The sequence below is a fragment of the Wolbachia endosymbiont of Oryzaephilus surinamensis genome, from assembly GCF_025617515.1.
In the GTDB taxonomy this organism is placed as follows: Bacteria; Pseudomonadota; Alphaproteobacteria; order Rickettsiales; family Anaplasmataceae; genus Wolbachia.
Genome location: NZ_CP092526.1, coordinates 1,384,114 through 1,499,456, shown reverse-complemented (window position 1 = coordinate 1,499,456; position 115,343 = coordinate 1,384,114). Strand labels below are relative to the sequence as shown.

Here is a 115,343-nt window from a genome sequence, read left to right as displayed (position 1 = left end):
TAAATCTGAGATTAATCGTGAGAAGGAACTGCTACTCAAGTGTTATTTGCTTAACAAATTTACTGAAATAGGCATGGCTAAGTTTGATATAGCTTCATGAATTTATTATACATTACCCACTATCCGAAGAGCTGTGCAACAAAGCCCACTGGAATCCAGAAATTTTTTGAGAACAAAAGTTATGCTAAGTTTTTGTTGGTAAGAAAGGCTGGTGTCTGGGCACTGGGATGACAGTAGTGTGAGATGGGGCTACTTGGATCTAATTTGCTATTCACAATCCAATTATTAACTTGTTTAAAACAAATATTGAATTTTTATTTTAATTATATAATAATTAAATATATCATTTAAGATTAAAGATGAGATTATGACAAGTGATCAATTACTAGCAGAAGTACTGAGTATAATTAACGATAAGACAGATTTAAATGAAGATAATATAATTCAGGAAATACAAGAAGAACTAGAGAAACAGAATCAAGATCTACATGAAGAGTGGAAGAAAGTTAAATTTGATGTAAATCATTTATTTAGTCAAGAACTTACATTGTTGCACGTAGCTGCTAGAGGTGGCTTTGAAAACGTAGCAAAAGTCCTGGTAGCAGGAGGAGCTGATGTTAATAAGAAAGATAGTAAGCGCGAGAAGATTCCTTTACATTTAGCTGCTGAAAATGGTCATGTTGAAGTAGTAGAATTTTTCTTAAATAAAGGAATAAGTGTTAATGTAATGGATAAAGAGGGCAATACCCCTTTGCATTATGCTGCAGATAATGGAAGTAGAAAAACAATATCAATTCTAATAAGAAAAAATGCAGATCCTTGGTTAAAGAATTTTCATGGTAAAACTCCAGTGAATATTTATGCATTCAAGCATCCTAATGGCTCTGGATACTTAATGCAGCTGAAAAAAGCGAAAATTCAAGGTTATATCGTTTTTGGCTCAATGTTGTTGTTAGGTGCTGCTATGGCAACATCAATTGTTGCGGTTAATTTAATTGTACCTGATGTGCCTGTATTAAAGGTGTTATTGTGTGTAAGTATTTTGTATGCATTTGCATCTATAGCTAAATATATTACGTACAAAGCGGCTGAATTGGATGCTAAAAATGAGATTAAAAACGAGCAAGATTCAAACATAATAAATATTGAAGAAGTGAGTGATGAAAAAAAATCGGTTAATAAAGCAACGCGCTCAAAAAAATTAAATGATCTTGTTTGTGCAATAAAAGGCTCTTCTAGAATAGAGATAGTTGATCCAGACAAGCAGAAAAAAGTAACACTTGATGATGTTATTGTTTCAGAGGAAGTAAGAAAAGAGTTAAAAATGATTTGTGGTCATATATCAGAGAAGAAGAAGAAAGCTCTTGAAATGCTAAGTTGCAAAATGCCAACAGGCTATATTTTATACGGTCCACCTGGAAATGGTAAAACTCTTATTGCTCGTGCAATTGCATGTGAAGCTAGTGCTAAATTTATTAGCGTTTCTGGATCTGAATGTATGCAAAAATATGCTGGACACAGCGCGCATTACATAAAAGATCTTTTTGCAAAAGCGAGAGAAAATGCTCCTTGCATAGTCTTTATAGATGAAATAGATGCTGTTTGTACAAAACGTAGTAATAGTGGACGAAGTGATGAAGAACACAACCGAATTGTAAATCAGTTTTTATGCGAGCTTGATGGTTTTAATCCTATAGAAGGCGTGACAATCATTGCTGCAACTAATCGTCTAGAAAGTTTAGATGAAGCAGTAATTAGATCAGGTCGCCTCTCTAAACATATTGAAATTCTTTTACCAGATAAAAGCCTACGTGAAAAAATATTGGGTCTTTATACGGAAAAAGTGCCAATGGCACCAGATGTAAATCTAGCAAAACTTGCAGAAGAAACTAATGGTTTTTCAGGAGCTGATCTAGAAAATTTGGTAAATGAAGCAAAACTTCATGCTGTAGATCAGATTTGCGAAGAAGAGTCAGAAGATGAAGAGCTAAAAGTGACAGTGAACATGGATGATTTCAATAATGTACTTAAAGATTTTAAATCTAAAAAGGTTGAGGTTAAGAATGAGAACGAGGCAGTGAATGATTTTATAGAGTTTTGTAAAAATATTTCAAAATGTACAAGTTCGAGCAAAGATTCTTCTTACTTAGCTACATAGAAAACATATGGATCTCCTTATTGTAAAGCAGGAAAGTGATTCAGCAAATGTAAATGCAAAAGTAGAGATAGAGTACAAAAAAAGCAGGTAAAATTTAGTTGTGTTAGATAGATTTTGACTTTCTGCCCTTTTTCTTACCGTTTATCGCAAATCTCCCTAACGTTTATATCTCTCTTACAGATTCATTCAAACTTAATTAAGTGGGAGTATTGTTAATGCGAAAAGGGTTTAATTAAAATGGTATGGCGTGTGAGGAAGACATACATCAATTGGTAGAAAGTGGATTTGATATTAACTCAAAAGATGTAAGCGGAGTCACTCTCTTGCATAAGTTTACAAAAGAAGGCGATTTAGTTGGAGTAAAATCATTATTAGAGCACGAAGCTGACTTTAATGTTGTGGACAATGAAAATAGAAATCCACTGCATTATGCTATTATGCATGGACACAAAAAAATTGCTAAACTTCTTGTTAATCAATTGACAATTAATTCTAGAGATAAAAATGGATTTACTCCACTTCACCTTGCTACACTACAAGATGACACAGAATTAATGGATTTTTTAATAACAAAAGGCGCAAAAATTAATGAAAAAGATGCTGAGGAAGGCTATACTCCTCTTCACATAGCTTCATTATACGGTTCTAAAAAGAGCGTCCAGATTTTAATTGATAGCGGAGCAAATCTTGAATGTGAAGATAACAACTTTCGTACTCCTTTATTTTTGACCATTTATCAATGTACTACACATTATGAAAGTAGAGCAGAGATTATAGAATATCTGATAAAGAAAGGTGCAAACATAGAAGCAAAAGATGCAGAAAATAATACTACGCTTTTTCTAGCAGCATATAACAACAAAATGCAACTGGTAAAGCTTATTGTAAAGCAAGCAAAAGCTAAGTTAAAAGAGTTTATTTGCACAAAAAATAAACATGGTTTTGATGCACTGGATTGCGCTATTAAGCATAATAATAGGCAAATGGTAACATTTCTTGTTTCAAAGGGAATAGAAGCAGATGACCAAGATTGTAGCGGTAACACCAGGTTACATAAAGCTAGCTATAATGGTGATACTAAAGCAGTTAAGTTCTTATTGGAGCTTAAGGTAAACGTTAATGCCGTCACTAGATGCAACAGAACTCCTCTGCTACTTGCAGCTAAAAAAGGCCATGTAGAAATTGTAAGAATGTTGTTAGCAGTAAAAGCCAATATGAATATTTGTGATCAACAAGGTTTTACACCTCTGCATCTTACTATTCAAAAGGATTATTTTGATATAGCTCAGCTATTAATAGAAAAAGGGGCAATTAATTGTAGTAATGATTATACTGCAATAGATATGTTTATTGACAAGGCTCATAGCAAAAAAAATATTGAAGAAAATTACAAAAAATTTTGTAGGTTTTTGATGCTTTACTTGAAAGAGCTACATAGTAAACACAAAGCCTTTTGTGTACTTTCAATCCTAGCTCTAAGCTTAACAATTATAGGTTTACCATTTATTTTCAAGCCTATTATTAAATATAGAGAAAGAAGTAAAATATATAAAAAAATTAGGGCTATGCTGATTTATATTTAAGTATAACAGGAGAACTAAGCTAATATATGACAATTATCTGCTCGATAAAAATGGAATTAAATGTATCCGTTTAGCAGAGTGGCAAAATAAAATAGACAAAACCATAAAAATAAATGGTGTCATGCAATTTGAGCTTCGGCATAGATCCCACATAAATTTTTTGGTACATATTTTTTCAACATTAATTTCGTATTCCATTCAAAGAATATTAATATTGGCATATAAGTATGAATATTATGCTAATATAATTACTTTTTAGGTATACATGGCAAATTTATGCCTGGAAACAGTTTTTCCTACACTTTCTTTATAAAAATCACAGGCGCCTGTTATTAGCTAAAGTAAAGGTCAAGTATCTGGAATTCTGGACATAAAATCCTCCTGTATAAAAAGATTAGAAAAAAATGCAGCGCACATATGACAGACCGCTGAAAAAGATACGCTACGTTTTTTATTGAAAAGTTAACTGAAAGTCTGCAGACAAAGATAGATTTTGAGCTCTTAAAATATCTCTAATTGTCATTATAATCAGATTCAAAATATGCGGAAGTAATTTTTTTTGACAATAGATTTCTTGCATAACCAAGTGTCATTCCAGCTGGGATCCAACTAAACACTTTACAACGTTTTTTGCGCGAAAAGGCTGGATTGTATATTAAATCAAAGCCGCAAGGCTATAATGAGCAAGGAGTGATACTGTCAATTGGATTGATTGATAGAAATCGTAGGCATCTCAGTACACTCCTTGCTTTAAAAAATGGAGTACGAACGGTAGGGGGATCAAAAAGATCGAATCACAATCCTGTACAACATTTACATTATTATTTGATTATATTTATAGGTACAAAAATGGCTAGAACAGTTTTCATTGGTATTGATGTTTCAAAAGAAACACTTGATATCTCAATTAACAATAAACATCAGCGTATAGAAAATGTAGAAAGAGCTATATCTGAGTTTATAAAGTCAAAAATAGTTAACGTATTTGTTAGGTTATGTGTAGTAGAATCAACAGGTGGTTATGAAAAACTTGTCATAAAGTTGTTACGGGAATATAACATAGCTGTTCACAGAGCTCACCCAAATCGGGTATATGCATTTGCAAAAGCCTGCAACCACTTTGCAAAAACAGATAAATTAGATGCAAAATTACTAGAAAAATATGCTGAATTTATCACAAAAAATGACGAAGTAATAGAATACATAGTTTCACAAAAGCAAGAAGAACTAAAAGAGCTAAGAGCAATTGAGCGCAATCTAAACGATGAAGTTCACGCAAATAAGTGTCGTTTGCATAAGGTTACAGGAAAAGCCAGGGAATATATAGAAAAACAGATAGAATTTGCAAAAAAACAATTAGAGCAAGTTAGGCAAGACATAGAAGATATAATAAACTCTGATCCTGATTTGAAGGAAAAAAGCAAACTGCTAACTAGCTATAAAGGTGTTGGACGGAAAACCGCAAGTATCCTACTCATAGAGGTACCTGAACTTGGCAGGTTAGATAATAAGGAAATAGCTTGTCTAGTTGGAGTTGCACCAAAAACTAGTGAAAGCGGAAGGAAAGTAAGCAAGGCCCAAGTCATAGGTGGCAGATTTTATGCTCGAAAAGCATTATACATGTCTGCTGTGGTTGCAATGCGTCATAATAAAAAAATGAAAGTATTTTACCAGCGTTTAGTTGACTCCGGCAAAGCCGCTAAAGTTGCTTTAGTTGCTGTAATGAGAAAAATCATCATTTGTTTAAATGCTATGATAAAAAACAATAATTTTTATCTTGATGTTTAAGACGGTAGATGCCAGTGTCAGCTACTTGCATGACATCGTCTTGGATGAAAATCAGTACGTGATGCACCAAAAATTGTGCATCAAAAGGGTGTCATTTGAGTAACTTTTTTGTTGTCGTGCCAGTGTCAGCTACTTTCATGACACCTATTTGTTCCTATGATAGTCTTATCTGTCTATCTTATTTTGCTACTCTGCTGAACAGATACGTTTTTTTTACCTTTTTTATTCTGTAAATTTTTTAGTATTTGTATGTTTAACATAAGAACTACACAAGACTACAAATGGTGAATCAGCATTACCTTAAAGAGAGTACCCATATTTTCAGTTAACCTTAAAAATTCACTGAAGATCTTATTCTTCTGTTCATTACTTGCATTTTCCATTAAAGCTTGCGCTCTTTCCTTTATACCAAACAAATATAAAAATTCTCTTTGAGTTAAAATCTCACAATTTAAGTATTTTAATGAATCTTTTAACGCTTGAAAGTTTACAAGTGCAGTAATATCACTGTTACCAATATTTTCAAGAAAATTAGCATACTGATGCTGCCTTATCGATTGCAAAGTGCTCTTATATTCAGGATATACATAACCATAATCTATAATCAGGGCAGCTCCTCCGTTATTGACTATCTTATTCTCAAGTTTCTTTAATATTTCGATTCCGGCTAGGCATACTTCCACTACTGCACCATTGAAACCCCCTGTCATTCCAGTCTGGAATCCAGTTTTTGGTCTGGTTAAGCACTGGAGTGACAATGAAAGACTGCCATCATCTTGTTTTATTACTCTATTTTCATACCACTGCCCATCACGATAAATAAATTGGTCAATTGGAAGGGCGTCAAATAACTCATTTGCAAAAAAAATAGTTGGCTGATTTGGTAAGTTGTCGACATCTGTGTGCCAATTAATATCTAATCCCTTTAATTTTTCCTTTTGTATTTTCTGTAAAATAGGGCTTATCTCAACTAGATGAATGTCCATTGAGCTAAAAAAACAGCTATATTTTTTGGTGACTCTTATTACATCATGAATGAGTGTTCCTTTACCTGGTCCAAGTTCAACTAGAGAAAATTTTGATGGCTTTCCTAATTTTTCCCATGTATTCATTATCCACACTGCAATTGTTTCACCAAATAGCTGACTAATTTCAGGTGCAGTAATGAAGTCACCATCTTTGCCAAGTGGTAATTTATTCATGTAATAGCCGTACTCTTTATGATATAGAGCAGCGTTCATAAAATCACTGATAGATATTGATCCTTGGCTTTTATCAATTAATTCGTGTATATAAGTGAGCATATTATTAATAAACATTTAACTATAGCGTGCCATACTATAAAATAGTGGAGTATTTATATATATAATATAAGTTTAAAAACATATGAGTAGTATTCCTTTGGTTATGGACAATCAAGATACGGATTATGTTACCCTTATACCTCAAGATGATGGTATTGAATATAAATTTAAAGAAGCTATCAATTTTGTAGAAAATAAGGTTGTAAGTGCTGATGGATTAACTTTAGCGGAGGTATTTCAAGCATTGGTTCAAATGTTGAATGGTGATCTAGAGTTAGTAAAAAAAGTGTTAGCATATACTAATATTATGGTAAAGCATGGAATGAGGGTAGCAAAAGAGTCACAGCTAAGCAGAGCCGATGTTCGTCGAGCTTTAGAAGGCAAAGAAAGTGTGTTTAATAGGCAAGATTTTATCAAAAAACCACCTCTTGTATCTTCTATAAAATCGGTTAAAAAGAAAAGTAGAGGTCTTTAAATGGTTGAGTCTATAAAAAAATTTACTGTACAGTGTGATTTCAAAGGACAGAATGCACCTTTTGCAGTATATATAGGAAATCCAAAGGGTGATACTCATCCAATTCACCATCAAGATTCATGGCTTGCAAAGGAGCGTGGAGGAAACATTCCTAATAAAGTTAAAGAAAGTTTGCAAAAATTATACAAGCTGTCTCAAGAAAACGGGATCTCTTTTCCAGAATTATGCGCATATGCCATTACTATAGTTAGTAATAATGATAAAAAAAGTGACGGTAAGTAGTTAGATTCTCAATATTTCATTTATAGAAGTTTTTGATCTCGTCTTCTCGTCCACTTTTTTTACTATAACTGCGCAATAGGTTGAAATGTTGTTTTTAGGTGGAGTAGATCCTGGTACAACTACAGAGTAAGGTGGTACTTCACCATAAAATATCTTGCTTGTTTCTCTGTCAATAATTTTTGTTGATGCTCCAATAAACACCCCCATACTAAGGACTGATCCTTCTCTTATTATAACACCTTCGGCTACCTCACTGCGCGCTCCAATGAAGCAATTATCTTCTATAATGACTGGAGAAGCTTGAATAGGCTCGAGAACTCCGCCTATTCCCACTCCACCGGAAATATGACAGTTTTTTCCTATTTGTGCACAACTACCAACTGTTGACCAAGTGTCTATCATTGTGCCAGAATCAATGTATGCACCAACGTTGATAAAGCTTGGCATTAGAACAACATTTTTACCTATGTAAGCAGATTGGCGGACAAAACATCCAGGAACTGCTCTAATTTTTGAATGGTAAAATTTTTCTTCATTCCATTCACTAAACTTACTACCGATTTTGTCAAACCAGCAATTGGTGTTGTCTATTATTTTGCTTTCCTCAGTGAGGAAATGTAATAATATTGACTGCTTTATCCACTTATGTACTATCCATTCTCCACTTGATAGCTTTTCTGCTACTCTAATTTTACCACTGTCAAGTAACTCAATTACCTCTTTGATTATTAATCTTGCTTCGTGTTTTAGATTATAGTCGTTAAGTTTTTCTTTATCTTTCCAAATATTTTCTATCTCATCTTGTAATTTTTTAGTTGCAAATTTTTCATTTATTATATACATATTGATATCAAATTTATATTATTTTATACGTAAGCACTATGAAAATACAATGTCATAATTGTACTAAAACTTACTTAGTATCTCGTGGGCAAATAGGTGAATCTGGAAGAAAAGTGAAATGTACAAACTGCAATCACATGTGGCATGAGTATCTAAAAGAAATGTCAAGTGAATTGTGCCCTGCTGGTATACAAGAAAAAAAAGCTAACTGGAGGCAAAGTTTAACTCTAGCTTTTGCAACAGTTGCAGGGTTATGCGTTATAATTGTTGGTGGTATCTTTCCAGGAGAGGTAAGTAAGATATATAAAGCAGTTAGTTCATATAAAGATTCAATAAGCCATAAATTAGGATACAAAAAAGTGCAAACGGAAAATTCAAGTGCGAGAGAACTTGTTGTAAATGAGTTTTATCAAGATTACCTTTTTCTATCTAATTTTAGATCTAATTAAATAGGCATAAGTCATCAATGTTATGCAAATAACTACACTTATTCCTTTATGATAGTGTCATTCCAATTTCAGCTACTTTCATGACGCCCTATGATTGTTATTACATCGTTTACTATAGATTTGTTTCAGAAGCTTACATCCAGAAAACTTGTATAGATTTTTTCTACTTCTGTGATATTATAAGCCTGTGATGATAAAATAAGTGGATATGGATAAGTCAGCGTATGAAATCATAGAGCATGAGTATGATGTGGTGATAGTAGGTGCAGGTGGAGCAGGGCTTAGAGCAACACTTGGAATGGCTGCAACTAATTTTTCAGTTGCCTGTATTTCTAAGATTTTCCCTACACGGAGTCATACAGTTGCAGCACAAGGCGGAATTAGTGCAGCCTTGAGCAACATTGCTGAAGATGATTGGCGCTGGCATGCGTATGACACAATAAAAGGTTCAGACTGGCTTGGCGATCAAGATGCAATAGAGTATATGTGTAAAAATGCTGCCAAAGCTGTGATTGAACTTGAAAATTTTGGTGTACCCTTTTCTCGTACGGAAGATGGAAAAATATATCAGCGTGCCTTTGGTGGAATGACAACTCACTTTGGTAAAGGAAAATCGGCTCAGCGTACTTGTGCAGCAGCAGATAAAACTGGGCATGCAATTCTTCATACTCTATATCAGCAATGTCTTAAATTTAACGCTGAATTTTTTGTCGAATATTTTGTAATCGATTTGATTATGGACAAAGGGACATGCTGTGGGGTGATAGCTTGGTCGCTGTGTGATGGTACGTTGCATAGATTTCGTGCACATTCTGTGGTAATAGCAACAGGTGGTTATGGACGTGTTTATTTTTCTGCAACAAGTGCACACACCTGCACAGGTGATGGTAATGGCATGGTGGTAAGAGCTGGGTTGCCACTTGAAGATATGGAGTTTGTGCAATTTCATCCAACAGGAATATATGGCTCAGGGTGCTTGATGACGGAAGGATGCCGCGGTGAAGGTGGGTACCTCGTTAATTCTCAGGGTGAGAAGTTTATGGAACGTTATGCGCCAAAGGCAAAAGATTTGGCTTCTCGTGATGTAGTAAGTCGAGCAATGACAATTGAAATTAGAGAGGGAAGGGGAGTTGGGCCAAAGAAAGATCACATGTACTTGAATATATCGCATCTTGATCCGGAAGTGATCAAACTCAGATTGCCAGGTATTAGTGAAACAGCAAAAACCTTTGCAGGAGTTGATGTTACTAAAGATCCGATACCTGTTATTCCAACTGTTCACTACAACATGGGCGGTATTCCGACCAACTATCATGGGGAAGTGATCACGTTGCAAAAAGGTAAAGAAGAAGTGGTAGAAGGATTATTTGCAATAGGAGAGGCAGCATGTGTTTCTGTACATGGTGCAAATCGACTTGGCTCTAACTCGCTTCTTGATCTTGTGGTTTTTGGTAGAGCTGCCGCGCTTAGGGCAAAAGAAAAATTGAAACCTGATACACCACATAAAAAATTGCATTCAGACTGCACAGACTGGATAGTAGATAGATTTAATAAAATGAGATTTGCTTCCGGAGAGTTCAAAGTAGCAAAAATACGAAGTGAAATGCAGCACACTATGCAGAAATATGCATCGGTATTCCGTGTTGCTGAAGTTTTAGAGGAAGGTAAAAAAGCTATAAAAGAAGTAGCAAAAATGATGCCTAACATTGCAGTTGAAGATCGTAGTATGATATGGAATAGTGATTTGGTTGAAGCTCTGGAGCTTGCCAATATGATTCCACAAGCAGTTATTACCATGGAATGCGCAGCTAATCGCGAGGAAAGCAGGGGTGCTCATGCTCGTGAAGATTTCCCTGAACGTGATGATAAAAACTGGATGAAGCATACTATAGCATGGCTTAAAGAAGAGAAAAGCCAAGTTAGTGTAGAAATTGACTATAAAAAAGTTGCTGAAAAAACTCTGAGCGATGAGATTGATTTCATCGCCCCGGAAAAGAGAATTTATTAGTTAACCCATCTGGTTTATTTATAAATTGACGTAGTATTGATACATAGCTCATTTGAGTAGCTGGGCTTTCTGTATGCTCCGATTGATTTGACGATCTTTGTACTTCTTGCTCTGCTGAGTTGTTAGCTAAATTTTGTTGTTCAGTAATATTTTCAGGTTGTTTTGCAGCTAGGTGATCATCTTTACGGCTTTGCTTATCGTTGGTTAACTCCTTAACAGACTTCCTAATGCCGCTAAGTCCCAAAGTGAATATCAGACAGACCACTCCTGTTATAGCTATGATGGGTAACGCTGCTCCAATTGCAATTTGTCCTTGAAAGCAAGAAAGTGTTACCATTGTAATAATAGTAGTTGCTACTGTGATTGCTAACAATACACTAGCTCTCCTGCCCGGATCAATGCATTTCCATACAACAGATGCTCCTTTTTTTACACCAGAACCTAGCTTTTTAATGCCTGATTGACATTTTTTCGAAGCAGTTCCACAGTGGTATTTTTCCTCAAGCTTCTCTTTTAGTTCTTTAGCTTTCTCCTGTGCTTTCTGTGGAGTGCTTGAACAATCTTTTAGATCTCGTAAAGTTAAATAGTACTTTTTAGTATGGAGTTCTGGATCTTCTAACCATAAAGAATCAGGGTTAGCACCGTTTTGTAATAATGCTGCACAAAACTTTGTTGTATTATCATAATTAGTTGCTAAATCAAAAATTGTTTCTTGCGATAGGTATTCGATACTTTTTTTTTCTGCTTTTTTCTTTAGTGCTAATTCTAGAGGTGTATTTCCTTGCCTGTTAGTTGCTTTTATAGCTTCATCTAATTTATCTTCAGATATTTTTCTTTCTTTTACTAAGGCTGATATTAATTTCAAGCATGTAACTTTTTGCTTCCCTCTCAGCAAGGCAATATGGTGTAAAGCATTATTGCCATTTGCATCTTTAAGGTTAATATCTGCTCCTTTTTTCAATAATTCCTTAAAAGATTTTTCATCTTTATCTTTAATTGCTAAATGTAGTTGATAATTATCATTACTATCTGGAGTATTTATGGTATGGGCTATAACTTCTTCAACTTTTGTTTTTATTTCTGGTTTTCGCTCAGCCAATTTCTCTAAAAATTTAAGATAGTATTCATTTTGCTTTTTAGATAATTTTTCTAAATCCTCTGTAGGTAAGCTTAGCTTGGCTCCATACTTTAACAATTTTGCAAGAAACTTAAGTGTGTTATCGTTATCTTGGATTGTGTGAGAATCATGTTTCCCTTTTATTATCTTGTTAATTAGTGCTACCTGAAAAGGAGTCTTTCCTTCTTGATTTTCACTATCAACAAGTTGTACTAAATTTTTCTCGTTAGCTATTTTTATCAAGGTATCTAGAAACTTAAGCTTTTGTTTCTTTTTGAGCGATGCAATAAGGTGTAAAATATTATTTACTTTTTCATCTGTTATGCCACTGATATTTGTGCAATCTTTTAGGTATTTTCTAAATTTCCTGTTGTTTCCATTTTGGATTGCATTTAGTAATTGAACGTCATTATCAGAATCCGATATTCCGTTTATTCCATCTTCAAAATCGCTATCAGAATCTGATATTCCGTTTATTTCATCTTCAAAATCGCTACCGTAGCCACTGTCTTGTTCGCTGTACCTACTAAAACAACTTTTAGTGACTTCAGAAATTACTTGTTTTTTTGTTTCATTTGATATTCTTTTCGATCGTTCTATTACTTCACCTAGCACTGGAAGGAAACATTGGACATAATATCTGTGATATTTTTCCTGTTCTCTAAGCGATTCTTCTAATTTAGTTAATACTTCAGGACTAGCGCCTTCCTTAAATAACCTTTTACATTCCTTGAGTGTTCCATCTCGACTTCTTGGTTTTTCATGCTTATGTTTTTCTTTTTTTACCTTTCTCTCTATAATATTATACAATTGCTTGTCTTTTTTATCTTGTTTTTCATTTTTGTTTATACATTTGTCTAGTTTATTTACATTACTAACTAATACACTTGAATCTATACTCATATTAAAACCTCAATATTAAAAGCTATTTGGCGTTAACGAATTGTATTAAACTTTTAAATTGAGCTAGATGTTATCGAAATATAGGTGAAAAGGCAGAAAACTAGTTTCTATTAGAAAATCTATTGTCATAGTCAAATCCCCACTTTAGCACTTGTCTACTATTTTAACTATTTTATCTTAAAAAATAATAAATGTGGCTAAACTGTGAAGCGTGAATGCTGCTAAAAGAGATAAACAAATATTTTTATAGATCTTTCAAACTTGATTTTTCTTCTAATTTTTTAAGCATTCCTTTACTTAGTATTGATTTTATCTCTTCTACGCTTTTATCAAGATTATCATTAATTATTACGTAATCATATTTATTACTTTTACTTATCTCTTTTTGCGCTTCGGCTAATCTACGCTCTATTTCAATTTCATCATCACTATTACGCCTTTGTAGACGCAGTCTAAGCTCTTCCATTGAGGGAGGTAGTATAAAAACACTTACAACTTTTTCTCTTAAGATTTCAAACAAATGAAATGCTCCTTGCCAATCTATATTCAGTAAAACACTTATTCCACTGCTCAGGTTTTGTTCTATAAAATCTTTTGGTATACCGTAAAAATTCTCAAAAACTTTGGCATATTCAAGCATTTGACCAGCCTTACATAGTTCGTGAAACTTTTCTTCAGTAACGAAAAAATAGTCTTTTCCGTTTACTTCACCGGGACGAGGTTTGCGTGTAGTCATAGAAACAGACATAACTAAATCAGTTGATTGCTCAAGTAATTTTTCTGATATAGTAGTTTTTCCAGCTCCAGAAGGAGAGGATAGAATCAGTAGTATGCCCTCATTTTTTACGGTCATTTTTCTTTATTTAACAAGTACATTATAGAGCTTTTTTAAGACTTTGTATTTTTTAAATCAAAGTTTAAAAGACTAGAGCCCTCTAAATTAGAATTTGATAAATTGGCATCAATAAGAGAGGAATTATCAAAGACAGTATAACGTAAATCGGCTTTTTCAAGATTTGCCTTATTCAAATTAACGTTTACAAACTTTGCTCTGCTTAATATTGAATTAGAAAAAATAGCATTTTCTAAATTCATATCTTTAAACTCAAAGTAAGAATAATTTACATCAAATTTTTCACCCTGCGATATTTTCTCTTGCAGATCTTTAATTGAAGTTATAGCACTCTCTAGACCTGTAATTTTGCTCTGCCCCTGATTGTCAATCATAATTGAATTATCAAATTTGCAATCTGTTAAATGAATATCAGCAATTGAACTTTTATATATGCTTGAAGAGAGGAAAGAGACATCACTCACTGTTGAATTATTCAAATTGCTAAGAAAAAAACTAGTCTTTCTAAAGGCATTATCATAAAACACGGAGGATTTGAAATCACTTTCAATAAAGTTTGAATTAGTGACTTTTGACTTAGACCAGCTCGAATTATCAGCTAATAATTTGAAGAATATTGAATTTTCTATCTCACTCGAATCCATATTATGGTGGGAAAGAGTACTATTATAAATTTGAGAGTCTTTAATTTTTGTCTTATAAATTGAAGTTCTAGAAAGATCTGAATCTTCTATTTTTGCAGAGGTAAACAATGAATGATCAAAGAACGAACCACTCATGTCAGAATTCACAACTTTAGTATTATGAAACTTTCCATGACAAATGTTAGCATCATAGGCGTTAACTTTATACAATTCACTAAAACTAAAATCAATATTAGATAAGTCAGCATCCTGAAGGTCTGCTTCGAAAACATATGCATGTTTTATCTTGGAACCATTTAGTATAGATTTAATGAAGTTTGAATTATCCCCTTTCACATAGGAAATTTGTGAATTGCTTAAATTGGCTTTTTCGAAATTACTGTTGACTATAATGGAAGAATTAAAATAGGCGTTTGAAAGATTGCTACCTGTAAAATCCGATTTTTTTATTTCTGCACCATATATGTTAGCATTTTTTAATGAAGAAAATTGTACCTTGAGCTTATGTGCATCCACTCCAAAGAAACTTGCGTTGTCGAAATTATTTTTCTGCATAACAGTGTCGTTTATTTCACTATCACTAAAATTGATGTAGCTTGCACTTGAGTTTGATAAATTGGAGAAATTCATTTTTACATTCAAAAACTTGGTATGCAAACCAATTATATTACGCATACTTACTTTGTTGAGATTAGAATTGATAAAATCAGCATAACTGATATTAGACTGATCAAATATGATATCTGTTAAATTTGTAGAAGCAAATTTTGAAAAACTTAAATTTGTGCCTTTTATTTTAACGCCATGTAAATTAGCATTGGAAAAATTGGCACCACGCAAATCAACATCGATAAAAGACACATCTGATAAATCGGTGTTAGAAAAATCGGCACCAATTAAACTTACTCCATCAAAAATAGATTTGCTTAAATACAATTGACTAAAATTAGCACCATTTAAATTAGGACCAAAACCTTTCTTAAAATCTTGTGGTATGCTGGCTTTATTACACTGTACTAAAAATTTAGCAAAATCTTTTGTATTGTAAGATATGTATTTTACATCGTGCAGAGCACTTAAAAAATCATTGATTGCATCATCTCCATAGCATAAATGACCAACTAAAATTAATATCAAAAGTCTAATTATCTTTTGCATCGCAGGTACTTTCTTTTGTTTTTATAGCAAAGTTATACATCTCTGAGTCTTCTTCATTGTTTATTTCTTTATCCTCTAAAAGGTATGGCATCATTTCAGCAATTGCATTTATTATATCGATCTTCTTTTTCTCAATTGCTATGTCGATAGGGGACTTAAAATTATTATCAACTACTCTAGGATCAGCACCTTGTAATAAGAGAAAGCGAACTGTGTCTATTTGACCTTGTTTCACTGCATAAATTAGAGGAGTATCACCCAATTTATTTCTAAATCTTAGTATTTCTTGAATTGTTAATCCAATTTTTTCTAGCTTATTTATTACTCCTCTTAGACAAATTAAGTTGCCCTTCTTGATGCAGTAAAAAAATTGCTTACTGTAATCATCAGTAAATATAGTTTTAGGAAGGTGCTCATTTAGGCTATCATATTGTCTTTTATATATAGACTTGCTTTTATGTTTTTTTATTTCTTTGTTTAGCTTTGTCCATTTTTCGCTTTTTTCATTTTTTTTGTTCACAGGTGTTATATTGTCAGGCTGTTCTTCTTTCTTTTTCTCTGTTAATTGGCTTGTTGAAAGTTCGGTGTCTTTTTTGCTAATCTCCTCTTCAGGCTGTAGGTTTGTTTGATTATTGTGACTGATTTTCTTCTCTTCAGGTTCTTCTTTTTTTTCTTCTGATAAAGGACTTGTTAGAGCTTTGGTATCTTTTATATTAGTCTCCTCTTCAGACTGTAGGTTTGTTTGATTACTTGAAGGTACTTCTTCATTGATTACATTTGTTGGGTCTGTGATTTCTTTGAGTTCGCTCAGAAGCGGAGAAGTTTTTTCAGCATCAGTGTTGCTTTTCGATACGTCTTCTTGATTTATACTGCTTTCATTTTTATTTTCTTCAGGCTGTTCTGCAGCAAGCAGGTTAGATATAACAATTAATAGTATGAAGAATGCTTTATATTTCATAAACATTGCAAATATAGGCTTAATTAAAATGATACTATAATCAAATGATTAATCTACAGTAAAAAGTGCTTTAGTTATTGTACAAGTATGATTATGTAAAAATTTATTTTTCTCTTTTATCTAGGTTTTATTTGAAATTGTCATTTGAGTAGCTGACATACAACTGTACGGACATTAAAGAAATCAGTATACAGCTGTATGAACATTGTGGTAATTTGCGTACTAAACAATGTCATCTAAGTAGCTGACACTGGGATCCATTTTCCATCATCATTAGAAACGTTATATTTTAGCATAACTTTTAACTCACAAATTTAACTGGATGCCAGTACTGGCTACTTTTATGACATCTATCATTTTATGTTTATAGTATTTTTAGCAAATAAATATTTGCTAAATTAAGTGCAAAAATTACTTGACACATTTTGTAGTTTGATTATTATTAGTGAAAATGAGGGTATTTTAGAGCTCGAAATTCACCTTATTCAAGTCTGCAGACTTTTCAACTAATCTCTCAATAAAAAAATATAGCACAGTCTACTTCAGTGCATACTTAATTTCTGTCATGAGGTGTGTTATATTTTTCTAAATCGTTTTTTATAGGAGGATCATTATGTCTAAAATTCCTTAAAATTAATTAAAGTTAAACATTTATTAAATAGTGCAGTACTGCCTTACGCGTTGCTAATCCAAACTTTACTTGCTGTAAAATAACACAATCTGCTATATCATTGCTAATTTCGATACCTCTATTTATTGGTCCTGGGTGCATAACAATTGCATCGGGTTTTGCGTGCGATAGTTTTTGTGCATCAAGTCCATACAAGTGAAAATATTCTTTTTCTGAATAATTATTATTCATGCGCTCTTTTTGCAATCTTAAAAGCATAATTACGTCAGCATCCTTTATACCTTCAGTTAGTGAGTAGTGAAGTGAATCTACTTCAGAAAAATGTTTACACATCAAAGCTGGTGGTGCAACTAAGCTTATTTTTGCTCCAAACATTTTCAGCAATCTTATATTTGATCTTGCAACTCTACTGTGCAAGATATCTCCACATATAACAATTTTGAGGTTTTTTATTTGCTTTTTATGATTGATAATTACAAGATAATCTGCAAGAGCTTGAGTTGGATGTTCACTGCTTCCATCGCCTGCGTTGATTAGCGAGCAGTTGACATGCTTTGCCAATGTATTAATAATACCACTACTTTTATGCCTGATTATCATATAGTCAGGATTCATTGCATTTAGTGTTTTTATCATATCTTTTAGATCTTCCCCTTTGTTAATAGAAGAAGATTTTATTGGTAAAGTTATAACATTTGCTCCAAGGCTTTTTGCTGCTATTTCAAAAGATGCGAGCGTACGTGTTGAATCTTCAAAGAATAGGTTTATGACTATTTTATTTTTCAGAACATGACTATTTTCAACTTTTTCTTCAAGGTATTGATTGGCTAATTTAGTTATATTTTCTACATCACCGATTGTGAGGTCTGAGATATTTAATAAATTCCTTCTCTTGTCCATAGCTCCTTTTTTGAGCTTATTCTACTTTCTTAATTTCAATTACACAACTCTAAAGTAAAGTAGAAGGAAGCTATAAAATTTTATTTCCACTTACATTCATCTGCTATCATAACAGCCTCAAAGAGATGCTTCTCAAGCTCACTTATAGGCAGAGTACTTTGTAGGTAATTTCCCCAAGATTTTAACACATCAGAAGTTTCAATACCTTCAACAATAGGATATTCTTGATTTTTTTTAGCATATAGCTCTTGAGCCTGTTTGCTTACAAAAAACTCCAATAAAGCTATGGCATTTTCTCTGTGTTTTGCGTTTTTTGTTACTGCTGCACCACTAATATTCACCATTACACCATCACTCGGAAAGAAAGCTCCTAACTTTTCTGTGATATTCTTTTTATTTTCTGATGAAAGGATTCTTGCAAAGTAGTAGCTGTTTACTATTGCAACATTGCCTTCACCAGCGGCTACAGCATAAATTTGATCTGTATCACCACCGCTTGGTTTTCTTGCCATGTTGCTTACAATTCCACTCACCCATTCTTTTGTTTTTTCAAAACCATTTTTTGCAATCATAAAAGCGATCAATGATCGGTTATATGGACTTGTGGAAGAGCGTACTAATATTTTCCCTTTCCATTTTTCATTCGCTAAATCTTCATAGGTACTTAATTCCTTAGGATCTACTGATTCTTTATTGTAAACCAATATTCTAGCTCTTTTTGTGAGACCAAACCAATAATCTTCATTATCTCTAAATTTTGCAGGTATGGCATTTTTTAGAGTCTCTGAATCCACTTGAGATAAGAGCCCTCTTTTTTTGGCTAAAATCAAATTCACTGCATCTGCAGTTAAAAACAAATCAGCTTCACCACCATTTTCCATGCGTGAAAGCAATTGGGAATAATCGTCAATGATATAACGTACCTTGATGCCAGTGGTTTTTGTAAAATCATCAAACAAACTATGTACTAATTCTTCTTTACGAGATGAATAAACGTTTACTACTTGTGAATCATCAATTCCGCTATTTTTATATAAAAAATTAACGACTATCAATAAAGCCGCTACTAAAGATATAAATATTAAACCTTTTTTCATAAACAAACCCCTTCCTTGTCATCATCTCAAGCTATCAAAATAGCAAGGTCTTAGCAAGTGTAAATCTTCAAAACGTTGCAGTTACAGTACTGGAATAGCGATAAAAAGAAGTACGAGCCAGATTTAATTAATAATATAAGTAATATCTGGATGGCCACATCGTTCAGCAACTACTTGTAACAATTTTGAACTAATCTTTTCTTCACTCTTTTTGATAGTTCTAATAGCTGTTTCATTGGGCTTTCCACTACTAGCATCTTTTGTATCTAATAACAAGTAATCTTTAAAATCAGTTTTGCTCCAATGATGAATTGTGCAAGCTAAAGTGAAAAGCAGTAGAGTGCCTGAAATTGCAACGATTGGCCAGTAAATAGTAGGATTTGTGTATGAACTTACTATGTTGCTCAAACCACCTGTTGAATAAAGTGCTAAAGGGAAGGTTATGTTTCCAGTAATAAGAACTGTTCCTAAGATAGGAAGCCATATTCTATCATTGATTAATGAATTTACTTTACTCTTGTAATAGATTGGCTGGCCTGTAAGTTCTACGATGTTCGGATTACTTTTTGCTTTTTCTGGAAGAGAGTGAAACGTAAAGTAAACACGATTACCGTTGCTATATTTTAATACCAAAGATTTGATGCATTCCTCGTCTTTTGAAAGTGTATTTGATATCTCATCTAAAACTTCTTGAGTATCTCTTTTTGTGATCTTGTGCTCCTTAGTACGTACTGCTTGCATAAATTCCCACATAATTCCCAGGGCTAAACAAGACGCTAATACTCCGACAAATATAGTAACAGGATTTATGCTGCCGATGAATCCAATGAATTCTCTTTGCTTCACAGCTAAAACGATTGACGTAATACAACATGCCGTAATAAGACCTACGAAAGGCATTGTAACTTTCTTCTTTTGCATCGTATATTTTACTTTCTGTAAAAATCTGTTTGTCTTTTTATTATCTCCAAGCAAAGATTTTTCAGAGCCATCTGTTTGATATGATGGTGGAGGAGAAGGTGATCTGCTAACTGATACACTACCTGAACTCTTTTTTGGAGATTTTGTATTTGGATCTATGGATGCATAAATAGGTTCTGTATTTGCACCATTCGATTCTTCTTGCCTTTCTTCATCAGAACTTGATTCGCTAGCCGAATTTGTTTGTAACGCTGTGTTTCTAGGTGCTGGTGTTGGTTGAGTTGCTGCACTATTTTCACTCACCGTTGTATGAGAAACCAGTGTGACGTTATCTTTATTTCCTGATTCAGGCATATTCGCTCCAAAATTAATTACAATGTTATGTTGATTACGCTATAGTTATTAAGATATAGTGAATACTAATTTAAGAATAAATATTAGTATAAGAACTGCTGATCAAAGATCCTTTCATTCAAAGGGCAATCTTTGTCAAAAAGTAGAGTGACTGTATTTTCGTGATCTTTCTGTATTTTTACCTGCGATATGTCGTGAAATTCCTTGTAATCTGATACTACAAGTGCTGGACGATTTTTCACATCATTGATATCAATTTGCACTATTGTATCATTTGAGATTAGCGCTCCATTCCAACGCCTTGGGTAGTAGCTATTAATGGAAGTCAGTGCAAGTAAATTTGAATTAAGTGGTAAGATTGGCCCACCGGCAGAGAAGTTATATGCAGTGCTACCTGTTGGGGTAGACAATATAATTCCATCTCCTCTGAATTTTTCTACTTTTAGCTTATCATTAATGGTAATATTCATCTCCACTATTTGATTTGCATTTCTAAAGACATACACTTCATTTACTGCGATGTAATGGTGTTTTTTGCCATTTATGTCTTTGGCTTCCATTTTTAGTAAAGTTAGCTGAGTAGGAACTGCATGTTCTATATGATCAATTAGATCTTCAAAGCATTTATTCATCAAAAATCCGACGTTACCGGTATTTATTCCATACACATGTATATCTTTATTTCCTATGACGTAGTTGTGCAGAGTGCGTAGCATAAAACCATCACCGCCAACAACTATCAGCAAATCAACTTCAGGCTTACTTGCTTCTGCTATATTGATAAAATTAAGCTCCTGTAGTAGTTTAGATACTTCCTGAGACTTGGGTAGCGAAGAAGCAATATAGCCTACATTTTTATATTTATACATGTTAAATAAAGAGGGGAGGAACTAAAAAAGACTCCCGTATTTATCATTAAACTTAGCTATTTTACTATCCTTCTCCCCTGAACCGCTTGTCAAACTTCCAGTCCATGCAGGATGAGTAAGAGGATCTCTATCAAGCTTTATTCTTTGACCTTCTTTTCCATAAGTGGAATAAGTTTCAAACTCTTGACCATCTGTCATAACTATAGTAACTTTGTGATAGTCGATTTCTGCCATTGTTCTTACAAATTTCTTACCAGCTAAGATTTTAGTGAATCTGGTTCATTTGGTCAATCATTATTGTGAAATATTGACAAAAAATAAATAAAGTAGTATTATCAATGAAGAATGAAAAACTTTTTATGATTTTTGCTTTTCCTGGTCAGGGCTCCCAATTTGTAGGAATGGGAAAGAGCTTATATGATGAATTTTCAGTTGCAAGGAACGTATTTGATGAAGTAGATGACATATTGGGTAGAAAGCTGTCTCATTTGATTTTCAATGGCCCTATTGAGAAATTAACCATCACGGAAAACGCTCAGCCAGCTATAATGGCAGTGTCAATTGCAACGCTACGTGTTATGAAGCACGTATTTGGTGAATCTCTTTACAGCGTTCAGTATGTTTGTGGGCATTCAGTTGGCGAGTATACAGCGCTGTGTGCTGCAGGGGCATTGACGCTTGAGTCTGCAGTCAAGTTGCTAAAAGTTCGTAGCGAAGCAATGCATGAAGCTTCACTAAAATGCAAAGGTGGAATGTTTGCTCTACTTGGAGCAGAAATAAGTGAAGTAGAAGGTATATTAAAATCAGCTCAAATTGATTGTGAAATTGCAAACGATAATGGTGGTGGGCAGGTAGTGGTGAGTGGTACTGCAGAGGCTCTTGAGGTCTTACCTGATTTATTCAAAAACTCAAGTGTCAAGAAAATGATAAAATTACAAGTTAGTGGGCCTTTTCACTCATCTTTTATGAAACCTGCTGATGAAAAACTTCTGGAATTTTTAAAAAGCATCAACATAACTCGCCCTTCGATTCCTTTTGTATCAAACGTTACAGCTAAGGAAGAAAGTGATCCAGAGATCATAAGAGCTTTGCTCGCTAAGCAAGTTGTAAGTAGAGTAAGATGGAGAGAGATGGTTTTATATATGACAAGCCATGGCACTAATAAGTTTGTTGAAGTTGGCCCTAACAAAGTTTTATCTAATCTAGTTAAAAGAATTGACCAATCTATCAATACAAAAAGCATAGGTAGCATTAGTGATGCTGATAACTTCTTTAATGAATCATTAATGTTGACAGCAAAAAATTTAAAAATAAAAAGCTTATAACTAACATAAAGTAAAATTTGTACTATTTTTTGCTTTGATTATTGATAGCAGCGGAATGTCAAACATCGACACTAAAGAATATGATCTAGCGTTGGGTGATACCACGGTTAAGCTTTTTATTAAAAGTAGCGATACAAGTGGGATCAATTTTATTAATGTGCATCAAAATGAAGTAACTTCAAAAGGGGCTGGTGAGCATATACTCCAGCAGTTTGGTGGAAGAATGCTATACATTACTCATGGTGATGGTACTCCGCGTAATGTAGAATTTTACTTAAATGGTGAGCGGTATGAATTCGATCCCAATCGCATGTTTGATGATGTAGGTGCAGAAGCTAGCTTAAGAGAGTTTGGCAGTGTTTCAGAAGATGCTTTGAGAGCTGTTAGAAACTTTGCAGAAAGAATTTTAGATTTTTTACTTCCTGGTCAAGATCACGTTATCGCTCTGCACAATAACTACAATTCTCCCAGCTACTCATTCAAGAGCTATTTTTCTCCACCACTTTCTCATGATGTGCTAAAGATTTCTCCAGAAGTGTGTCCGGAAAGTGGAACGGGTGAGTTTTTCTATACGACAGTTGAAGATTGGTTCGATGCTTTAAAACAGAAAGAAATTTTTAATATAGTATTGCAAAATAACAAAGCAGTTGAAGATGATGGTTCTTTATCTGTATATGTAGGGAAGAATAATATTCGGTACTCTAATGTGGAAGCTGAGCATGATCATTTAGAGCAGCAAATAGATATGCTATCTTCTATACACAGTGTTTTATTTCCTCAACCCTTAACAATAGAGTTATAGCAACATGGAACGCACTAACGAACTACCTGTCATCTCGTTTGGCTTTTTAAGTCCAAGTAGCTGTAAAATAGTAGGAGCAATATCAGATAATTTTCCATCTCTCAGTTTTAAATTTTCACAAGATATAATAAATGGAACTTTATTTAGAGTGTGCGCTGTGTGAGGTGTGTTATTTTCTTCATCGAACATACATTCCACATTACCATGGTCTGCTGTAACAATGAGTGCAGTATTACCCACTTCTTTGACAACGCTGAGTACTTTTGCAAGGCAATCATCTACAGCGAGCACAGCTTGCTCGGCCGCTTTTATATTACCTGTGTGTCCCACCATATCAGGGTTAGCGTAGTTTACAACTATCAGCGCAAATTCTTGAGAATAAATTTTTTTTACAAGCTCTTCTGTGAGCTCAAAGGCTGACATTTCAGGCTGCAGGTCATAAGTTTTAACTTTTGGTGAAGGAATGAGTATTCTTTCTTCACCAGAAAAAGGTTCTTCTCTTCCACAATTAAAAAAGAAAGTCACATGCGCGTATTTCTCAGTTTCAGCAATGCGCAGTTGCCGTAATTTATTGTCTTCTATTATCTGTCCCAAAGTGTTGGCAAAAGATTCAGGAGGAAAGAGATAAGGGATTTTTAAGTCCGCTTTATATTGCATCATACTTAAAATTGAAGAAAATTTTGCTACCTTAGCGTAATCTGTTTTGCCTAGCAAAATACTTGCCAATTGTATCATTCGATCAGCACGAAAGTTAGCCAATAGCAATCCATCTTCTGGTTTTATACCTTGATAATCTCCTATTATTGCGGGCCTGATAAATTCATCGGTTATATTATTTTGGTAATTTTCATCAATAAGCGATACTGCATCATCATAACGAGGCGCCTTTGCAAATGCGATGGCTTCATAAGCTTCAATTGTTCTTTCCCACCTATTATCACGGTCCATAGCATAATAACGCCCAGAGATAGTGGAGATTCTTATATCATTTTCCTTTATGCTTTCTGTAAATTCTTGAATGCATCTTTTCCCTGAATTTGGCAGTGTGTCTCTGCCATCTAAAAATGCGTGTATTACAACTTTAATTCCGTGCTGTGATATTTTGTTTGCTAAAGATGAAATGTGCTTTTGATGCGAATGAACACCGCCATCTGATATCAATCCCATTATATGGCATATGCCATTCTTACTTTTTAGATCATTAATAAAATTCTGTAGATTTGCATTATTTTCTATCATTTCGATTTCTTGATTAATACGCTGAAGGCTTTGCATTACCACTCTACCACTGCCAATATTCATATGGCCAACTTCTGAATTGCCTATTTGGCCTTCTGGTAATCCAACATCAGTTCCACAGGCAGATAAACTGCACTTTGGATAATTAGAGCTAATATGTTGCCAACAAGGTGGATTTGAATTGCTAATAGCATTGTATTTACTATTTTCTATTCCATTACCCCAGCCATCTAGTATACATAAAACGACTGATTTAAAGTTCATATAAAAGTTAACATCGCAACCCTCAATGGTACCAAAAACAAACTCTTCTCACAACTTTTGTGTTAAAATAAGAGATAGAAAAAGCTGCTTGGAGGCAATGGTATATGAAGTTTTTCATAAAATATTTTATTAAAGTGATTGACAGTTGCTGAAGTGTTTACTAAAACACTTGCATAGCTTTAATAGTGAGGTCAAATGAGTTATAGCCAATATGTAAAGGATAATACTTTAGCAACATCAGGTGCTATAATTAATGTTGATAGATTAGTAAACTTTTTAAAAAGCAATACAAACATTACAAGACTTATTTTACGATGTTCAAAAATTAATTATGAGGTTATAAAAGAATTAGCTCAGCTTTCTCATCTTACTTCACTTGATCTAAGTTGCAGTTATGTTGGTACAGAAGGTGCAAAGATTTTAGCAAGCGGGAATCTTATAAATCTTACTTCGCTTGATTTAGGAGGAAACGAAATTGGTGATGAAGGTGTAGAGGCTTTAGCCAGTGGAAATCTTACAAGTCTTACTGAGCTTAAATTATATGATAATAAAATTGGCGATAGGGGGGCAAAAGCTTTAGCAAGTGGAAACCTTCAAAAGCTTATTTTACTGAGTTTAGGATGGAATGAAATCAGTAATGAAGGTGCAGAGGCTTTAGCAGCAAGTGGAAACCTTAAAAATCTTATTACACTTAAAGTATATGATAACAGCATTAATTACAGAGATGTACAGACTTTGGCGAGTGGAAATTTGGTGCGTCTTACTTCGCTCATTTACAATTATTGCAGTATTGATGAAACATTGCCAAAAAATGTCCTTCCTCAATTAAAAAGGAAATGTAATAAAAGAAAAATAGGAGAGGAGCCAGATAGCAAGCTAAGTGAAGCGCAGACATCTTTGCATTTTGACAGTAAAGGCTTTAAAACTATATAACTTCACACGTTTTGTCTGTTTAAGAGACAAAAAAAAGGTAGTGAATTTTGGGCTAAAAGTGAAATGTACAGATTGTATAAAATAGTGCTCCCCGGGCCGGATTCGAACCAGCGACCAATTGGTTAACAGCCAACTGCTCTACCACTGAGCTACCGAGGAATAAACTGCTTTCAACTTATCACATTGAACGCCGATTGTAAACGATTTTTATGTAGACTTTAGACCTAGATATCATTCCAGTGCATGGAGCTGTAATCTAGTTCTTATTACCTGATATGCTCATTTGACAGTTAAGTCTTCTCTACCCCTATTTGCATAATACCTTCGTTTACGGTTAAAAGATATCGAGGTAGTAGGGTGTATTAGTTTTTGCAAGCTGTTATTTTGCTATGGATTGCTGTAATGGCATCATCTATTTTATTGTTATCACAGCCTGTTTGGGCAAGTTCGGCATTTCCACCGCAATCCCTTCTGGTTAAAGTAGATACTAGCTCTTTTGCATTGATCTTATTAGTTAAATCTTTACTTACTTTGACAATCAAAACTGTTTTATCCTTTTCTGTTACCATGAAGGCTATTACAGTTTTCGGTTTTTGTTGCTGTAGAGCAAATTCCCTTATGATACTTCCTGGAACGTCAGTAAAAGTGTGGATTACGAAATTTATTCCATTTATTTCAGTACTTTTTATATTTTCTACACTGATAATCTTTTTATAAAGATTTTTTATTTTGGTTTCAAATTCTTTGCGCTCTTGGCTTAAAATACTGAGTCGACTTATTATTTCATTTACTGGTGCTTTTACGCATTCTGCAACTTTTTTTAAGCTAATTTCGTTATTGCGTACATAATTAATTGCTTCTTGACCGGTTAAAGCTTCAATTCTTCTTACTCGAGATGCAACGGAACATTCTGCTGCTATCTTAAACAAACCAATTTCTCCGGTACGCTCCACGTGTGTACCACCACATAATTCTTTTGAATCTCCAATTTTTACAACCCTAACATTATCACCATATTTTTCACCAAATAAGGCCATCGCTCCTTCGTCTATTGCCTCATCCATACCTTGAACTTTTGTGGACGTAGAAAGATTTTCTCTGATTAGAGAGTTTACTATATCTTCTACTGAAGACAGCTGATCCTGAGTGACTGGCTTATTGTGACTAAAGTCAAATCTTAGTCTATTTGGTGCGACTAGAGAACCTTTTTGAGTAACGTGATCACCTAAGATTTTTCTGAGTGCAAAGTGTAGAAGATGTGTAGCTGAATGATTTCTTCTTAAGTCTTGTCTTCTTTTTTTGTTAATACTAGCTGTAACTGTATCACCTTTACGAACTGAACCAGACTCCACTATACATCTGTGTAAATATAGGTCATTAATCTTGTTGGTATTTTCCACTATGATTACGCCTAAATCTGGTGTCATTCCAGCGCGTGACGCTGGAATCTGGATCCCAGTATCAAGTACTGGGATGACAAGAAGGAACTTTCCAATATCTCCCACTTGTCCACCTGACTCTCCATAAAAAGGTGTTTTATCAAGTATAATAGTTATCTTTTCTCCTTCTTTTGCAGAATCAATTACTTCATTTTTAGAGGAAATTATTGCGAGTACTGTTGCATCCTTTACTTTATCACGTTCATAACCAACAAATTCCGTTTTGCCAAACTGATCGATTAAATTAAACCATACTTGTTCAACAGATTTTTCACCAGATCCAGTCCAATTAGCACGTGCTCTTTCTTTTTGCTCTTTCATTGCATTATCAAAACCTTTTTGGTCAAAATTTATTTTCCTTTCTTTCAAAATATCAAGTGTGATATCCAAAGGAAATCCATAAGTGTCATATAGTTTGAATGCTGATTCTCCAGATAGAGTGTCACCTGATTTTAAATCTGCAGTGAATTTGTCCAAGAGATTAATGCCTTTCATTAAAGTGTCTTTAAAGTTTTCTTCCTCTGATTTTAACGTTGTTTCTATTAAGCTTTTAACTCTGATTAGCTCTGGATAAGCATCTCCCATATAAGCCAAACTTGTGCCATCTATGAGTGCAGGAAAAACAAGGTTCAATAGAGAATCATTATATCCAAGTAGGTGGATATAACGTGCTGCTCTCCTGATCAATCTGCGTAGTACATAATTTCTTCCTTCATTTCCAGGAAGCACTCCTTCTGCGATGAGAAATGCAGCTGCACGAAGGTGATCTGCGATAATCTTATGAGCTACTTTATTTTCCGTATTTCCACAGTACTCTTGCGATTTACTTACCAGAGCAGAAAATAGGTCAATATCATAGTTATCATGAACGTTCTGCATAACAGCTGCTATTCTTTCAAGGCCCATTCCGGTATCGATGCATTTTTTTGGTAATTTTTGTAAATTACCTTCTTCATCTTTATTAAATTCCATGAACACCAGGTTCCAAATTTCAACAATTCTGTCGTCTTCATGTAAAGCGGAATTTCCATGATCGTAAAAGATTTCAGAACATGGGCCACATGGACCAGTATTGCCCATGCTCCAAAAGTTATCATCTGTTGTAATTCTTATGATTTTATCATCTGAAAAGCCACTTATCTTACGCCAAATTTCATATGCTTCATCATCAGTGTGGTAAACAGTTATGGATAGTCTGTTTTTATCAAGAGACAATTCTTCAGTAATAAATTTCCACGCAAATTCTATCGCAGTTTCTTTAAAGTAATCACCAAAGCTAAAATTTCCGAGCATTTCAAAAAATGTGTGATGCCGAGATGTATAGCCAACATTTTCAAGATCATTGTGTTTACCACCTGCTCTGAGACACTTTTGACTTGAGACGGCACGTTTCATTTCAGTTTTTTGCGTGCCGGTAAAGATGTTTTTGAACTGTACCATACCAGCATTTGTAAACATGAGTGTTGGATCATGCTCTGGAATCAAAGGAGAAGAAGGAACTTGCTCGTGATTATTATTTACAAAAAATTTTATAAATCTTTCTCTAATTTCGTTTAGCTTCATCGTTTTTACTGAGGTTATCTATGCATAATAAGTTGTAACAGAAGTAAAATCAATTTATCAATCTAAATATTAATATATACATTACTTAGTATAATAAAAGTAACTTTTACATAAAAATTTTAATAAAAAGATATAGGTTTAAATATTTTATCCACTAACATAGAGAAGTATTTGTTAATTCAAATAATATTTTTGTTAATTAATTTAAGGAGTGTGAAATGCCAAAAAAATTCCAAAACACTAAGAATAGCATGCGAAAGAGAGAAACAACAAATAAGCAGGAGATGGATGGTCCAACAATTAGAATTGTATCTGACTTGGAAAGTATAAAACAAAACAGAAGAGTAGAATTTTTAATTAAAGGAGAGAATTTAACAGTAAAAGACCTCTCTATATCTTCTAGAGCAGCTGAGATAGGCTTGGTTACAGGAATAGTAAATTCAATAGACATTCCTCAAGCAATTCGTGAATCGACAATAGATGGAATTATTTTAGGTCTTAAGAGTGGAGAAATAGAAAAAAGTAAAGAATATAATTATAGAGAATTTAAGAAAATATATCTAAAAAACCTTGTAGATGAATTGGGTAAGGATAGTTCAAAAAAGCTAAAAGAAAGAACTGATGAAAATAGCCAATTGAGAGAATCTACTACTGAAGAAATTGATTATCAGATGCAGGAAGATGTAACTATCGAATCAGCTTCTTTAACAAAACAAGAATTCGATTTTGCATCAAGCAAAGTAACTACTAAAGAGATTAATGACGTAATAAATGAAATAGAAGAATCAAATGCTAGTTATGGAATTACTCCTGAAGATATAAGTAGTGTTTCCCGTTTTGATAGTAATTCACAAGAAGTGTTAGATCATTCTATATTTAATAGCACAGATGTGGAAGGGCCTAAATTACCCGAAATAAATGGAGGACAGTATATAGGAATAGCAGGGATTGCTGGTGGTATATTTGGTGGAGTGCTAGCAGTAGCTTTTGCAGGATTAGGATACTTTGTATGGCATAGAAAAAATAGGGAAGGTAGCTACGATGTTGAAAAAGCGATGAAAAACCTTCCTGAACAAGCTCAACTTGAGCATTCCGGATCTACATCAGAAATAGAATCTTTGCTCAGCAATGCTACATCGGTAGCACATCTATCTTCTCAGATTAGTGTCGAGTAAGATTCCAGAGTTTGATGGCACAACAGTGCCATCAACTTAGCTCTTACAGCACTTATATGCTCTGGAACCAAAGGAGAAGAAATTTTCCTGTCTTACAAAAAATTTTATAACTCTTTCTCTAATTTTATATCGTTTTTACTAAGGTATAATAAATTGCAATGAGAAATTCAGATATTAATATATGTATTATTTAGTATAATAAAAATATAAAAATCTTAGTGAAAAGATGTGGACTTAAATAATTTATCTTTTATACATAAGGAAATATTGGTCAGCTTGGGGGTCATATATGTCAAGAAGATTTAAAAATACTGTAGGAAAAAAAAGATCAATCAATAAGGAAAAAAGGAATAGATGGATTAGTATTGAATCAGAATTGCGAGATGTAGAACAAAACAGAACAATATATTTTCTATTGGGAGGAGGTGATTTAAAACTTAAGTATGTATGTATGCTTGACGATACATCTTATCGTATTCTTGTTGCTGAAGGAGAAATAGTGCATGCAGAAAATCCAAAAGTGATGATTGATGATATTGTTTCTGATCTCAAGAGTGGAAAAATACGAAGTTATAAAAGATATAATGCCAAAGAGTTTTATGAAAAGTATCTCAAAGAGTTTTTGAGTAATGAGAACTTGCAAAAGCTGGAAGCTGGTGATATTGAAAATACAACAGCAGAACTACCAAACTTAAAACAAGTAATGGAAGAAATGAAAAAATCAAACGCTAGCAATGGAATTACAATGCGAAATATAGAAAGTGTTCAAAATACGACGAATATTTTGGGTAATCCTATGATTCATGATACAAACTTGAGAGAGTTTAAATTATTGGAAACACCTTCAAACGAGAAAAATAATATAGTGTTCACAGTAGGTATGTTAGCAGTAACAGTAGCTTTGGTAGCAGCTGTACCATTTAAATGTTGGTTTTATAATAGAAAAAATAAAAGCCATAGTAGTGCTAAGGAAGAAACTCCATCTAGTTATTTATTAAGTGCAATAACTTTAGAAAGTGGAACTAATTCTATTCGTTAGCCAAAATATTGCAAAAATAGAATTTTTTTATTATTTTTTTACAGTTTCCTCATTTAATAATTTTTATGCTCTAATTATTATACTTAATTTATCATTACCTGTTGTGTAAACAGGATGAGAATTTTCAATAATCTACATCCTTTAGTAAGAAAAAATCAATACATTCACGATAAATTTACCTCATATCTGTGTTTTATATGTGGAATTTCGAATGGAAAATTATGCAGGCAAAGAAAGAAGAATAGTGAATATAGTTACTCAACATTGGAGTGATATAAAAGGATCAGATAGAGAATGGCCAGAAAGACATGAAATAGACACTGCAGAAATCATGGAGTCATGGCAGCATTGTTTTATCATTGAAGTTAAAGATCGAGGTTATATTTGTGAAAATGCAGGAGAAAAAGCTATTGAATTCTATGGTTTTGAAAAAAAGATGTACATCGATGATAAGTATGCAATTGATGCACCATTTTTGCGGTTATATAAAATAGATGCAGTTATTGATAAACTTGAGACTGTAATAGAGAGTAAATGCTCAATTAACGAAGAGGAAGAAAGTGAAAGTGTTAAAATAAGGCAAGTATTGCTACCAATTGGGAATGAAGAAGGTATAACACATATACTGGGTGTGATTACATTCAAGCTGCTTTAAAATACAATTTTAATTTGATTCTTTAATAAAATTATCTATACTCATACTTAATTACTAATAAAGAACTAAATAGTGGTGTTTGTAAATTTGTTTAGAATATGACGAAAATAAAATTAAAAACAAAATCTTCTGTCAAAAAGCGCTTTCACCTTACAGCTAAGGGTAAAGTCATCTCTACTCAGTCAGGTAAGAGACATGGCATGGTAAAAAGAAGTAAATCTAATATTCGTAATCAACGCGGTACAACGATTCTCAATAAATCTGACTCGCGTATAGTTAAACTTTATATGCCTTATGGTATTTAATAAAATGGAGGTAAGATAAAAATGGCTCGGATAAAGCGTGGAACCGCTACTCATGCTCGTCATAAAAAGGTATTAAAATTAGCAAAGGGTTATAGAGGACGGGCAAAGAATTGTTATAGAATTGCATTACAAAGGGTTGAAAAAGCACTACAGTATGCTTATAGAGACAGAAGAAATCGCAAGCGTGATTTTCGTGGTTTGTGGATAATACGTATTAATGCAGCGGCAAGAGAACATGGACTTACTTATGGTAGGTTTATGCATGGTCTTAAACTTGTTGGAGTTGATTTGAATAGAAAAATTCTTGCTGAGATGGCTGTTAATCATAAGGATGATTTTGCTAAATTAATAGAAACTGTAAGTAGTAAGTTAGCAGAAAATTCCTAAAGCAAACACACCTGAAAACATGAGAATTATTTTCATGGGGTCACCGGGGTTTGCTGTTGGTGCGTTAAACTTACTATTGAAATTACAGAGTGAAGTAGTAGCAGTATATACCAAAGCTCCAAAGCCTTCTGGACGTAGGCAGAGGTTAACAAAATCGCCAGTACACATCGTTGCTGAAAAAAGTGACATAGAGGTATGTACTCCTGCCTCTTTAAAATCTTCGATAGAGCAAGAAAAGTTTGGAAATTTTAAGCCAGACGTTGCAGTTGTTGCTGCGTATGGATTGATACTTCCAAAAGAAATTTTAAATATTCCCAAATATGGTTGTATTAATATTCATCCATCATTGCTACCTAGGTGGCGCGGTGCAGCTCCGATACAGCACACAATTTTAGCCGGAGATCAAGAAACCGGAGTTAGCATTATGCAGCTAGATGAAGGATTAGATTCTGGCCCTATTTTAAAACAGAAAAAATTTCTTATTGAAAAAAGCGATAATTATAAGACGTTGTATGATAAATTGTCTGAATTAGGTAGTGATTTACTGCTGAAAGTACTAAACGAAATTGAAAAGCAAGTTCCCTTAAAACAGAGCGATAACGATGCGTGCTATGCTGACAAAGTAAAAGACTATAAAATTTACGCAAGTGACGCCTGTGAAATTGCTTATAGAAAGGTTAAAGCATTTTATCCAAAAGCATTCATTAAGGTAGAGAATAAACGTATCAAGATACTTGATGCTGAATTTGAAGCCTTCACTTCAGGACAAGGTGAGATCATTAATGATAATATGCATATAAGTTTAAAAGGTGGTACTTTAATTCCTAAAGTTGTACAAATGGAAGGAAGAAATCCTTGCGATATTAAAGATTTTGTTCGTGGCTTAAAATCAAGTTTAACAAAAAAATTTATAGAATAGACTACTTTGAAAGGAGAGTGAGGAGAGCTAAAGCAACTTCTACAATTTGGTATTCCGCTGCTTGTTAGCGGAATCTACAACAAGATACCGCGTTTTGGTGTACGAACATTGCAATTTGCAGGTAATTTGAGTAGTAGATGGTCAGTGCTTGACACTGGAATGGCTTTGTTGCACAGCTCTTCGGATAGTGGGTAATGTATAATAAATTCATGAAGCTATATCAAACTTAGCCATGCCTATTTCAGTAAATTTGTTAAGCAAATAACACTTGAGTAGCAGTTCCTTCTCACGATTAATCTCAGATTTATTCCTAAAACTAAATCCAAATATTTGCTTCAGTCGCGAGAAAAAACTTTCTATATAAGATCTCTTCCAATAATTTATCTCTTTTTTCCACCTCTTCATACCATCTTCATCATATGACTTTATGAGCTTGATTGTAGAATTTCTCTCATTCATATAATCCAACTTTGGATGCTCTACTGCATTATTTTGCGGAGGAATCCTTGTCTTTATGTCAAGCTCATCGCACAGTTTGTATAACTTCTTTCGATCTATCTGCATATATCGTGCTTATGTTATACTTGGTATCCACTCTTTCAATAAGATCACAGGCTCCATAGTGGTCGGAATAAACTCCACTACTGTATTTTGCAGCTATAACTTTTTTACTACCTATCTCTAGCATTACATGTAGCTTTCTTGTTTGCTCATAGCGGCGATACTTTCTATCTGTACCATTTGCCTTACTATGGCCTGGAATATTATTGTAGATGCTGATACCTGTACTATCTATAGCAATTTCAATATCTTCCATATCGTTCTTATCAACTCTGCAGTCGTTGATTTTGATATTAAGCTTTTTAAACCTTCTTGAAGCCTGCGAATAGCTGATAATTTGCAAAATTTTCCCTATTTGCTCAAGATATTTCTCTATAAATCCCACTGTTTGCCTAAGACCAATCCTGAATAGATAGGTTATTATGTGAATTAGAATCACTACTTTGTCGCTGTAGACATTGTTGCCACCTGCTACTTTTGGACTATTTTCGTACCAATTTTCAATGGCATCGTTGATATAATGAAAAACATTTCCCCTTTCTTGAAGAAATTTGTTATATTCATTGCAGTTACTGACTTTCATTCTTATTGGCATATTTTTCCTTTGTCGGCTAAATATCTATTTTATAACAAATTCCATCAGTAACTGCCTGTTCTTTCCTTGAGTGGTGCAACAAAGCCCACTGGGATCCAGAACAGGTAATAAGAAGCACTGAAATGACATCTCTATAGAACTCCTAACCAATCAAAAATATTAAGAAATTTACTAATTATAAAAAAGGCAAAAGATCGCCCAATAGCGAGTTTTGACCCTATAATAATGTAAATTGGCGTTGTAATAATGTGCTAACGCTTATTTAAAGCGCGTTTTGGCTGAATGTAGAAAAAATAAAAAAGACATGCAGCCGCTATAATTTTATGTAATCTGCCAATATATACCTGAGTTTTTTACTGAATTTTTGTTGTTAAATCTGCAGAGATTAAAAACAAGGATAAATACTCTTATTGTCATGATAAGAAGACTGATGAGGTTTGTCAAGTTGACTCTATTGCATATCCTTATAAGTAAATTAATGTTATCCTTAACTATTGCTAATCTAAAATTTTTTATGTTCATACACTTACGTGTTCATAGCGTTTATTCTCTGCTTGAGAGTTCGGTTAAAATTGAGGAGCTGATTGGTCTTTGTTTGCAGAACAAAATGCCGGCAGTTGCAGTTACTGATTCAGGCAACTTATTTGGCTCACTTGAATTTGCAGAATATGCAGCAAATAAGGGAATACAGCTAATAGTAGGATGCAATATTATCGTTCGACACTTAGAACAAAATTTATCAATACTCCTACTTGCAAAAAATGAACAAGGGTACACTAATTTAGTCACTTTGGTGAGTGAGTCTTTTAAAAAGCGCAAAAATAGCAGCGATATTCCCTACGTTGATTTTGATGAGCTATTAAGTTTTAATACAGGTCTAATCGCCTTAACTGGTGGATGTTTGGCTCAACTGTTATTGGAGCAAGACAAAGAAACGGTTGAAAAACTGCTTTCAGCATTCGATGGTCATTTATATGTTGAATTGCAGCGTCATGGGCTGAATAAAGAGCTAGAGCTTGAAGAAGCTTTAATAGATTTTGCTTATCAGCGCAATATACCACTAGTGGCAACGAATGATGTGTTTTTTTCAAATAGATCTGATTATGAAGCTTATGATATATTAACGTGCATATCGGAGGGCAGTTATGCCCTGGAGAATAACAGAAAGAAGTTAACTACCGAGCATTACTTCAAATCTGTGGCAGAAATGGAGGAACTGTTCAGCGACATTCCCGAAGCAATTTATAACACTTTAGTGATAGCTAAGCGGTGCTCTTACATGCCAAGAAGCAGGCAGCCTATCTTGCCTAAATTTCCTTGTCGAGAAAATAAAACTGAGAATGAAGAACTGAGGGAGCAGGCAGTTGCAGGATTAGAATTCCGCATTGCAAATGAAACGGACATAGACCTTAAACAATACTACGATCGGCTGAATTACGAACTAAGCGTAATAACTTCGATGAACTACGCTGGCTACTTTTTGATAGTTTCTGATTTTATTCGTTGGAGCAAAGCAAATGGCATTCCAGTTGGACCGGGAAGAGGTTCTGGTGCTGGATCAATTGTTGCTTGGAGCTTGCAGATTACAGATCTTGATCCAATAAAATTTGGTCTGATCTTTGAAAGATTTTTAAATCCTGATCGTGTATCGATGCCTGACTTTGATATCGATTTCTGCCAAGAGAAAAGGGACCTGGTTATTGATTATGTTCAGAAAAAGTACGGTTATGTTGCTCAAATAATCACTTTTGGAAAATTGCAAGCAAGGGCAGTATTGCGTGATGTTGGTAGAGTATTGCAAATGCCTTACTCTCAAGTGGATAAAATATCTAAAATGGTTCCATTTAATCCAGTAAATCCTGTAACTTTATCGCAAGCGATAGAGTTTGATCAAAATCTTCAGAAAGAAAGGGATAGTGATGAAGTAATTGCCAAACTTCTTGATATATCTCTAAAGCTCGAAGGAATATATCGTCACGTTTCAACTCATGCTGCTGGAATTGTAATATGCGATCAAAAATTAGAAAATTTTGTTCCCGTCTATTATGATCCAAATTCGGCTCTGCCAATCACTCAATACAGCATGAAATATGTAGAGAAAGCTGGGTTAATAAAATTTGATTTTCTTGGACTTGGTACGCTAACACTAATAGATCATGTATGTCGTTTAATTAATCGTGATAAAAAAAAATTTGATATTTCCTCAGTTTCTTTGATTGATCAAAGAACCTATGAAATGCTCTCAAGAGGTGATTCAATCGGAGTGTTTCAGCTTGAAAGTTCGGGAATGAGAGAAGCTTTAATAAAACTAAAGCCAGACTGCATTGAAGATATCATCGCTTTAATTTCTCTTTATCGCCCAGGGCCTATGGATAACATTCCAACTTATGTTGCAAGAAAGCATGGACTTGAAAAGCCAGATTACATTCATCCATTGCTTGAGGAGGTGTTAAAAGAAACATTCGGAGTAATAATCTACCAAGAACAGGTAATGGAAATAGCGCGTATTCTCTCTGGATATAGCTTAGCAGAGGCGGATTTACTCAGACGTGCCATGGGTAAGAAAATTAAGGCAGAGATGGATAAACAACGTGAACTTTTTGTTCAAGGAGCAACAAAAAACGGTGTTGATTACGACAGGGCAAGTTATATTTTTGATCTTGTTGCAAAATTTGCTGGTTATGGATTTAATAAATCCCACGCTGCAGCATATGCGATTATATCTTACCAAACAGCTTACCTTAAGGCTAACTACCCGCTAGAATTTTTTACGGCCTTGATGAATCTCAACATTGATGATAGAGACAAACTGAATTTGTTTTATCATGCTGCAAAATTCAGTGGAGTTGCTGTTCTTTCGCCTGATATCAGCAAATCTAAGGCTGAATTTTCAATAGAGGGTGAGCACATACGCTACGGAATTGCTGCTTTGCGTAATGTTGGTTTTGCTATAGCAGAAGGAATAGTAAATGCACGCTCAAGTTCTTATAAGGACATATGGGAATTCATTCAAAATTTGGGGCATATAATAAATAAAAGGGCATTAGAAAGTTTAATTAAATCTGGAACATTCGATAGTGTGCACAAAAATAGAAAGCAGTTATACGAGTCAATAGACACATTGATTTACTTTGCAAATAAAAATAGGCAGTCAAATCAAGCTGCTTTATTTGGTAATCTTGATATTCTGAAGCCAAAACTTGAGAACGTGGAAGATTTTAATGAAGAGGAAAAATTAGAGCATGAGTTATTTTCATTGGGATTTTACTTAACTAATCATCCACTTGAAAAGTTTAGAACTCTCTTGAAAAAATTAAATATTGGGTTTATCGGAGAGAGTAAAACGATAAAAACTGCTGGTGTAATATTAAATGTGCGTATGAGAACCTCAGAACGTGGAAGATTTGTTATACTAACACTTTCTGATCCCCACAATGTTTCTGAAATAGCATTCTACAATAATGAAATAATAGAAGAAAAAAGGAATCTATTTTCACCTGGAGCATTTGTGATAATTGATCTTGAAATTTCAGAAAACACAACGAGACTATCAGGAAAGGACATATCTGAATTTACAGAAAAGGTTACTTCTCTAATGAAAGGATTAGTTTTAACTGCTGTATGTTCAGACTCGCAAAAAGTTGCTGAGGAGTTGAATGCAGTGTTGAAAAATGGAGGCAAAACCAAAATAATGCTAAAGTTTCTTCTCGAAAAACATAAAGTCAGCATCTTGTTGCCAGGTACATATTCAATCACCCCCAAAGCTATTTATGAAATATCTCACTTAAGTTGGATTGAAGACGTAGAAATTAATACAAATAACTTGCTTATATAAAAAAGTTTTATATAATTAAAGTGTTTAATTGATATTAAAGGAAGATATAGTGAATCTCTATGAATTTACTTTTATAGCACAACCGAACTTATTGCAGCAAGAAGTAGAAGAAATGGTCCAAGAATTGGCTATTTTGTTGAAAAATATTAAAGCAGATGTTATTTCTCAGGAGGTTAAAGGTCTCATAGAAAGAGAACATAGCACAGTTATAAAACAAGAGCTAGAGGCAAGTACCGAAAGCATTAAAAAAAGTCTGATTGTTTACTCTGATTTTTTGGAAACTCTGACAAAAATTTTGTGGGTTGAATTGGAAGAAGATTTTTCAAATTTAAAAGAAATAAAGTCAAGAATCGATAAAGAATTGAAAAATGAACTAAGTGATACGGGAATAAAACAAAATTTTATGGACCTTCCAGGAGCTAACACTAAAAGTGCATTTATCTATAATGTAGTAAATGCTTTTAAGGAAAATATTTCACAACATCTAATAAAGCCCCTTCAAGAGGTTTTAAAAAGTTTTAAAATAGTAGACTCAAATCAATTGAATAAAACACTGGAAGTGCTTTTGAAAAATATTGAAGCTTCAGGATTGATAAAATATGAATATTGGGGTCTATTGGATTTTGCATACCCAATAAATAAGATGAAAAGTGGTCATTACTGTATGATGTGTATAAGTTTTACTTCAAGCATTATGGATGAATTTGAGCGTAGAGTAAAACTGAATGAGAATATTATTCGCCACTTGTCTGTACGGGTTAATGAGTTTTTTAAAGGTAAATCTTACATGATGGATAAACAAATTGAGGAGAAAAGTGCATAATGATGAAAAGACGAAATAGTTTTAATAATTCTTACGTGTCTGTAAATAACAGAACTGGCTTTAGGCGTCCTAAGGTCTGTCCTCTTGCTGCATCTAAAGATGAGGACATAGACTATAAGAATATAGATTTATTGTCCAAATTCACCTCTGACTATGGTAGAATATTACCTAGAAGGTTAACAGGTGTGTGCGCAAGAAAACAAAGAAAGTTGCGCTTAGCAATTATAAGAGCACGCTTTTTAGCTCTTGCTCCTTACTGTACTAAAAAAGTTAGGTAATTTATGTTAATAATTTTAAAGGAAAATATAACAACTTTAGGTAAGCTTGGTGAAGTTGTCAAAGTTAAGCCAGGTTATGCACGTAATTTTCTTTTTCCACAAAAAAAGGCGATGAAAGCCACTAAGGAAAATTTAATAAAGTTAGAGGAACAGCGTTTATTATTGGAAGAAGAAAATACCAAAAAATTAAATGCAGCAAAAGTGCTTGCATCATCACTGCATGATAAATTTATTATATTAATAAAGCAAGCTTCAGAGGATGGAAAGATTTTTGGCTCTGTAACCACACGTGAAATTGCAAAAACTTTATTACAAGAAGGATATGATATAAGTCATCATAGTTTATCTTTGGGTGGAATAAGCATCAAAAATTTGGGCGAGTATCAAGTGAATATAGAATTACATAGTAAAGTGATAGTGCCAATTACTATATACGTTGTCAGATCTGAGAAAGATGCACATGAATTAAGGCAAGCAAAGTTGCAAAATCAGAAATCTGAGCAACAAGAGGCAGAGCAAGATGCGAGTAAAGAAGCTGCTGATGCTGATGATAGCTGATCAAAGATGATCCCTTGTTATAGTCGTAAAGAAATGTCTTCCATTGCTAGGCTGGTATCATCCCAGTGCTCCCCTCATGTCATTCCAGTGCATGACACTGGAATGACACCATTATTGGAATAAATCAAAAATGATTCCACGCTATAGCCGCAAAGAAATCTCTTCTATTTGGGAAGAAAAAAATAAGTTCAACATATGGCTCAAAATAGAAAAATTAGCATGTGAAGCTCAAGCAAAATTAAAAGTTATTCCAAATGATGTTGCTGAAAAGCTCTCTGGTGCTATTGAATTTGATATTGAGCGTATTAACGAAATTGAATCCATTGTAAAACATGATGTTATAGCCTTTTTGACATATATTGCTGAAAAAGCGGGAGTTGATGTTCGTTATCTCCATTACGGAATGACAAGTTCTGATGTTTTAGATACATGCTTTGCAGTGCAGTTGAAAGAGTCATGTGATATTTTACTCAAGAATCTAAAAAATTTACTTATAGTATTGAAAAAAAAAGCTGAGGACTATAAAGATATTGTTTGTGTTGGGCGCAGTCATGGAATGCATGCAGAACCAATAACTCTTGGATTAAAATTTGCTAGATTTTATGCTGAATTTAAACGCAATTATCAGAGATTAATTAGCGCGCAAAAAGAGATCTCAATTTGTAAAATATCAGGTGCAGTAGGTAATTTTACAAATATTAATCCATTTGTTGAAGAGTATGTAGCGAAAGAAATGGGACTCATACCTGAAACCATATCGTCTCAAGTCATCCCTCGTGATAGACATGCCATGTTCTTTTCAATTTTGGGAGTAATTGCAAGCTCAATAGAAAATATTGCAATTGAGATTCGTCATTTGCAAAGAACTGAAGTCGGCGAAATCTCTGAATATTTTTCCACTGGACAGAAGGGAAGTTCTGCTATGCCGCATAAGTGTAATCCTATTTTAAGTGAGAATTTGACTGGGCTCTCACGCTTAGTACGCAGCTACGTTTTTCCTGCATTAGAAAATGTTGCATTATGGCACGAACGAGATATATCGCACTCGTCTGTGGAAAGGTGCATTGCTCCTGATGCTTGTATAGCAATGGATTTTGCTTTAGTACGATTAACAGATTTGATAGATAAATTGGTGATCAATAAGGAAAATATTGAAAAGAACTTAAATTCTTCAAAAGGCTTGGTTTTTTCACAACGAGTATTACTCGAGTTGGTAAATAGTGGTTTGGCGAGGGAAGAGGCGTATAAAATTGTTCAGAGCAATGCAATGAAAGTGAAACAAAACAATAGTGATTTTCTGGCCGAACTGAAACAAGATAAATCCTTACTTGAAGTTATTAACTCTAAAAAACTTGAATCTTTGTTTGATTTGAAGTATTATACGAAGCATGTAGATCATATATATAGCAAGGTTTTTAATGAGGCTGAGTAGCTCAGTGGTAGAGCAGGAGGATCATAATCTCTTGGTCGGGGGTTCAAATCCCTCCTCAGCCACTCAAGCTAAGCTATGGTTTGGCGATAGCAGCGCATTTGACAAAATAACGTGATTCATTGTCAATTAACTGAAGTCTTTTTTCAGTTGTTCATATAGTATATGGAATAATGTATGTGAAGTGATAAAGATACAACATTTGTTGTATCTATTCAGGGGAATGGCTAATGGTATCCGTTCAAGAAAGTGGTAAGGTAGATGAGAAAAGACAACTAAATGAATTTCATCCGAGTAGCTGACACTGACATCTATATAAAGACAATCTAATGCACTCATTTAAAGTGAAGTTTTCTGGATCCCAGTGTCTAGGCACTGGGATGAAAAGAGTTGACTTGAATGACACCGAATAGGCACTGGGACAGAGGCTACTTGAATAATATTTCACCATGTCATTCCAGCACTTGATGCTGGAATGGCTTTGTTGCACCACTCAAGGAAAGAACAGGCAGTTACTGATGGAATTTGTTATAAAATAGATATTTAGCCGACAAAGGAAAAATATGCCAATAAGAATGAAAGTCAGTAACTGCAATGAATATAACAAATTTCTTCAAGAAAGGGGAAATGTTTTTCATTATATCAACGATGCCATTGAAAATTGGTACGAAAATAGTCCAAAAGTAGCAGGTGGCAACAATGTCTACAGCGACAAAGTAGTGATTCTAATTCACATAATAACCTATCTATTCAGGATTGGTCTTAGGCAAACAGTGGGATTTATAGAGAAATATCTTGAGCAAATAGGGAAAATTTTGCAAATTATCAGCTATTCGCAGGCTTCAAGAAGGTTTAAAAAGCTTAATATCAAAATCAACGACTGCAGAGTTGATAAGAACGATATGGAAGATATTGAAATTGCTATAGATAGTACAGGTATCAGCATCTACAATAATACTCCAGGCCATAGTAAGGCAAATGGTACAGATAGAAAGTATCGCCGCTATGAGCAAACAAGAAAGCTACATGTAATGCTAGAGATAGGTAGTAAAAAAGTTATAGCTGCAAAATACAGTAGTGGAGTTTATTCCGACCACTATGGAGCCTGTGATCTTATTGAAAGAGTGGATACCAAGTATAACATAAGCACGATATATGCAGATAGATCGAAAGAAGTTATACAAACTGTGCGATGAGCTTGACATAAAGACAAGGATTCCTCCGCAAAATAATGCAGTAGAGCATCCAAAGTTGGATTATATGAATGAGAGAAATTCTACAATCAAGCTCATAAAGTCATATGATGAAGATGGTATGAAGAGGTGGAAAAAAGAGATAAATTATTGGAAGAGATCTTATATAGAAAGTTTTTTCTCGCGACTGAAGCAAATATTTGGATTTAGTTTTAGGAATAAATCTGAGATTAATCGTGAGAAGGAACTGCTACTCAAGTGTTATTTGCTTAACAAATTTACTGAAATAGGCATGGCTAAGTTTGATATAGCTTCATGAATTTATTATACATTACCCACTATCCGAAGAGCTGTGCAACAAAGCCCACTGGAATCCAGTTTTTTTGTGCAATTCCGTCAAAAAAAGCGCTTTCGTGTTTACCAACTTAGTTAGATTCCAGTGTCAAGCTACTCGGATGACACCAAAGAGGCTATTTGAATCTAATTTACTATTCACAATCCCGGTTATTAGCTTATTTGAGTTGACTTTTCATCATAATTATGTAATAATTAAACATATTGTTTAATATTGAAGGTAGAATTATGATAGGAGAATATGAGTCACTGGAAAAAGTACTGAGGACGATTGAGGTTAAGGAAGGCTTAAATAAAGATAATATAATTGAGGAAATAAAAACAGAACTAGAAAAACAGGATCAAGGTCTATATCAAGAGTGGAAGAAAGGTAAATTTGATGTAAATTATGTATTTTATATTCCCGCATATGAAAAATTGACGTTATTAATGATAGCTGCTAAGAATGGTCACGTAGATGTAGTAAAGGTTTTACTCGAAAAAGGAGCAAATGTTGATGAGAAAGGTTGGCGTGATGCGACTCCTTTGCATTTCGCTGCTGGGAATGGTCACAAAAAGACAGTAGAGGTTTTACTCAAAGCAAAAGCAAATGTTAATGCAGTAGATATTGAAGGGTGGACTCCTTTACATGTCGCTGCTCTTCATGGTCGAGCAAATATAGTAGGGGTTTTACTAGAAAAAGAAGTAGTTGTTGATGAGAGAGATCATTCGGGTAATACTGTTTTGCATTTAGCTGCTAAGAATGGTCACGTAGATGTAGTAAAGGTTTTACTCGAAAAAGGAGCAAATGTTGATGAGAAAGGTTGGCGTGATGCGACTCCTTTGCATTTCGCTGCTGGGAATGGTCACAAAAAGACAGTAGAGGTTTTACTCAAAGCAAAAGCAAATGTTAATGCAGTAGATATTGAAGGGTGGACTCCTTTACATGTCGCTGCTCTTCATGGTCGAGCAAATATAGTAGGGGTTTTACTCGAAAAAGGAGCAAATGTTAATGAGAAAGGTTGGCGTGATGCGACTCCTTTGCATTTCGCTGCTAGGAATGGTCACAAAAAGACAGTAGAGGTTTTAATCCAAGAAGGAGCAAATGTTAACGCAGTAGATCGATATGGAAAGACTCCTTTAGATTATGCTGAAGGTTATGCTAAGAATCAAGACGTAGTAAAAGCTCTATTAGACGCAAGAGGAGGTTCTTTTGTGAAAGCACGTAATAAGGCAATGATTGCTGGTGGAGTGAATACATTATTAGGCACTGCTATAGCAGTGGCACTTTTTACAACTGGAACAATTACAGCTCAGTTGATACCTATCGTTATAGCAGTGGTTGCAGTTACAGCAGCAGCACTGGTAGTTGGTTGTGCTACATATGAATTACTAAAGCCTAGTACTAAAGTTGATGGAGCAGAAAAACCAATTGTCAACTCAATAAATGAACAGCAGGGAGTTACTAGCATTTCTTCATATTAGAGCGCGTGACGCAGGTTCCTGGATCCCAGTACTGGGATGACAATGAAGGGGCTGCTTGAATAACAACGAAGGGTTATTTGGATAATAGCCGTACATACTGTAATTGCTATTGAATGATGGAGAGACATACTCCATTATTTTAGCACGAAGTAACAAATTCAATGAATTAGTTCTTCAAGAATAATTTAAACTTTTACAGTAGGAGTAGTCTCATGAAACATTATAGCGGGTTAGATGTCTCACTCAAAGAAACTTTTATTAGTATCATTGATGAGAAAGGAAAAATTGTTAAAGAAGGGGTTGTTGCAAGTGAAAGCAGTGCAATAGCTGAGTTTCTGCTTGGTCAAAACAAAAAATACGAGTCCATAGGAATAGAAAGCGGGCAATTATCAATATCGATGTGCAAAGAGTTGAGGAATCTTGGATTACCAGTAACTTGTGTAGATGCAAGGCATATGGCAGCAGCATTATCTGCGAGAATCAATAAGAATGATAAAAATGATGCAAGAGGCATAGCACAAATGATGAGAGTTGGGCTATTTAAGGAGGTATTAGTAAAATCAGACGAAGCTTGTCAGGTTAAAATAATACTTGGAAGCAGAAGACAATTAATACGTTGCAGAGAGCAAATTGCGGGAACAATAAGGGGATTACTGAAAATATACGGGATAAAAGTTAATCAACGTCTTAGTTCTGCAAACTTTGCTTTAAAAGTGCAAGAAATGGTTAATAATCTAGATGAAATTAGCCAAACCTCAATTGAATCATTAGTACATAGTTTAGAAATAATAGAAGAATCAATAAGAAAACTTGATAAAATGCTCTCAGAACAAAGCAAAAAAGATGAGGATTGTAAATTATTAACTACTGTTCCAGGAGTTGGTATTATAGTAGCAATGACATATAAAGCTGCAATAGATGATCTGCATAGGTTTGAAACATCTTATACAGTTGGAGCCTATATGGGATTAAGTCCAAGACAGTACGCTTCTGGTGAGATTGATCGACACGGAAGTATATCAAAAATGGGACCAGTGGACTGTAGGAATATGTTATATGAAGCCGCGCAGGTCTTACTGGTAAAATGTAAAAGGACATTTAAATTAAGAAGCTGGGGATTGAAGCTTAAAAAGAAAAAGGGCATGAAAAAAGCAATTGTTGCAGTAGCAAGAAAATTAGCCGTGATTATGCATAAGATGCTAATCGATAGAAAAGAGTTTTGCTATCAATAAACACTAAAGAAGTATAAAACAATAATTTTACTGAAAGTAAAGATAGCAATGCCGATGGAAGGGATAAGCAAGAGGATAAGTTGAAGCATAGACTTCGTGGCGTACATGTTGCCGTCCACTTCCGCCTAACAAGTATAGTGCGGCTTGGCTACAATATGAATTAGCCATATTAGACCGCGGAGAGAACAATGGAAGCATGCTACTTTTAACTTATGTAAAATCATTAAGACTATAGAGGAAAAGAATGATACCTTAGTTTTTATAAGCTTAATGAATATGTGGATAAATACTTTAAGTTTGTGTGGACGTATTTATCCACATATTCATTGGCTACATAGTTTAAAAGAGATTAATTGGAAATTAGTGTTGATGTTTTTATTGCCAATAAAACCTCTTTTGATTGAATAAGATAATACAATAATAAATAAAAGGTTGTATTAGAGCTGAATTTTACATCAAAAAATATTTTTCATGATACAAAAAATTATTGTTGACTTTTATGCAATTAGAGAACTTGATCTGGATCCCAGTGTCTAGGCACTGGGATGACAAGGGGGGATACTAGGATGACAACGAAGGTGCTGGAATGAAAGGAGTGTGAGATAAAGCTACTTGTATAACTGTTGCACATCCATAAACTCTTTCTCGTCTTGCATGCTGATGATAGTGTGAGTGTTGAGAGGTAAAGGGTCATTTCTATGTCCATGTCCTACCCCTTTTATTGTAAATACTGGAAAGTTAACACTTTTTGCAAACCTTTCTTTTACAATTTCAACAAGATTATCATTATAACAGTTAACAAAGTCACCGAATATTACTGCATCTACTCCATCAAAAATATGAGCTTGTTTTAGGTGATCTAGACTTCGCTCAATTGAATATGGATAAACTTTTATGTCTTCTAAAAATAGAATTTTGTTTTTTGCGTTTATTTGCCAAGCAGTTCCTATGCTATTTTCAACCAAAGTCATATTACCACCGATGATTTTAGACTCTAATTTGCCATTTTTTAGTCTAATGCCATTGTCGATCATTTTTAGGTTATCAAATCTGATAGAGTTGCGTTGCTTAAGAATTAACTCTTTTAATTTTTCAACAGAGGTTTCAGCAACAGAGTTATTTACTATCATTTCCAGCATGGTACCGTGAAGAGTTTGCCAGTCATATTTAACTTGCAGATAAATATGTAAAGCAGTGATATCACTATAGCCTATAAGAATTTTTTTGTTTTGAGCAATTCTTTCTTTTTTATCATTGGGTAACTTTTCTAGATAGGGAATTAGCCGAGAAGCCCCTTCTCCTCCTCTGATACACCAAATTATTTTGCTATCATCAGTGAGCGCATTAACCAAATCATTCGCTCTAAACTCATCAGAGTTAGAATAAAATGGGTTGTCATTACTGTATATTTTCTCCGAAATGTGAGGATTAAAACCCAAAGTTTTTACGGATTCTTTTATAGTGGGCAGATCTGATTCTTTTCCCTTCGAAGAAGGAGCAATAATATCAACTTGATTTGCAGGATTAGTGAGTAAAAGGCATAGAAAATAAAGAATAAAGGAATACATTAAAATATCTTATGAAACTCTTGCTTTAATATATCATCTAATTCGCAAAGAGAAACTTTTACTCCTAGTTTTTCCATTGATGTAACGCCGTAATCTTTTAGTCCACAAGGAATAATACCCTCATAGTGGGAAAGGTTTGGAGAGACATTAAGCGCTATGCCGTGATAAGTTACCCATTTTCTCAAGCGAATGCCAAAAGCTGCTATTTTTTCTTCTACTCCGTTGTTGTTCACCCAAATGCCTATTCTATCTTCCTTAAATTCCCCAAGTATATTAAAGTGTTTTAAAACATTTATGATCCAATTACTTAGGTCTCTGATATATAGTTTTATGTCACATTTGTTTCTTTTTTTAAGATTTAGCATTAAATATATAATGCGCTGCCCTGGTCCGTGATATGTATATTTACCACCCCTACCTGTTTTATATATAGGAAATAATTTTTCAATAATGTCATCATCTGTTGCACCGATTCCTGCTGTGTAAAGTGGAGGGTGCTGGAGCAGCCATACTAGCTCATCAGACAAATTATTGTAAATTTGTTGAATTTTTGCTTCCATGAATTTTATAGCATGGTTATAATCAGTAAATTGGTTAGAGATTAGCCATTCTGTCATGTTCTATTTCTTTAGGTCTATCAATGTCATTCCAGCGCTTGACACTGGAATCCAGAAATTTAATTGTAGATAGCACACTGAACTGGTGAGCATAGTTGCTTTACGCTAAAAAGAATGTCTTTGACTAGATTGTATGAAAAGCTGGATCCCAGTGTCAAGAACTGGGATGACATCATTCTTGTAACACTAATTGATATAATTCAACTACAATTTCAAATTTTTAACAAAATTTTCAGGAGGCACATATGAATTTTAACATTTTTCAAAGAAAGAAAAGCAGTGAATACTCTGCTTTGCAACTAATGATGGAACCAAGTTGGAGTAGGCGTGATTATGTAAGTTTTGCTGAGGAAGGTTACATAAAAAATGTTATTGCCTTTCGAGCAATTAATATGATCGCAAGTGCTGCATCTTCGGTACCTTTTACTCTCTGCCAGCTTACTGACCAGGGAAAATCACAACTAAAAGCGCATCCATTACTGAAGTTACTTTATTCTCCTAATCCAATGACATCAAAATCGGAATTTATTGAAGGGATTGTGACTTATCGATTAGTTAATGGCAATTCTTATGTATTGATGATTGAGGCGCAGAACAAACCAACAGAGCTTTATCTTCTGCGCCCTGATAGGGTTGAAATTATTCCAGGGAGAAGTAACGTTCCTTATGCCTATCGTTATACCGTAAATAACAACAGTTATGACTTTAAAGTTGATAAATTGACTGGGCGTTCAACAGTACTGCATCTTAAAACCTTTAACCCTTTGAATGATTGGTATGGACTTTCACCAATTGAGGCAGCTGCATATAGTATAGATCAGCATAATCAGGCTGGTGCTTGGAATCAGGCAATGCTGCAAAATGGAGCAAGACCAAGTGGTGCAATAGTTGTGAAATCAGAAAAGGATGGAAGCGTTGGAAACTTAAGTCAAGAGCAGTACCAACGCTTAAAAGCGCAGATAAATGATCATTACTCAGGTCCTGTCAACGCTGGAAGACCGATATTACTTGAAGGAGGTTTAGAGTGGAAGGAAATGAGCTTATCACCGAGGGATATGGATTTTATTGAGTCAAAACATAGCTCAGCTCGTGATATTGCGCTAGCTTTTGGCGTTCCGCCGCAGTTGCTTGGCATACCGGGTGATAACACTTACAGTAATTTAGTTGAAGCACGTCTTTCCCTTTGGGAACAGACGATTTTACCAACGCTAGAAAATATTATCTGTCACCTGAATTCTTGGCTAGTGCCCAAGTTTGGCAAAGATTTATGTTTGTCATATGATAAAGACGCGATAGAAATTCTAATGGAGAAAAGACAAAAGATGTGGAAATACGTGCAAAACGCAAGCTTCATGACGCTCAATGAAAAAAGAGAAGCTTTTGGCTTGCAACCGTTACCCGGTGGTGATAAGTTGAATTGATGTTTATATAGTATAGATATTTATACTAAGCTGTAAGAAATTAGAGGTATTTTATGTATCAAGAACAAGAAAATTCAGTAAGTAATTCTCGATTGACTCTTCCTCATATGGAATTATCGTTGAGAGCCAAACAAGATACTAATCCAACAGATAATGAAGGTCTTGTCCCTTTACATTATGCTGCTTGCGGAAATCGCTTAGAGCAAGTGAAATTATTGCTTAAAAACGGAGCAAATGTTAATGCATTGGATAATTATGGTTTTACTCCTTTACATTATGCTGCTTCCATAAATTGTAAAGAGGAGGTGGAATTATTGCTTAAAAACGGAGCAGATATTGATGTAAGAAATCATTTCGGTGCTACTCCTTTATATTTAGCTGTTCAGGGAGGCCATGAGAATGTGGTAAAATTATTGCTTAAAAACGGAGCAAATATTAATATAGCAGATAATTCTAGCAAGACTGTTTTACATTTATCTGTTCTCAAAGGCCACACAGAGATAACAAAGTTATTGCTTGGAGATATGGAGACTCCAAGTACAAGCTGCATCGATATAAGCATTGAAGAGTTACAAGTAACTAGTAAGTCTTATTATTAGAGGGTAGATGAAGTTTACTATCTCCTAAATCGTATCTGTTCAGATTCATGTGAAATCAGTCCTTTTTTTCTTGTCATGAAAGTAGCTGACACTGGGATGGCTTTGTTGCACAGCTCTTCGGATAGTGGGTAATGTATAATAAATTCATGAAGCTATATCAAACTTAGCCATGCCTATTTCAGTAAATTTGTTAAGCAAATAACACTTGAGTAGCAGTTCCTTCTCACGATTAATCTCAGATTTATTCCTAAAACTAAATCCAAATATTTGCTTCAGTCGCGAGAAAAAACTTTCTATATAAGATCTCTTCCAATAATTTATCTCTTTTTTCCACCTCTTCATACCATCTTCATCATATGACTTTATGAGCTTGATTGTAGAATTTCTCTCATTCATATAATCCAACTTTGGATGCTCTACTGCATTATTTTGCGGAGGAATCCTTGTCTTTATGTCAAGCTCATCGCACAGTTTGTATAACTTCTTTCGATCTATCTGCATATATCGTGCTTATGTTATACTTGGTATCCACTCTTTCAATAAGATCACAGGCTCCATAGTGGTCGGAATAAACTCCACTACTGTATTTTGCAGCTATAACTTTTTTACTACCTATCTCTAGCATTACATGTAGCTTTCTTGTTTGCTCATAGCGGCGATACTTTCTATCTGTACCATTTGCCTTACTATGGCCTGGAATATTATTGTAGATGCTGATACCTGTACTATCTATAGCAATTTCAATATCTTCCATATCGTTCTTATCAACTCTGCAGTCGTTGATTTTGATATTAAGCTTTTTAAACCTTCTTGAAGCCTGCGAATAGCTGATAATTTGCAAAATTTTCCCTATTTGCTCAAGATATTTCTCTATAAATCCCACTGTTTGCCTAAGACCAATCCTGAATAGATAGGTTATTATGTGAATTAGAATCACTACTTTGTCGCTGTAGACATTGTTGCCACCTGCTACTTTTGGACTATTTTCGTACCAATTTTCAATGGCATCGTTGATATAATGAAAAACATTTCCCCTTTCTTGAAGAAATTTGTTATATTCATTGCAGTTACTGACTTTCATTCTTATTGGCATATTTTTCCTTTGTCGGCTAAATATCTATTTTATAACAAATTCCATCAGTAACTGCCTGTTCTTTCCTTGAGTGGTGCAACAAAGCCCACTGGGATCCAGTTTGACGAAAGCGCTCTACAACGTTTTTTGTGAAAAAGCCAGTGTCAGGCACTGACCATTTGTTGCTACGTTTTTGTCTATCTTATTTTGCCACCCTGCTGAACGGATACCCTAAATCATGTAGCTAAATGAGTTAACTATTTTTCTTGCTAACTAAGGTGTTGTAAATTTGGTCTACATCAAAACTCATCTTAGGGCACCAAATAGGGCCATCTAAGTGTGCCTCGATATAAAGAGGACTATTATGATTTGGTAGTATGAAAAAGAGTCTGAATATAGAAGTTAAGGAGAACTTAGATAAGATTAAATTAGAAGAGATAGAACCTGATGCTTGATCGATACTAAACTGTGAACTAGTTGAACATACACCACTGTTAATACTTACTTTTCCATTAATATTTTCAAAAAGCGTACTGCCATTATATATATCAACGTAAGCAAGCTTGGAAATTTCAGGTTTATTCTTACTGCTTAACAACTTAGTGATGAATGAATTAAAATCCACATTTGTAAACTCTATTTTCTGTGCTTGAAAGTTTACATTTCCTGATAAGTTACTAGCCCAATCATCAAAGCTTGTCCCTTGAGTTTTGATTTCACCACTTAAGCTTATCTTGCCATTTATGTTATTAACTCCTATAACTTCCTTGGTGTCCAAATTTGCAATAGAAAATTTTATGTGAATTGAGCCTGCTTTTAGATAACCCTGAAAAAACATTTGTCCATGTTCTAGTATGTAACTTATCTTTTTGATAGTGATAGTGCTGTTTCTTATCACTGTATCCAAGTTAAAATCTTTTAAGACGTTTTGCCCAATTTTAAATTCTGTAGTTTTGATTTGCACGTTTGCATCAAAATCTCCTTTCTCATCTAAAAAATTAAGCTGCTTTGTTGACCATTGAATTTGATTTATTTCATTTCTTGAGTTTCTTTTTACCTCTAATAGTTTTGGTAATTTAAAGATATTTCCATTAAATTTATTACCTGTAAGGTTTACGTCTAATAAAGGCTTAGTGTATTTTTGATCCACTAATATTTTTACACTACCGGTAATGTCGAAATTTTCTCCGAATAACTTTATTTTATCTGCAACTAGCTTGTTCTCTTGTATTTTTAATGAAAAATCCAAATCTTCAATTTTTGTACCATTGAATATAGAATCTTTAACACTAGTTCTTATATTTACATCATATTTAATATTTTTCAGCCATTGCACTTTGCTGAATAATGAATAATCATATTTATCTATATTAATGTTATGTATGCTAAATTTACTATCGATCATATTGTGTTTTTTTGTGTGATTTACCTTAATTGATCCTTGCCAAGATTCTTTGTTATTTAGCAATCTGATATCTGAAAGAGATAATATTCTAGGTGCTAAATATAGTTTAGAACTTGCTGTAAATTGACTTTTCTCTCTTTCTTGCATCTTGATAGAAGGTAAAATATGTGAAATGAACGACTCACCCTTTATCAATATATCACCATTAAATTCAGACAAGTTGCCATTGTTTGAAACTTTTCCTGATAAGCGAGATATATTATTGGTTCCAGGAAACTGAAGAAGAGTATCAACGTTTATTTCGCCATTAGCAAATTTTAGCGTAGCATGAAATTTGTCCAATATCCTGTTTTGATATTGAATATTTGAAGCTTCCATATTAAAATCCAAGCTCAGGTTCTTTGGCACAACCTCTCTAAAAGATTCTAAAAGACCCTTCATATCTGTTGTTTTGTGTGAGCCGTTTTTTAGGTCGACTTTACTAAAACTAATATTGATATTAGTATGATCACTTTTTCTATCATTTTGTATTATACCAGTGCCTTGCATGCTTTTGGACTCAATTTTTAAATCAGTTGCCGTAAACTCGCTTTCATTGAGATTGATATTGGATGATATCTCAATATTTTCGCTGGGAATCACATAAGAAAGGAAGCTAAGATTAATGATTTTTGCCAAGCCGCTCATAGAATCAGAATTATTATTAATCGTCAATACTAAATTGCCCTTGAGCTCTTCTTGATTTCTATTACCTTTAAATAGCAAATTTGCAAAATTTGAATCAACACTAATGTGTACATTATTTTTTGTGACATTAACCTTTCCAGAAAAATCGTAATTGTTGTCACCAATCTGTACTTCACCAAAAAACTGCTTATTTTTTTTTATAGCAACTTCCTTGATATTAATAGTATCGGCGTTAAAACTTATTTGGCTGTCCTTTATTAATATATCAACTATATTATCATTGGCTTTCGTATTTATAATATTAAGTAAATTTTCTTTGTTGCTTTTCATGCCCAAAAATGAGATTGACTTTGGTTGCAATGAAAATGAAAACAACGATGGCCTTATTTCAATTTTTTTTGCACTAATTAAATCTGATAATTTTTGCTCCTTGTTTTTGTTGTATTGTACATATACATTGTGAATAGTAAGTTTTGGAGTAATGAGCGAAACTTCAATTTTTCCTCCAACATGTACTTTAGCATCATACGTCTTCTCTAACTCTTTTACGATATATTCTCTGTAGCCACTCCAATCCTTAAAAGTTGCAGCAACGTGCATGAGAATTAATAGCAACGAGATTGATAATATGGCGTATAAAGAAAGTTTCATAATAGACCTCTCATTCCAGCATCCCTTCTCTTCTTGTCATCCCAGTTTGGGATCCAGGAAATTTGATTAGACATTAAGTTAATTAGCAAAAAAGTAGCTATTCTTATGTTAAAGCACAGCATTTTTACATGAGAAGCTGGTCTGATGAGCACTGGGTTCCCAGTGGAAATTGCTCTCAAACCACAACACTTATACAGTTGTGTGTGTGACACTGTGATCCAGTGTGACTTAAATAAGGTTTTCCAGATTATATAATCAACAAAATTTCTGGATCCCAGTGCTTGACACTGGGATGACAGGAATAGGTTATGGGATGAAAGAAGTGGATATTGGAATAGTAGCTGAAATGACATATAGCAATACAAAGGGTGTAATTTACACATATTTCAAATTATTCAAATTTCCTCTAAAAATCAGGTAAAGAGTGCTAGAATAAATAATAACACTCAAAGCTATTAAAGTTACTAAATAAACAATACGAGCTAGCCCTCTATCGAAAAACAACCCTGCTGATAAGTAATTAGAGAGATAAAGAACTATTGACATAACCAATGTTGCAGTGAGAATTTTTACAATATTTAGTAATAATGCTTGGCTAAGCTTATACATCTTATTTATTGTTAAATAATTAATCAATAAAATAGAATTTATCCAAGTGGAAATGGAAGTAGCAATAGCAATTCCTATATGTTGGTATTTGTTCATTAATAGGAGATTTAGTATTACGTTAATTCCAAGGCACGTTAATGAGAACATAGTTGGTATTTTTAGCTTTCCCCTAGCAAAGAATGTGGGTAGCAATACTTTATTTATAATAAATGCGGGTAAAGAAAGAGAAAATGCTACTAATGTAGGAACAGTTTGCTGCACTGCATAATAATCAAATCGGCCGTAAGAAAAAAGCGTAAGTAAAATCATGTCAGGAATAATGATAAAAGCAGCAGTTATTGGCATAATTAATATTAACCCTATATTAAGGGCCTTGTTCTGTATTTTGACTATATTCTCAGTATCATTTATTCGTTTTGAAATCATAGGAAGAAGTACTGTACCAATTGCAGTGCCAATTACTCCTTGCGGTAGTTGATTTAGTCTATCGGCATAATATATATAAGAAACTGCATTTGGTATAAAACTCGCCATGATTGTGTCAATCCATACACTTATTTGTATTACACAATTGTTGATAATTGCAGGTATTACACGCTTGAAAAACAACTTCACTTCGTTACTTAATTCTAAACTAAAAGAAAAGAAAGCCTTTAATTTGTATGCACTAAATATTATTAAAAGTAGCTGCAAAATCCCTCCAATCAGGACGGCTATAGAAAGGTTATGAGCCGGTGTTTCAATGTAAGGTAAAAACAAACTGATGATTAAACAGAGGTTCAAAATGATTGGTGAAATAGCTGTTGAAGCAAAATGCTGTTTTACTTGCAACATTCCACCAATAAGTGATGCGATTGACACGAAGATTATGTAGGGCATCATAATTTTCGACAAAGTTACAGTAAAGGTAAATTTATTTTGGTCAAATCCAGGAGTGAAGATTTTGATCATGTAAGGGAAGAAGGTTTGTGTGATAAGGCAAAAAATTACTAGAATAATAAACGTAATGGATATTACACTACTTGCGAAATTAAATGCCTTTTTATTATCATATGACTCTGCAGAGTATAATGGTATGAATGAGGTAGTAAATGCCCCCTCTGCAAAAAACGATCGAAATAAATTAGCAAAGCGAAACGAGGAAAAGAATATATCTGCAAGAGAGGTTGCACCAATAACCGTAGCAATCAATACATCTCTTATTAGCCCTGAGATTCTTGAAATAGCTGTAAAAAAACTAAATGTGAAAATACTTTTAAACATATCATGGTGTCAATACGATTGAGTATAATGATAAAAGCATGAATGAAAATATTTAAAACCCTCTGCAAAAGGAGGTAACTTAAATAATTAATTGACTATTTGTGCTCGTATGTTAAAAATTTTATATCTTGGCGGGCGTAGCTCAGTTGGTAGAGCGTCAGTTTGTGGTACTGAATGTCGCCAGTTCAATCCTGGTCGCTCGCCCCACTCAAAATTTTCACTTTACATAAATATAAACATTAGATATTTTTGCACGGCCGTTAGCATTCCTTGTTGCTCTAGTATTTAGATGGTGGAGGGGAAGTTTGCAATTTAGAGTAAAAATGATGCCTATTAATTAGTGAGAGGGATTGTATGTATATTTGTTTGTTAGCTTATAGTATAGTGTCAGCACTAGGAATATTAGCTTGGTGGTTGAGTTTTGACACTTCATCACCTTTAGCCATAGGTGCAATTGCTGGTTCTATGGCTCTAGCATTGATTGCGGTTTTGCACGTAGGATGTTTGCTATATAAGTTTTGCAAAAGAGATCCTATTGAGGAAGATCATGGAAAAATAGCAATTTTTTTGGGTATGGCTATACCTATAAGTACTATGATTGGGGCAGTGCTTAATGCAAGTGTGATTGCTGTTCTTCCTAACCCAGTAGTAACAGTGATTATCTTAGTAAGTGCAATAACAGGGCTAATAGCAACAATTATGGGGGTTTATGTAGCCACATCTTTAGTGCATTGTGCAGATGAAGCAGCAATTACATTTGCAGCAAGTGCAACTTCGATTACAGATTCTACATTTGTTAGAATATCTCAGGAAGAAGAAGTGGATGAGCGTATTACCTCTCCTACAGTTGAAAAAGTTTCTTCTGTAAAAGAGACGATAATTTGAGCTAAGTTAGTTTGTAACACTGGAATCTGTAAAATTTGACATCAATCACTGATAGTTGGAATATTATAGATTAGGAATTACTCAAGAAGATGCATAAGTACGACGTAGTGGTAGTAGGTGGCGGTCATGCCGGGTGTGAAGCAGCTACAGCTGCAGCACGTCTTGGTGCAAGCACGCTACTTATAACTCACAAAATTTCAACTATAGGAGAGATGTCTTGTAATCCAGCAATTGGAGGAGTTGCAAAGGGTGTTGTAGTTAGAGAAGTAGACGCCCTTGATGGAATAATGGGGAGAGCTATCGACCGAGCAAGCATACACTCGGTCGTTTTAAATGGCAGCAGAGGCGCAGCAGTATGGGGCCCACGTGCACAAGCAGACCGAAAATTATACAAAAAAGCAATACAGGAAATTATTCTAAATTATAACAACTTGACAGTAAAAGAAGAGTCAGTTGACGATTTTCTTATCGAAAGTGATAGCAATGGAGAATCTTATATAAAAGCTGTAATAACAGACTCAGGTGAACGTATACTGACAAGCAGAGTTGTTTTGACTACAGGGACTTTTTTACGTGGTGTGATTCATATAGGAGAGCAAACAACTCCTTCTGGAAGAATAGGAGATAAACCTGCAATAGAGCTTGCAAACACGCTAAAGAAGTATGATTTTAAACTGGGCAGGTTACGTACCGGAACTCCACCGAGGCTTGATCGTGGCACTATAAACTGGTCGGTATTACAAGAACAAGTGGGTGACAATCCACCTACACCATTTTCTTATCTTACAGAGAAAATTAACCAGCCTCAGGTTTCATGTTTTATTACTCATACTAATGAACATACACACAGAGTAATTCGAGAGAATCTTCACAGATCAGCTTCTTCATATTTAGATAACGTTATTGCACCAAGATACTGCCCATCAATTGAAACTAAAGTTAAAAAATTTGCAGAAAAAAATAATCACCAAATATTTCTAGAACCAGAAGGGATTGATGATAACACTATATATCCAAATGGAATTTCAAATTCATTGCCCATCGAAGTGCAGTATGAAATGATAAAGAGTATAAAAGGGCTTGAAAATGCAGAAATATTAAGACCTGGATATGCAGTTGAATACGATTATATCGATCCACGAGAGCTATTTCATACTCTCGAAACTAAGAAAGTTAAAGGACTATATTTTGCTGGTCAAATTAATGGTACCACTGGATATGAAGAAGCAGCTGGGCAGGGAATTATTGCCGGAATCAATGCAGCACTCTCTTTATCTCAAAAAAGTTTTGTTCTTCATCGTACAGACTCATATATCGGTGTAATGATAGACGACTTGGTCACTAAGGGAATTACCGAGCCTTACAGATTATTTACCTCGCGTGCAGAATATAGACTGGCAATCAGGTCAGATAATGCAGATAGAAGATTGACACAAAAAGGTTATGACATCTCTCTTGTGTCGCATGAGAGATACTCTGTTTTGCAGGGTAAACTTAAATCCATTAAGCAACTTGAGGAGAAATTAGAGAGCCTAACAATTACTCCTGAGCAGCTCAGGTCCTATGGCATTAAAATATCTTATGATGGAATAAGAAAAACAGCATTAGATTTGCTCGGTTATCCAAATATTGACTGGAATAAATTACGAGAAATATGGCCAGAGTTAAACATGGGTTCCAGTGTCAGCTACTTGCATAACGCCAAAGCACCTCTTCCTGTCATCCAAGTAGCTGACACTGGGATCCAGTACTTGAATGATGATGGAATGGATGCAGTTGACACTGAAAAAAATGTAGATTCCAGCGTCATGTGCTGGAATAACACTATAACTGATAGCATAGCCAAGAATGAAATATATGAAGCAGTTGCAATTGAAGCAAAATACAAGCCTTATTTAGTAAGACAAGAAGCAGATATGAAGTTTCTACAAGAGGAAGTTAATACTCAAATTCCAACTAATTTCAACTACTCACAGATTAAAGGCTTGTCAACTGAAGTGATAGAAAAGTTGCAGTCAATAAAGCCAGCAACAATTGGTATTGCGAAGCAAATACAAGGTATCACTCCAGCAGCGATAGTTAGCATATTAGTGTACCTTAGGAATAAGAAAACGAAAATAGCTGCTAATTCTGCGTAACATGTCAAAAATCGAAGAATTTCGCTCTTTTATGCACGAAATAAATGTTGATACATTTATGTTGAATACTAAAGACGAGTATTTAAATGAATATTCAAAAGAGTTAGCAGAGTTATGTGGCTTCACGGGAACAAATGGGCTACTTATCGTTACAAAGAGTAATAAGTGCCCATTTTTTACAGATGGACGCTATATCACACAAGCTCGCAGTCAGCTCGATCAGGGCAGTTTTCGAGTATATAATATACAAGAAGAGGATCCACACAAATGGGTAAAAGCAAACTTAACATTGACTACCTCACTGGGTTACTATCCGCAATATTTTACTATGAAGGACATAAGAAAATATGAAGGCATTTGTAAACTAGTACCATACTTAATTAAAAAAGATAGTAGTCATAAAGCACAAACAATAGTCTCACATGTATCTGGTGAGAGTGGTAAGGATAAATGTGAAAGAGTAGCTAAAAACATAGAGGCTGAAGCAGTGCTTCTGACTGATCCAAATTCAATTTCGTGGTTATTAAATTTAAGAAATGAAAGTTCTGAATATACTCCTTGTATATTGGGTCGTGCTATATTGTATAAAAATGCCAATGTTGATTTATTTATTCAAGATAAAGAACATTCAACTATAGAAGCAAATTTTGATAACCATATAAATGTTTTTGATATTAGTGAGCTAGAAAATTCACTACATAAGTTAAATTTGGTGGTGATAGATCCAAGCACGACTCCAATGAGCATTATGAATGCAATAGATCCCTTGTATAACCATTATTTAAATGAAAAATCAGCTTCGGTGTCATTCCAGTGCTTGACCAGAAATAAAAAAGCATGGATCCCAGTGTCAAGAACTGGGATGACAATAAGTAATGAAAGAGGTCTAATAGAAAATAAGCAGATAATTGAGAAGGAGGATCCTTGTTTGATTCACAAAGCAGTAAAAAATCAAACTGAAATAACTGGAGCTATAAGTGCGCACATCAAAGATGGAGTAGCAGTTATAAATTTTCTATATTGGCTTGAAAACAATATTGACAGTGAAATTACTGAGCTTGAAGCTGAAGAAAAAGTTTTAGAATACAGAAAAGAGCAGAATTTGTTTAAGCAACCGAGTTTTCCAACAATTTCAGCATTCAACGAGAATGGAGCAATCATTCATTACCGTGCAAGCAATAAGACAAATAAAGTCATTCAAGAAGATGGGCTGTATTTAATTGACTCTGGTGGTCAGTACCTTGATGGCACAACCGATGTTACAAGAACTATAGCAATTGGTAGTCCAACCAATGAGCAACGAGCTCACTACACAATAGTATTAAAAGCTCACATTGCGATAGCAAGTGCGGTCTTTCCTTCTGGCACTACTGGTGGAGAATTGGACATATTAGCGCGTATACATTTATGGAAATTTGGAATGGATTACATGCACGGTACAGGACATGGAGTAGGAAGTTACCTTTCGGTACACGAAGGACCGCAAGCAATATCAAGAGGAAATAAAGTGGAACTCATTCCAGGCATGATACTTTCTAACGAGCCTGGTTATTATATTCCAGGAAAGTATGGAATAAGAATTGAGAATCTGATGTATATTGAAAGGCGAGAAAACGTCTTTTTAAGCTTTAAACAATTGACCTCTGTTCCTTATGATAAAAAGCTAATAGATATACAAATGCTTACTGAAGATGAAGTTAAATGGATAAATAGCTATCACCAATTTGTTTATAAAAATATAGAAAATGGCATAAAAGATAAGGAATGGTTAAAGAGAGTATGTGAACCTTTAAAATAGTTAATTTGTCATTTAATCAAGTATTAATATAGTTGTTCTTGTATTGTTTTTAATTAAAAACAATATATAATATTAGTTTCAAATAGGTGTAATTATGACAGATAAAGTGCAAGATGATGAATTTATGAAGCAGTACATGGATACTTGCAAAGAGCAAATAGAAAAATTGGCAAGCGACCCTAATTTGCTTCAACAGACCTTAAAGCCATTCATGCAAATGTCTCAGCAACTTATGGCTGGCGGTATGCTAGAAGGAAATATGCCTAGCATGATACCTGATATGGGTGGTATGGATATCAACAAGATGATTGCTCAGATGAAGGAAATGTATGATTACATAAAGAGTAATCACAAAGAGCTCATGAGAAAAGATGCTTCACAAATTCAAGAGCTTGATGATTCCAGCAGAAGATTGAGAGGCTTGGTCAAGAAATTGATAGAGAAAGTTGAAGCTAAGTAGTATTTATTCATATCAAAGAGCTATAGCAGTAGTGAGGTCTTGTTCCTCAAATTTAGTATTACCATAGAGTTAAATATAAACATAAAGGGATGAAGAGATGATTGAACTTAAAAGCCAAGAAATTTGCCCAAATGGAAATAAGAAAAACTTGATTATTTTTTTTCATGGTTGGGGCTCAAGTGGCGATAATTTCGTGCATCTTGCTAAAGTTATGAGCAAGTTTTTGCCTGATTCATGTTTTGTGGTACCGAATGCTCCGTTTGAGAGGGAAATAGGTGATGGTTATCAGTGGTTTAGTTTAGAGGATCGTAGTGAAGAAGCACTATATAATGGGGTGAAAAATGCTGCATCAATTGTAAATCATTTTATTGATACAAAATTAAAGGAGCTTAATTTAAAAGATACTCAGCTTTCTTTAGTTGGATTTTCTCAAGGGGCAATGCTTGCAATACATGTGGCTCTTACCCGGCTTCAGTCTTGTGCATCGGTTGTTGCATATTCTGGTAGGTTTCTTTCACCTTCAAAAATTGCACCGGAGATCAAATCAAAACCCAGCATATGTGTTATTCATGGTGAAGCTGATGATGTGGTACCTTTTTCTTCCCTTGATTTAGCGGTTAAAGCTCTGAAAGAAAATGGAGTAAACGCTCAAGGATACCCAATTCATGGATTAGGCCATATTATTAATGAAGAAGGAATAAGGTTAGGGGTTGAGTTTATCAAGAAAAATTTTGGAAATTAATTTCCATGCACTTGTTTTGCTTTGGTTACGGATATGTAGCTAAATTTCTATCGAAAAAATTGCTAAATTTAGGCTGGAAAGTTAACGGTACATCAAGAAATAAAGATATACAACTTTTTGATTATGAAAAGGTTGATCAAGATCTGCTTAAAAGCGTAACACATGTTTTAGTTTCTATTCCTCCAGACGGCGATGATGTTATGGAGAGATACGGTCATTGTCTGGAGAATATTAAATGGCTTGGTTATCTGTCTGCAACTAATGTTTATGGTGACCACTGTGGTAATTGGGTGAATGAGGAATCTGAAACAAAGCCTATAGAAATTAGAGGAGAAAAGCGCCTTGAGTCTGAAAAGAAGTGGCTAAGTAGCAAATTGCCTGTACATATTTTTCGTTTGGCTGGGATATATGGTCCTGGTAGAAATGCGCTAATTGACCTGCAGCTTGGCAAAGCAAGAAATGTGAAAAAAATTTTTTCTCGTGTTCATGTTGAAGATATATCGAATATTTTATTTTCTTCCATGCAAAATATAAAGCCTTATGAGATATACAATTGTGCAGATGATTTACCTGCTACGCAATCTGAAGTGGTCACGTATGCAGCCGAGCTTCTCAATATTAGCCCTCCAGAGCCAGTTGAGATTTCTTCCGTACCAAATTACGCACGGGGTTTTTATTTAGGGTCAAAAAAAGTAAGCAATACTAAAATTAAAAAAGACCTTGGTGTCTCTCTAGTTTATCCTGATTACAAGGTGGGTTTAAAGAGTTTGTATATATCAGAATAGAGAAAATAGATTGCCAGATGCAAAAATTTTTCTTGAATGTTCCTTGTTTTGATGTAATACCACTAGGCATACTATTATATAGAGGTAAATATGTTCAGCACTCAATCGCTCCCGGTTGAAAATATTCTATTACATCAAGCCGCTTATAATGGTAACATAAATGAAGTTAGGTTATTACTTAATGTAAAAACTGATATCAATATCAAGGATAAAAAAGGATTTACAGCCTTGCATTTTGCTGTTTATTCAGGACATTTAGACGTAGTAAAGTTACTAATCAGTAAAGAAGCTAATATTCATGCAAGAACTACTAAAGGCAGTACAGTTTTACACTTTGCTGTTGTAGCTAAAAGCAAAGCTATAGTAGAGGAGTTAATTAAAGCGGGAGCTGATCCCAATATAAAAGACTGTACTGATGGTAAGACACCTTTACATATTGCTGCTCAAAATGGACTTGTAGAAGTTGTAAAGGTGTTACTTAATACTCAAGAAATTGAGATTGATGCTAAAGACAATGAATTTGGTATAACAGCTCTGTACTTAGCCTCTCAGAACGGACATACTGAAATAGTTGAACTATTAATTAGCACAAAAAATGCTGATGTTAACATAGTAGATAAAAAAAATAATGTCACACCCTTGTATCTAGCTGCTCAGAATGGGCATGCAGCAGTAGTTAAGTTGCTTCTTGATAATGGTGCTAAAGTCAATGGCTGTGATACCAGTATGAATCCTTTGTGTGTAGCTATTGATAATGGCCATGACGAGGTAGCTCAATTATTACTTAGTGTAGAAGGGGTGGATGTCAATATTGGCAATCAGCTTGGCAATACACCTCTACATATAGCAGCTATGAAAGGTAATGAAAAAATGGCAAGATTACTGCTAGAAAAAGGTGCTGATCCTAATATTAAAAACCTTTCAGGAGATACTTCCTTACAAGCTGCTGAATACGTAAGAAAAATTAGCTGGCATGATAATCCTCCAAATGTACAAGGAGGATTCTTCGTGTTAGTTGGCTCGAATGGAATATATTCATTTCAGCAATTTTATGAGCAAAAAAAAATTATGGAGCTTTTGTCACAACATGTGAAGAACAACAAACCTAGCTCATCAGTAGATAAAATTGACGTATCTGTTCAGCAGAGTAGCAAAATAAGATAGATGAGAAAACTAGTTTGTGACATTGGCGTCCAGTTAAATTTACATGGATTCCAGTGTCAGCTACTCGAATGACATTATGGAAGCTGTGATGACAAGGAAGGAAGCACTAGAAAGAAATGGTGTCACGCACTGGGATGACATTATGGGAACTGAGATACAAGAAAAGAAACACTGGTTTGACATGCATCTGTCTCAGTGATGTAAATTCGACTTTACCCCATTTGCAACCATCAGGGTTCTTTGACTATAGACCTAACAATTCTTTTCTAATTTCTTCTTTAATTGTATCAATAATCTTTTGATCAAGTTTATTTATTAAGGAATCATCAATACCTGTGATGTCATCTGGATTTTGTATCATTTTTTCAATAGCATCATCTATTTTTTTTACTCTTTTTTCATTAATTTCCTCAAATATAGGTTTAATTTTCACATAACCAGGAGCGCCCTTGCTATAACTTTTGCTGCTTTCGTTGATACAACCACCAGCACCATATGTTTTATTCACGTAGTTTTTACTACATTTTGTTACATCTTTATACCCAATCTCACCATTTTCTATATATGCTATTTTATTATCTTTACTAGAGTTTAGCTTGTCCCCTTTCTTAATTTCTTCTTTTAATTTTAAACTTTGTTCATGAATTATTGTATCTTTGTAATTCTTTCCCCCATAGGTTCTGTATGTACCTCCGCCTGCAACAGTAATTAAATCTTTACAAATTGTTTCTGAAGAGTCTCTGCACATTTTTATTAAAGTTGGTCCCCCATCCTTGTTAGATTTATCATTTTCTTGTCCACCACCTCCTTCTGTTACTTTTACTTTAATATATGGATAACTAGGGTTGACTCTCAGTTTAGCTTTAATGTAATCACCTGGCATTCCTAGTCTACTTACAGTAGACTGAGCTTTACCATCTATATGACCAGCTTCACCACCTCCCCATGCTTCTATTTCAACGTAATCATACATTGACAGATCATCTGTAGAGCCATCTCCAAGCTCATAAAGTTTTTGATCCCTGTTTTCAATAATCTGCTTCTTATGTTTCAATTGTGCTATTATTATTTCACGTAATCTCTTTTTTAAACCCTCTAAATCGAACCTACACAATTTATCAGCATAAAAAACTTCTGTTCTATTTGCTTTAATCGGTTGATTTTTTAATTGTGTGCACTTTTGTATTTCACCTTTCTCGTTTTTTACTGTTTTACCATCCTTATCCTTGCAATCCACTTCCTCATATCTTAAGTAAAATAGTTTATCATTCTTATCTACATACTGTGTTGAGCGACTACATACTCCATCAAAGCAGAGGCAACCATCATCACCGTGATTACAGTTTTTTTCTTCATACTTTCCATCTGTTAACTCATATACTATTTTGCATTTGTCACAATTTTGTTTTGTATCTACCTCTTTATCCTTTTTTTCCATGCAGTTATCTCTAGACTTATTTTCAGCAGGAATGGAAATATATCCTTTTTTATTAAATATTATTTCATTCAGTGCATCTTGTGGCTTTGCTAAAACCTCAATTGTTTCGTTACAGGGAAAATAATAAAGCTGATCAGACTCCTTTGAATAAACAGTATTGTATTTATTGTATCTTGCCCCCATTGATTTTAGCGATATTAGCTTACTTTCTTTTTTAAGAACAAACTCCTCTGGTTCTGGTTGCCACCCAGAAAGGCAGAGCATTTTACTTTTAGAATTTTCTTTATATTTTATTTCTACTTTTGGATATCCTGAGCCATCTAGTTTGCACTTACCATTCTGAAGCTCTTTACATTCTGTTTCAATATCGGGAACATATCCATATTTTTCTAGAACTTCAAATTGCGAATTATTTTTTAATATACCTTCTATTACGCTATCGATGTCGCTTTTACTGTTACTGCTATCAGTTGTTTTTGCCACTATTGCTGGCTTTACTACTTTTAAAGGTAGATGGCCAACATATGTAGGAGAATTTTTATTAACATAAAAAGTACAGATGCCATTACTGTGAGTTCCACGTGCGTCATAAGTACAAACGTTCTCACTCATCTTCATTTTTACTTTTAGCGTATTTTCGCCTTTACCCTCATTAGGCTTTGGTATGCTCACTTCTTCAATCTTTGGAGCAGGTGGCGCTGGGAAGCAGCGAGCAGGAAATTGTAATTTTCTTTCGGACTCTTCTTCCTCAGTACCATAGTATTCAGCGCAGAGCTGACCTTTTTTTCTATAAGTTTTAAAGTGATGGTGGGTATCTTTATCTGGAATAGAGTATGTAGCACTTTGAATGTTTTTATTACTTGAAATAACGCGTGGAAAAGGTAGCTCTCTTCTTTCCTTCAGCTCACCAATAATGACTCCAACTCTTGGATGGAAATAATCATTTTCTTCATTTGTTATAGGAACAATTCTAACTTGTGGTGGTGACATCGCAAGTTGTTCACAAAATGCAGGTGGGCCAGGTGCAAGTTGCACAGGGGCACACTTTACTTTTGTTTGATAGCATGTATCACAAACTTTTTCCATCTCTCCAGGACGAAAAATATTTTCCCCAGAAAATACTCTAGAGCCCCATGAAGAAATTCCTGACATACAAGCCCCTTTTTGACTACAAGCACATATCTTAGGAGAATTAGCAAATTTTACTTTTTCTTCATCAGTAACACCATCTGCCCATTCCCATCCAAGACCTTGGGCAATTTCTCCTCCAGCTTTTGTTTTATCTCCTTCCCAATCTATAAAAGCTGCTGCAGAAACTCCAGCTCCTGTACTCTGCGTTCCATATATCTGGCGGCAGAATGTTCCACTGGATAATATATAACAGTTGTCGTTCCCTTCGTAATCGCAGACCTTAATCTTTGGATCGAAGTAACCTTCTGGTCCCTGATTATTTACTGCTGTAACTTTAATAAATTGCAATAATTTTTCGTCAAAATCTAAATCGCTCCACTTGCCTTTAAAAAAATTCGCAATACCTTTTCCTGCTTTACTTCCTGTAGCTTCAATTTCAGTATTACTTTTTACAAATGTTGGACAATCAGCATATCCTTGATAAGAAAGACAAAATATCAAGGAGAATATCAATAAAAAATTAAGCTTTACATTTTTCATAGAACGCCGGTAACCACTTACTCACTTTTTCGCCTTTTTCCTTTATTGCTTCATACATATACTTTATAGTCTCTTTATTAGCTGAAAGTACATGTATTTCTTTCATATTCTTCAAATCTAGATTTAAAGTTACTAAACCTTTGTATTGCTTTATCAAAAATAAACCTTCCTGTGTTGGTGTTTGCAAAATAACATTCAGTTCCTCTTTCGACAGAGAAAATGCTTTCATGTATAACCTGTTTGCATTTATGTTCGGCATCAGGATTCTCGTATCGACATGCTTATCTAAATATTGAGTAAACTTGCTAGCAAATGCTAGGTTTAAGTTTTCAGTACTTAGAATTACTACAACATTTAACTTTGTCATTCTTTGCATCCAGTCGTCAAACTCTCCCTCTGTAGGAAAAATATTACTTATCTCCCATGCTTCATCCAAAACAAGTATTGCAGGTGAGCCATCACATTTTGCTTCGAAAGAGTATAAGAAATAGTAAAGTATCACGGACATACATTCTTTTTGCTTAGTGAGATTTGCAGTATTGAGGGATATAGTTTTTGTTCCCCAGTCAATGTCTGACTCATCACCATCTTGGAATAAGTAAGCAAATTCACCTTCACCACACCATTTACTTATTTTGCCTCCAAGAAGTAAAAGCACTTCAGAAATTTGAGAAATAGATCGCGATTCTCTTGGTATAGCAAATATAGAATCTACAATTTTTTTTGTCTTTTCTTCTACGTCTACCAAACTTGCATCTGCAACCATCCTTTTGATCAATTCAACAAGCATATTGCGATTAGAAGCACTATCTTCAATGTTCAGTGGGTTAAATTTTAGACTTTTATCTTTATATTTTGGATCAATTATGTAATATTGGCCGCTTACTGCTTTAGTAAATATTATTGATTTTCCAGTATTATCCAATATAACAATCCTAGGGTTAAATTTTCTTGATTCCGAAAGTAAGAAATTGATCAGTGAGGTTCTACCTGAATTTGGAGCTCCAAGTATTGTGGTATGACCATTATTTTTCTTTCCATGAAAGTTAAAAAAGTAAGGACTGCCTTTTTTTGAAAAAAAAACTGTTACTGCTTCTTTCCATCTTCCTCCTTTTAACGTACCTGATGTAAAATCATGCAACATAGCAAAGCTGCAAGCATATTTTTCTAATATATTTTTTGGTTGTGTAACAAAAGCAAAGTTTCCAGGAAGCTGTGCCCAAAAATGATTTTCCATGTGCAGATCAGTCCTAAACATCATCAACCCGATTAACGACATTACAGAGGATAAATCACTGATATTTTTAGCTAACCTATTCTTATCATCTGCAAAGATTGTAACAATAATTTTCTGTTGACAAAAATCCATAGCAGAAATTTTTTCAAGCTCTATTATTTCATTTATTCCTGAGTTTTGAAGTAAGGTATTGTCCTCACTGATTTGCAGTATATTAATTTGTTTTTTGAATTCTTTTACTGCTTTATTATTACTAGTAAATATTATTATTTCTGTGATGATAAGCTCAGAGTCAAGTTGCAAACACCTATCTATATTTTCTAAGGGGATTTCTCGATATTCCTTTATGCAAAAAATAGAACCAAACTTCTGTTGACCTTCAAACGATGTTTGAAATTTATTGAAACCAAAAGCTACTTTTAAATTTTTAACATGCTGCGATAGATCCCTTTCACATATTGGATAATCTTTGTGCGTTAATGTAATAATGTAATGGAGAAATTCCATCATTTGAGAATATATTTTGCCTTCACTAGACCTAAGGCCCAGTTTTTTAGCTCCAAAAGGTTCTAAATCTTTTTGAATCAGGTCAGTTATTTTTTGTAATTCTTGATGATTTTTTTGTAAAAATAACTTGTGCCTATTCTTTATCCTGCCAAAAAAAAATGCATTATTAATATGTTTGCCAAAATCACTAAGTAACACCACAATGTATAACTCATTTATATACTGTAGTTTACTATCAACTAGTTTATTAAACCACGTTGAGTGTAGCTGATCGGAAAAGTCTGAAGTTTTATTCCACTGTAAGCTCAGTTTATTGCGCTTACGGACAGTGTGAATCCAAACGGTAAAATATAAACTCTTGATATTTTTTGATATACTTTTTCTAATTTCAGTTCTAAGATCACCATAGTTATCAACTGAAGAATAGTCTTCTAATTTGATTATTTTTAATAATTCCCCCTGTTTTGTTAGTATAGTTTCTTCATCGTAGTGGCAAGCATAAGGGATAAAATCTAAATTAATACTTTCTAGTAACGCTAAATTGTTCTTTTTTTCAGAATTAGATCTAGTGGCTGGTACTTTTGGTTGCATACAATATCATGCGTATTCAATAAAAAGATAATAAAGAATCATCTATCTTACTTAATCCTTATCTTCTTTTTTGTTATTGGATTGTAACTGTATGTCCTTTGCAAAGTTGAATTTTTCTTTCAGGTAATCTGTTGCCTTTTCTGTGCTTCCAAACATCATGATCAGTACGCCAAATATTATCATGAAAAAAATTAGGCCTCTGAACACTACTGCAAGTATCACTGTAGCTATACATAACCCTATAATTGTCGAAGGATTCATATTTTCTACAGTATCTTTAACTGAAAATGAAGAAATAAGTTCTTTCAACGTTCCTGGTATATTTTTCAATTCATCACTTGCTTTGCTAGAACATGACATGAAGATAAAACTTAACAGGGCTACAATAGCAAAAACTCTACCCAATTGAATACGCATCAGCTAAATACCTTTAAGATACTCCTCAAATGTAACAATTTTTACATCAATAGGCAAGAACCGAATTCACTTGCTCACCATAAGTAACTCATATTTAACTTTTATCACCGTGTTAGCTCTTTATTATCAACAAGAGGACTCACACTAATGGATGTCAATTTACTTGACAGAAAGTTTGAACACAATTCAGCAGCAGCTGCTGTAGCAAACACCGCAGCCACCACAAACAGTCCTGCTCCTACTAATCCTGATGTCATTGCTCCTGCAACAATGCACCCTATTGCTAAGAGAGCAGAACTTGTTACAAGTGCGACGTGAAGATTTTTGTTTTTACTATTATTTTCATAATTATTGGATTGCATTGTATCTTTTACCTTACTGCCTGTCACTGAGATCACACAATGAGGCCCTTCTTCAGTCTTCTTATAATGTTTAGAAGGGGATATTCTTCCGCTTGGGCCTTTGGGCCTTGTTTTGTTCGGATGTGCTAATTTTGTTTTTCCTTCATCTTCTAGTTGCAAACTATTATCTTTCTCAGCAGGGTTTAATTTTAAGTGTACACTTTCCTCAGATGAAATGCTTGTTACTGAAGTTAAGCTGTTCCTTCTGCTACTTGATGCCAAGCTAGATGAATTTATTCCACTATCTAAGTCACTGCTACTACTGAGTTTAGAAGTATTTGCACCGCTTGGCACTTCTACAGCATTCACAGTTATATTAGGCTTTTCATTTTTTAAATCTTTACTATCAATCGAAAGATCAGATTGACTATTCAATTGTGATTGTGCGATCTCCTTTCTTGCTTGCGATTGTTTTGATGTAGGATGTGCTGAAGCACCATAATAACCTGAATTTCTCAAGGTATTGTATTTTCCAGGGGTTCCTTTTCCACTTACACCCTTAGCTAAAGAATCCTTTTCCAGAGGATTAATACCTGAATTTTTGGGAATTTCAACTTCACCAGAAAGACTTTTTTTGTTAAATAGTTCCATAGTATTATTTTGTCTATTTGCTTGATTACTTCTAAGACTTTTCTGATTTTGAATAGTGCTACTAGAATGATCTTTGTCACTACTTTTATTAGTAATCCCTGTAATCTCTAAAATTATTTCTAATATTTTTCCTCTTCTTGTTGGTGATCTTTGTGATGATTTTTCTTCATTGTTAAGTACTGAAGATTTCATTAATTCCTCTGACTCTATCACTTTTGTTTTCAATGCTGGAAGGAAGTTGTCAATATAATATTTATAATATTCTTCTTGTTTTCTCAATGACTTTTCTAATTCAATTAATACGTTGGGATCAGCTCCTTTGTTAAACAACTCTATGCATTTTGCGATAGTTCCATCTCCCTTTTTTAGATTTCCATGATTATGTGTTTTTTTTGTGACCTTTTTGTATATAGCATTGTACAATTGTTGATTAATATCTTCACTCTTCTGATGTTTTGCAAAACGACTTAGCATAACATTTCTCCATACATAACAAAATGTATGAATACCTCTTTAGCGTTAATTTTACATTAAAACTGGGCAGTTATGCCTTATTGCGGATAATTATAGCAATTTGCTAACTATTTTCTTTGCTGATTACTGATTTTACATTTCAACATAATTGCTTGCCTGTTGAACTAACATATCTATCACTTCTTTTACAGGCTTTTCTCTATCAACCATGCCAACACTTTGACCGGCCATTAAAGATCCTGTTTCAACATCTCCATCAATTACTGCCCTTCTTAAAGCTCCAGCCCAGAACTTTTCTATTTCAAGCTGCCCATCTTCTTTTGAGATTTCTCCATTTTGATATTTATCAATAATGTCTCTTTGATGCTCCATAAAATCGTCACTTGCTTTGTTAACTATAGCCCTTACTGGAATTACAGGGAAATCAGCACTAATCTGCACAGAAGATACAGCATTACGCGCAGCTGATTTGATGAATACTTCTTTAAAATTTTTGTGAGCGATTGACTCATTCGTGCAGACAAATAATGTACCTATTTGACAGCCACTTGCTCCCATTTCTAGGTAGTTCACTATCATTTCGCCTCTTCCTATTCCACCTGCAACAAACACCGGTGTTTTCTCATTTTTAAAATGAGGTAATATCTCTTGTGCGAGAACAGAAGTGCTAACAGGACCGATATGTCCTCCTGCTTCCATACCTTCTATTATTAACGCATCTACTCCCATTTTTACTAACCTTTTCGCGAGGCTTAATGCTGGTGCAAAACACATAACTTCAATGCCCGCACTCTTGATTTTTTCTATATTAGGCTTCGTTGGTAGTCCACCGGCAAGCACTATATGGCTTACTTTCGTTTCAATGCACACATCTATCAACTCACTCAACTTTGGGTGCATAGTAATTAGATTTACACCAAATGGTTTGTTAGTTAATTTCTGTGTCTCTATGATTTCTTTTTTCAGTAAGTCTGGAAACATTGCACCGCAAGCAATCACGCCAAATCCACCAGCATTTGAGATTGCTGAAACTAAATTTCTCTCTGAAACCCAGCTCATAGCACCACCCATTATGGCAAATTCACTACCAAGAAAATTCGTTCCTTTTTTCCAGAGGCTATTTAACATACAACCTATATCATACGTTTAAAAATGTTTTGTTTATCTATAAATGTGTGTTTTAAAGCACCAATTATATGCAAGGCTATAAAGAGTATCATAAAATATGCAAGTATCGAGTGTAACTGATTAGCTGCACTAGCTAGATCTTCATTATGGTTAATTAATAAAGGGATATGAAAAAAATATTTGATCTCTTTGCTAGAAGCAGAAGACATGACATAACCAGATAGTGGCATTAGCACCATCAAAGCATATAAACCAAAGTGTACCGTTTTGCTCGCGTTGATTACAAATCGAGAAAAATTGGCTGGTAATGGCGGAACATAAGTAAAGACGCGAAAAAATATACGTACTATAATTAATCCAAGAACGGTGATGCCACAAGCCTTATGAATAGCGTATATGCTGAATTTAATTTCACTGCTAATCGGCAAACTTTTCATGTACAGTCCAGAACAAAGCATACCAATAATAAGAGCAGACATTAACCAATGAATGATCCTTAAACCTAAACTATATTTATTGTCTTTCATTAATTTTGATTACTCTAAAGTAGAATTTATATAGTAGAAAAACTATTTCTCAATCAAAATTATCTATACATAATTTCGCTGCCTTGATCAACATAAGTGCAATAATTGTATGTGACACATAAACATTGTCTATCAGATCATAAGGAGATGGTGAACTTTTTGAGAGTTTTTCTATTGTATTGACTTTAAACACATTTTATCCTATACAACTTTAATATCTTAAATTGCCAAATATGCCTGATCTAAAGACAATGATGTTAAACTTTGGACCGCAGCATCCAGCTGCACACGGGGTGTTACGTCTTGTTTTAGAGATGGATGGTGAAGTGATCGAGAGGGCAGATCCCCACATTGGACTTTTGCATCGCGGCACTGAGAAGTTAATAGAACATAAAACGTATCTTCAAGCTCTGCCTTATTTTGACCGCCTTGATTATGTGTCGCCAATGTCACAAGAGCATGCATATTCGTTATGTGTAGAGAAATTATTGCAGTGCGAAGTTCCGATTAGGGCAAAATATTTGCGTGTTCTATTTTGTGAGCTGACAAGAATACTAAATCATTTACTAAATATCTCTTCCCAAGCGCTTGATGTTGGGGCGATGACTCCTCTTTTATGGCTCTTTGAAGAGAGAGAAAAAATACTCGAGTTCTATGAAAGGGCCTCAGGTGCAAGATTTCACGCAGCTTATATAAGGCCAGGTGGACTTGCAGCAGATATCCCAGAAGGTTTGATTGAGGATATTGCAAAATTTATAGCGCAATTTCCAAAGTATATAGATGATGTTGATGAACTTTTAACGGAAAATAGGATATGGAAGCAACGCACTGTAGGAATTAGTGAAATATCAATAAAACAGGCGCTTGATTGGGGCTTTAGTGGACCAATGCTCCGTGCTGCTGGACTTCCTTGGGACTTGCGAAAAAGCCAGCCATATGAGATATATGATCAGTTAGATTTTGATATACCTATCGGCCAAAATGGTGACTGTTATGATCGTTATTTAGTAAGAATGGCAGAGATTAGGCAGTCTGTTAGCTTGGTGAAGCAATGCATAGAGAAAATGCCTGAAGGGCCAATAAAAACTGAAGATAGAAAGATCTCTCCACCGCCAAGAGCAGAAATGAAAGAATCTATGGAGGCTATGATTCATCATTTTAAGCTTTATTCAGAAGGATATCATGTGCCAGAAGGTGAGGCATATGTGGCTGTTGAAGCGCCAAAAGGTGAGTTTGGAGTATATATAGTTTCAGATGGTACCAATAGACCTTATAGATGTCGAATAAGAGCACCTGGCTTTGCGCATTTACAGGCCTTAGATTTCATGGCAAAAGGACACATGCTTGCTGACATTGCAGCAATTATCGGTTCACTCGACATAGTCTTTGGTGAGATTGATAGGTAATTATTTTAAAATAGTAAATCAACTAATGGTCAATACATCCTCTATTAAAAACTGCACAAATTCATTTCCATTCCAATAATTCATAGAGATTTTACCTAAAATTGATTTAACATTTCCCTGCATGATAGCAGAGCCAAGCTCAGTATTTGCAGAGCGAAACGCAATAGCTTTTACCATAACATTATCATCAGCAATAAAACATTTTATATGATCAACTCCTATAACTTCCGGCTTTCTTATCTTTGCTCCTTGGATGATAAATCTTGGTTCAGGATTGCCAACACCAAATGGCTCTAAGCGTTGCAATTGATTCCACAAGGATAAGTTTATTGCTTTAGCTGTTACTATGCCATCGGCTTTTATGATTTTGTCATTTGTAGAGTTTGCAAATCTTTCAGTAAAAAAATCATATAGATCACTTATTTTACCTTCCTCAATCGAAAATCCTGCTGCCATACTGTGACCACCACCTTCAATGATTAGGTTGGTAAATTTTGCAGAAAGAACCGCAGCACCAATATCTACTCCAGAAATTGATCTGCAGCTTGCTTTTCCTATTCCATTATTTAAAGATATTACTATCGTTGGTAAGTGAAATTGCTCCTTTAGTCTTGATGCAATGATACCAATTATTCCTTGATGCCAATTGCCACTTACCATTATAAAATTTACACCCAATAAGGTAAATTTTTCTGCCTGTGTTGTAGCTTCCAAAATAGCCTCATTTTCTAACACTTTCCTTGCATTATTTAAATCTATTAATTTTAGCGCGATTGAATGCGCCTCTTCTTCATTATCAGTGGAAAGCAACCTTGCACCGAGTGATGCTTCTCCAATTCTTCCTCCAGCATTTATACATGGCCCAATGTTAAACCCTAACCGTGAAACACTTGGTTTTTCAAGGATTCCCAAAGCGTCAAACAAAACACGTAAGCCAACATTTTTTCTTGCTGACATAACTTTTAATCCTTGTAAAACAAAAGCCCTATTTAGGCCTGTAATCTGCATAACATCGCAAACAGTTCCAAGAGCAACCAAATCCAGTAGATCAAATAAATCTGGTTCTTTTTTGTTGGTAAAAAATCCTTGCTCACGTAGGCTTCTATTAAGAGCAACAATTAGCAGAAATGACACTCCAACTGCTGCAAGATTAGTATAAGGAGAGCTCTCATCAAGGCGGTTGGGATTAACAACTGCTGCAGCACTTGGTAATTTTTCTGTACCAAGGTGATGATCGACAACTATAATATCAAGTCCAAAGACCTTTGCCTCTTCTATCGGTTGATATGCAAGCGTACCGCAATCAACAGAAATACATAAATCAATTCCGTTCTTTTTAAGTTGTAATAAAGCATCTGTGTTCAATCCATAGCCCTCATCAACACGATCTGGAATATAGATTATAGAGTGTGTTCCAATCGCTCTTAGGTACCTATTAATCAATGCTGATGACGTTGCACCATCAACATCGTAATCACCAAATATTGCAATATTCTCATTATTGTTTATTGCTTTTACTATGTGAGAAACAGCTTTATCCATATCAAGGAGGTGAAAGGGATCTGGTAATAGCGATCTGATTAGTGGGTGTAAGAAGTCATGTGCATTTTCTATGTTAACACCACGAGCAACTAATATTCTTGCTAATATTTCTGGCAACTCAAATCTCTGTATAAGAGTAAAAATCTCCCTTTGATCTGCTTCTTGTAACTTCCACAGTGCATTTGTTATGCTGCGTTTTTCAATATCAAGTAGCATATTTTTTGTAAATAAAACTACTTTACCAGAACTTTTACGTTTGTTCTATAATTGTGTTAGACTTCTGTATAACCTAAAGAAAGATATAGGAGAGTGTCACTCGAAAGGAATCACATTTATTTTGACAAAGAGCATCTGTAAAATCTGATACTTCTTCTTGCATAACATGCTCTTTAATTAGTATTATATCTATATTAGAATATGAGTGTGAATATTATATTAGTGTAATTACTTTTTGGTATACATAACAAATTTATGCCTGGAAACAGTTTTTGGTTACTCAAACCTTTTCTACCTTTATTTCATATTCTTTAAAGTATTTTTTGCACTTTCTTTATAAAAACCATAGGTACCAATCGGTTTTTAGCTTAAGAATAAAGGTTAAGTATCTGGAATTCTGGACATAAAATCCTCCTGAAAAATTAGAAAGAAAATGCAGCGCATATACAACAGAATTTGAACACGTGCTGAAGAAGATACACTACGTTTTTTTTTGAAAAATTGACTGAAAAGTCTGCAGACTGAGATAGATTTTTGAGCTCTTAAAATACCCCTACTGTCAGAGTAAGGAAAGCGAGAAGGTTTGTCAAGCAATCTTTATTGGCTGTTGTACTAGAATTCAGTTTTTCGTATAATTTGCTAGAATTTGTGTGAAGAATTTTAAATATGAAAGGCCTATATATTAAAACTTACGGCTGTCAGATGAACGTTTATGACTCCATTTTAATGGAGAATATAGTTAAGCCTTTAGGGTTCAACGTTGTTAGTGATGCAGAACAAGCTGATTTGGTGATATTAAATACTTGTCATATTAGAGAAAAGGCAGCAGAAAAGCTTTACTCAGAGCTTGGAAGAATCCATTCATCACAAAAAAATAAGGAAATGACCATAGTGGTGGCTGGATGTGTAGCGCAAGCAGAGGGAGAAGAAGTGTTCAGAAGGGCTCCTTTTGTTGATATTGTTGTTGGTCCGCAGAGTATTCCTGCTTTACCGGAGTTGATAGTCAAAGCAAGTAGAAGTAAAGGTCATGTAATAAATACTGATTTTCCAGAAGTTGCAAAGTTTGATAAATTGCCGGATGAATGCTATGGCAATAGCCAGGGGTCTTCTGCGTTTCTTGCCATACAAGAAGGTTGTGATAAATTTTGTACGTTTTGTGTGGTACCATATACACGCGGGGCTGAGTATTCACGACCAGTAAATGAAATATTTCGTGAAGCATTGAATTTGGTTAAAAACGGAGCAAAGGAAATTACTTTACTTGGTCAGAACGTCAATGCTTATCATGGAGAGTGCGAAGGAGAGGTGTGGGATTTAGGAAAATTAATTAGTCACATTGCTAAAATTGAAAAGCTAGAAAGAATCCGCTACACAACTTCTCATCCAAGAGATATGCACGAATCTCTCTACTTGGTACATGCGGAGGAATCAAAACTCATGCCGTTTGTTCACCTACCTGTGCAGTCAGGTTCGAATAAAATATTGCATGCAATGAATAGAAAACACACGGCAGAGGAATATTTGGGAATAATAGACAGATTGCGCAAATTGAAACCTGAAATCGAATTTTCTTCTGATTTTATTGTTGGTTTTCCTGGAGAAACTGAAAAAGATTTTGAGGAAACTATGAAGTTAGTAGAAAAAGTAAAGTACGCTCAGGCTTATAGTTTTAAATATAGCCCAAGGCCAGGAACGCCAGGGGCGGAAAGAAAAGATCAAGTACCAGAAGAGGTTAAAACAGAGCGTCTTCTTCGTTTACAGGAATTAATTAGCAAGCAACAACTTGAATTTAATCAGAGTATGATAGGAAAAACTATTCCTGTTCTATTCAGTGATAAAAAAGGTAAACACCAAAATCAAATTATTGGTAAAAGCCCATACATCCAATCAGTATGCGTTGATGATCCTGACGACAAATACAAAAATAAAATAGTAAATGTAAGGATATTGGAAGCTAGGCAAAATAGTTTGTTGGGATGCGCTGCCTAATTAGAGAAAAGTGTTCCCATGGTCTCATGTAGAAGCACTTTGTGTGTTTTTATAAGTTTATAAGCTATCTAGATTTAATCCTTAAGGGACTACAACTCTCTGTTACGCAATCATATGAGACTTGATATAATAGATTTGCGGGATTTTTTTTCTTTTCCCACTTATAGTGTACCTTTTTAATCTTTCCAGAATTATTATATTCATAGGAAACTGATTCCCAAACAAAGCTGCTTTTACTATTATTTTTGTTAGCATCATGAAATTTCTGATAAGGCCAACTTCTATTGTCTTTATTCATCTTTAACTTAAGTAAATAAGTCTGATTTATTAATATGCTGTATAATAATGTCAATACCTATCTATGTTTATAGAAACAGAGTTTTTGAATTTGTAATTTTCTGGAAAGCTCTATATTCTTTGATTTTATCCAGTTAAAATGAATATGAAGTATTATCCTGATACAAGCAGCAGTCCTGATTTTTCATTGCTAGAAAAGGAAATCATAAAATTTTGGCAGGAAAATAAAATTTTTGAGCAGTCAGTCGAGAAACGTTCCAAGGATCATTGTTTTGTATTTTATGATGGGCCTCCGTTTGCAAATGGACTTCCGCATTACGGACACTTGCTTACTGGTTTTATAAAAGATGCATTTGCAAGATATCAAACTATGCTGCAAAAAAGGGTTGAACGCAGATTTGGTTGGGATTGCCATGGGCTACCGGCTGAGATGGGCGCGGAAAAGGAACTTAGAATATCTGGTAGAACTGAGATAGAGAAATTTGGCATTGAAAAATTCAATAATCATTGCCGTACTTCTGTGATGAAATTTTCATCAGAATGGGAGAAGTATGTAAATAGACAAGCAAGATGGGTAGATTTTCACAATGACTATAAGACTATGGATAAGTCATTCATGGAGTCGGTCATGTGGGCATTTAAGCAGCTTTATGATAAAGGTCTGGTGTATGAATCAATACGCGTTGTTCCCTATAGCTGGGCGTGCGAAACTCCACTCTCTAATTTTGAAACAAGGCTTGATAATGCATATAGAGAAAAAATTAGCAAAGCTGTAACTGTTGCTTTTGAACTTTTAGAAAATCCAAAGCAATTTAAACAAAAATGTAGATTACTTGCTTGGACTACAACGCCTTGGACGTTGCCGAGCAATCTTGCACTGGCAGTAGGGGAGGATATTGAGTATTGTATGGTGTTAGTAAATGGTGAAGTCTGCATCTTTGCTGAAAGTTATTTAGAGAAATTTGTCAGCCACTGTGAACAAAGCAATATTCAATATGAAAACTGTAATACAAAACTTAAAGCGAGTGATCTTGCAGGTCTTTCCTATAAACCACTGTTTGATTACTTTAAAGATACAAAGAATGCGTTCCGTGTTTTCATTGCTGATTATGTTACAGGAGAAGATGGTACTGGTGTTGTGCACACTGCTCCTGGATTTGGTGAAGAAGATTTTTACCTTTGCCAAAGCCATGATATTCGAGCTGTTTGTCCAGTTGATAACGCTGGAAAATTTACTACTGAAGTTTCAGATTTGGCAGGAGTTCATGTTTTTGATGCCAATGATACAGTAATCAAGAAATTAAAAAGGCAGGGGAGCTGGTTTAAAACTGAGCAATATATTCACAATTATCCACACTGCTGGAGAACTGACACTCCTTTAATCTACCGCACTATGCCTTCTTGGTATGTTGCTGTGACAAAGTTTAAGGGAAGAATGACAGAGCTAAATAAGAGAGTTAATTGGATGCCAAATCATATAAGAGATGGTCAATTTGGAAAATGGCTTGAAGGAGCGCACGACTGGTCTATTTCACGCAATCGATTCTGGGGTACTCCAATTCCTGTGTGGAAATCAGACGATGCAAAATATCCAAGAGTGGATGTGTATGGCTCAATAGCAGAACTAGAGCGAGACTTTAATGTTAAGATAGATGACTTGCACAGACCGTTTATCGATACTTTGACGAGACCAAATCCTGATGATCCAACAGGAAAATCAGTTATGCGTCGTGTGCCTGATGTGTTTGATTGTTGGTTTGAGTCTGGCTCGATGCCGTTCGCGCAAGTTCACTATCCGTTTGAAAATAAAGAATGGTTCGAGAAAAATTTCCCTGCGGATTTTATCACTGAATATATAGCACAAACAAGAGGATGGTTCTATACGCTTTTTGTGCTTTCCACTGCTTTATTTGACAGTGAGCCATTTAAGAACTGCATATGCCACGGTGTGGTTCTTGATGTGAAAGGGCAGAAATTATCCAAACGTCTTAATAATTATGCAGATCCAATGGAGGTTTTTGACAAATATGGTTCTGATGCGCTGCGTTTTCTTATGCTGTCTGGTTCCATTGTCTGCGGTGGTAATTTACTACTCGACAAAGAAGGAAATTTAGTGCGTGATGTTCTGAAAAACGTAATAAAACCTATTTGGAACAGTTATCACTTTTTTACTATGTATGCAAATGCAGATGGAATTAAAGCTGAGATTTGTCAAGATTATCAAAGTACTATTGATCGCTACATGATTTCAAAATGTTTTGAAGCTGTGGAAGGCATCCAAGCTTCTATGAACAACTATAACTCCCAGGAGGCTTGCAAAATCCTGACAGATTTCTTTGAAGTGCTAAATAATTGGTATATTCGTCGCAGTCGTGAGCGTTTTTGGAAAAATGATTTAGATCAAGACAAAACTGATGCTTATAATGTTCTGTACACAGTTTTTTATTACATGCTTCGAGCTGCAGCTCCTTTGTTGCCACTCATAACAGAGACTATATGGCAAGGGCTTCAGTACAAAGAAACATCTGTTCATTTGGCTGATTTTCCACAATCAGATAGATATGACAGTGAACTCATTGCCAAGATGGATTTGGTAAGAGAGATATGTAACTCTGCATTATCCATCAGAAATACGTTTAACATGCGCATCAGGCAGCCACTTGGCAGTATGACCATTTATCATAGGTCTTCCTGCGATTTCCTTGAAAATGAATATCAAGAGATAATAAGAGATGAGGTGAATGTAAAAGAACTAGAAATAGTAAGTGAGTTGAAAGAAGTTGCGTCACTAGAGCTAAAACTAAATTTTCCGCTACTTGGTAAGAAGATTCCAGATAAAATCAAGAAACTAGTTCAATATGTCAAAGAAGAAAAGTGGAAGCAAATTGAGAATGAGCAAATATTTCTGGGGGATGAAACAGAGAACTATACTATAGAAAAAGGTGAATATGAACTATTGTTAAAAGCAAACAGTGAATATTCTTCTGTATTTGATGACAATAAAGGGGTTGTTATTCTGAGCACTGAGCTCAATGACGAACTAATTCTAGAAGGACTCGCAAGAGATGTTGTGAGGCTTATTCAAGAAACTAGAAAGCAGGCTGATTTCCATATATCAGATAGAATCAGAGTAATAATCAAAGCAGAAGATGAGAAAGTTAAAGAGGCAATAAACAGGTGGGATGAGTATATAAAAGAGCAGACCCTTGCCTTATCTTTGGACACTAATAAAGAGATCGAGGCCGATTTCTATTCTAAGGAATACCAAGGTTTGACAGTTGGTATTAAGTTAATAAAGTTGCAAAGTTAGTAATGTTTATGCTATACTTAAATTACCTTAAGTAGGGTGGTGATATGAATCAAGTTGTTGCAGATGGTCATAGAGAAGTTATTGATTTAAATAACAACAGTGATGGTTCAGGTAAAGTAGAATCTATTTCCAATGTTGCTTTGGAAGAGGAAGAAGAGTTTTTTGATGCTATGGAAGATGTTTCTAATGTAGAAGAAGGGAATGATTTAGGTCTTGCTAATTCAGAAGAGGAAGAAGAGTTTTTTGATGCTGTAAGTAAGCAGGATTGGTTAATTAAACAAATAGCTGCTTTTAATGTTCCGCTCAGTATATTCCATTATAAGGATTATGACTCTGACTTTTTTACCTCTTGGTATAATATGTCAAGCGAAATATTGAAAGAGATAAACAGAGCTTGCCCAGAGAAGAAAGTATTAAATTTAGCTCTGTCAGTTTTAATGCTCCCTTATATTGCTTTTACTGCACTGGGGTTAGTCATATACAGTAGATTTAAAGCAAATAGCAAGACACAAGAAGGTGTAGTGGAAGATAAGATAAAAAAGAGTGAAACAGGTGTGCCAAAAAGATTGGCATATGGCGCTCTTGCTGCAATGGCAATTTTTGTTAATGTGACTGTGCTTGTAGCCTTAATCGTTCCTGCAACAGTTGCTTTGGCTACTTTTTATCTTTTAAATAGAGAGTTATCTCACTCTTTAGTTACTGCTCTTAAAATAAGTATGGGGCAGTATTCTAATAAGCACCAAAATATAGAGGTATCTTTTCATGAAATGGAGGTTTCTGAGTCAAGCATTGCATATGATATGGAAATAAAGTTTCCACCGCAATTTAAACAATTACTTAAAGATTTATGCGAGAATGAAGATAATAAGTGGTTTAATGTGACACGAGATTCAGAGCATAATACCATACTGAAATTATCAGCTAATATCAATTTAAAAAATGGTCTTCAGCCCTTGCGTAATGAGATCGGAAGTGTAATTGCAACTTCGATTCAAGAATGCGCAAGAACTATGGAAGAGCTGGTGAATCTAGAAAAGAAAGATATTACACATGATAAACTGAAGGAATTATTGAGTAAATTCAGGCTGAAAGTGGTGAGTAGCATAGATTCTAAGTTGACAACTCACTTAATAGAAAATGCTTATCAAGTTGCTTTTATACAAGCAATTAAGTTTCAGCAAAATAGACGGGGAAAAGATTTTTCACTGGAGGATGAGCTAAAAAATACTTTAGTGAAACAGAAATTAGAAAGTCAAGGTAAGGAATTACCAAATGAGAAAGAAGTGATAATCAAAGATTTGAAAGAACTAAAAATAAAGGAGTTACTTAATTTGACTGATGAAGATGATCGGCTAGAGTCCCTTATGAAAGTAGATGATATAAGTGATGATGCACTTCCTGTATTTAAAGCAAAATGGAAACAGCTTATAAAAGAAGGGAAAATAGCTGAAAGGACAATAATTAATACTTATGAAGATATGTACCCTCAAGAAACAAAGAAAGCTCTAGATAATGCTGAAAGAGAGATTGAGGATTTAAGAGAAATAGTACAGATAAGATATAATGGTGAAAAATTAAAAGAGATGCATAAAAATAGGAAAAACGGTAACTTAAAAGATGGTGCTTTAAAAAGGAAATTAGAAGATTTTTTTAAATTTGAATATGATGGTCAAAAAGTTGAGGAAATGCTAATAGAATCGAGAATAAGGACTATTCAAACTCTACCGAATAAGTCAGATAAAAAAATAAAGCAATGTGAATTAAATGAAATAAGGATTTCGGGTAAAGTGAATGATTTTGTAGAAAATGTGTATTTAGAAATAACGAAATGTAAAATGCTAAATTTATTTAGAGGTCAAGCAAAGGGTATAGAGAATTCATGTAAGTTATTAGAAAGGGAGGCACCAGATCTAGTAGAAAAGATTAATTCACATCGAGTGAGAATTGAAAAATACTTAAAAAGACCTGAAAAACCTATGCTATTGAGAAAAATAATAGAAGGGAGTAAGGATTTAAATAAGTACTTAAAAGATGAGCAAGAGAGAAGAGGAGAAAAGCATCCAAATACAAAGCTAGTACAGAAGCACTTAGAAAATAACAAAGAAATTCTAAAAACATTAGAACAGTTGAAATTGGAAGAAAAAGGATTATTGATAAATGAAAAAACAATAAATGATTATAGAGAAGAACTAGAATCTCGTGAAAAAATAAAATTTGCAATAATAGAAGATGATTTACTGAAGGCGTTCGAGCATGAAACTTTTAACGAAGAAGCAATTAAGAAGTTACTAGAGAGAGCAGAACTTGAGTACTATTTGGCAGAAAAGTGCATAAAAAGTCCTGTGATTAAGACAAAAGACAATATCAAACATTTTTGTCAAGATTTATTGTCTCCTTTAATAAATAGGTTGGTGGAAAATATAGTAAATAATGTACCAAAAAGTGATAAGAGTTCATGGCTGCAGCCTATAAAAGCTATTAGGACAGGCTTGGGATATATTCAAACAGGTCTTGCCGTTGCAATGCGTGGGGATAAGAGCACAGAAGGAAAAGCGTTGAGTGTGGCACATGATACTCATAAGGAAGTAGAAACATTTCTTCAACATTTTCAATCAAGTTATGAGGAAGTAGGAGTTTTTTTGGGTAATTTATTTTCTGATGATGGAACGACATTTAAAAATGATGTATGGCCTAAAGTAGAAGAGCATTTGCATGGAATGTGGGATAGGTTTTTCAAGGATATTGAATTCAAGATAGGAAATAAATTGGATGAAGTAAACGTGACACAGCAAAATCAGGAAACGGCGATTACGGCTTAATGATGAGCTCTCAAAGTTCCTTCAGTATTTTCACACACTAAGTTGACTATCATATTTGATTCTTTTTGGATTTCCTCTTCAGTTAAAGTGTGAGTTGGAGAGCAGAAAGTAACTGAAAATGCTATAGACATCTTATTCGATTCTATATTGTTTCCATGATATACATCAAATATCAAAACTTCTGTGATGAGCTCTGAGCTTTTTTTCACCATATTGATTATACTGCCTGCTGCTACATCTTTATTTACAATAAATGCAAAGTCGCGTTTTACACTTTGATATTTATAATCGATAAATTTTTTTCTACTTATAGGTAAATTTTCGATATTTTCTAATATCAACTCAAAGCCTACAATTTTTTGTTTGATGTTAAAAAAATCCAATATACTCGGATGCAATTCTCCAAAATAACCAACTATTTTACTTCTAAAAGATAAGGAGCCTGATTTTCCTGGGTGATAATATTCTTTTTCTGCTCTCTCTATTGCTAAATTATCACAATTGACATTAAAAAGTTCCAAAGCTGTTATGAGGTCAGCCTTTGCGTCAAAAATATCTATTTTCCTATCAGTGTTATAGTGGTTTTTCGGCGAATTATTTCCTGATCTAATTCCACTTAAAACGTACTTAGACTGAGCCTCACCATTATAAATTGGTCCAATTTCAAAAATTGCGAGATCAGATATCCCGTGAGCAATATTATCTGCAGTGACTTGCAACAAATTTGGTATGACACTTGGCCTCATTATATTGAAGTTATTATTAAATGGATTATCGATAATGAATAACTTATTCAAGTAACCAAACTTTTCAGCTGTTGATTCACTCATAAAAGACCAAGTTATCACTTCATGAAACCCTCTGCTTGTCATTAAAATGCGCAAATCATCTTGTGTCTCTTCTTCTACTGTAACGTCTTCTGCTAGTTGCTCTTCCTTTATTTTATCATAGCCGTATATTCTTACTACCTCTTCAACTAAGTCAGCAGGTATGGTTACGTCCGGTCTCCAGCTTGGTACTTGTATATTCCAATTACCTTCGGTTTTTTTATCGATACTAAACCCTAGCTTTGTTAAAATATCGAATACCTCATTAGGTGATGCAGATACACTTCCAAGTTTGTTTGCATTCTGATAATCAAAATTTATCTTGGTATAAGCCTTATTCAAATTGCCAGCAGACACTATGCTTGACACTTCTCCGCCACATAAATCCAAAATCATTTTGGCTGCAAGATTGAGTCCATCAAGGGTAAATTCAGGGTCAATTGAACGTGCAAATCTGTAACTTGAGTCTGTGGAGATGCCTAGCTGCCTTGAAGATTTAGTGATGGAGATGGGGTCAAACCAAGCAGACTCTAAAAAGATATCAGTAGTTTCAAGTGTACATTCGCTATACTTGCTGCCCATAATTCCAGCAATTCCATGAACATTTTTATCATCAGAAATAACGCTTATGTCTTTGTTTAATAAGTACTCTTTATCATTTAAACCAATAAATTTTTCTTCGTCATTTGCTTTGCGTACTATGAGCTCTCCTTCTATTTTTTTTGCATCATACGCGTGCATCGGGCGCCCGAAAGATATCATAATGTAATTAGTAATATCAACTATTGCAGAAATGGAGCGCATTCCTATCGATTCCAATTTATCTTTTAGCCATTTTGGACTCTCTTTATTTTTTACATTAGTGATATATACTCCACTAATAAAACTCTCCCCATCGATGACTTTGACGTTTATTAGTGAGTTCATAGAAGCGGTAAGTTGTGGAATGATTAAAGTCTTTAACGTTCCAATTCCAGTTGCTGCTAGATCACGTGCTATTCCATAAACACCTAAGCAATCTCCACGGTTTGGAGTGATGTTTATGTCAATTACAGGATCGCAATTGAAAAATTTATCTCCTGTTTTATAATCATCAGAAAGCTCGATTATTCCTTCACTTTCATCTTGAGTCAGCGAAAGCTCAGAGGCAGAGCAGAGCATCCCTTCACTTAGCACTCCTCGTATTTTTGTAGGCTTAATTGTAAAGTCGCTTTCTGGCAATGTGCTACCAAGAGATGCAAGTACAGTCTTCATGCCTTCTTTAACATTTTTTGCTCCGCAGACTATCTGCAGAACTTTACTTCCATCATTTACTTTACATAATTTTAATTTATCAGCATTTGGATGAGGTGCGACTTCTAATACTTCTGCAACAACAAACCCGGCCAATCTGGAATTGTCGATCACATTCTCTACTTCCAACCCTATGTGAGTTAATTTATCAATAATTTCCTCTAAACTAGCATTGGTTTCTAAGTACTCTAATAACCAAGATAATGTGAACTTCATTTATTTAACAGAAAATAAAAAAGTTATTGTAATGTAAAATATAATGATTTTAAAGCTTGTTGTAGTGAGTAGCTTCTCTAATTGTAAAAAACGAAGGAGAAGCCTACTTTTTCTACAAAGAAAGAATTTTCTTTATATCACCTTTGCAGTCCATTTCCATGCAGAGTTGAATGTTCATATTGTGATCATCTATATGGAAATTATAAATGTAAGCATCACCAGTGAAATTTCCTATAACATCATGGCTTTCATTTAGCATTTCACCTGCCATGTGGAAAAGACCAGTGTCTGAGTTAGAAGAATAATCTGTAAACTTGATGTACCCGTTACCACATTCCTGTTCTAAATTTAAAGGTGGATTAGTAAAATCTATTTCGTTCATAATTGCCTCATATTAAAACTAAATTATAGTTAAAATAAGATGTTAAGTCAAGAATTTAGAATAAGATTGGTAGCTGACTATAATTTGCATTTTAATTGTATATTTTGTTAATATGTTAATAATACAGAGCTCCTTATATTAATTCTTGACTTTATTCTATAAAATTTATACTTTATTTACTGCTGCAGTTTAAGTATACAGGGTCAAAATGGCGTTAAATCCGCTAGAACAATTTAAAGTATATACAATAATAGAACTACCAAAATTATTTGGGTATGACATAAACTTTACCAACTCATCTCTTTTTATGATGATCTCGGTGATATTAATGGTACTGTTTTTGCTCCTTGGAATAAGAAAAGGTGCAGTAATACCAGGATATTTGCAAGCTGCAGTTGAATATGTATATGATTTTGTTGTTTCAATAATAGAAAGTAACACTGGAAGCAAAGGTTTGGAGCACATTCCTTTGATATTTACAGTATTTATTTTCATTTTATCGTGTAATTTAGTTGGTGTTCTTCCTTATAGTTTCACAGTTACAAGTCATGTGATAGTTACCTTCGCTTTATCAATGGTGGTTTTTACTTATATAACGATTGTTGGGTTTAAAGAAAGAGGAGTAGAATTTTTACGCATATTGCTACCAAAAGGAACTCCTTCGTGGCTTGCACCTATAATCATCATTATTAAATTATTTGCTTATTTAGTAAGACCGATTAGTTTATCAATAAGGCTTGCAGCAAATATGATTGCGGGTCATACAATCATCAAAGTGATAGCAGGATTCGTCATAAATATGAACATATTTTTTACACCTGCACCTTTTTTGTTTATAATTGCACTAATAGGATTTGAAGTATTTGTTGCAGTTTTGCAAGCTTATATATTTACTATATTAACATGTGTATATTTGTCAGATGCAGTAAAGTAATTGACTTCCTTGCAGAATATTTTACAATTATATTATAAAGAAATAGTTAAAGGTAATATATGGATTTAGTGGCTTTAAAATTTATAGCAATTGGTTTGGCTGTATTTGGAATGCTCGGTGCTGGTTTAGGTATAGCTAATATCTTCTCTGCTATGTTAAATGGGATTGCGAGAAATCCTGAGTCAGAAGGTAAAATGAAAAGTTACGTTTATATTGGTGCTGCCATGGTTGAAATCATGGGGTTGCTTGCGTTTGTACTTGCAATGTTATTAATATTTGCTGCTTAACAGATGCCACAGCTTGATGTTTCAACTTTCTCTTCTCAAATTTTTTGGTTTTTAATTTTTTTCTCTTCACTTTTTTTTGTAGTCAGTTGTTTGTTTTTACCGAAGTTAGATGAAATAATAAGCACTAGAAGTAAAGAAGTGTTAGATTCATTTAATAGTTCTATTCACCTTTTAAGACTTACAGAAGAGCAAATTGCCAAGTATAATGCAGCTTTAAATCAAGTTAGAGTACGGGCAAAAAAAATCATAGATGATGCATTTGCTCAAGTAGAAGAAATGAGAGCGAGTGTTAAGAATATATTAGAAGAGGAAGACAAAAAAATAGTCAAGCTTGTTGAAGAAAGAGTGGCGAAATTTAAATCTAAGCATATTAGTGAGTTAAAACAAATGGCTACTAGTATTGCTTTAATTTACTACACTAAGTTAACTAATTCTGAAATTGAAGAGGAATTTGTTGCTGACTTGGTGTCCAAAGAATTTTAGGGTTTTTATGTCTACATTACTAGTTATAAGCCTTGCTTTTTTAGTAGGTTTTATCCTCTCATATAAATTGCTAAGGAAGGTAATAAAAAACGCGCTTAACAATAAACGTAACAAAAGCAAGTTTTCAAGTGAAGAAACTGAAAAATTTAGAAAAGATATGTTGGAGTATTACAAAAAATCTTCTGAAAAATACAAAAAATTAGATGCAGAAGTTAACAAAATGATGAATGAAGCACTTGATAAGGCTAATAGTATTATTAAGCATAATAGACAGCAACTCGATCAAACGTTAGATGAAAATTCCCATTCTAATTTGAAGAAAGTTACTGACCAAGTTGAAAAAGCTCTTGGGGATTTACAAGCTAACACAGCGAGTATAGCTGCTGATGCTGTAAAAAAAATAATGCATGAACGTAAAGATGATAAGCGTAGTAGTGAGGTTATATCTTCGTTTTCACGTGACTTGAGCAAAAAGTTGCATTAAGTTTAATGCCTGTACTTCAAACTGATAATGTAGAAAAAATTAAATTTGATTCTAGTTTATGCAAAGAACAAGAGAAACTTTTCTACTATAGGTTTAATATAATTCCTTGGCAAAAATTAAATGATACTACTTTTTTTATGGTTGAAGACATAAGCCAAGATATCAACCTTTGGGTCGAATCTCATTACGGTATTGAATATGTATTGATAAAAGTAGATAGCAAACAGATTTTAAATCTTCTTAACTCACACTTTGGTATTTCAGAATTCGCAAGTAACTACCTATATTATAAGAATCCTAATTTTTCAGCTAAAAGCATTAGGCTGAGTTCAATCTTTTTTTCCTCTTTCTTTGTTGTGATTTCGACTTTAACACTGACAAAAAAATATGCATATTTTGCTTTGATGTTGATATTTATAATCGGATGTTCTAGTTCTTTATTCAAATTTGTAACTAAAATTTTTGGCTTGCGTAAAATTTCTAACCAAAAAGCAGATTATGATAAGATGAATGAACCTATATATACTATTTTATTGCCTGCTTTTAAAGAGAATGCGGTTATAAAGCAATTGATTAAGAGCATTGAAAGTTTGGATTATCCAAAATCAAAATTAGATGTAAAGCTTGTGATAGAGAGCGATGATCAAGAAATGTTGGCAGCTATAGAAAAATGCACTTTACCACAGTATTTTGAAGTAATAAAAGTGCCTCATTCTCTGCCTAGAACAAAAGCTAAGTCATGCAATTATGCTATGAGCTTTGCTAGAGGAAAGTATGTGGTAATATATGATGCAGATGACAAGCCAGATCCGTTGCAGTTAAAAAAAGCACTAATTGAATTTAATAAGGGCGACGAAAAGTTGGCTTGTGTACAGGCGAAATTAAATTACTATAACTTTGGTTGCAATTTTCTTACAAAATTCTTTTCTCTTGAGTATATGAACTGGTTTCAATATTTTTTGCCTGGATTTCAAAAAATGAACATGCCAATACCTTTGGGTGGTAGCAGTAACCATTTTTCAGTGGAAATTTTAAAGAAAGTGCTTTTTTGGGATGCTTACAATGTCACTGAAGACGCTGACCTTGGTTTGAGACTTGCGCAAATGGGATATAAAACCAGGATTATTGATTCAGAAGCATTGGAAGAATCACCAACTACTGTGTTTGCTTGGATCAAACAAAGAGCACGCTGGATTAAAGGTTATATGCAAACTTATATCGTTCATTTAAAAAATATAAAATTACTTTTTAAGCACACTGGGCTTAAGGGAGTTTTGCTATTAAACCTTTTTGTTGGTTCCTCAGCTTTTATATTTTTCACGACTCCTTTTTTGTTACTTTCATTGGTGCTGACTCAAATTTTGAATGAATTATTCTTATATTATTTTATAATAGTATACGGTATTAACTTGATTTTTTTGATAATAGCTATCAGACAACAAAAAATGCCTTTTTATTTTTATATAGTATCAATATTTTTTCCCGTCTATAGTCTACTACATAGCGTTGCAGCTTTTCTCGCTTTGTGGGAATTTGTTATTCACCCTCAGCAATGGAATAAAACTCAGCATGGATTATGGAAGCAAAACCTGTAGCTATTTGGCTTTTTCTCTGCTCTCTCATGGTGATTTGCATGGTGGGAATTGGTGGATTTACCAGACTTTCAAAAGCAGGATTGTCAATCACGGAATGGAAACCAATTACCGGAACATTGCCACCGCTGAGTGAACAAGACTGGCTAAAAGAAAAATCAAAATATGAAGCTACACCTGAATATAAAGCATTTAATTATGGTATGAGTATGGAAGAGTTTCGCACCATATACTTAATAGAATATGTGCACAGGTTAATTGCAAGGCTGACAGGTTTAGTTTTTATCTTACCATTTATATACTTTACACTAAAAAAAAGAATACCTAAAAATGCAGTAATAAGGTTATCTACAGCACTATTATTTGGAATTTTACAAGCTTTTGCCGGTTGGTATATGGTTAAAAGCGGTTTGGTATCTAATCCTCATGTTAGTCACTATAAGCTCGCACTTCACTTACTGCTTGCGTTGGTTATCTTTGCATTATTGTCATATCAATTTTTTGATTACCAAATCAAACCAAAACAGATAATTAAAATTAATAGCAACATTACATGTTACATATGGATAATTTTAATCCTAGTGACAGTACAAATAATCTTCGGTGCATTTGTTGCAGGGCTAAATGCTGGTTTAATTTATAATACCTTTCCACTAATGGATGGACAAATTGTTCCGGAAGATTTATTTTACTTACAGCCTGCTTGGCTAAATATCTTTGAAAATAGAGTAACAGTGCAATTCATACACCGGGCATTGGCATTGCTGATATTAGTTCTGACAGCAATACTCACAATAAAAAATGCCAGTATAAAACCATTATATGTTATGCTATTCTCCGTCATCATTCAGGTAATTCTAGGAATAGTCACTTTGTTGCTGCATATACCAATGGCTATTGCTATAGCCCATCAAATGTTTTCATTTATCTTATTTGGATCAGGTTTATACTGCTTGCGTTATTTAAGAAATCAGATCTAATACCAAATCACCAGCATGTATATTTTTTCCTTCTTTAACAGGGATATTTTTTATCACCATTTCTGATTCAGCACATATTATATTTTCCATTTTCATTGCCTCCACAACAAAGAGAGGTTGTCCTACCTCTACCTGATCTCCAGCATTGACGTGTAATTTAACCAATAAACCGGATATTGGAGATTTTACAGCGTCTACTGAAATCCCTTCTGTTTTGTTGTTTAGCATTAATTTGCTTAGTTCAGCTACATGAGGTTTCAATACACAACATTTAGCTTTCATACCTGCGTGTCTTATAAAGTATTTGCTACCTTGCCTTTCTATTTTAAGTGCTATATTGGTATCATCATTAATTGTGATATATAGTAATCTGTAACTTGATTTCCACTTACCCACCACGGAGTATTTATTGTGGTTATATACTGTTGTTAATGTGTTATCTTGATACTTTGCATTTACGGAGTACTCATTGTCATCTATTTTCACTATGAATGCTTCGTCTGTTGACTTACTGTAATACTTTCCCTCATTTTCTAAGTGAACATACAGTGCAGCAAAAATAAATATTTTAATATATTCCTCTGTGATAAAATCGCCTTGAAACCCACTAGGATAATGGTCTGGAATGAATCTTGTGTGGAGTTTTGCTGCAATAAAGTTTGGATGATGGAAAATGGATTCTAGAAATTCTATATTATTTGTTACTCCTTCTATATAACATTCAGACAATGCTTTTTGCATTCTGCTGATTGCTTCTATTCTATCTTTTCCATAGGTTATAATTTTTGCAATCATTGAGTCGTAGAACATGCTGATTTCTGAACCGCTAGCTACTCCATCATCTATTCTTACATCATCTGGTTTGTCGTAATATTTGATTCTTCCGCTGGAAGGAAAAAATCTCTTTGATGGATCTTCAGCGCAAATTCTGCTTTCTATTGCAGAGCCAATAAGTTTAATATCATTCTGACCAAATCTTAATTTTTCTCCGCAAGAAATTCTGATCATCTCTTCCACTATATCTATTCCAGTGACAAATTCTGTTACTGGATGCTCAACTTGTAATCTCGTATTTACCTCAAGAAAATAGAAGTTTTGGTTCTTATCTACAACAAACTCGACAGTACCTGCTGAAAAATAATCAACTTGCTTTGCCAAAGAAACACATTGAGCATACATTTTTTGTCTTACTTCTTCACTAATAAATGGGCTTGGTGTTTCTTCTATTATTTTCTGGTTATTCCTCTGTACCGAGCACTCTCTCTCCCCAAGACACACTATATTGCCGTATTTATCTGCTATGATTTGTATTTCAATGTGTCTTGGCAGCTCTATATATTTCTCTATAAAAATACTGCCATCTTTAAAACTTTTCTCTGCTTCATTTGTTGCTGATGTAAATGCTAGTTCAATTTCTTTTTTGGAATATACAATTCGCATTCCTTTGCCACCACCACCTGATGCAGCTTTGAGCATAACGGGAAAACCAATCTCTTCAGCAACGATGGCTGCGTGGGCAGCATCTTCGATCTTACCCATATATCCTGGCACTACATTTACTCCAGCTTTTCTTGCCTCTTCTTTTGCTGTTATTTTATTGGCTGTAACTTCTATTGTTTCTGCACTTGGACCAATGAAATCTATGTTATGTTTTTCCAGAGCACGGGGAAAATCTGGATTTTCTGCTAAAAACCCATAGCCAGGATGAACCGCCTCGGCACCTGTTTCAACTGCTACTTCGCATATTTTTTCGATATTTAAGTAACTAAGATAAGCAGGCGAAGGGCCAATGTGCCTTGACTCATCTGCTTGCTTTACATGCACAGAATTTGCATCTGCATCTGAGTACACAGACACACAAGATATGCCCATCTTGTGCGCAGTTTTGATTATTCTGCAGGCAATCTCCCCTCTGTTCGCTACTAAAATCTTACTATACTTCTTTCTTATCATCTTATAAGTATACTTTCTTAAGTTAAGAAAGTAAATTTCTATATTACTACCTGCAAATACTTCACACTGGGGCTAAACCACTATCTAAAAGTTGCATAACATCAGGATCTGTCACTATAGTACTTTCGTTATAGAGGCCATATACTTCATTACATGCCTTAAATAACAGATATGAAGATCCTCCAGAAGCTATTGTTGCTATTGAAGCCAATGCAAGAGATTGAGAAGCCGAAAATAGAAGATACAAAGATACACACATAGCGGTAGCACACACTATAGCTCCTACTATATATAAGCATATATGAAACTTCTTATTACATATAAAGCCACATTTTATATCTGCAATTTGCTTAACTTCCTTCTGCTCTGAAGGATCCAAGAAGTAAAGAGGTGATACTGCCTTATTATCCTTAATATAGCTTTTATCGAGGAGTGCTTCCTTAATATATTTCTTATTATTCTTAAGTTCCTTTTCTAATCTTTTTACTTCTTCCCAGTCTTTTGCTTTTTCAACCTCAACCCTGGTACTTTCTTCTAAATCCTTTATGATCTTCTGTAACGCAGATAATAGAAACCCTTTACTTGCTGCTATATGAAATGGGTTTCCATTTTCATCAATTCTATGCTTAGCTACACAAGCAACTCTTTCCTTGCAAGAATCGACAAATTTATCCACATTCCCTTTTCTTGCAATTTCAAATAAATTATCCATATATACACCTCACTGCATTCACTAATATTAAATTATACAATGCAGTTTGTTAAAAATAAATGTAAATTGATCTTTCAAATTTACTATAGTTCCACGTTGTTGCAAGTACAAATTTTAGTTATCATCGGTTACGTTATCACAATAGACAAATATGCCAGGTATAGTCACTAGATTCGCTCCATCACCAACAGGATTTTTACATATTGGAGGAGCTCGCACAGCTTTGTTTAATTGGCTCTATGCGCAGCGTCATGGTGGCCAGTTTTTACTAAGGATTGAGGATACCGACAGAAAACGTTCAACACAGGAAGCAATTGATGCAATAATAGATGGGTTAAAATGGCTTGGAATAAGCTATGATGGAGAAATAGTATATCAATCAAAAAGAATAGATAGACATATTGAAGTTGCAAATCTTTTAGTTGAAAAGGGTAGGGCGTATCATTGTTACTGCCCCGAGAATGAAGTTGCGGAGAAGAAAATAAGAGCAAGGGAAGAAGGAAAAATATATAAGCATAAGTGTACTCATTCAACATCAAATGCAGAGCCTGTTGTTCGCTTCAAAGTGCCAGACTCAGAAGATATTGTTGTTGACGATAAAATATACGGCCAAGTTACAATAAGTAGCGACCAGCTTGATGACATAGTAATCTTGCGCTCTGACAATACTCCAACATATATTTTTGCTGTAGTGGTTGATGACCATGATGCTGGAATAACCGATATTATACGTGGCTCTGATCATCTCACTAATACCTTCAAGCAATTACTAATATACCAAGCTCTTGATTTTGATGTCCCACGCTTTGCACATGTACCGCTAATTCATGGAGAAGACGGGAATAAGCTATCTAAAAGGCATGGGGCTACAAGTGTTTGCGATTATGAAAAGATGGGAATATTGCCACAGGCAATGCGTAATTACTTGCTAAGACTTGGCTGGAGTCATGGCAACGATGAGATTATTAGCGATGAGCAAGCAATAGAGTGGTTTAATTTAGAAAGCATCGGTCGTTCACCTGCACGGCTCGATTTCAAAAAACTGGAGCATTTGAATAACCACTATATTAGTAATATGAGCAATGAAGATATTCTGACTCTAATGCTTAGAGAAAATACTCTAACTGACAAAAAAAAGGGCTATTTACTGCAGGGACTGACAGAGCTGAAAAAAAGAGCAAACTATCTGACCGAATTATTGGACTTAGCAAAATTTTATATTCAAGTTGATTTAAGTGAAGAAGCTCAGCAAATTGTCAAATCTAACCTCAATGTAATTAAGTTACTTGCATCATTTCTTTCGAGTGTAGGTAGTGAAGATTGGAATAAGAATTTTTTATCTTCTCAGATTAAGGAATTTTCAAAATTACATAATATAAAAATGAGCGATATATACCACTCATTACGCGCTCCAATAACTGGAATAATGGATGCGCCTGGAATCATCGATATCATGGTAATTCTTGGTAAAGATGAGTGTATAAAAAGATTGCAAGCAATTTAAATAAAAAATTGCTTGACAGACTCTAGTAGCTTCATTATAGTGGAGAATGAAGATTTTTTAGGATCCAAAATCTATCTTCACCTGCAGGTTTTTTCACCAAATAATCAAATTTCAGCAAAAAATATATAAGTTTATTTTTGCTAGCTCTTTATTCATATAGGAGGGTTTATGTCTAGAATTCCTGATACTTGACTTTTATTTTTAAGTTAAAAAAACAATTGGCGCCTATGGTTTTCACATTAAATCATTTTAAATTGTTAAAGTTAATACGGGCTTTTTTTGCCTTTTTTTATTGGTATTTTTTTCATATTTTATTATATCATTATACTGTGGTACCATATAGACTTCAGTTTCATGATAAGGGGAGCAGGCTCCGTCTCAGCTATGGAATTAAAAAATGACTATGCATAAGATCTAATGGTGTGTCTAATCTATAGATAATTTTTTGTATTGCTAAGTTAATATTTTACATATCTGTTCAGTAAAGTGGCAAAAAAGACAACTAAATGAGTGTCATGAAAGTAGCTTACACGTAGCTGTAGGAATTTCATTTTTTAAGGTAAATTACACAGCAAATATTGTCATTCAAGTACTGTAATTCCAGCTTCTATAATGTCATGCCAGTGCTCGACACTGGCATCGAGCAAAATTTATCACAAACAAGACAACATTTTCAATTAAAAAATCAGTGTCTGGGTGCTAAGATGACACCTTCATAAGGGAGCCAGCATCAGCTACTTTCATGACACTCATTTAGTTGTCTTTTCTCGTTTACCTTATTTTGCCACTCTGCTGAACAGATATTAAAATAGCAAGCCTCAAGGTCAGAAGCCTGCTATTACTTACTGATTACTTTACATCAATTTTCTTGATGTGTTTCTCTGATTTAGGTATGGTTACATGCAATACCCCATCTAAAAAGTTGGCAGATACCTTATCTTGCTCTACATTTGTTGGAAGTTGAATAGATCTATAGAAAGAACCATAGTACCTTTCTTTGTGGTAAAACTGCTTATCTTTTGATTCATTATCACATGTTTTTTCACCCTTCACTATTAAGTTATCGCCAGATATACTAATGTCTATGCTTTCTTTAGGAATACCTGGTAACTCTAATGATAGGCAATAGCTTTCCTTTGTTTCATAAAGGTCACAAACTGGTAGTAGGCTACTGCCTCTTTTAGAAAGCTCTGGGTTCCATCCTGTAAAGAAGCTATCAAATATGTCATCAACGGCTCTTTGTAACCCTCTTACACTAAAATTATCACGATTATTGTTTTTATTTAAATGAACTATATTACTCATGTTGTACCTCCTTTTACTAATACATGCATTACATAATCACTCCACTTATTAATTTCAATCCTAAATCTAAAATTTTTTAGATGCGAAAAATTTTCCCCGTTTACTATAACTTGATTATGAGAAAAAATCTTATTTGGATTACCACGAGTAGTTCTATAAACTAGATTAACTGTAAAAAAGGGCAAGTGTATGCAAATTTATTACTTCTCTTTCCACTTCCACAATCAAACAATTTTGAATGTTTCTTATTTGACTTGCCAACAATGAGAATTGGTATAACTGCTAGCTCCGTCTTTCAGCTATGGCATTAAACAATGACATGCATAAGATCTAATAATATGTATAATTTATAAATAATTTTTGAGGTAAATTGTGAAATTGGGCGTTAATATTGATCACGTTGCAACCCTTCGCAACGCACGTGGAGCTTCTTATCCAGATCCATTAAAAGCAGCAAAAATAGCTATTGATGCTGGAGCAGATTTTATCACCGTACACTTACGAGAAGACAGAAGGCATATCAGAGATGAGGATGTATTCAATCTAAAACAAAACATTAGCACTGAGTTGAACCTTGAAATTGCAGCTACGGAAGAAATGCTCAAAATAGCAAAAGAAGTAAAACCCTATTCGATTTGTATAGTACCAGAAAAAAGAGAAGAATTAACAACCGAAGGTGGCCTGAATATCGTGAATATGCACAGTAAACTTTCTGGTATAATAGAGGAAATGCATAGCTTTGACATAAAAGTCTCACTGTTTATCGATCCAAATATTAATCAACTAAAATATCTTGAGAAGCTAGAAAGAAAGCCTGACATAATAGAAATTCACACAGGGGATTACTGTGATAATCCATCAGAAGAAAAATTAAAACTTATTACTAACTCTGCAGAATACATTAATAAGCTAGGAGTAGAATGCCACGCAGGGCATGGCATAAATTATAAACATGCTAAAAGAATAAAAGAAATACCTCACATCTCAGCTCTTAATATAGGCCATTCTTTAATCAGCGAGGCTATATTTCATGGCTTACATAGTGTAACTAAAAAGATGAAAATGACAATATCTAAGTAGCTTATACTTTCTCTTTGGTATTTAAAGTACTTGAAAGAGCTTGACTTGCTTTAAACCTTACTCTTTTCTTTTCAGGAACGGTCATAATCTCACCATTTTGAGGATTACGGCATTGTCTTTCCTTACTTATAGCAGTAGAGAATGTCCCTATTCCATGCAAACGTATTTCACCTTTACGATTTAGATCGTTCTTGATTGTTTCCATAAAAATATCATGAAGCTTACCCAAACTAGCTTTTGTTATATCTATACCTTGACTAGAGCACTCTTGACTCAGTTGGTTTACTATATCTTCTTTACTCATAAATTACCTTAATATTGAAAAATTACATAAACAGCATATTATGCTAATGCCAATAGTCAACTAAATTCGTCATAAAAAGAGAAAATGTCATAAAACCTTGTAAGAACTTGTATAATATTTACAAAAAAATACCATTATGAAACAATTATCTCTTAGAAAACTGACATTTTTTCCGAGCTTTATGTTGACCATATTTCTTACGCTCAACAACACGTGAATCTCTAGTTAGGAATCCACCCTTACGTAATATAGAGTGTAGATCTTGACTTATACTACTTAAAGCTCTGCTTATTCCATGAGCTAAGGCACCTGCTTGGCCAGATAGTCCTCCACCTTTTACAGTTGCAAACACATCATACCTATCTAACATAGAAGTTACTATGAATGGCGCTTTAATCATTTGACACACTGATTCTCTTTTAAAATAAGAAATTAAATCATCTTTTTTATTAACACTAAATTTTCCACTTCCTGGCTTTATCCATACTCTTGCTACAGATTCTTTCCTTCGACCTGTGGCATATGAACGACCAAGTGAGTCAATCATTGCCTTTTTTGGCTGATCATTATTATTTATTTTCACTTTTTACTCCATTATTTCTTATTTTTACGATTTAAAGAGGCAAAATCTATTTTTTCAGGTTGCTGTCCTTGATGCTTATGTTCTGAACCAGAATAAACATACAAATTTTCAAACCGTCTACGTGCCATAGGACCATCATCAAGCATTCTTTTTACTGCCATTTTTATCACACGCTCAGGGAATTTGCCATTTAAAATATTATCTGGAGTAGTTTTCTTTAAACCACCAGAATAACCTGTATGCCTATAGTAGATTTTATCTTTAAGTTTCTTTCCGGTAAAATGTACCTTTTCTGCATTAACAATAATTACATTATCTCCACAATCCATATGAGGTGTGTATTCAGGCTTATGCTTTCCACGCAATAGCGCTGCTACAAACGCTGCAAGCCTTCCTACTACTAATCCTTCTGCATCTATAACAAGCCATTTTTTATCGACTTGTTTCTCTTTTAAGAAAAAAGTTTTCATATATCAATACATAACAGTAGATTATGATACACTGAGTTGCTTGATAGTGTCAACAACATTAGTTACAACATTAGTTATTGATTATTAAAGTAATTTATGCTAATAACTTAAACAACATGCTAGAAAGCAAAATGTTTCGATTGATTATTATACTTATAATTGCTTTTGGTACTATAGGTTGCTATGCAATCGATTTGGAAGAAGCCATAAGCAAAGCTATCAAAAACAGCTCAAAAATAAAGTCTCAGTTTTACCAATATAAGAGTGCTGAAAAACAGCTGAAATCTTCTGGATTGGCTGGATTTTTACCTGACATTAATTTACAATATAATTTCGATAGTAATTTTAATATTATTAACGATCGACAAAACTCTGGAAAGCGTCTAACATTAAGCCAAAGAATAATAGACGGTGGGGGCACTTTTGCTACATTTAGCCGATCAAGTCATCTTCTTAAAGCAGCAAAAATTAGATTTCAGCAGTCAAAGCAAGAAGTTGCACTCAGCGCTGTGAAAGCATATGTTAATGTTTTACAAAAGGCAGAAATATTAAAACTGAGAGAACATAAAGAACGTGTTTCTTTAGAACATTTGTCAGCTATGAAAAAACGCTTTTCTCTTGGAGAAGTTACTAATGCTGAGGTTTTGTTCGCAAAAGCAAAATTTTCATCTTCTATATCCAAAAGAGTTGATGCTGAAGGTGAATTAAAGCTCGCTAATATTGCTTACTATCATTTAATTGGTGAAGATGCTGATAATCTTCACGAGACTAATGGTAAACTACCTTCTATACCAGAATTAAATGAATGTTTACAATTAGCAAAAACTAATAACTTGTCCCTAAAAGCAGCAGTTTATCAAAAAAGAGCAGCCGGAATGGAAGTGATCGCTGAAACTTCCAAGTGGCTTCCTTCTTTGAATCTAAGCGCAAGTAAAAATTTTGGAAAGGACAATATAAAATTGGACACGTTACTAGAAAATGTGAATGTTGTCTTTACTCTTGATATTCCGATCTTTAAAAGAGGAGTTAATGTTTTTGGTGTTAGTAGAGCTAAAATGGATGCAAAACAATCCACTTACGATTATTACGAAGCAGTAAAAAATATAGAACAAGCAGTTATAAATGCTTGGAATAACGTGCTGACAGCAAAAGCTATTATTAAAGCAAGTCAAGAAGCAGAAAAAGCAGCAGCTTTAGCATTGGAAGGAGTTGCGCAAGAAGTAAACTTAAATTTAAAGAGCACAATTGATCTTTTGGATACTGAAGATGAACTATTTAAAGCACGTTCCGATCTAATTCAGGCAAAAAGCAATTATGTAATTAGTGTTTACAACTTGCTTTTTATGATAAATAGTATAAACCTTTAAATTTAATGGTATGAGCGATAATCAATCTGTAAAAGATATACTAGAAGATATAAAAAAAGCTATATCGGGTAAAAATCCAAGTGGTGATAGAGCAGAAATAATAGATGAAGATGATGACGTATTATGCCTTGAAGAGGAGTATCCAGAAGACATCGAAGAAAAAGAAAATAGTGAAGAAGAGAATAATTGCCAAAGTGAGAAAATGAATAACCAATTTAATAGTTACAACTCAGAAGAGAAAAATTTGTATGATAATATCCAAATGAGTAATAACAAAGTGAGCTATCAAGAACAAAGTAACGAGCATTTAGTTTTAAAAGAAAATATGGAGGAAATTAAAACATTGCTTGAAAAGATGCAAAGCGAACTACGGCATAAACAACAAAAAAGAGCGGATCTTACTGTTGAAGAATTAGTTGTATCTCTTTTAAAACCTCAGCTTTCAGAGTGGCTGAATAAGTATCTACATGCATTGGTAAAAGAAGTAGTTGAAAAAGAGCTCAAAGATATAATCAATAATAAGTAGGTTATTAGTATAAAGACCAGAGTAAAAACAGCTAGAGGTAGAAAGTTATCTTCAACAAGATGGCTACATCGCCATTTGAATGATCAGTATGTGCAAAAAACCAATAAGGACGGTTATAGATCGCGCTCGGCATATAAGTTAATAGAAATAGACGATAAATTTAAACTACTCCAACAAGGGCAAAAAATTATTGATCTTGGCGCTTTTCCTGGTGGATGGTCACAAGTTGCATCTAAGAAAGGAGCGAGTGTGATTGCTGTTGACATAAAACCAATAAACGCAATTAGTGGAGTAGAGTGTATACAGTGTGATATTATCAGCGAACTTGAAATTTTAAGAGAAAAATTCAAGGATCACAAATTTGATGTAATTTTATCTGATATGGCACCAGAATCTTGCGGTTTAAAATCGTTAGATCATATCAGAATTATGCTTTTATGCGAAGCAGCGCTCAATTTTGCAAAGCATTTTTTGAATCATGATGGCAAATTTGTAGTAAAAATTTTTCAAGGAGAGTCTGATAAAGATTTCTGCAATGAGCTAAAAAAAATGTTTAAAACAGTAAGATACTTCAAACCAAAGTCAAGTAGATCTGAATCTACAGAAATGTATTTAGTAAGTTTAGGCTTTATTGGTGGCAACTATTCTGTATAGCAGGTACTTACAGAAATGTTGACGAATCTTATCCTATTAAACTGAAGATTAATAACGCTCGCACAAAAGCCCCTTTTTCTTGTTTAAATATTTATGATAATTAATTAAACTCTTGACTTTATTGCTTAAGTATATGATAATTAAAGTATATTATTATTATTATAGGAGAATTTTATATGTATTTAGCATTGTTGAAAAAGATATTAAGTATAGTAAATCGTGAAAATGATTTGAATGGTAATAACATAGTTGAAAAAATAAAAGAGCGAATAGAAAAAAGAGACCCATCTACTTATGAAGAATGGAAGAACGAAAGTTTTGATATAAATTATAAATTTAGTGTTTATGATTATTATGACAAAAAAGGATTAACATTATTAAATGTAGCATGTCTATATAATCAAGAAAATGTAGTAAAAGCTCTATTAGAAGTAAAAGGTATAAATGTTAATTTTCAAGATGGATCTGGAAAAACTCCTTTGTATATAGCTTTTGATAAAGGTCATCACAAGATAGTAAGAGCTCTATTAGAAGCCGGTGCTGATCCTTTAGTAAAAGTTCGTTGTAACAAAAATTTGGCAGAAATATTTACTAAAAAAGCAATTGGGAAAGCAGTAGACTTGGGTGCTCATATATTTATTATTGCATCTTGTATAGCTGCTATAGTAGTTACTTATGCATATTTTTTTGGTGTGTCATTATCAGTAGGTGCTATGGCTGGGATAGCTGTGGCTGCTGCTGTACTCACAGGACTTGTTGCTGGTGGTATTACGTATGAAGTGTATAAGCCTTGTGATGAGTTAAAGGACGCTATTGCAAAAGCAAAGTCAAGTCCTGGTCATAAGCTAAATGAAGTTGATTTACAATCAGAAATTTCTTCAAAGTCAAGTGTAACAGTGTAGTTAAGTAGAAGGAAGAAGTCTCTTCTTCCTTTTCAAGTAGCTGACACTGATTTTCATCCAAAATAGTTTCATTCAAGTAGCTGACACTGGTTTCTTACCAAGAAAAACTTAGCATAACTTTTGTGCTCAAAAAAACTTCTGGATTCCAGCATCAAGTGCTGGAATGACATGGTGAAATATTATTCAAGTAGCCTCTGTCTCAGTGTCCATTTGGTGTCATTCAAGTCAGCTCTCTTCTTGTCATCCCAGTACTGGGATTCAGAAAACTGACCAGGTTGGTCACGCGCTGGCTCTCTAAAATTACTTTAGCTACAAATATTAAGAAATTTACTAAATAAAAAAAGACAAAAGAATCCCCGTATAGCGAGTTTTAATAATGTAAATTGATAATGTGCTAACAAGCGCGATTTGGCTGAATGTAGAAAAAATAAAAAAAGCTGCTATAATTTTATGTAATTTGCCAATAAACACCTGAATTTTGTCGTTGAGCCCAAAAACAAGGATAAATACCTTTATTAGTATAATAAGGAAAGTGGGAAGGTTTGTCAAGTAATAAAACTAGAGGGCTCAAATGAAAGAAGGTAAACTCTCAAGTGTACGTTCAGTAGCACTTTCTATAAGAGAGATTGTATTATCTATCCCATAAAGCTTTATAAAAGATCCCATTCTTGGACCAGTTTTTTGGCCAAGCAGCGTTTCATACAGCAACTGAAACCAATCACGTAAGTTGCTGTAATTGTGCTTTTTTCCAATGGAAAAGACCTGAGATTGAATCTCTTCAGCAGTGGCGGTAATAGGCAAGGAATGTAGGTTATTCTTTAAATCTAGCAACGCTTCTTTCTCTTTTTCGTTTGAGGTTTTATATGCTTTTATTGGCTTGATAAAGTCATAATAATACCTAACTGCAAAATCTGAAAGCCTATCTAGCATTTTGTTGCTTTCTGGTGTAACGTTTGGTGCATAAGTTGATATAAAACCCCAAAGAATCTCTTTATTTTCAGCATTACAAGCTGCTGCCAGGTTTAAAAGTAAAGAAAAATTTATGCCTGAAGTTTCTACGTTTGGAACTTTACCCTGGTGGATGTGCCATACAGGGCTATTTACATCCTTTTCTTTACTTTCATTATAACGCTTAGCAAACTCTAAATATTCATCAGTTGATTTTGGTATCACATCAAAATATAAACGTTTAGCTTTTTTAGGGCTCTGAAAAATATATAACGCTAAACTCTCTGTTGGCGCGTAAGTTAGCCACTCCTCGATCGAAATACCATTTCCTTTTGATTTTGATATCTTCTTTCCTTCTTTATCAAGAAATAACTCATAGCAAAACAGAAGCGGTGGCTTTTCTCCAAGTATTTTACATATTTGACTTGAAAGCACAGCAGATGGTGTTAAATCTTTTCCATGAGCTTCATAATTGACTCCAAATGCAGCCCACCTCATCCCCCAATCAGGTTTCCATTGCAGTTTACATTTTCCTTTTGTCACTGGAACTTCTATTTTTTCCCCGTTTGGGTCTTCATACGTGATTGTTCCTTTATCTGTATTTGTTTCAATTACTGGAACTTGTAAAACTTGGGAAGTTTTTGGGCATATCGGCAAGAATGGACTATAGGTTTGCTGCCTTTCTTCCCGAAATGATGGAAGCATTACGTCCATCACTTTATCATAATTTTTCAGCAGGAGTAAAAGTTTTTCATCGTAAACGCCAGATTTATAACACTCTGTTGCACTCCTAAATTCGTATTCAAATCCAAACAAATCAAGAAATTTACACAACAACGAATTCATGTGATGACCATAACTCTCATGAGTGCCAAATGGGTCAGGTATCATGGTTAATGGCTTGTTCAGATTCTCTCTTAGCATTTCCTGATTTGGTACATTATCTGGTATTTTTCGCAAACCATCCATATCGTCGGAAACTGCAATGATTTTGGTTTTTATACTAGGAGCTATTTTTTTTAGAGCGTTTGCAATAACTGTGGTACGAAAAACTTCCCCAAAAGTACCAATATGTGGTAAACCCGAGGGACCATAACCAGTCTCAAATATTATCTCTTTTTTATTAGGGAATTCTTGTAGTATTTTTTCTGCTTCTTGAAATGGCCAGCTTATAATCATTGAATTTAAATTAATTATCTTACCTAAAGTGCTATTCATTTCAATAGATTTTTAATTAATGATGTAGTATTAGTGTTAGAGCTCTTATTAGAAGGTTAAAGATATGTCTACTGGCAGCATACAAACGAATCAATTATTTAAAGGTCTTACAAGACCTGCAATGCTCTTTGGTGTGAGTTATATGTTTGCAATATTAAACGTTCTAATTTGCATGCTAATTTTCATTAATACAAATGATCTTAGAGTAATTCTCCTGATGTTACCAGGTATACATGGACTTGGCTATATAGCTTCTGCAAAGGAACCGTTGTTTATTGAGTTATTTATGGTAAAGTTGGGAAAATGTTCCAAATGTTTAAATCGGTTTTATCATGGAGCCAATTCTTATGACATTACTTGATGTTATGCAATGTTGAGATTTAGAGCTATTCAATCAAAGAATAAATCTATTCTAAGTAGAGAGGTTCACGCTGCCGAATTTATACCTTATTCTTGCTATTGGAATAGTACAACCTTGATAACAAAGCAGAATTGGTTAGTTAAATTTATAAAATTAAATGGCTTTGCGTTTGAAACGGCCGATGATGAAGACTTGGTGATACAAAATAATATCAGAAATCAGATGCTAAGAAGCATTTCATCTCCAGCATTTAGTTTGTACTTTCATACCATCAGACGTAAGAAAAATATTTTTTCTGATGAATTTGCAAATCAGAGTTTACCAAATTTTTTTGCTAACCATGTAAATCTAAAATGGAGAGAAAAACACGCAACTAGGCAATCTTTTATTAATGATTTATACATTACGATTATTCGTAGGGCAGATACAAAGGGAGTAGAATTTTTATCACATCTACTGAAAAAATTTGGGCATGTAACTTCAAAACATGCTTGGGAAAGTGATATGCGTGATACCTATGAAGATTTAGAGGAAACGACAAATCGTATAGTAACAAGCCTTAGGAATTATTCGCCTAAAGTCCTTGGAGTAAAAGAAACTCCAAACGGACTGTTTTGTGAAATAATGGAGTTTCTGTCTAGAGTTGTAAATTGTGGCTTTGTTACAAATACGCTTTTTCCACTAAAAACTGAAATATCAAGATACTTACCAGTTCATAGGTTATTTTTTGGCCATAAGATGATACAGGTTGTGACTCATAATGAAAGTAAATATGCTGGAATAGTTAGTATCAAAGAATATGGAAATAATACTTCCGCAGGAATGCTTGATTCTTTTTTACAACTTCCTTATGAATTTATTATCACGCAGTCTTTTCAATTTACAAATAGGCAAATGGCAATTGCGAAAATGCAGATACAGCAAAATCGTATGATACAATCTGCAGATAAAGCTATTTCTCAAATAGCAGAAATTTCTCATGCGCTTGATGATGCAATGAGTGGTAAAATTGCGTTTGGTGAACACCATTTAACTATCTTATGTATAGAAAAAAGCCCTAAATCATTGGACAATGCTTTATCATTGGTTGAATCGGAGCTTTCTAATTGTGGTGTTTATCCTGTTCGTGAGAGGGTTAATTTAGAACCAGCATTTTGGGCGCAAATTCCTGGTAATTTTGATTATATAGTAAGAAAAGGTACAATAAGTAGTCTTAATTTGGCCGGTTTTGCATCTCAACATAATTATCCTACTGGTAAAAAATTCAATAACCACTGGGGAGATGCTGTTACAGTTTTTGATACAACATCTGGCACTCCATTTTTCTTCAACTTTCATATAAGGGATGTTGGACATACTATGATAATTGGGCCAACAGGTGCTGGCAAAACTGTTTTAATGAATTTTTTATGTGCTCAAGCAATGAAATTTTCTCCAAGAATATTCTTTTTTGATAAAGATCGCGGTGCAGAAATTTTTTTAAGAGCACTTGGTGGTATCTATACTATAATAGAACCAAGAACTAAGACAAATTTTAATCCTCTGCAACTTGACGATACTCCTGATAATAAAACATTTTTGATGGAATGGATAAAATCTTTAATTTTAGTGTACAACGATAAATTCACTTCAGAAGATATTGCTAGAATTAATGATGCAATTGAGGGAAATTTTAAATTAAAAAAAGAAGACAGATTTTTGAGAAATCTTGTACCATTTTTAGGACTTGCGGGCCCTGATACTCTAGCTGGAGCAATATCTATGTGGCATGATGATGGCTCTCATTCTGCAATATTTGACAATAAAGAAGATTTGCTAGATTTTTCAAAAGCAAGAGTGTTTGGCTTTGAAATGGCTAGCTTGCTAAAAGATCCTGTTGCTCTTGGGCCGGTCTTGATTTATTTGTTTCATAGGATTAGTATATCGCTTGATGGCACTCCATCCATTATTGTTCTTGATGAAGCATGGGCGTTAATAGATAATCCAGTTTTTGCACCTAAGATAAAAGACTGGTTGAAAGTGCTGAGAAAGTTAAATGCTTTTGTGGTTTTTGCTACTCAGAGTGTTGAAGATGCAAGTAAAAGTGCTATTAGTGATACGCTTGTACAGCAGACAGCAACACAAATTTTTTTGCCAAATCTGAAAGCTACTAGTGTCTATCGAGATGTTTTTATGTTAACTGAACGTGAGTACATACTGATCAAACACACAGATCCAAGTACTAGATTCTTTTTAGTAAAGCAGGGAGTTAATGCTGTAGTAGCTAGAATAGATCTGAAAGATTTGGATGATGTGGTCAACGTGTTATCTGGACGTGCGGAAAGTGTTCTATTGTTATATGATATACTGAAAGAAGTCGGAGATGATCCAAAGATGTGGTTGCCTGTGTTTTATCAAAAGGTGAAAAATGTTTAAAACTAAACTGTCATTACTGTTAGTTGCGATATTTTTGTTAAATATAGATTTTTTGCTCTCGTATCCAGTGTTTGCAGATACAGTAAGTGGTACTGACAAAACGGAATTTGTTAGCAGATTTAATTCTACTGGCAGCTTTAGTCGTGCTTCTAATCCTGACTGTAAGGCGTTTGAAACAGCTGCAGCAGTTGCTGGGATAGCAATTGCTATTGGTGCAATATTTACTGGTATTGTTTTGATTGTCTCTTCTGCTGGTTTATTTACTGCTCTTGTTATCGTTGGAATGATAGCTGCAATTGTTGGGGTTTGGAAGGCGATAGGAGGACTTGTTGTTTGTGAGCATAGTTTTGTTAAACACCCAGTTGCACGTGATCATGATGGAAAGTATAAAGATTTCGAATTCTCAAAATCAGAATACTCAAAATATTCAGATTGCACAAATAAGAATTATCAAAAGGAAGATGAATATTTTAAATGTTTTGATGGGGCAAATGGATCAATAGAAGTAGGTAGAAAAATAGAGAAGGGCATTTTAAACTCCATACCTGACCAAAATACTGGTGGTTATTACTGGCCAAAAAACGGTGTGCAATACAGTGAATATATAGAAGTATGCCATAGAAATCCTTTAACATTTAGCAGATTGTTTTGGTTAGATACATCAATAAAAGCAGACTTTGATGTTAGAGAGAAGGACACTGGATATGAAGGTGGGTCATGGTCTCCAAAAGTTGATGGTGATCTGGAATGTAAAGTTCTTAAAGCAGGACAAAGCGAAACCATACATGGGTCAACATTCAAGGCAGTAAAAAAAATGGACAGATTGTGTGTGGAGCTGGCAAGTGTGAGAATGCTTGGTATCAAAATGACTCCTTGGCCGCAAGGGGTTGATATGGGATGCACAGAATTGCCACCTGACCCACTTGCTCCTATGTGTGAAAAATCTGTGATGATATTCAAAAATAAAGATGGTACAGGTGAATATGAGGAAGATCTTAATGATTCTAAAAATAAGGACAAAGATTACAAAACTATTATAAGGGAAAAGAAAGGAGAGGGAAAAATTTTTGTAGGTTATAATAATGCCAGTTGTTTTAGCCAGTATGTCTCTGAAGCTTGCTACAATCAAGCGGGAAGTAAGTCATTATCTCCTATTCCTATAACTTCTATGATAGTGCAATGTATTAAGGAGTCGTTAGATAATTTAGTGGCAGGTATTGATTCAAGTGGTAACTTACTTACAGACAAAAATGGACATGCTAAGGGTAGTTTTTTGTCTGTAGCACAAAAAAGACTGAAGAACACTGTTACTGCTATCTTAATTTTAGCTTTGATATTGTTCTCTATAAAAGTTATGTCTGGTGGAGTGCGTAGTCCGCAAGAAATGTACATGTTGATCATTAAATTCGCTTTAGTGATTTACTTTACGACAGGTAGCACTATGTCTCATTATTACGGGGAATTAACAAAACTTTCGAACGGCTTATCAGAAATAGTGCTTAAAGCTTCATCTGAGAGTAAAAATATATGTAATTATGAGGCAGGTAAAGATTATGAATACGATCGTGCAGGGCAGAAGGTATCCTACAGTTATCTTGCACCTTGGGATAGGCTTGATTGCAGAATTTTATTTTATTTAGGTGCCCCTTTAGATGGAATTGGTGGCAAAATTGGTACTGGAGGTGTTGCAACGTTAGCGGTCTTGCTTGGCGCTGCTCCTGTCTTGTTAGTTGCAGGTTCGGTGATTGGTATTATTTTCGCTGGTGGACAAATTTTAGTAGCTCTTGTCTGTATATTTATGGCCATTTTGATGATGATGGTTATTTTATGGATGTGCTATGTATTTATCTTATCTTTAGTTGCGCTTAGTGTAATTATCATCTTATCGCCTTTATTCATTCCTATGGTTTTGTTTCAACATACTAAAGGATATTTTGATGGTTGGCTAAAAGAGTTAATTACCTACAGTTTATACCCAGTTATCCTCTTTGCATTTCTATCTTTTATGTTCATAGCATGTGATAAAATCTATTTTAAAAATTTAAATTTTAAACTGGACGAGTCATATAAAAATGAACAACCAGACAAGTCATATGAAAAGAAACAAGCAGAAATCTCATATAGTAAGAAAAAACAGTGGTTTAAATTGAAAGATGGGGAATGTGATAAAAATGAAACTACTCTCGCATGTATGATGCAAAATTATAGCTTTAAAAAGAGCAGCATACTTGGTCTATTCGACTTTAGATACATGGAGTTTGGCAGCTCTCTAATCGGAGAATTATTAAAATTGTGTTTAGTATTATTCCTCTTTTACCACTTTTTAAACGTTCTTCCCGGCATGGCTGCTGAGCTTGCTGGTAATCACAGAGCAGCACTTGGTTCAGGTAGCACTCCTGCACAAATGGTGAATAAAGCTTTATCTGCTGCCAAAGCTGCTGCTGGAGGTGCTGGTCAAGTTGCTGCTGCGGCTGTAAATAAGGCAAGAGGGGCTATTGGAGGAGGTGGAGATGATAATAAGGGATCGGGATCTTCCTCTAGTGAATCTATAAAATCAGGTGGAGAGTGAGCGCAGGTGAGTAACAGATGTTTGAACATTTGAGCAACCAAAATTTGGTTAAGCTATGCATAAGTTTTGTGATACTCTTTTTATTATCTGGGTGCGGGTGTATTAAGCCAGAAGATTCATCAGGCTTGCGTGAGAAATTGGATATAGTGTCAACAGAGCAGAAATGGGTTGATTCTGGAGTCTATATTTCGGATAAAATAAAAGTAACAGAGATTAATATAGTACCTAATAAGGTTAATTTTTGTTCGCAATATAAAGATTTTGCAATTGAACCTGGAGTAAGAAACGTTACATTACCGTTTGCGCTTAAAGCTGGCGATGCGATAAGCTTTAGTGTTGTTGGAAGTAAAATGTGTAAAAACAATAATGGCATGGTCACCTGCAAAAAAATTGACGAAAATTGCAGTGAAGGGGAAAAGGAGTATTTTTCACATGTTTTAAATCAAGAGAAGTGTCAAGGTGAAATATGTCCTAATAAATATGAAATAGGCAATGCACAATGGTTAAATGGAAAAGAGTACTGGTCTTCAGAATTAGATCAAAGTGAAAGAGAGGAAATTAGAAATGTCATCGACTCTATAAAACAGCAAGGGGAAAATGTAGACTGTAGCAAGCTTTCAGAGAGCAGTGCAAGTAAGATAGATACGCGCATTTTAAATTTACTCTGTGGACGTATATGTAAATTTTCTTTCGGCAGCGGAGAAAAAGGTTGCGTATATATTGAATACAATAGTATAGAAGGTGAGATATTCAATACTTTAAATTCTAGAGGTGAATCTGTTATTGCTGAAATTATTGATAACGTATTAAAGGAAAAACGGGTAAAAACTGACATTACACTATTACGTGTTCACATGGATAATGAGGAATTTGAACACATTCCAGGAGGCGGTATATGTATTAACTGTGATCATAAGATAGATCGTAACCATCCAAAACCAGAGTTAACTTTTAGTTTAGGTGATGGTAAGGGCAAGGGTGGTTTCAATATAAGAGTAACGAAGAACCATAGTCTAAAAAACAACTTATATATACATGTTTCTGATAAGTTTCCTGAGCACAATCCTGGTGAAATTCTGGGGGATATACCTGTGGATATCAGTGAAGTTCATAATACTGAGTATATGGAAAGATTAAAAGAAAAGCTAAAAGACAAGAGTGGCACTATATATTACGGAATAAGAGATCATGGCTGTGATTATAAGAAAAATGAGGGTCAGTTTAGTATTAACCTTACAACTAAAGAGCCACCTGTAAGAACTTTTAGTGCGATATATAATTTTTTTGATGAAAAAGTAAAAACTGCATTTTTCGGTTCTAGCTACAAAGACACTAACGCGATTCACTCTGATACTAGCCCTGTGAAGTCTCTTTATCAAAGTTTTGTAGCATCAAATAGAACAAATACCATCAGATCTACAATAGTGTCGTTATTAGTATTATATATAGTTTTATACACCCTTTATTACTTTTTTGGATTGTCTCATGCTTCTATATATGAATTTTTAATTATATGTGTAAAGATAGGAGTTATTACCCAATTGCTGAACGATAACAGTTGGAGTTTTTTTTATAACAATGCATTTTCTATTTTTGTTAATGCTCCAAAACAGTTAATAGAAATAGCAAATTTCAGAGGTACAACATCAAATGTTTTTGAATTTCTTGATTTACCGCTCAATAGGTTTTTATCAGCACACTCAGTGTTACTAATAGTATCTCTTATATTCTCCGGTCCTTTGGGTATTGTATCGTTTTGCTTGGTGATTTGGGGTTTGATAACAGTGAGCTTATCGATGTTTAACGCCTTATTTTCTTTTATCACATCTATAGCAATAGTTGCATTATTGCTTTCCTTGGCGCCTCTTTTTATTATTTGCCTTCTATTTGGATATACTAGACAGATGTTTCACAATTGGGTCAAAAATTTAGCAAGATTTGCAATTCATCCGGTAGTGCTTTTAATTTTTATATCATTAATAAGCCAGGTTATGGATTATATTGTGTATTCGGTCTTTAATTTTGAGGTCTGTCCTACATGTATACTTAATCTTAACTTAAAGATTTTTAATCCTTGTATTATTTATGGTTATGCTTCCAAACATGCACCTAATATCACCGCTATGATGGCTTTTGTGATTTTGGGACATGCTATGAAAGCTTTAGTTGAGGCATCTTCAACAATATCTGATTCGTTGTTTGGTGTTTATGTGGCAAGCGAACCAGGAAGGCAATATCAGCAAAGCTTAATGGGAACAGTAGGTTTAGATGAACAAAGTATCCAAAGAAGAGCAGGTCAGCAATCTGGTACACCAAGTCGAAGACCTCAAATACCACAATCAGCTCAAAGATCAGCACCTAAAATACCGACAAACACAGGAAATCAATGATGAGCAGAAAATCATTATTATTGATACTATGTCTTGTAATTACTGGCTGCACAATGGATTGTGTTGAACCTGGGCTGCAGAGCAGAAATACTAGTGTCAGTATAGATGTTCCAGTTCGTGAAGCTGGCGAAGGAGTTAAAATTCATTGGGTTGATTCTGGTCAAGTAATTAGCAAGGATGAGAAAATCAAATTTACTCTTGGTGGGTCAGTAAATTTTTGTCCTCTTAAAGAAGGGAAAAATCCAAAGAGAGTACTTGTGCCCGCTGTATTTTGTGCTAATGATTTAATACCAAATTACAGTAATAAGTTAACTGATAATGCTAGTCTTGATGAACGAGAAATATGTGGGGATATAGGCTTTGGAAATAATGAATTCTATAGCAATAGACGTTATGTAGATACTGGAATTAAAGCAAATCCTGGTGATAAGTTAAGCTTTAGCTTAGTTCCCAGAGAGATAACGATTGATTATGACAATCCACAAGGAAAAGGTATCAGTTTTGATGATAATTGCTATAGAACTGAAAAAGGGGATGAAAAAGATAGAGCTACAATAAGAGACATGCTAAACGGAGGAAAGTTCTTTTGTGGAGAAAGTGGTAAAAGAACTGTAGTAGAATTTCCGCCGCTGAATAAAGAAGAAATGAATAAAAGAAGAGTGCTAGTTGGCAATGGCTACACTCCATATGATAATAAGGTACATTTTAATAAGGATTATATTCAAAATTCATGGATAAATGGTGCGTTGTTAGATCTACGACGAACTAAAATAGGACTGAATGAATTATGTAATGGGAAAAGGTGTGATTTTAATGAGCTGAACAAATACAGTTCTTATGAACTTAATTGTTACTATCAGAATATATGTTACAACGCAAAAGGTATAGGGGAGAATTGCGTCTCTTCTATAAGGTATGAGAAGTATGATAAAGGAAATACATGTGACATGTATTCTCACCTTAAACGTATTGAGGATGAACTAAAAAAGATTGAAGAAAATAAGAGGGATTCTAAGCAGATTGACATTAATTTAATATCAAATTCTAAATTAAACTTCAAAGAGGACAGAGGAGATATTTCTTGGGCCGAAGCTCTTGTTGCAAAAATTGGCGATTTTGATGATCAGGATACTGCTAAAGGTATTCAATGTTTTCCAAATGAGAAAGGTGCGAAAGGAGATAATGTATGTTCACAGATTAATTATAAATTTGAAGATTACTCTCTGAGATTAAATCATGATTATAAAATAAAAGGTATAACACCTGGTAGTAGTGTGATGCTTGCTATAGCAAGTAATGGCAACTACCAACTTCATAGAGGTGGATATCATGTTGAAGTAACTAGATCATGTAACTTTGATGGTGGTAAAAAATTGTATGTGTACTTAGGTGATAATCCGCCAAGGGATCCATCTGCTCGAAAGACTAATGATTTCAAAAAAGTAAAGAGGTTGGATAAAATAACAGAGGATAATGTAGACTATTACATAATAGATGGAAGTCATTTGGTAAATGAAGAGTCTAAGAAAATATATTTTGGTATTAATGTAGAAAACGTAGAGAAAGATGATATTACGGACAAAGATAGCAAATATTATGAAGATAACAAATACACAGTAAATTTATTTTTAAAAAGAAAAATAAACGATTTTATTTCATCAACTGTAAACAAGATTTTTGATTTCATAACAGACGGGAGTGAAGACGGAATTAAAATTCCATATGAAGGATATAGAAAGGGGCTTCTACAAGGAATAAGAGCTTTGCTTATTCTATACGTTATATTTACTGTTGTTGGCTATATGCTTGGAACAATACAATTAAGTAAATTCGATTGTATTATAAGAATATTCAAAATAGCATTTATAGCTTTTGCTTTTAGTGATAGAAGTTGGGAATTCTTTGGTACAACTTTGTCTGGGCTTTTTGTTGAGGGTAGCATTTATTTAGTTGATAGTTTTTCTGGCTATATAGGAGAAGGAGGTAAAAAATTTGCATTCTTAGATTTAACAGCCGGAGTATTATTTACAGGAGAAACATGGCTGAAATTTTTATCTTTAATGCTATCAGGACCTTTTGGCTTTATTGCATTTTTGGCAATACTTTATGCTACTTTTGTGTTTTTAAGATGCATTATTAGTGCTACGTTTAAGTATGTAATATCTACTGTTTTAGTGGCATTTTTATTGTCATTGGCACCTTTATTTATCGTATTTATTCTATTTCAACAAACTAAAACATTATTTGATAATTGGATAAAAACGCTGGCTCATGTTTCATTGCAACCAGTCATTTTATTTTCATCCTTGTCTCTTTTAAACCAGTTAATGTATTCAGTTCTATACAACCTCACAAATTTTTCTGCATGCTATCAATGCTTAATTAGTGTAAATTTTTTATCGTATGATCTGTGTCTTATGAAATCAATATTACCTCTTGGGTATAGTCCTGGTACTAGTGTTGATGTTGCGCTCAGTACTGGAGAAAGGGCTGGTGGGCACTTTGCAGCATTACCTA

89 protein-coding genes, 3 tRNA genes and 4 pseudogenes (2 of these 96 only partly in view) are annotated in these 115,343 nt (G+C 34.2%); 58 read left to right on the top strand and 38 right to left on the bottom strand.

Annotation, left to right across the window (positions count from 1 at the left end; genetic code table 11):
- The 4 genes and pseudogenes from MJ631_RS06955 to MJ631_RS06935 form a co-directional block, all read left to right on the top strand.
- Positions 1-100: pseudogene (locus MJ631_RS06955) on the top strand (IS5 family transposase); it begins 849 nt to the left of the window's first position.
- A gap of 267 nt (positions 101-367) precedes the next feature.
- A complete protein-coding gene (locus MJ631_RS06945; RefSeq protein ID WP_262986295.1) occupies positions 368-2,158 on the top strand; it encodes an AAA family ATPase in 1,791 nt (596 codons plus the stop codon).
- A 242-nt stretch (positions 2,159-2,400) separates the two neighbouring features.
- Positions 2,401-3,741 (top strand): ankyrin repeat domain-containing protein, encoded by a 1,341-nt coding sequence (locus MJ631_RS06940; RefSeq protein WP_010406927.1) that lies wholly within the window; start codon positions 2,401-2,403, stop codon positions 3,739-3,741.
- Positions 3,742-4,590: 849 nt separating this feature from the next.
- The gene (locus tag MJ631_RS06935) at positions 4,591-5,529 is read left to right on the top strand and encodes an IS110 family RNA-guided transposase (protein WP_425383940.1); all 939 of its coding nucleotides are present in this window, start codon (positions 4,591-4,593) and stop codon (positions 5,527-5,529) included.
- Positions 5,530-5,804: 275 nt separating this feature from the next.
- Here the strand turns inward: MJ631_RS06935 and MJ631_RS06930 are convergent, their stop codons facing one another.
- The gene (locus MJ631_RS06930) at positions 5,805-6,833 is read right to left on the bottom strand and encodes a class I SAM-dependent methyltransferase (protein WP_026097238.1); all 1,029 of its coding nucleotides are present in this window, start codon (positions 6,831-6,833) and stop codon (positions 5,805-5,807) included.
- An 82-nt stretch (positions 6,834-6,915) separates the two neighbouring features.
- Here MJ631_RS06930 and MJ631_RS06925 point away from each other — a divergent pair, with 82 nt between their 5' ends.
- Together MJ631_RS06925 and MJ631_RS06920 are read left to right on the top strand one after the other, a co-directional pair.
- Positions 6,916-7,308, top strand: a complete 393-nt coding sequence (locus tag MJ631_RS06925) for a hypothetical protein (protein WP_007302103.1) — start codon at positions 6,916-6,918, stop codon at positions 7,306-7,308.
- Positions 7,309-7,590, top strand: a complete 282-nt coding sequence (locus tag MJ631_RS06920; RefSeq protein ID WP_052264858.1) for a DUF2610 domain-containing protein — start codon at positions 7,309-7,311, stop codon at positions 7,588-7,590.
- Here the strand turns inward: MJ631_RS06920 and dapD are convergent, their stop codons facing one another.
- Complete coding sequence (gene dapD / locus MJ631_RS06915; RefSeq protein WP_214303215.1) at positions 7,591-8,433, bottom strand: 2,3,4,5-tetrahydropyridine-2,6-dicarboxylate N-succinyltransferase; 843 nt, start codon at positions 8,431-8,433, stop codon at positions 7,591-7,593. It abuts the gene before it with no gap.
- A gap of 38 nt (positions 8,434-8,471) precedes the next feature.
- On the opposite strand from dapD, the gene MJ631_RS06910 reads away from it, so the two are divergent.
- Together MJ631_RS06910 and sdhA are read left to right on the top strand one after the other, a co-directional pair.
- A complete protein-coding gene (locus tag MJ631_RS06910) occupies positions 8,472-8,882 on the top strand; it encodes a zinc-ribbon domain-containing protein (protein ID WP_007302100.1) in 411 nt (136 codons plus the stop codon).
- A 208-nt stretch (positions 8,883-9,090) separates the two neighbouring features.
- A complete protein-coding gene (gene sdhA, locus MJ631_RS06905) occupies positions 9,091-10,890 on the top strand; it encodes a succinate dehydrogenase flavoprotein subunit (RefSeq protein WP_019236712.1) in 1,800 nt (599 codons plus the stop codon).
- Here sdhA and MJ631_RS06900 read toward each other — a convergent pair.
- The 9 genes from MJ631_RS06900 to rpmE form a co-directional block, all read right to left on the bottom strand.
- Positions 10,862-12,910, bottom strand: a complete 2,049-nt coding sequence (locus tag MJ631_RS06900; protein ID WP_262986293.1) for an ankyrin repeat domain-containing protein — start codon at positions 12,908-12,910, stop codon at positions 10,862-10,864. The genes sdhA and MJ631_RS06900 overlap by 29 nt on opposite strands.
- Before the next feature lie 244 nt (positions 12,911-13,154).
- Positions 13,155-13,763, bottom strand: a complete 609-nt coding sequence (gene gmk, locus MJ631_RS06895) for a guanylate kinase (RefSeq protein ID WP_007302097.1) — start codon at positions 13,761-13,763, stop codon at positions 13,155-13,157.
- A gap of 35 nt (positions 13,764-13,798) precedes the next feature.
- Positions 13,799-15,565, bottom strand: a complete 1,767-nt coding sequence (locus MJ631_RS06890; protein WP_214303216.1) for a pentapeptide repeat-containing protein — start codon at positions 15,563-15,565, stop codon at positions 13,799-13,801.
- Complete coding sequence (locus MJ631_RS06885; protein WP_029237557.1) at positions 15,549-16,523, bottom strand: ankyrin repeat domain-containing protein; 975 nt, start codon at positions 16,521-16,523, stop codon at positions 15,549-15,551. The genes MJ631_RS06890 and MJ631_RS06885 overlap by 17 nt, the downstream gene beginning before the upstream one ends.
- Before the next feature lie 643 nt (positions 16,524-17,166).
- Positions 17,167-18,054 (bottom strand): aspartate carbamoyltransferase catalytic subunit, encoded by an 888-nt coding sequence (locus MJ631_RS06880; protein WP_063630574.1) that lies wholly within the window; start codon positions 18,052-18,054, stop codon positions 17,167-17,169.
- Positions 18,055-18,134: 80 nt separating this feature from the next.
- Entirely contained in the window at positions 18,135-19,151 is a 1,017-nt protein-coding gene (locus MJ631_RS06875) for a Fe(3+) ABC transporter substrate-binding protein (protein WP_007302093.1), read from the bottom strand.
- 123 nt (positions 19,152-19,274) lie between these two features.
- Positions 19,275-20,426, bottom strand: a complete 1,152-nt coding sequence (locus tag MJ631_RS06870) for a hypothetical protein (RefSeq protein WP_063630573.1) — start codon at positions 20,424-20,426, stop codon at positions 19,275-19,277.
- 83 nt (positions 20,427-20,509) lie between these two features.
- Positions 20,510-21,295, bottom strand: a complete 786-nt coding sequence (locus MJ631_RS06865) for an NAD kinase (protein WP_017531835.1) — start codon at positions 21,293-21,295, stop codon at positions 20,510-20,512.
- A 21-nt stretch (positions 21,296-21,316) separates the two neighbouring features.
- On the bottom strand, positions 21,317-21,529 hold the full coding sequence (rpmE, locus tag MJ631_RS06860; protein WP_006013575.1) for a 50S ribosomal protein L31: 213 nt from the start codon (positions 21,527-21,529) through the stop codon (positions 21,317-21,319).
- 125 nt (positions 21,530-21,654) lie between these two features.
- Between rpmE and fabD the strand changes: the two genes are divergently transcribed.
- Both fabD and MJ631_RS06850 read left to right on the top strand, forming a co-directional pair.
- Entirely contained in the window at positions 21,655-22,620 is a 966-nt protein-coding gene (gene fabD, locus MJ631_RS06855) for an ACP S-malonyltransferase (protein WP_012481879.1), read from the top strand.
- 55 nt (positions 22,621-22,675) lie between these two features.
- Positions 22,676-23,422 (top strand): hypothetical protein, encoded by a 747-nt coding sequence (locus tag MJ631_RS06850; RefSeq protein ID WP_007302088.1) that lies wholly within the window; start codon positions 22,676-22,678, stop codon positions 23,420-23,422.
- On the opposite strand, the gene gpmI is transcribed toward MJ631_RS06850, so the two are convergent.
- A complete protein-coding gene (gpmI, locus tag MJ631_RS06845; protein WP_214303217.1) occupies positions 23,417-24,925 on the bottom strand; it encodes a 2,3-bisphosphoglycerate-independent phosphoglycerate mutase in 1,509 nt (502 codons plus the stop codon). The genes MJ631_RS06850 and gpmI overlap by 6 nt on opposite strands.
- Positions 24,926-25,120: 195 nt before the next feature.
- Here gpmI and MJ631_RS06840 point away from each other — a divergent pair, with 195 nt between their 5' ends.
- Complete coding sequence (locus MJ631_RS06840; RefSeq protein WP_213864013.1) at positions 25,121-25,858, top strand: leucine-rich repeat domain-containing protein; 738 nt, start codon at positions 25,121-25,123, stop codon at positions 25,856-25,858.
- Between the two features lie 87 nt (positions 25,859-25,945).
- Here MJ631_RS06840 and MJ631_RS06835 read toward each other — a convergent pair.
- A tRNA-Asn gene (locus tag MJ631_RS06835) sits at positions 25,946-26,017 on the bottom strand.
- A 203-nt stretch (positions 26,018-26,220) separates the two neighbouring features.
- Complete coding sequence (gene alaS, locus MJ631_RS06830) at positions 26,221-28,860, bottom strand: alanine--tRNA ligase (protein WP_214303218.1); 2,640 nt, start codon at positions 28,858-28,860, stop codon at positions 26,221-26,223.
- Between the two features lie 218 nt (positions 28,861-29,078).
- Between alaS and MJ631_RS06825 the strand changes: the two genes are divergently transcribed.
- The 6 genes from MJ631_RS06825 to fmt all read left to right on the top strand — a co-directional run bounded on the left by MJ631_RS06825 (position 29,079) and on the right by fmt (position 33,340).
- Positions 29,079-30,035, top strand: a complete 957-nt coding sequence (locus tag MJ631_RS06825) for a hypothetical protein (protein WP_007302084.1) — start codon at positions 29,079-29,081, stop codon at positions 30,033-30,035.
- A 289-nt stretch (positions 30,036-30,324) separates the two neighbouring features.
- A complete protein-coding gene (locus tag MJ631_RS06820) occupies positions 30,325-31,074 on the top strand; it encodes a hypothetical protein (RefSeq protein WP_007302083.1) in 750 nt (249 codons plus the stop codon).
- Between the two features lie 211 nt (positions 31,075-31,285).
- Positions 31,286-31,729 (top strand): PAS domain-containing protein, encoded by a 444-nt coding sequence (locus MJ631_RS06815; protein ID WP_019236701.1) that lies wholly within the window; start codon positions 31,286-31,288, stop codon positions 31,727-31,729.
- A gap of 98 nt (positions 31,730-31,827) precedes the next feature.
- Positions 31,828-32,034 (top strand): 50S ribosomal protein L35, encoded by a 207-nt coding sequence (gene rpmI, locus MJ631_RS06810; protein ID WP_006013548.1) that lies wholly within the window; start codon positions 31,828-31,830, stop codon positions 32,032-32,034.
- Between the two features lie 21 nt (positions 32,035-32,055).
- Positions 32,056-32,421: a 50S ribosomal protein L20 gene (gene rplT / locus MJ631_RS06805; protein WP_007302081.1), complete on the top strand. Its 366-nt coding sequence runs from the start codon at positions 32,056-32,058 to the stop codon at positions 32,419-32,421.
- Between the two features lie 19 nt (positions 32,422-32,440).
- Positions 32,441-33,340: a methionyl-tRNA formyltransferase gene (gene fmt, locus MJ631_RS06800; protein ID WP_012481877.1), complete on the top strand. Its 900-nt coding sequence runs from the start codon at positions 32,441-32,443 to the stop codon at positions 33,338-33,340.
- A 207-nt stretch (positions 33,341-33,547) separates the two neighbouring features.
- Here the strand turns inward: fmt and MJ631_RS06790 are convergent.
- A pseudogene (locus tag MJ631_RS06790) lies at positions 33,548-34,496 on the bottom strand (IS5 family transposase).
- A 514-nt stretch (positions 34,497-35,010) separates the two neighbouring features.
- On the opposite strand from MJ631_RS06790, the gene dnaE reads away from it, so the two are divergent.
- The 9 genes and pseudogenes from dnaE to MJ631_RS06740 all read left to right on the top strand — a co-directional run bounded on the left by dnaE (position 35,011) and on the right by MJ631_RS06740 (position 45,662).
- On the top strand, positions 35,011-38,331 hold the full coding sequence (gene dnaE / locus MJ631_RS06785) for a DNA polymerase III subunit alpha (protein WP_096097239.1): 3,321 nt from the start codon (positions 35,011-35,013) through the stop codon (positions 38,329-38,331).
- 49 nt (positions 38,332-38,380) lie between these two features.
- Positions 38,381-39,154, top strand: a complete 774-nt coding sequence (gene rpsF / locus MJ631_RS06780) for a 30S ribosomal protein S6 (protein WP_052264806.1) — start codon at positions 38,381-38,383, stop codon at positions 39,152-39,154.
- Positions 39,154-39,432, top strand: a complete 279-nt coding sequence (gene rpsR / locus MJ631_RS06775) for a 30S ribosomal protein S18 (protein ID WP_015587948.1) — start codon at positions 39,154-39,156, stop codon at positions 39,430-39,432. Before rpsF ends, rpsR begins: the two co-directional genes overlap by 1 nt.
- 3 nt (positions 39,433-39,435) lie before the next feature.
- Positions 39,436-39,990, top strand: a complete 555-nt coding sequence (rplI, locus tag MJ631_RS06770) for a 50S ribosomal protein L9 (protein ID WP_007302077.1) — start codon at positions 39,436-39,438, stop codon at positions 39,988-39,990.
- Between the two features lie 130 nt (positions 39,991-40,120).
- A complete protein-coding gene (gene purB / locus MJ631_RS06765) occupies positions 40,121-41,422 on the top strand; it encodes an adenylosuccinate lyase (protein ID WP_007302075.1) in 1,302 nt (433 codons plus the stop codon).
- Positions 41,413-41,484: transfer RNA gene (locus MJ631_RS06760), tRNA-Met, on the top strand. Before purB ends, MJ631_RS06760 begins: the two co-directional genes overlap by 10 nt.
- Before the next feature lie 498 nt (positions 41,485-41,982).
- Positions 41,983-42,931, top strand: a pseudogene (locus MJ631_RS06755) (IS5 family transposase).
- Positions 42,932-43,194: 263 nt separating this feature from the next.
- Positions 43,195-44,430, top strand: a complete 1,236-nt coding sequence (locus tag MJ631_RS06745) for an ankyrin repeat domain-containing protein (protein WP_262986291.1) — start codon at positions 43,195-43,197, stop codon at positions 44,428-44,430.
- A gap of 212 nt (positions 44,431-44,642) precedes the next feature.
- A complete protein-coding gene (locus MJ631_RS06740; RefSeq protein WP_214303242.1) occupies positions 44,643-45,662 on the top strand; it encodes an IS110 family RNA-guided transposase in 1,020 nt (339 codons plus the stop codon).
- A gap of 608 nt (positions 45,663-46,270) precedes the next feature.
- Here MJ631_RS06740 and MJ631_RS06735 read toward each other — a convergent pair.
- Both MJ631_RS06735 and lipB read right to left on the bottom strand, forming a co-directional pair.
- Complete coding sequence (locus MJ631_RS06735) at positions 46,271-47,230, bottom strand: LD-carboxypeptidase (RefSeq protein WP_052264793.1); 960 nt, start codon at positions 47,228-47,230, stop codon at positions 46,271-46,273.
- Entirely contained in the window at positions 47,230-47,847 is a 618-nt protein-coding gene (gene lipB / locus MJ631_RS06730) for a lipoyl(octanoyl) transferase LipB (protein WP_052264792.1), read from the bottom strand. Before lipB ends, MJ631_RS06735 begins: the two co-directional genes overlap by 1 nt.
- A gap of 245 nt (positions 47,848-48,092) precedes the next feature.
- Between lipB and MJ631_RS06725 the strand changes: the two genes are divergently transcribed.
- A complete protein-coding gene (locus MJ631_RS06725; protein WP_214303221.1) occupies positions 48,093-49,268 on the top strand; it encodes a phage portal protein in 1,176 nt (391 codons plus the stop codon).
- A 53-nt stretch (positions 49,269-49,321) separates the two neighbouring features.
- Complete coding sequence (locus MJ631_RS06720) at positions 49,322-49,867, top strand: ankyrin repeat domain-containing protein (protein ID WP_007302070.1); 546 nt, start codon at positions 49,322-49,324, stop codon at positions 49,865-49,867.
- A 144-nt stretch (positions 49,868-50,011) separates the two neighbouring features.
- On the opposite strand, the pseudogene MJ631_RS06710 reads toward MJ631_RS06720, so the two are convergent.
- From MJ631_RS06710 to murJ, 3 genes and pseudogenes are all read right to left on the bottom strand, one after another.
- Positions 50,012-50,960 (bottom strand): annotated as a pseudogene (locus MJ631_RS06710) (IS5 family transposase).
- Between the two features lie 232 nt (positions 50,961-51,192).
- Positions 51,193-53,682, bottom strand: coding sequence for an AsmA family protein (locus tag MJ631_RS06705; RefSeq protein WP_007302069.1), 2,490 nt, complete (start codon positions 53,680-53,682; stop codon positions 51,193-51,195).
- Between the two features lie 375 nt (positions 53,683-54,057).
- Positions 54,058-55,554, bottom strand: coding sequence for a murein biosynthesis integral membrane protein MurJ (gene murJ / locus MJ631_RS06700; protein ID WP_026097235.1), 1,497 nt, complete (start codon positions 55,552-55,554; stop codon positions 54,058-54,060).
- A gap of 131 nt (positions 55,555-55,685) precedes the next feature.
- On the opposite strand from murJ, the gene MJ631_RS06695 reads away from it, so the two are divergent.
- The 9 genes from MJ631_RS06695 to MJ631_RS06655 all read left to right on the top strand — a co-directional run bounded on the left by MJ631_RS06695 (position 55,686) and on the right by MJ631_RS06655 (position 63,725).
- A tRNA-His gene (locus MJ631_RS06695) sits at positions 55,686-55,761 on the top strand.
- Between the two features lie 147 nt (positions 55,762-55,908).
- Complete coding sequence (locus tag MJ631_RS06690) at positions 55,909-56,439, top strand: hypothetical protein (protein ID WP_007302066.1); 531 nt, start codon at positions 55,909-55,911, stop codon at positions 56,437-56,439.
- 89 nt (positions 56,440-56,528) lie between these two features.
- A complete protein-coding gene (gene mnmG, locus MJ631_RS06685; RefSeq protein ID WP_007302065.1) occupies positions 56,529-58,577 on the top strand; it encodes a tRNA uridine-5-carboxymethylaminomethyl(34) synthesis enzyme MnmG in 2,049 nt (682 codons plus the stop codon).
- Position 58,578: 1 nt separating this feature from the next.
- Entirely contained in the window at positions 58,579-60,375 is a 1,797-nt protein-coding gene (locus tag MJ631_RS06680; protein ID WP_012481871.1) for an aminopeptidase P family protein, read from the top strand.
- A 94-nt stretch (positions 60,376-60,469) separates the two neighbouring features.
- Positions 60,470-60,835 carry a hypothetical protein gene (locus MJ631_RS06675; protein WP_006014880.1) on the top strand — a complete coding sequence of 122 codons (366 nt, stop codon included), beginning with the start codon at positions 60,470-60,472 and terminating at the stop codon, positions 60,833-60,835.
- Positions 60,836-60,932: 97 nt separating this feature from the next.
- Positions 60,933-61,577, top strand: coding sequence for an alpha/beta hydrolase (locus MJ631_RS06670; protein ID WP_052264810.1), 645 nt, complete (start codon positions 60,933-60,935; stop codon positions 61,575-61,577).
- A 5-nt stretch (positions 61,578-61,582) separates the two neighbouring features.
- Positions 61,583-62,362 carry an SDR family oxidoreductase gene (locus MJ631_RS06665; RefSeq protein WP_213863966.1) on the top strand — a complete coding sequence of 260 codons (780 nt, stop codon included), beginning with the start codon at positions 61,583-61,585 and terminating at the stop codon, positions 62,360-62,362.
- 90 nt (positions 62,363-62,452) lie between these two features.
- Complete coding sequence (locus MJ631_RS06660) at positions 62,453-63,526, top strand: ankyrin repeat domain-containing protein (protein ID WP_214303222.1); 1,074 nt, start codon at positions 62,453-62,455, stop codon at positions 63,524-63,526.
- 43 nt (positions 63,527-63,569) lie between these two features.
- The gene (locus tag MJ631_RS06655; protein ID WP_019078673.1) at positions 63,570-63,725 is read left to right on the top strand and encodes a hypothetical protein; all 156 of its coding nucleotides are present in this window, start codon (positions 63,570-63,572) and stop codon (positions 63,723-63,725) included.
- A gap of 45 nt (positions 63,726-63,770) precedes the next feature.
- Here MJ631_RS06655 and MJ631_RS06650 read toward each other — a convergent pair whose 3' ends face one another.
- The 6 genes from MJ631_RS06650 to MJ631_RS06625 form a co-directional block, all read right to left on the bottom strand.
- The gene (locus MJ631_RS06650; protein WP_262986289.1) at positions 63,771-66,635 is read right to left on the bottom strand and encodes a hypothetical protein; all 2,865 of its coding nucleotides are present in this window, start codon (positions 66,633-66,635) and stop codon (positions 63,771-63,773) included.
- Positions 66,616-68,970, bottom strand: a complete 2,355-nt coding sequence (locus MJ631_RS06645; RefSeq protein WP_007302059.1) for a VirB4 family type IV secretion/conjugal transfer ATPase — start codon at positions 68,968-68,970, stop codon at positions 66,616-66,618. Before MJ631_RS06645 ends, MJ631_RS06650 begins: the two co-directional genes overlap by 20 nt.
- A 51-nt stretch (positions 68,971-69,021) precedes the next feature.
- Entirely contained in the window at positions 69,022-69,387 is a 366-nt protein-coding gene (locus MJ631_RS06640; RefSeq protein WP_007302058.1) for a hypothetical protein, read from the bottom strand.
- Between the two features lie 104 nt (positions 69,388-69,491).
- On the bottom strand, positions 69,492-70,853 hold the full coding sequence (locus MJ631_RS06635; protein ID WP_149168655.1) for a DUF350 domain-containing protein: 1,362 nt from the start codon (positions 70,851-70,853) through the stop codon (positions 69,492-69,494).
- Between the two features lie 132 nt (positions 70,854-70,985).
- Entirely contained in the window at positions 70,986-71,981 is a 996-nt protein-coding gene (locus tag MJ631_RS06630) for an NAD(P)H-dependent flavin oxidoreductase (RefSeq protein WP_214303224.1), read from the bottom strand.
- Between the two features lie 5 nt (positions 71,982-71,986).
- The gene (locus MJ631_RS06625; protein ID WP_214303225.1) at positions 71,987-72,508 is read right to left on the bottom strand and encodes a cytochrome b; all 522 of its coding nucleotides are present in this window, start codon (positions 72,506-72,508) and stop codon (positions 71,987-71,989) included.
- Positions 72,509-72,741: 233 nt separating this feature from the next.
- Here MJ631_RS06625 and MJ631_RS06620 point away from each other — a divergent pair, with 233 nt between their 5' ends.
- On the top strand, positions 72,742-73,914 hold the full coding sequence (locus MJ631_RS06620; protein WP_214303450.1) for an NADH-quinone oxidoreductase subunit D: 1,173 nt from the start codon (positions 72,742-72,744) through the stop codon (positions 73,912-73,914).
- 18 nt (positions 73,915-73,932) lie between these two features.
- Here the strand turns inward: MJ631_RS06620 and recJ are convergent, their stop codons facing one another.
- Entirely contained in the window at positions 73,933-75,672 is a 1,740-nt protein-coding gene (gene recJ / locus MJ631_RS06615) for a single-stranded-DNA-specific exonuclease RecJ (protein WP_214303226.1), read from the bottom strand.
- Between the two features lie 666 nt (positions 75,673-76,338).
- On the opposite strand from recJ, the gene miaB reads away from it, so the two are divergent.
- Positions 76,339-77,661 (top strand): tRNA (N6-isopentenyl adenosine(37)-C2)-methylthiotransferase MiaB, encoded by a 1,323-nt coding sequence (gene miaB / locus MJ631_RS06610; protein ID WP_214303227.1) that lies wholly within the window; start codon positions 76,339-76,341, stop codon positions 77,659-77,661.
- Between the two features lie 64 nt (positions 77,662-77,725).
- Here miaB and MJ631_RS06605 read toward each other — a convergent pair whose 3' ends face one another.
- Entirely contained in the window at positions 77,726-77,959 is a 234-nt protein-coding gene (locus MJ631_RS06605) for a hypothetical protein (RefSeq protein WP_246485242.1), read from the bottom strand.
- 138 nt (positions 77,960-78,097) lie between these two features.
- On the opposite strand from MJ631_RS06605, the gene ileS reads away from it, so the two are divergent.
- Both ileS and MJ631_RS06595 read left to right on the top strand, forming a co-directional pair.
- Positions 78,098-81,268, top strand: coding sequence for an isoleucine--tRNA ligase (gene ileS, locus MJ631_RS06600; protein WP_214303228.1), 3,171 nt, complete (start codon positions 78,098-78,100; stop codon positions 81,266-81,268).
- Between the two features lie 44 nt (positions 81,269-81,312).
- Positions 81,313-84,087 carry a hypothetical protein gene (locus MJ631_RS06595; protein ID WP_262986287.1) on the top strand — a complete coding sequence of 925 codons (2,775 nt, stop codon included), beginning with the start codon at positions 81,313-81,315 and terminating at the stop codon, positions 84,085-84,087.
- Here the strand turns inward: MJ631_RS06595 and pheT are convergent.
- Together pheT and MJ631_RS06585 are read right to left on the bottom strand one after the other, a co-directional pair.
- Positions 84,084-86,423: a phenylalanine--tRNA ligase subunit beta gene (gene pheT / locus MJ631_RS06590; protein ID WP_214303230.1), complete on the bottom strand. Its 2,340-nt coding sequence runs from the start codon at positions 86,421-86,423 to the stop codon at positions 84,084-84,086. The genes MJ631_RS06595 and pheT overlap by 4 nt on opposite strands.
- A gap of 112 nt (positions 86,424-86,535) precedes the next feature.
- On the bottom strand, positions 86,536-86,805 hold the full coding sequence (locus tag MJ631_RS06585) for a hypothetical protein (protein WP_010402566.1): 270 nt from the start codon (positions 86,803-86,805) through the stop codon (positions 86,536-86,538).
- A gap of 208 nt (positions 86,806-87,013) precedes the next feature.
- Here MJ631_RS06585 and MJ631_RS06580 point away from each other — a divergent pair, with 208 nt between their 5' ends.
- The 6 genes from MJ631_RS06580 to MJ631_RS06555 are packed head-to-tail and all read left to right on the top strand — an operon-like array spanning position 87,014 to position 91,565.
- The gene (locus MJ631_RS06580) at positions 87,014-87,739 is read left to right on the top strand and encodes a F0F1 ATP synthase subunit A (RefSeq protein WP_007302047.1); all 726 of its coding nucleotides are present in this window, start codon (positions 87,014-87,016) and stop codon (positions 87,737-87,739) included.
- A 59-nt stretch (positions 87,740-87,798) separates the two neighbouring features.
- Positions 87,799-88,026, top strand: coding sequence for a F0F1 ATP synthase subunit C (locus MJ631_RS06575; protein ID WP_006014985.1), 228 nt, complete (start codon positions 87,799-87,801; stop codon positions 88,024-88,026).
- A gap of 3 nt (positions 88,027-88,029) precedes the next feature.
- Positions 88,030-88,509 carry a F0F1 ATP synthase subunit B family protein gene (locus MJ631_RS06570; protein WP_214303231.1) on the top strand — a complete coding sequence of 160 codons (480 nt, stop codon included), beginning with the start codon at positions 88,030-88,032 and terminating at the stop codon, positions 88,507-88,509.
- Between the two features lie 7 nt (positions 88,510-88,516).
- Positions 88,517-88,993 (top strand): F0F1 ATP synthase subunit B family protein, encoded by a 477-nt coding sequence (locus tag MJ631_RS06565; RefSeq protein WP_010402542.1) that lies wholly within the window; start codon positions 88,517-88,519, stop codon positions 88,991-88,993.
- A gap of 5 nt (positions 88,994-88,998) precedes the next feature.
- The gene (locus MJ631_RS06560) at positions 88,999-90,588 is read left to right on the top strand and encodes a glycosyltransferase family 2 protein (protein ID WP_318032086.1); all 1,590 of its coding nucleotides are present in this window, start codon (positions 88,999-89,001) and stop codon (positions 90,586-90,588) included.
- On the top strand, positions 90,570-91,565 hold the full coding sequence (locus MJ631_RS06555; protein ID WP_012481867.1) for a COX15/CtaA family protein: 996 nt from the start codon (positions 90,570-90,572) through the stop codon (positions 91,563-91,565). The genes MJ631_RS06560 and MJ631_RS06555 overlap by 19 nt, the downstream gene beginning before the upstream one ends.
- Here the strand turns inward: MJ631_RS06555 and MJ631_RS06550 are convergent.
- Both MJ631_RS06550 and MJ631_RS06545 read right to left on the bottom strand, forming a co-directional pair.
- On the bottom strand, positions 91,548-93,518 hold the full coding sequence (locus MJ631_RS06550) for an acetyl-CoA carboxylase biotin carboxylase subunit (RefSeq protein ID WP_012481866.1): 1,971 nt from the start codon (positions 93,516-93,518) through the stop codon (positions 91,548-91,550). The two genes, MJ631_RS06555 and MJ631_RS06550, sit on opposite strands and share 18 nt — an antisense overlap.
- A 61-nt stretch (positions 93,519-93,579) precedes the next feature.
- On the bottom strand, positions 93,580-94,230 hold the full coding sequence (locus MJ631_RS06545) for an ankyrin repeat domain-containing protein (protein WP_214303233.1): 651 nt from the start codon (positions 94,228-94,230) through the stop codon (positions 93,580-93,582).
- Positions 94,231-94,381: 151 nt separating this feature from the next.
- On the opposite strand from MJ631_RS06545, the gene gltX reads away from it, so the two are divergent.
- Complete coding sequence (gltX, locus tag MJ631_RS06540; RefSeq protein ID WP_007302040.1) at positions 94,382-95,734, top strand: glutamate--tRNA ligase; 1,353 nt, start codon at positions 94,382-94,384, stop codon at positions 95,732-95,734.
- An 849-nt stretch (positions 95,735-96,583) separates the two neighbouring features.
- Here gltX and MJ631_RS06535 read toward each other — a convergent pair.
- The gene (locus MJ631_RS06535) at positions 96,584-97,039 is read right to left on the bottom strand and encodes an Hsp20/alpha crystallin family protein (RefSeq protein WP_007302039.1); all 456 of its coding nucleotides are present in this window, start codon (positions 97,037-97,039) and stop codon (positions 96,584-96,586) included.
- Positions 97,036-97,224, bottom strand: coding sequence for a hypothetical protein (locus tag MJ631_RS06530; protein WP_006014948.1), 189 nt, complete (start codon positions 97,222-97,224; stop codon positions 97,036-97,038). The genes MJ631_RS06535 and MJ631_RS06530 overlap by 4 nt, the downstream gene beginning before the upstream one ends.
- A 187-nt stretch (positions 97,225-97,411) precedes the next feature.
- Between MJ631_RS06530 and MJ631_RS06525 the strand changes: the two genes are divergently transcribed.
- Positions 97,412-98,119: a pyridoxine 5'-phosphate synthase gene (locus tag MJ631_RS06525; protein ID WP_019236674.1), complete on the top strand. Its 708-nt coding sequence runs from the start codon at positions 97,412-97,414 to the stop codon at positions 98,117-98,119.
- A gap of 1 nt (position 98,120) precedes the next feature.
- Here the strand turns inward: MJ631_RS06525 and MJ631_RS06520 are convergent, their stop codons facing one another.
- The 3 genes from MJ631_RS06520 to rplM all read right to left on the bottom strand — a co-directional run bounded on the left by MJ631_RS06520 (position 98,121) and on the right by rplM (position 99,476).
- Positions 98,121-98,423, bottom strand: a complete 303-nt coding sequence (locus MJ631_RS06520) for an HU family DNA-binding protein (RefSeq protein WP_019236673.1) — start codon at positions 98,421-98,423, stop codon at positions 98,121-98,123.
- A gap of 145 nt (positions 98,424-98,568) precedes the next feature.
- Complete coding sequence (rpsI, locus tag MJ631_RS06515; RefSeq protein WP_052264863.1) at positions 98,569-98,970, bottom strand: 30S ribosomal protein S9; 402 nt, start codon at positions 98,968-98,970, stop codon at positions 98,569-98,571.
- Between the two features lie 47 nt (positions 98,971-99,017).
- A complete protein-coding gene (gene rplM, locus MJ631_RS06510) occupies positions 99,018-99,476 on the bottom strand; it encodes a 50S ribosomal protein L13 (protein WP_006014941.1) in 459 nt (152 codons plus the stop codon).
- Positions 99,477-99,592: 116 nt separating this feature from the next.
- Between rplM and MJ631_RS06505 the strand changes: the two genes are divergently transcribed.
- From MJ631_RS06505 to MJ631_RS06490, 4 genes are all read left to right on the top strand, one after another.
- Positions 99,593-100,843, top strand: a complete 1,251-nt coding sequence (locus tag MJ631_RS06505) for a TolC family protein (RefSeq protein ID WP_019236672.1) — start codon at positions 99,593-99,595, stop codon at positions 100,841-100,843.
- A gap of 10 nt (positions 100,844-100,853) precedes the next feature.
- Entirely contained in the window at positions 100,854-101,369 is a 516-nt protein-coding gene (locus MJ631_RS06500) for a PopZ family protein (RefSeq protein WP_007302034.1), read from the top strand.
- A 75-nt stretch (positions 101,370-101,444) separates the two neighbouring features.
- Positions 101,445-102,023: an RlmE family RNA methyltransferase gene (locus MJ631_RS06495; RefSeq protein ID WP_007302033.1), complete on the top strand. Its 579-nt coding sequence runs from the start codon at positions 101,445-101,447 to the stop codon at positions 102,021-102,023.
- A gap of 176 nt (positions 102,024-102,199) precedes the next feature.
- Positions 102,200-102,925 carry an ankyrin repeat domain-containing protein gene (locus MJ631_RS06490; protein WP_214303235.1) on the top strand — a complete coding sequence of 242 codons (726 nt, stop codon included), beginning with the start codon at positions 102,200-102,202 and terminating at the stop codon, positions 102,923-102,925.
- Positions 102,926-103,492: 567 nt separating this feature from the next.
- On the opposite strand, the gene MJ631_RS06485 is transcribed toward MJ631_RS06490, so the two are convergent.
- On the bottom strand, positions 103,493-105,091 hold the full coding sequence (locus MJ631_RS06485; protein WP_262986285.1) for a lysine--tRNA ligase: 1,599 nt from the start codon (positions 105,089-105,091) through the stop codon (positions 103,493-103,495).
- 64 nt (positions 105,092-105,155) lie between these two features.
- On the opposite strand from MJ631_RS06485, the gene MJ631_RS06480 reads away from it, so the two are divergent.
- The 5 genes in view from MJ631_RS06480 to MJ631_RS06460 are tightly spaced (at most 17 nt apart) and all read left to right on the top strand, a layout consistent with a single transcriptional unit that may run on beyond the window.
- Entirely contained in the window at positions 105,156-105,452 is a 297-nt protein-coding gene (locus MJ631_RS06480) for a type IV secretion system protein VirB3 (RefSeq protein WP_006015054.1), read from the top strand.
- Positions 105,453-105,461: 9 nt separating this feature from the next.
- Positions 105,462-107,867, top strand: a complete 2,406-nt coding sequence (locus MJ631_RS06475; protein WP_007302030.1) for a VirB4 family type IV secretion/conjugal transfer ATPase — start codon at positions 105,462-105,464, stop codon at positions 107,865-107,867.
- Positions 107,860-110,436, top strand: coding sequence for a TrbL/VirB6 family protein (locus MJ631_RS06470; protein WP_007302029.1), 2,577 nt, complete (start codon positions 107,860-107,862; stop codon positions 110,434-110,436). Before MJ631_RS06475 ends, MJ631_RS06470 begins: the two co-directional genes overlap by 8 nt.
- Before the next feature lie 17 nt (positions 110,437-110,453).
- A complete protein-coding gene (locus MJ631_RS06465; RefSeq protein ID WP_052264801.1) occupies positions 110,454-112,826 on the top strand; it encodes a TrbL/VirB6 family protein in 2,373 nt (790 codons plus the stop codon).
- Positions 112,823-115,343, top strand: the 5' portion of a protein-coding gene (locus MJ631_RS06460; protein ID WP_214303238.1) for a TrbL/VirB6 family protein. Its footprint extends 380 nt past the window's final position; 2,521 of the gene's 2,901 nt are visible here — the first part of the coding sequence; its start codon is at positions 112,823-112,825; its stop codon lies beyond the right edge, outside the window. Before MJ631_RS06465 ends, MJ631_RS06460 begins: the two co-directional genes overlap by 4 nt.

Excerpts from the sequence above, each read along its gene's own strand:
- MJ631_RS06665 (WP_213863966.1), top strand. The coding sequence starts at position 61,583 with ATGCACTTGTTTTGCTTTGGTTACGGATATGTAGCTAAATTTCTATCG.
- MJ631_RS06580 (WP_007302047.1), top strand. The coding sequence starts at position 87,014 with ATGGCGTTAAATCCGCTAGAACAATTTAAAGTATATACAATAATAGAA.
- MJ631_RS06870 (WP_063630573.1), bottom strand. The coding sequence starts at position 20,426 with ATGCCTGAATCAGGAAATAAAGATAACGTCACACTGGTTTCTCATACA.
- rplM (WP_006014941.1), bottom strand. The coding sequence starts at position 99,476 with ATGAAAACTTTTTTCTTAAAAGAGAAACAAGTCGATAAAAAATGGCTT.
- MJ631_RS06560 (WP_318032086.1), top strand. The coding sequence starts at position 88,999 with ATGCCTGTACTTCAAACTGATAATGTAGAAAAAATTAAATTTGATTCT.
- rplT (WP_007302081.1), top strand. The coding sequence starts at position 32,056 with ATGGCTCGGATAAAGCGTGGAACCGCTACTCATGCTCGTCATAAAAAG.
- MJ631_RS06690 (WP_007302066.1), top strand. The coding sequence starts at position 55,909 with ATGTATATTTGTTTGTTAGCTTATAGTATAGTGTCAGCACTAGGAATA.
- MJ631_RS06480 (WP_006015054.1), top strand. The coding sequence starts at position 105,156 with ATGTCTACTGGCAGCATACAAACGAATCAATTATTTAAAGGTCTTACA.
- MJ631_RS06850 (WP_007302088.1), top strand. The coding sequence starts at position 22,676 with ATGTCAAACATCGACACTAAAGAATATGATCTAGCGTTGGGTGATACC.
- MJ631_RS06485 (WP_262986285.1), bottom strand. The coding sequence starts at position 105,091 with ATGAATAGCACTTTAGGTAAGATAATTAATTTAAATTCAATGATTATA.
- MJ631_RS06555 (WP_012481867.1), top strand. The coding sequence starts at position 90,570 with ATGGAAGCAAAACCTGTAGCTATTTGGCTTTTTCTCTGCTCTCTCATG.
- MJ631_RS06920 (WP_052264858.1), top strand. The coding sequence starts at position 7,309 with ATGGTTGAGTCTATAAAAAAATTTACTGTACAGTGTGATTTCAAAGGA.
- MJ631_RS06465 (WP_052264801.1), top strand. The coding sequence starts at position 110,454 with ATGTTTGAACATTTGAGCAACCAAAATTTGGTTAAGCTATGCATAAGT.
- fmt (WP_012481877.1), top strand. The coding sequence starts at position 32,441 with ATGAGAATTATTTTCATGGGGTCACCGGGGTTTGCTGTTGGTGCGTTA.
- rpmE (WP_006013575.1), bottom strand. The coding sequence starts at position 21,529 with ATGGCAGAAATCGACTATCACAAAGTTACTATAGTTATGACAGATGGT.
- MJ631_RS06535 (WP_007302039.1), bottom strand. The coding sequence starts at position 97,039 with ATGAGTAATATAGTTCATTTAAATAAAAACAATAATCGTGATAATTTT.
- MJ631_RS06640 (WP_007302058.1), bottom strand. The coding sequence starts at position 69,387 with ATGCGTATTCAATTGGGTAGAGTTTTTGCTATTGTAGCCCTGTTAAGT.
- MJ631_RS06670 (WP_052264810.1), top strand. The coding sequence starts at position 60,933 with ATGATTGAACTTAAAAGCCAAGAAATTTGCCCAAATGGAAATAAGAAA.
- MJ631_RS06620 (WP_214303450.1), top strand. The coding sequence starts at position 72,742 with ATGCCTGATCTAAAGACAATGATGTTAAACTTTGGACCGCAGCATCCA.
- MJ631_RS06680 (WP_012481871.1), top strand. The coding sequence starts at position 58,579 with ATGTCAAAAATCGAAGAATTTCGCTCTTTTATGCACGAAATAAATGTT.
- MJ631_RS06475 (WP_007302030.1), top strand. The coding sequence starts at position 105,462 with ATGTTGAGATTTAGAGCTATTCAATCAAAGAATAAATCTATTCTAAGT.
- MJ631_RS06585 (WP_010402566.1), bottom strand. The coding sequence starts at position 86,805 with ATGAACGAAATAGATTTTACTAATCCACCTTTAAATTTAGAACAGGAA.
- gpmI (WP_214303217.1), bottom strand. The coding sequence starts at position 24,925 with ATGAACTTTAAATCAGTCGTTTTATGTATACTAGATGGCTGGGGTAAT.
- MJ631_RS06945 (WP_262986295.1), top strand. The coding sequence starts at position 368 with ATGACAAGTGATCAATTACTAGCAGAAGTACTGAGTATAATTAACGAT.
- dapD (WP_214303215.1), bottom strand. The coding sequence starts at position 8,433 with ATGTATATAATAAATGAAAAATTTGCAACTAAAAAATTACAAGATGAG.
- dnaE (WP_096097239.1), top strand. The coding sequence starts at position 35,011 with ATGTTCATACACTTACGTGTTCATAGCGTTTATTCTCTGCTTGAGAGT.
- MJ631_RS06675 (WP_006014880.1), top strand. The coding sequence starts at position 60,470 with ATGACAGATAAAGTGCAAGATGATGAATTTATGAAGCAGTACATGGAT.
- MJ631_RS06815 (WP_019236701.1), top strand. The coding sequence starts at position 31,286 with ATGGAAAATTATGCAGGCAAAGAAAGAAGAATAGTGAATATAGTTACT.
- MJ631_RS06735 (WP_052264793.1), bottom strand. The coding sequence starts at position 47,230 with ATGTATTCCTTTATTCTTTATTTTCTATGCCTTTTACTCACTAATCCT.
- lipB (WP_052264792.1), bottom strand. The coding sequence starts at position 47,847 with ATGACAGAATGGCTAATCTCTAACCAATTTACTGATTATAACCATGCT.
- MJ631_RS06650 (WP_262986289.1), bottom strand. The coding sequence starts at position 66,635 with ATGAAAAATGTAAAGCTTAATTTTTTATTGATATTCTCCTTGATATTT.
- MJ631_RS06865 (WP_017531835.1), bottom strand. The coding sequence starts at position 21,295 with ATGTATAAATATAAAAATGTAGGCTATATTGCTTCTTCGCTACCCAAG.
- MJ631_RS06655 (WP_019078673.1), top strand. The coding sequence starts at position 63,570 with ATGGATTCCAGTGTCAGCTACTCGAATGACATTATGGAAGCTGTGATG.
- mnmG (WP_007302065.1), top strand. The coding sequence starts at position 56,529 with ATGCATAAGTACGACGTAGTGGTAGTAGGTGGCGGTCATGCCGGGTGT.
- MJ631_RS06565 (WP_010402542.1), top strand. The coding sequence starts at position 88,517 with ATGTCTACATTACTAGTTATAAGCCTTGCTTTTTTAGTAGGTTTTATC.
- MJ631_RS06490 (WP_214303235.1), top strand. The coding sequence starts at position 102,200 with ATGTATTTAGCATTGTTGAAAAAGATATTAAGTATAGTAAATCGTGAA.
- MJ631_RS06625 (WP_214303225.1), bottom strand. The coding sequence starts at position 72,508 with ATGAAAGACAATAAATATAGTTTAGGTTTAAGGATCATTCATTGGTTA.
- MJ631_RS06570 (WP_214303231.1), top strand. The coding sequence starts at position 88,030 with ATGCCACAGCTTGATGTTTCAACTTTCTCTTCTCAAATTTTTTGGTTT.
- MJ631_RS06630 (WP_214303224.1), bottom strand. The coding sequence starts at position 71,981 with ATGTTAAATAGCCTCTGGAAAAAAGGAACGAATTTTCTTGGTAGTGAA.
- MJ631_RS06605 (WP_246485242.1), bottom strand. The coding sequence starts at position 77,959 with ATGAATAAAGACAATAGAAGTTGGCCTTATCAGAAATTTCATGATGCT.
- MJ631_RS06575 (WP_006014985.1), top strand. The coding sequence starts at position 87,799 with ATGGATTTAGTGGCTTTAAAATTTATAGCAATTGGTTTGGCTGTATTT.
- fabD (WP_012481879.1), top strand. The coding sequence starts at position 21,655 with ATGATTTTTGCTTTTCCTGGTCAGGGCTCCCAATTTGTAGGAATGGGA.
- MJ631_RS06545 (WP_214303233.1), bottom strand. The coding sequence starts at position 94,230 with ATGGATAATTTATTTGAAATTGCAAGAAAAGGGAATGTGGATAAATTT.
- MJ631_RS06740 (WP_214303242.1), top strand. The coding sequence starts at position 44,643 with ATGAAACATTATAGCGGGTTAGATGTCTCACTCAAAGAAACTTTTATT.
- gmk (WP_007302097.1), bottom strand. The coding sequence starts at position 13,763 with ATGACCGTAAAAAATGAGGGCATACTACTGATTCTATCCTCTCCTTCT.
- MJ631_RS06635 (WP_149168655.1), bottom strand. The coding sequence starts at position 70,853 with ATGCTAAGTCGTTTTGCAAAACATCAGAAGAGTGAAGATATTAATCAA.
- MJ631_RS06880 (WP_063630574.1), bottom strand. The coding sequence starts at position 18,054 with ATGGACAAGAGAAGGAATTTATTAAATATCTCAGACCTCACAATCGGT.
- gltX (WP_007302040.1), top strand. The coding sequence starts at position 94,382 with ATGCCAGGTATAGTCACTAGATTCGCTCCATCACCAACAGGATTTTTA.
- MJ631_RS06500 (WP_007302034.1), top strand. The coding sequence starts at position 100,854 with ATGAGCGATAATCAATCTGTAAAAGATATACTAGAAGATATAAAAAAA.
- MJ631_RS06660 (WP_214303222.1), top strand. The coding sequence starts at position 62,453 with ATGTTCAGCACTCAATCGCTCCCGGTTGAAAATATTCTATTACATCAA.
- MJ631_RS06645 (WP_007302059.1), bottom strand. The coding sequence starts at position 68,970 with ATGCAACCAAAAGTACCAGCCACTAGATCTAATTCTGAAAAAAAGAAC.
- rpmI (WP_006013548.1), top strand. The coding sequence starts at position 31,828 with ATGACGAAAATAAAATTAAAAACAAAATCTTCTGTCAAAAAGCGCTTT.
- MJ631_RS06935 (WP_425383940.1), top strand. The coding sequence starts at position 4,591 with ATGGCTAGAACAGTTTTCATTGGTATTGATGTTTCAAAAGAAACACTT.
- MJ631_RS06825 (WP_007302084.1), top strand. The coding sequence starts at position 29,079 with ATGCCAAAAAAATTCCAAAACACTAAGAATAGCATGCGAAAGAGAGAA.
- MJ631_RS06550 (WP_012481866.1), bottom strand. The coding sequence starts at position 93,518 with ATGATAAGAAAGAAGTATAGTAAGATTTTAGTAGCGAACAGAGGGGAG.
- rpsR (WP_015587948.1), top strand. The coding sequence starts at position 39,154 with ATGATGAAAAGACGAAATAGTTTTAATAATTCTTACGTGTCTGTAAAT.
- MJ631_RS06745 (WP_262986291.1), top strand. The coding sequence starts at position 43,195 with ATGATAGGAGAATATGAGTCACTGGAAAAAGTACTGAGGACGATTGAG.
- MJ631_RS06925 (WP_007302103.1), top strand. The coding sequence starts at position 6,916 with ATGAGTAGTATTCCTTTGGTTATGGACAATCAAGATACGGATTATGTT.
- MJ631_RS06890 (WP_214303216.1), bottom strand. The coding sequence starts at position 15,565 with ATGCAAAAGATAATTAGACTTTTGATATTAATTTTAGTTGGTCATTTA.
- alaS (WP_214303218.1), bottom strand. The coding sequence starts at position 28,860 with ATGAAGCTAAACGAAATTAGAGAAAGATTTATAAAATTTTTTGTAAAT.
- murJ (WP_026097235.1), bottom strand. The coding sequence starts at position 55,554 with ATGTTTAAAAGTATTTTCACATTTAGTTTTTTTACAGCTATTTCAAGA.
- MJ631_RS06505 (WP_019236672.1), top strand. The coding sequence starts at position 99,593 with ATGCTAGAAAGCAAAATGTTTCGATTGATTATTATACTTATAATTGCT.
- MJ631_RS06725 (WP_214303221.1), top strand. The coding sequence starts at position 48,093 with ATGAATTTTAACATTTTTCAAAGAAAGAAAAGCAGTGAATACTCTGCT.
- MJ631_RS06520 (WP_019236673.1), bottom strand. The coding sequence starts at position 98,423 with ATGAGTAAAGAAGATATAGTAAACCAACTGAGTCAAGAGTGCTCTAGT.
- MJ631_RS06930 (WP_026097238.1), bottom strand. The coding sequence starts at position 6,833 with ATGCTCACTTATATACACGAATTAATTGATAAAAGCCAAGGATCAATA.
- rplI (WP_007302077.1), top strand. The coding sequence starts at position 39,436 with ATGTTAATAATTTTAAAGGAAAATATAACAACTTTAGGTAAGCTTGGT.
- pheT (WP_214303230.1), bottom strand. The coding sequence starts at position 86,423 with ATGAAGTTCACATTATCTTGGTTATTAGAGTACTTAGAAACCAATGCT.
- MJ631_RS06940 (WP_010406927.1), top strand. The coding sequence starts at position 2,401 with ATGGCGTGTGAGGAAGACATACATCAATTGGTAGAAAGTGGATTTGAT.
- MJ631_RS06705 (WP_007302069.1), bottom strand. The coding sequence starts at position 53,682 with ATGAAACTTTCTTTATACGCCATATTATCAATCTCGTTGCTATTAATT.
- MJ631_RS06885 (WP_029237557.1), bottom strand. The coding sequence starts at position 16,523 with ATGAAATATAAAGCATTCTTCATACTATTAATTGTTATATCTAACCTG.
- ileS (WP_214303228.1), top strand. The coding sequence starts at position 78,098 with ATGAATATGAAGTATTATCCTGATACAAGCAGCAGTCCTGATTTTTCA.
- sdhA (WP_019236712.1), top strand. The coding sequence starts at position 9,091 with ATGGATAAGTCAGCGTATGAAATCATAGAGCATGAGTATGATGTGGTG.
- MJ631_RS06820 (WP_007302083.1), top strand. The coding sequence starts at position 30,325 with ATGTCAAGAAGATTTAAAAATACTGTAGGAAAAAAAAGATCAATCAAT.
- rpsI (WP_052264863.1), bottom strand. The coding sequence starts at position 98,970 with ATGATTGACTCACTTGGTCGTTCATATGCCACAGGTCGAAGGAAAGAA.
- MJ631_RS06720 (WP_007302070.1), top strand. The coding sequence starts at position 49,322 with ATGTATCAAGAACAAGAAAATTCAGTAAGTAATTCTCGATTGACTCTT.
- MJ631_RS06595 (WP_262986287.1), top strand. The coding sequence starts at position 81,313 with ATGAATCAAGTTGTTGCAGATGGTCATAGAGAAGTTATTGATTTAAAT.
- MJ631_RS06875 (WP_007302093.1), bottom strand. The coding sequence starts at position 19,151 with ATGAAAAAAGGTTTAATATTTATATCTTTAGTAGCGGCTTTATTGATA.
- MJ631_RS06840 (WP_213864013.1), top strand. The coding sequence starts at position 25,121 with ATGAGTTATAGCCAATATGTAAAGGATAATACTTTAGCAACATCAGGT.
- miaB (WP_214303227.1), top strand. The coding sequence starts at position 76,339 with ATGAAAGGCCTATATATTAAAACTTACGGCTGTCAGATGAACGTTTAT.
- MJ631_RS06470 (WP_007302029.1), top strand. The coding sequence starts at position 107,860 with ATGTTTAAAACTAAACTGTCATTACTGTTAGTTGCGATATTTTTGTTA.
- purB (WP_007302075.1), top strand. The coding sequence starts at position 40,121 with ATGATTCCACGCTATAGCCGCAAAGAAATCTCTTCTATTTGGGAAGAA.
- recJ (WP_214303226.1), bottom strand. The coding sequence starts at position 75,672 with ATGCTACTTGATATTGAAAAACGCAGCATAACAAATGCACTGTGGAAG.
- MJ631_RS06910 (WP_007302100.1), top strand. The coding sequence starts at position 8,472 with ATGAAAATACAATGTCATAATTGTACTAAAACTTACTTAGTATCTCGT.
- MJ631_RS06900 (WP_262986293.1), bottom strand. The coding sequence starts at position 12,910 with ATGAGTATAGATTCAAGTGTATTAGTTAGTAATGTAAATAAACTAGAC.